This window comes from Vibrio sp. N418 (assembly GCF_000222565.1).
Classification (GTDB): domain Bacteria; phylum Pseudomonadota; class Gammaproteobacteria; order Enterobacterales; family Vibrionaceae; genus Vibrio; species Vibrio scophthalmi.
The window spans coordinates 1-115,343 of sequence record NZ_AFWD01000051.1 but is presented as its reverse complement, the minus strand read 5'-3'; the positions used below and the strand labels follow the sequence as shown (position 1 = coordinate 115,343).

Genomic DNA, 115,343 nt, shown 5'->3' with positions numbered 1-115,343 from the left:
TATTTATGATGAGAATACATGTAGTAAAACAGTCATTTAGTATTACGACAGCACTTTTATTGGCTTTGGGTACGGGCTTGTTCAGTTCTGCCATGGTAAATGCTAGCCCTGAGCGAGGATTGGAAATTGCACAAGAGCGTAAAGCGCGCGATGAAGGGTGGGGAGATTCATTGGCGACGATGAATATGGTGTTAAAAAATGCCCAAGGTGAAAGCAGTAGCCGTGCAATGAGGCTCAAAAACCTAGAAGTTGCAGATGATGGTGATAAAGGGCTGACCATATTTGATGAGCCTCGTGACGTCAAAGGAACGGCATTTCTTAACCACTCACACATCGTTGATGCGGATGATCAGTGGCTCTATCTGCCGGCGCTAAAGCGAGTAAAACGTATTTCTTCACGCAATAAATCTGGGCCATTTATGGGCAGTGAGTTTTCCTTTGAAGATCTGAGCTCATTTGAGTTGGAGAAATATCGCTTTAATTACCTTGGGGATGAGCAATTAGATGGTCAAGCCACCTACAAGCTAGAGCAGGTGCCGACCGATAAAAATTCGGGCTATACCAAGCAGATCTCTTGGATCGATACCGAGCATTATCGCCCGTTAAAAATTGAATTTTATGACCGTCGTGGCGCGTTACTTAAAACCCTGACGTTTTCTGAGTACACGCTTTATCTCAATAAGTACTGGCGTGCTCATCGCATGGCGATGCTCAATCATCAATCGGGTAAAAGCACTGAACTTATTACCAGCGATCTCGCATTCCAAACAGGTCTAACAGATAAAGACTTTCAAAAGAACATTTTAAAGCGGGTTAAGTAGGAGCGCCGATGAGAGCAAGTATGACGATTGTTGGCAAGGCGATGGCCAGCTTTATTATCACCGCTGCAATGATGTTACCTGCACATGCCGTTGAATTTTTAGGCCAGACTAATCTTGAACATCGTCAGTATTTTGATCAGGGGTTGCAGGGACAGAACAAGGGGCAGAGTTCTTTGGTGTTGCAGCCAGAATGGTATTGGGATCTTTCAGAGGGAGAAGCCAGCTTTACCTTTGTGCCATTTTATCGCTATGACGAAATGGATACACAGCGCACTCATGGCGATATCCGTGAGGCGCTTTATTTAACCTATTGGGATGACTATGAATTGCGCGTCGGTATCGGCAAAGTGTTCTGGGGAGTCACCGAGTCTGCTCATTTGGTGGATGTGATCAATCAAACCGATGCAATTGAATCGGTCGATGGCGAAGACAAACTTGGTCAGCCAATGCTGCATCTAAGTGTCATAAAAGAGTGGGGTACCGTGGACGCCTTACTATTGCCCTATTTCCGTGAGCGCACTTTTGCTGGAGAAGAGGGACGTTTAAGGCCGTTAATACCGGTGTCGGATGAGGCGATTTATCAGTCATCACAAGAGCAGAAGCATATCGATTATGCGCTACGCTACAGTACGATGGTCGGGGATTGGGATTTTGGCTTGAGCTATTTTCAAGGCACTAATCGAGATCCTTATTACCGCTTTGATGGCAACACCTTGAATCCTTATTATGCCCAGTCAAAGCAAGCGGGTTTAGATATTCAAGGGATTGTTGGCGATTGGCTATGGAAGTTGGAAAGTATTTATCGTGACAGTGACGATCATCACCTCGGTGTTGTCGGTGGTTTTGAATATACTTGGGTTGGGGTGTTTGATTCTATTTGGGACATTGGTTTGATCAGTGAATACCTTTACGACAGCCGTGGTGACAATGCGCAAATGATCGGTCAGAACGACGTGTTTGTTGGGACAAGATTTGCGTTCAATGATGCGGCTGGAACCGAAGTGTTGATTGGTACGACGCAAGATCTCGACCATAGTGACGTGTACAGCGCCAAGCTTGAGGCATCCAGTCGTATCAACAACGCGCTTAAATGGCGCATTGATGCGTGGTTGTTTGAAAATGAAACACCAAGTGACTTACTTTACTTTTCCCGGCAAGACGATTTTATTGAGCTGTCTTTAGAGTACTATTTCTAGTCTTTAGTCGCTTATTTCAGCGGAAACTAATTTAGCGCTAAAAAATAAACCAAGGGAGCGGATCTAGCTCCCTTTTTCATTACTTTGTATGAGCTTCATGGTTAATTCTATGTAGACTTAACAGCTTAAGTAATTAGATTTGGTAACAAAAGGCGCACTTATGAATTCATTCCAATGGGATATCTGCTATGAAACCGGCATTGATGAAGTGGATGAACAACATCAATTTTTGGTTGAAATCATTAATCGTTATGGCGAATTAGTGGCAGAAAATACCATTGCGATGCAAGACATTCGCTCCATCTTGTTTGAGTTATCTCGTTATGCTGAATTCCACTTTCGTGAAGAAGAAGCGCTGATGAGAAATCAGGGTATTTATTCGCAACATCTAGAAAAGCACATCAAAGTACACCGCGCTTTTATGACGGAAATTATCGGCATGCAAGCCTTTGTCAGTGAGCAGAACAAGCAAGCTGCGGTATTATTGCTCAATTTTTTAATCCATTGGTTGGCTTACCATATTTTGGGTATCGATAAAAATATGTCGCGTCAGTTAGAAAAAATTGATCGCGGTGTGCCAGCTCGCAAAGCATATGAAGAAGAAGAAAAATCTCGCGATAGCAGTACTGAACCATTGCTTGCCGCTTTGACTGGACTCTTTGATCAAGTTTCACAACGTAATAAAGCGCTATTAGAGCTTAATCAAAACCTCGAAGATATGGTTGAAGATCGCACTAAGCAGCTACGTAAAGCCAACAAACAGTTAGAAGAGTTATCACTGACGGACTCACTAACTCAATTACCCAATCGTCGCAGCGCGATGCGTAATCTCAAACAGTTATGGCAGATTTCTCAGCAAAAATCCGAACCGTTAGTGGCGATTATGATTGATGTTGATCACTTCAAAGAGGTCAACGATAGCGCAGGGCATGACGCTGGAGATCTAGTCTTACAAGAAATTGCCACGTTATTACAGCACCATTTTCGCAATGACGACATTGTTTGTCGTTTAGGTGGCGATGAGTTTTTTGTACTTTGTCCGAACACGGATCAGAGCGGTGGCTTGTATGTAGCGAACCAAGCACAGCAGTCTATTGCTGAACTGCAATTAGATTTAGGCAAAGCCTATTGGCGTGGCAGTGTTAGCGTTGGTGTTGCTGAACGAAACGAAGAGATGACAACTTTTCATGATTTGATCAAGCAAGCTGATAATGCCCTTTATGCGGCGAAGTCGGAGGGACGTAATCGAGTCTCAGCTTGGTTGAATGTTGAGTAACGGTGGTGAGATTGAGTTATAGCGTTTTTAACATCCACACATCACAACCGCCATGCTCAGTGCCTTGGATGGGTTGAGTTAAATGCTCAAAGCCCAGTTTCTCATATAAGGCAATGGCAGAATGCATCGAAGAGAGAGTATCTAGGTAACATTGTATAAAGCCTTGTTGCTTGGCGAATTCCAAACACTGCTCACTCAATTGTTTTCCTAGCCCTAGGCCTCGTCCTTGCGGCAATAAAAATAGTTTCTTCAGCTCGCAGATCTGATCTGAATCATTAAATGGCGCTAAGCCACAACCACCAACGACATGACCATTGACTGTGGCCACTAAATAAAAACTGCGCTTGTCTAGGGTGTAATGGCGGCTCATGGCCAATACTTCTGCATCCGCTGGCCCAAAGCCTTCACCAACCGCGCCAAATTCTGCGCCAACCTTTTTGATTATTTGGCATATCTCGTCATCTTGTTTGGCTGTGATCGGTGCAATGCTTACCGTCATAATGGCGTCCTTTATGGGGGAATTATTGCCATGATATGGGCATGAAATTCATCACATTCAATATTAAAGCCGAAAATTTACGCAAAGGCTGTGAGAATAGTGATTTGCGATTGGATTTAGACTTGGCATTCGTTACTATGTAGGGCTATTTAAAGACCCAAGATCCCTGTCGGGACGCTTATGGACACTACCGCTTATGTGGTTTGTTTCGAAGCTAGACTCGGACAAAGACATAGGTAGATGAGGAAACGATGCAACATCTAGAAGAGATCATTGCTAATGCGAGTGCCGCTATTGAAGCTGCGCAGTCGCTAGTCGCACTTGATGAAGTGCGTGTTCAGTATCTAGGCAAAAAGGGTGAGCTAACGACTCAGCTTCAAAGCCTAGGCAAACTGCCACCAGAAGAACGCCGTGAAGCTGGTCAAGAGATCAACAAAGCGAAAGGCGTAGTTCAACAAGCAATCTCAGCTCGTAAAGATGCACTACAACGTGCAGAGCTGGAAGCGAAGTTGGCTGAAGAAACGATCGACGTAACCCTACCAGGTCGTCGCATCGAGAACGGTGGCCTACACCCAGTAACTCGTACTGTTGAGCGTATCGAGCAATTCTTTGGCGAACTTGGTTTTACCACTGAATCTGGTCCAGAGATCGAAGATGCATTCCACAACTTCGATGCACTGAACATTGCAGCCGATCACCCGGCACGTACTGATCATGATACCTTCTTCTTTAACCCAGACTTGATGCTTCGTACTCATACTTCTGGCGTACAGATCCGTACCATGGAAAGTGGCAAACCACCATTCCGTTTCATCGCTCCAGGCCGTGTATATCGTAACGATTACGACCAAACGCACACGCCAATGTTCCACCAAGTGGAAGGTATGTTGGTTGATGAGAACGTGAACTTTGCCCAGCTGAAAGGCACGCTGCATGACTTCCTATGTAACTTCTTCGAAGAAGAAGTCGAAGTGCGTTTCCGTCCATCTTACTTCCCATTCACTGAGCCTTCAGCAGAAGTGGACGTGAAAGGTAAAAACGGTAAATGGCTAGAAGTGCTAGGCTGCGGTATGGTTCACCCGAACGTACTACGCAGCGTAGGCATCGATCCTGAAAAATACTCTGGTTTCGCATTCGGTATGGGCGTTGAGCGTCTAACTATGCTGCGTTACGGCGTAAACGATCTACGTTCGTTCTTCGAGAACGATCTTCGTTTCCTAAAACAGTTCAAGTAATCCAGAGGGTCCATCACTATGAAATTCAGCGAATCATGGCTTCGTGAGTGGGTAAACCCTGCGGTTACCACTGACGAACTAACACACCAAATTACAATGGCGGGCCTAGAGGTAGACGACGTACTACCAGTAGCAGGCACGTTTAACGGCGTTAAAGTCGGTCTTGTTGTTGAATGCGGTCAGCACCCAGATGCTGACAAACTGCGTGTAACGAAAGTTGACGTAGGCGCAGAAGAGCTTCTAGACATCGTTTGTGGCGCATCAAACTGTCGTCAAGGCATCAAAGTTGCAGTTGCAACAGTAGGTGCTGTTCTTCCTGGCGATTTTAAAATCAAAAAAGCCAAACTACGTGGTCAACCTTCACACGGCATGCTTTGTTCATTTACTGAACTGGGTATCGACGTGGAATCAGAAGGCATCATGGAGCTTGCAGAAGACGCAGTTATCGGTACTGATTTCCGTGAATTCTTGAGCCTAGATGACGTAACGGTAGACGTAGACCTAACGGCTAACCGCGCGGACTGTTTCAGCATCCGTGGTATGGCGCGTGAAGTTGGCGTTCTAAACCGTGCTGACGTAACGGAACCTTCTGTTGAAGCGGTTGCAGCATCTATTGAAGACACGGTTGCTATCGAAGTAAAAGCGCCAGCAGCGTGTCCACGTTACCTAGGTCGTATCGTTAAGAACGTAAACGTTCAAGCGGAAACACCACTTTGGATGCAAGAAAAACTGCGTCGTTGTGGTATTCGCTCAATCGATCCTGTTGTTGATATCACCAACTTTGTTTTGCTAGAGCAAGGCCAACCAATGCATGCATTCGATCTTGCTAAGATTGAAGGCGGTATCGTGGTTCGCATGGCAGAGCAAGGCGAAAAGCTGACTCTTCTAGATGGTAACGAAGCAGAGCTAAATGCAGATACTCTAGTGGTTGCAGACCAAAACAAAGCGCTAGCGATTGCTGGTATTTTTGGTGGTGAACAATCAGGCGTAACGTCAGAAACCAAAGACGTACTGCTTGAGTGTGCTTTCTTTGCCCCTGACCACATCCGTGGTCGTGCTCGTGCATACGGTCTACATACAGATTCTTCTATGCGTTTTGAACGTGGTGTGGATTACGCACTACAAGTAAACGCAATGGAGCGCGCAACTGCGCTGCTAGTTGAAATCTGTGGTGGTGAAGTAGCACCTGTGGTTGCAGTAGAGTCTGAAGCAGACCTGCCAAAAGCAAACCAAGTTGCACTACGCCGCACTAAACTAGACAACCTATTAGGTCACCACATTGCAGATGCAGATGTGGCTGAAATTCTAGAACGTCTAGGCATGGCTGTAGAAACGAATGCAGAAGGTTGGGTTGCTACAGCACCAACATGGCGTTTTGATATTGCTATCGAGCAAGATTTGATTGAAGAAGTTGGCCGTATCTACGGTTACGACAACATTCCTAACCAATCACCAGTTGCTGCGCTAAGCATGCATGATCACAAAGAAGCTGACCTACCGCTTAAGCGTGTTCGTAATCTTCTGGTTGACCGTGGTTACCACGAAGCGATCACTTACAGCTTTGTTGAACCTGAACAACAAAAATTGGTTGTACCAGGTGTTGAGCCACTAATCCTGCCATTCCCAATCTCTGCGGATATGTCAGCGATGCGTCTTGGCCTAATCCAAGGTCTACTAAACACTGTTGTCCACAACCAAAAACGTCAGCAACCACGTGTTCGTCTATTTGAATACGGTCTACGTTTTATCCCTTGTGAATCAGCGGAAAACGGCATGCGTCAAGAGCCAATGCTTGCGGGTGTTATCGCAGGTACTCGCGGTGAAGAGCACTGGAACGTAGAAACCAACACAGTTGATTTCTTCGATCTTAAAGGTGATCTAGAAGCGGTTCTTGAACTCACGGCGAACGACAAAGCATACGCATTTGCAGCGCTATCTGCAGAAGCAAAAGCGGCGAACCCAGCGCTTCACCCAGGTCAATCAGCAGCAATCGTTGTTGATGGCAAAGAAGTGGGTGTGATTGGTACTGTTCACCCAGAGCTTGAGCGTAAATTTGGTCTAAACGGCCGTACTATCGTATTCGAAATCGAATGGTCTGCGATCAACACCAAAGTGATCCCAGAAGCGGTAGCGCTTTCTAAGTTCCCATCAAACCGTCGTGATATCGCGGTGGTTGTTGACGAAACTGTAGCTTCTGGCGACATCGTTGCTGCGTGTCTAGAGCAAGGTGGTGAGTTCCTAAAAGACGCGAAACTGTTCGACGTTTACGTAGGTAAAGGTGTAGAAGAAGGCAAGAAGAGCCTAGCGATCGCCCTAACACTACAATCTGTTGAGCGTACGCTTGAAGATGCAGACATCGCTGGTGCGGTAGAAGCAATCGTAGCGCACGTATCAGACAAGTTTGGCGCATCACTACGTGACTAATCGTTAGTAGATACATTAAACATTCAAAACCCGCTAATTTAGCGGGTTTTTTTATGGCTAAATTTCTACATTTATTCGTATTTGGTTTGGAATAACAATCAAGGGGGCTGGGCAGTTTTTTGCTCGTTCGGGCAAGTTTTTACTAATTCTAGGCAACTTCTTGCTCAGAATGAAAGGTCGATTGATGTAACTAATTGATTTTAAATGATTAATGTTTTGGCACAGTTAGTGCTGTATTCGAAAGGAGAAAACGACCCCCAATAAAGGTAGGACGACAAAATGCCAAGCGCCATCGACATCCGATTTTACTTTCCCCGCAGCGAATCAATATGCTACCGAGAAATTCCTTGGCGCCACGTCAATGAAAATATTCTAGAACCAGATGGTTGGCTTAAACCCATTGAAGCATAAGCCTTAGCGTTTTTTGGGTTACTTGTACAGGTTGAAGCGTAGCTTCTTGCTTCATTTTGAACCTATAAGTAGCCGTATGGCCTTAATGAAAGCAGTTTGGTTTAACCTTATTTGCTTATGGCTTTGTCGTTATTGAATAGGGATTTTTCATGGCAACATTGGCGTTTACCATCAAACTGGATGGAATAGAAGACGATAGCTTGGTCGTTAGGAGCTTTGATGGTCAAGAGTCGTTATCTAACAGTCTGTATCATGGAGAGCCCTGTTACGGATTTCGTTATCAAGTAGAATTGGCAAGCCGACGTTCAGATCTGTTGCCAGAAGATATCGTTGATATGGCCGCTGAGCTAAAGATGTACCGTAACGGGCAATTGACTCAGCGTGTGCATGGGGTTGTTCGTCAGTTCTCTCAAGGCGATATCGGTCATCATCATACCTTTTACTCGCTAACGCTTGTTCCTGCCTTTGAGCGCTTATCGCTACGCCAAAATAGCCGTATATTCCAAAAACAGACGGTACCGGAAATTATCTCCGTTTTGCTGCAAGAAATGGGCATTCATGATTATAGCTTTGCGATCGCTCAAAACTATCAGCAACGAGAGTTCTGCGTTCAATACCGAGAAACCGATTTAGCCTTTGTGCAGCGATTAGCCGCAGAAGAAGGGCTGGTATACAGTTTTGAACACGCTCAAGGCGAGCACACAATCGTGTTTAGTGATAGCACTGATTTGCTACCATCACTTGACATGCCCATACCCTATAACGCCCTTTCTGGTGGTGCTGTTGATATACCCTATATCTCAGGGATACAAGCACGAACTCAATCACAAGTATCTTCCGTTGAGCTGAAAGATTACAGTTTTAAAAAGCCTGAATACGGTTTTAACCAAAATCAGCTCGGCAGTGATATCGAGTATCAGCAAGATGGCTATGAGCATTTTGACTATCCTGGTCGCTATAAGAACGATGACAGTGGTAAGGCATTCAGCCGAATTCGTTTGGAGTATTTGCGTCGTCAATCGCGCCTTGCATTTGGAAAGAGTAATCAACCGCTATTAAGAGCCGGTTGTCGCTTTACTTTACAAGAGCACTTAAACCCCGAGTTCAATCGCAATTGGTTGGTAGTCAATATCGTTCGGCAAGGAACGCAACCACAAGCGTTAGAAGAATCTGGCGGCGCAGGTGCAACCACCTACAACAATCGCTTTGATGTTATACCAGCGAATCAAACGTGGCGAGCGGAGCCGCAAGCCAGACCGCAAGTTGATGGCCCAATGATGGCGCTGGTGGTGGGGCCAGAAGGTGAAGAAATATTTTGTGATGAGCATGGACGCGTAAAGCTGCATTTTCCTTGGGATCGCTATTCATCAGGCAATGAACACAGCTCATGTTGGGTTCGCGTGTCGCAAGGTTGGGCGGGCAGCCAATATGGCATGATGGCCATTCCTCGTATTGGTCACGAAGTGATTGTTTCATTTTTAAATGGCGATCCTGACCAACCGATCGTAACGGGGCGTACCTACCATGTCACCAATACCACTCCTTACGTATTGCCAGAGCATAAAACCAAAACCATCTTGCGCAGTGAAACTCACCAAGGCGAAGGTTTCAATGAACTGAGTTTTGAAGACCAAGCTCAAGCGGAAAAAATCTACCTACACGCTCAGAAAGACTTTGAAGCTGATGTACTAAACGATCACACCACCCACATTAAGCACGATAAACACTTAACCGTAGATAATGATCGTTTCAGCAAAATTCTAAACAACCAGCACCTAACGGTGGTAGGTGAAAGCCGCAGCAAAGTATCCAAAGATCAAACAACCATTGTTGATGGCAGCATGCACCACAAAGTCGCCAATCTACACGCCCTAGAAGCAGGTAATGAAGTACACCTTAAAAGTGGGGCAAAAATCGTAGTCGAAGCGGGCGCAGAGATGACGCTTAAAGTTGGTGGCAGCTTTGTAAAAATCGATCCCGCTGGCGTACACATCGTTGGCGCAGCTATCAATCTCAATTCAGGTGGTAGTGCAGGCAGCGGCAGTGGATTCGGTGGGCAGCTAGCAGCGCTGCCGTTGGGTGTTGAGTCACCACTACCGCCAGTAAACTCTCTGCCTTTACAGATCTCGGCTGATAAGTTTATGAGTTTGTCGCTAGCCGATATACCGATTGCTAAGAGGTGTCTACGCCAAACGGATGGTTCTTGTCCTCGTGAGGATTGCCCTTGTGAATAGTTCACCAACTTTAGCCGCTAACTCAGATAATTGGATCATCGTCGATACCGTTCGTATTCCGGATGCAATGGACGTATTACGTGAGAAGGCTTCTATCAAGCGCTCTTTACGCTTGTTCGCTGGTTCGGATTTAGAACATCTTATTGAGCAAAGCCCTCTGATCATTAACCTCGGCCAAACGCCAGACATTAGGCAATATTTATCGCTACCTGGTTTTAGTTCCAGTTCAGTCGTGTTTGAGTTATCTCAAGAATGCGATGAAAAAAGATTACTAACGCATTGGCAAACGCTCCTGCTCGCGAATATTGATAACATCCCTTGTTTGTTACGCTTTTATACTCCAGCATTTTGGCAGCAAATCAAAAACGAGCTAAATTATGCTGATTTAAAGACATTGCTTGGCCTTTCTATCTCGGTAATTTGGATGAACGAGAACGGTCAATTAGAGCAGGTTACCCAACGAGAGAAGCAAGAGGCTTTGCCTAAAACGCCTTACATTCTGACGTCAGAAATTTTCAAATCATGGGTGTGAACATGAGTCAAAATACCTACACAATTTTACAGGATGAATGTCTAAGCCTTATTGCTCAGCGTTTTAGTGTTTCAGTACAAGATTTAATGAAACTGAATAGCACTCAAATAAAAGATCCCAATCTTATTTACGAAGGAAATACTTTAATTCTTCCGTTGCCATTACCTATTCAGGTCGATGGTTCACGTACGCCAACCCCCGTAATACCCGCCCCTGAGGAGAAAGCCTCTGATATTTGTAAAAACGACATGCCATTGGATGACATTCTTTATATTCCGGCACACCCGAAAACAGGTAAGAAGACTTGGTATGCAATTGATCAAAAAGTAAAAGACTTACTTCTTGAAGAAAAGAAAATTCTGGAAGAGAGTATTGTTGATGATGATATGGATGCCATCGTCAAAAACTTAAATAATTTAGGAATTTTGTCAAAATTTGAAGCAAAACAATATGAACACTTTATGGATGAAGAACAGGTAGAAAAATACCGTTCTCTTCTTTTTGCTCAATTCGCTATAAATACTCAAGCGTGTGTGGTTGATGGCAAAAATCCAAATGAGTTTTTGCTAAAAGTAGCAAAGATCCTCGATTATCAATTGGCAGAGCGATTCAATTGGCTATCGGATTGGCAATCGCACTCTTCAGTTAGTGGCTACCCTGCAATGAATCAAGAGCCAGACTTAGAATCTAGCCCCCAATTTATTAATAGAATCAATAATCAACTGCGCAGTCAGCTGTTAGTTTTAATGACTAAGCATATTAACGAACTAGAAAAAAAGGCTAAAAAGGCGGCGGGTAAAATAGACGCAGAAGATGGTACCAAGTTTGTTTTCATGGAAAAGTTAGATTATTTTTCCACAACTCAGCAAAAAGAAATAGCCGATGCAATTCAAGCTTTAAATAGCAAATCTCGGTCAGAACGACGCAGTGGAATAGATTTAGCCCTGAGTTCACATGCTGAATGTGTTGAATATTTGTCTGCATGGCCAGAAATGCTGGAGAAAGCATGGAAAGAAGGGCGTGAACTTAGTGAATTGGGCAGAGTTAGAAGAAACAATAAATATTATTATAGTGCCGAAAATATCCGAATTCTCAACGTCAATGGTTATGCAGTCAAAGAGCAGTGTTTAACGCCGAAGCAATTAATCGGTGACTCCGGTATCACGCTAGGGCCAGAAGCATTAGCCAAAAAACCTTGGCGCAGAAAAGAAAGCGGAGCAGCGAAACCGTTAGACATTAATGCCACAACGTTAATTGCAAATTTATATAAAGAGGTTGGAGGCCCAGAGTTTGACGGAAAAAACGATCAGAGAAGTATTGAAAGTTTGGTCAATAACACCGATCTAGATTGGGCGTATTACCCAACGCTTGCCTTAATTGCCGTGATTGATGCCACGATTAAAAAACATAAATCGGCATTAGCACAGGTCTTAAATACCGGAAGCACACCTCTGGATCAGCTGTTTGGTCAGTTATTGTGGATTAAAAAAGTCGCGCTTGCACGTATTGCACTTTTAAAATCGATCGCAGAGAAAAAAGCGGCAGCAGGTGCAAAAAGCATGCAATTCATCTTTGGTGAGGAGGCGCTATTTCCTAAAAAATTCACCTTGCTTTGGGATGAATCGGCGTATAAACCCAAAGAGATCAAAATTTCTGGTTTTAGTAATCAAGCGGGATACAACGATCTCCAAGTGGTGGAGTGTTGCTTACTCTCTGATGGTAAGGTGTTTTACGTACGTGGTCCACAGTGGTATATGCCGGGTGATGACCAACGTTTGATATGCCAATCAGCGGGACGAGTTCAAAATATCACCAGTAAAATAGCGGTGGTCGATAAAGCCTCTCAAGGCGCTGATCTTATTGAAGCCAATGATATACCAGCGGCGCTGAAAAAAATGGCAGACGTAAGCATCAAAATGGAGTTGGTTCCACTCAAAGCCGAAAAGCAATTTGATACTGCCTTCTGGCAAGACAGTTACCATTACCAAGACGGTATAGGCCCTAATGGAAAGGGCGGAATTTTTAATATCGATGCTGGTGCCCAACTACTCCGTTTTTCAAGTAAAGCCGAAGCCGAGTTGAATTCCCCCCTAAATTCATACTCTGATCTTATTTCTAAGCCGCGAAATATTGGTGGGTCTGGTGGCATATCAGCAACCTTTACTGCATTACAAGCACAGCTCAGCATGAGTTTTTGGTTACCTTTACAAGACGATAGCCCTAACGCAATTGCCCAAGTGAAGCCACATCAATTAGAGATTCTGTATCAAGACAAAGAAGATAAGGAGCATCCTTATCAAGCTGGTTACTTGTGTGCGAATATCATCGGTAATGTGTATGGTTTAGCGGCTGCATCATGCCAACTTAGCGCCAAAATTGCGATTGGACCAACCGATGTAGGTGAAGGCTTTGGCATCAAGGGCAGCACAGTAGGCTTATTTGATCCGAATGTGCGTGATGGCTATAACCTGGGTAACGCTAGCTTAAACGACGCAGAAAAAGCGAAAATTGCCGCCGAAGCCTCTGCTAGCGTGGATGTTTTTGCCGGCGTTGAAGCCGGAGGTAGTCTTACGGCTGCGGTATACTGGGCGCCACCAACGCCCCCCAGCAGTAAGAAAACAATTGAGCCAAATAACCCGGCACCGAAAGTAACTAACTTACAAAAGCTCGGTTCAGTCCAAGGTTCACTCGCCGCCGCTGCGGGGGTTGGCGCTCAAGCTGAATTTCGCTTAGCGATTCAAGGCGGTATTTTGTTGGTGATCGCAAAAGCTGGACTGGTGTTTGGCCCAGGCTGCCAAGGTAAAACTGAAATAGTGGTTGATACTGAACGTCTAGATGAGTTTTTAGATTGCTTACTCGGCGTGTTGAAAAAAAGCAATTTTCGCAGACTGTCTGTCTTTGGTGAGGCTGATGAAAATGGCGTAAACGATGATTTCGAACTGCTTAACGATATATTAACCATAGCAACGGGGCTTGGATTAAGTGCTTCCAAAGCTCTACTTATTCCGTTTAATGTTTGGCAAGACTATAAAAAAGAAGCCTTAAGTAAAGAATATGCTCCATTTTTGGCTCGTAATATCAACGAAGAAGACGATAAGCGTAAATCTGAGAAAGTTAGACAATGGGTAGTTAAACTGCCCCCAGAAACATTATCAAATTTGCTTACCGCGCTATCTCAGAAGCAATACAACACAAGGTTTGATGGTGAAGGAAGACCGATAAGAGCGGCAACTGATAATCAAAACCAAGCGGCGGCAATAGTGAAAATCATGCAGTGGTTGGCAACTGACGTAAGTGAAAGCGATGAAATCAATCAACGCCAATGGAAGGAAGCGTTAATTGCCATGGCCAATTTACCTAAATACAGTAAAGACTATTCCGCTGAGTGGGATGGGTATAAACAGCAATGGTTTAAGTTGGCAGCATTCATAAAAAACACAGAGAACAACAAGGTTATTATAGGTTTTACGCAATATTCAAAGCAGCTTTGTGCCAACATGGTGTTAACTAAACAAAAATCATATACTGCGACGGGAATTATTGGTGGCGTTGAGCGTTATGAATATGCTACGTATCCGACGAGATGCGTGCCTAATGCGTCGCTAGGTCAGGGAACTCTCGCTATCGTTAGTCGACAAACTGATTTGGCAACTAATCGTTGGCATTTAGAACAAACCAATGAAATTATTATAAATTGGAGTCTCGATGAAATTATATTTTAAGCTGTTAGTGAAATTACTCTCAAGTATCGTTCTCCTATTAAGTATTACAGCGTGCGGCCCAAACCCGCAAGATGATATTCCATTATTTAAAAGTTATATAGAAGAGAATATCAATAAAAAGTCATACGACCCATATATCTCCAGCTCAGTTAAGCCTGGTGACGCGATGTATGAGTATCTGACGAAGTTGCAACAAGGTGCAGGGGACGAGCGTCTACTTGAACCGCTAATCAAGACTGGTAACACTGATGCTATGGTGTGGATGGCTCGCACCAACTCAAATGATTTAGAAATGCGCGGTGAAGTCCTTGGACTTTTGGGGCGCGCAATGCAAGCGGGTGATCCGTTCGCTGCGTTAGCATTGTCATCAGGTGGAGAGGAATGCTGGGATTTTGGTAACAGATCGTTGAGTAGTCGAGCCACCAACTCTATAGGTATAAACGTAAATACAAAGATAGAAACATGTTCTAAAAAAAACTGGGCAATCGCAATGGAAGGTTTTAACGAGTTGGCACAAAAAGGCGATTTACGGTCACAGTACTTTTTATTGAGCATGGAAAGAATTCAACAACCCGATGACTCAGTTGAGGCTCACGAATATTATCTTAAAGAGGTTATTCGTTTTGCTGAAGGGTACTACTATCAACCGTTGATGGATTATATTAAAACGCTTGTTGTCAAGGAAAAGGATTGGCTAAATTACGTAACGATAGACAGAACATTACAACCAATGGTTTTAGATTTACTCACTATTGCGGCTAACCATAATTATACTCCAGCCATTAATATGCTTATTAATATGAAATACAAAACAATCATGCCAGACGATGATTTGTTCAAAAAAGGCATATTATTGGGGTCTCCAAGTACTATATATGCTCTGAGTTGGCTTGATTACAAAAAAAATACCCACTATCTCCGGAAGATGAGTATTACTTATCTCATATATATAAACATTTGACTGAAGATAGGGGTGTTTTTGATAATGTTGAACTGGACGAAGATGCAAAAATTAAAGTCGATATTAAAATTGAAAATACGATTAATGCTATGACACCAATGGTTTATATTGATAATTTCACACTGCGTACGAATTGGGTTGACTGATAGAAAACGGCGAAATAGAAATGAACGGAGTCAGGTCTTTCCTTTTGCTTTCTGGTTTAGAGGGTTAAGCTTCTTTGATGTATACGAAATTAGATGCCTGAACGAAACAATTTTTAAGGACAAATAATGCCAAAAGCAGCACGTATCGGCGATATCGCCTCAACACATGGATGTTTTCCACCTACACCGATTATCGCCGGTAGTGGCGATGTCTTTATTAACGGCATCCCTGCCGCGCGTCTGGGTGATGCCGCCGCTCCACATGGTTGTCCTTGCCCCAAGACACCGCATGGATTTCATGGCCGCGCCATTTCAGCGGGCTCCGGCAGTGTTTTCATCAATGGTTTACCCGCAGCTCGAGTTGGTGATGCGATTGGTTGCGGCGGTACGGTCGCGACAGGATCACCGGATGTGACAATAGGCTAAATGGTTAAACGTGGCGGACTTATCTTAGTAAGATGAATACCTGCCAGAGCAAATCGCTCGTAAGGATCTTTACGCTCCGATTGATACCACGATGCAGGCATTGCTTGGCTGAGGCCTAATTGCTTCAGTTGCTGCTTCTCTTGTTTGGTTATGACCGCATAATTAAGTAGGCAGGATAGAATACGTTTGGCAGATTGTGGTGTTAACTCACCATCGCGTTGGTAGCGTTTAAGCTCTCCTATGATGGTCTCAAGGGGGACTAAAGGCTCTAGTTCAGCGTGTTTTACGGTGAATACGTTATTTGAACGGCAGCAGCAATCTCTTGCTTGCTGCCAATCGGGTTTGCCAGTTTTAGTCACATAGCCACGGCTAAAACAAAAATAGCTCAGCAGGAAGCGCTCCACCATCGGCCAGCGCTCAAATTGGATTTCGAGCCATAGATGCTCAAATTCAATGTCTGTATCTTTCATAGGAGATATCATAACAGAGCGATTACGATTCCGTCATGGGTTCGATAGGGCATTTTTCGTGGTGTCGAATCGCTAATATCAACTGCACCAGCAGCAGCACTCCTGTTACCGCAAGGCCTACACCAATACCTGCCCAAATCCCGGTAAGCTGATAAGGCTTGAGCAACAACCATGCAGCCGGTAAGCCGAATAACCAATAACCGACCGCAGTAATAATCGTAGGCCCAAGTACGATTTTCATTCCTCGTAACAGGTTAATTGCGAGCAATTGCCACGCATCGACCATGAATGAAAGCGCGACAACCCATAGTACTGAAGACAGTAGGACAGTTAAAGGTTCATCCAGATTGAATAGATGGGCGATAAATTCAGGCCAAAGTAAGAAACCGCCACACAATACGATGCTGATCAGCGTGGTTAAAGCAAAGCTGCGTAAAGCGATGTGTTTGATGGCTGAGTAGTTTTGTGCGCCATATTGTTGACCCACTAGAATCGCGGCTGCTTGAGCAAAACCAAAGTTGATGTTCCAAGTAAAACTCAAACATTGCAGCAAGATTTGATGTAGCGCGAGGGCTGCAACCCCAATAGTACCCGCCATCAGCGTCCCGCCATAAATGAGGCCGTGTTCTAACAGGGCCGCTAACGCAATGGGTAAACCCATCGCTAGCATTGGCTTTAATAGCGATAGGGAGTATTCATTAAGATTCTGCCACGGTGCAAAGTGAGCAAACTCATCACGTTTAAATACCCAACTTGCATAACCAATCATTACGAGGCTTGCGCTTAATGCCGTGCCAGCCCCAAGTCCTGATAGGCCAAAATCGAAAGTGAAAGCCAGCACATAACTCAACGGTACATTGAGTAAGATCGTTAACGACGACATCACCATGATTGAGCGCACACTGCCAAACGCACTCGTTAAGCCTCGTAACACCAAAAGTAGAAGCGAAGGCAGCATTGCCCATTTCAGAGCGTTAACGTATTGCATCGCCGGCTCAATCACCGCCTCAGGCTGTTGGGCAAAACGCAGCAACTCGGGTGCCCAAGTAAAGCTGGTAACAAGAATGACAGACAGGATGACCGCCAGCAAAACCGCGCCTTTGAGTGCTAAACGGATTTGTTGATTACCAAATTCAGGGCGAGCAACTCGTTGGCCGTAAGCGATGGCAACTAAGTTGGCGACACACCCGACAGTACTACTGGCGATAATGAATACAAATGAGTAGATAGAGGCCCCAAGCCCACCAGCGGCGAGTGCAGAAATGCTCATGCGTGACATCATCCAGACGTCAGTTAAAACCAAAGCCATAGAGATGAGCTGAGAGATGATTAGAGGGAATGCTAAAGCGAGAATTTTTCTCATCGTGTGCTCGTAGAATAAACGACAGGGTCGTCTGTTAATATTGATTATGTGACATATTTAACGTTTTATCTGCTTGGTCTTCAAATGAGATTTATGCCACTCTCATATGATCTGAAGTTATGTAAGTTAAGTGATGAAGTCTTATCCAAATTTGCCTTATAGCCATAACAGTCTGAAAGTGTTTGAATCTGTCGCCAGACGGCTGAGTTTTACACAAGCAGCGCAAGAGTTACACGTCACCCAAAGTGCCGTTAGTCGTCAAATAAAACAGCTAGAATTGGAACTCAATACCGCCTTAATTCGCCGTAAACATAGGTCTATTGAGTTAACCGAGCAGGGGAGAGAACTGTTTGAAGTATTGAGATCGAACTACCAAGAACTGCAAAGTTTACTTGAACAGTGGCAAACCCCAGTAAAGAAGCGCTTGGTGATCAAAAGTGCACTTAGTTTTGCTACCCGGGTATTAATCCCTAAAGTGGTCGAACTTAATGAGCGCTATCCAGAGCATGAAATAGTGATCATTCCTGCAATCGAAGAAGACCCCGATCTACGGCATGAGCAATGCGATATTCTGATTCTCAATACGCGTCAGCCTGAATTGTACCGAGGGAAACCTAGGGTTACATTTTTACGCGAAGAATTTATGGCACCTGTATATGCTGCGGGTGCCGAAACGACGAGGTTGGAGCTACCAGACGTGCTTGGTATGCCGAGGTTGCATGCCACGGAAGATCATTATGACTGGCAGGTATGGCTATCGAGTATCGAACAACGTGTTGCAACACCTGTCAGAAATACGTCATTTTTAAGTTTAGATTTGGCATTAAGTGCTTGCCTAGCAGGACAAGGCGCGACAGTGACGGATCTGATGTTGGTTTTGCCAGAACTTAAGCGCGGTTTTTTACATACACCGATTGATAGTCCTATCCGTCCAAGTGCTTGGCAGTATTTTGTCTATTGCCCGCACAATTCCGAGTTGGCCAGTGATTTGTGTTTATGGCTCCAGTCGCTTAATACACAGCAAGAACACAACCTACGTGAGTTGGCGAAACAATATCGATGGAACATTGACTAATCACTCACTTGCAATGCCATTCCATTGGAACAAACTCGGTGTTTCGTTGATTGATGAATAAAACAACTGACTAAGCGACAGGCTTCGTGCTATTTGTGTTCACGTCTGGTTTGGATTTGTTGAGCTGCAAAGCAAATCGGGGACATCGGGTGAAAGGGCAATTCATGACACAAGTGATAAATGAACAGGATCGGCGCAAAACCATCGTCATTTATGGTGATGGTAATTACGCCTCGAGTGTATTCTCAAACAAACTGCAGACCTATTTCGATGATAATCAGCAACCATATCGAGTGATTTTCGCCTCTAAGCAAGCGGGCGAGCAACTTGATTTTTGTTTACAGCGTAATATCTCGCTGGTTTTCTTAGCGCCTGATGCTCACGATGTTTATCGTTCAATGCTCGATAGATTTTGTTTCGTTGCTGTGCCGGTAGCCAAAATATCGGCTCGTCACTATGGTTCAATGAACTATGAAATGGTGGCTGAGCAAGCGCTTGAATATTTGCGTTATACCACTATCTAATTAGGATTATATTGGTAGATATATCATTAAAGAGCGTCGTGATTTCTTTTTGATTTCTCATTATAAATAATGAGAAGCAATTTCTTTTTTGTAGACCTAAAGTTTAATTATCAGGTTGGGTGATTTTTTACAGTTACGATTAAAATTTATGTGCCTGGTGTCCATTTCTTTAACAAAAAGAATGAAATAGATAAATTATTAGCCACTATCCTGATATAGTTATATCAAAGCAGTTTCATTTGAGAAGCTGCTTGCGCTATAGAGAGAAAGTTGTCACAACGATAGGCCAATGATTGATGCTTGAGACTAGAAGATTAGTACTTCGCCAATGGGAAGATGAGGATTATCCACATTTTGCACGTCTGTGTGCTGACCCTGAGGTGATGGAATTTTTTCCGAAAACACTCAGCCAACAAGAGAGCGAGCAATTGGCAGAGGCGTTGCGCGCCAAGATCGACAAGAACGGCTGGGGTTTTTGGGCGGTAGAGCTAAAAACAACGGGGCAGTTTATCGGCTTTGTTGGTATTAACCTTCAAGAAGGTGACAGCGGTATTCCTAGAGCGCCACTATTAGAAATTGGCTGGCGGATCGCAAAGGCACATTGGCATAAAGGCTATGCTACAGAAGCCGCTGAGCAAGCATTGAGATACGCTTTTTGTGTTTTGGGTGTGGATGAGGTGTTTGCCTTTACTGCTAACCTCAATACCCCGTCGCAAATGGTGATGAAGCGTTTGGGAATGATCAATACGCGTTTGGATTTCAAGCATCCAAAGATAGAAGAAGGCCATCCGTTACAAATGCATTGTCTATATAGAATTGAACCTAAACAGTTAGGTACGATGCCGGTGAAATTCTAGGCGGGTCAGTCATTCAAAGCTATCTATTCAAATAACCTATCGCATATCACTTGTACTATTAATTCTTAATTATCTTAGCATCAACATCTAAGGTCTAAAGGTATCGCATGAACACTCGTTATAAGATGCACAATCAACAGGTCTATATTTGCGCAGATGAGTCTTTGGTTAATGAGCAGCAGGCGTATCTCGAAATACTGTACGATTTTAATGCAACACGTCCGCGCGAAACCCAGAGACGAGAAGAATTGCTACACAGCTTGTTTGGTCAGGTCGGTAAAGATTGCTACATTGAGCCACCGTTACGTGCTAACTGGGGTAAGCATACAAAGGTTGGCGATCGTTTTTATGCCAATTTTAACCTCACTCTTGTCGATGATACGACGATAACGATTGGTCATCATGTCATGATTGGCCCCAATGTTACGCTAACAACAGCGGGTCACCCGATTGATCCAGCAATACGTCAGCAAGTTGCTCAGTTTAATATTCCCATTACGGTCGGCGATAATGTTTGGATTGGAGCGAATGTCGTGGTGCTCCCAGGGGTGACAATTGGTGAGAACAGTGTCATCGGTGCGGGAAGTGTTGTCACGAAAGATGTTCCCGCCAATGTGGTTGCAGTTGGCAATCCTTGCCGCGTACTAAGGGAAATTAGTGAGCGAGATCGAGAGTTTTATTACAAGCAATTAAAATTTAGCGACTGTGATTTTGCAGTATAGTGGCCTCATTATCTATTTCTGAATATTTAAGAGCACAGCTTGAAGTTGTGCTCTTTTTGTTGTGATGCTCCGCGGCTAATGATCAAGCCAATTTGAACTGGTTGAGTTGATCTTGTAGCCCCTTAGCTTCGGTTTTATATCCAACGACGACCTCGTTAAGGGCATCCGCTTGATTACTGGTTTGATGGGCAATCTCATTGAGAATATCGACATCTTTATCGATTGCTTCACATGCTTTAGATTGTTCAATGGTTGAATGGGCAATGGTACTGATGTGATCATTGACTTGTTCTATACCGGATTCAAGCGTCGCAATACTCTCGGTCACGTTTTTAACTGATTCAAAAGTATCGTCACTCGCTTGTTTACTCTTGGTCATATTTTCTACCGAGAATCGGGTTTTATCGGTAATTTTTGCTAATAGTTTACTGATATTCTCTGTCGCTTCTTGGCTGCGCTGAGCCAAATCTCTGACCTCTGAAGAAACAACCGCAAACCCTCTGCCATGATCACCTGCACGCGCCGCTTCAATGGCTGCATTCAGTGCCAATAAGTTGGTCTGCTCTGATACGCCGCTAATTGTCGCAACGATCTGGCTAATGCTTTGCGTATCGACCTCAAGTTCGGTTAGGCACTGCTCAGTAGCGTTGATTTGATCCATCAAACTTTGCACAGAATTAAACGATAGACGACTTTGTTGCTGGCACAGTTGCACTTGTTTATTCATTGAGTTGGTGTCGTCCATCGCACGCTCTGCTGAGTGCGCAATCTCAACGCTTGATTGTGCCAATTGAGTCATTGCCGTCGCGATGTTGTCACACTTAGCAATGGTCGAACGGCTGCTGTTATCTAACTCTAGTGAAGATTGCACAATGCTGTCTAAACGAGAGGCATTGTTGTCATTGGTTTTAGTCACTTCAAAGAGCAACTGTTTTAAGTTAGCAATCAGTTTATTGATGCTAGAAGCGATGGATGAGATTTCATCTTTGCCAGTATGGTTGAGAGTATAAGTGAGGTCGTGATTCTCAGACATTAGATTGAGATGTGCTTTCATACTGCCTACGCGAGCACGAAGACCTTGAACCAAGGCGATGACTAAACTTGCGATGATAATACTGACCAATAGAGTCGCACCGATAAGCAGGTTACGATTAAAAATAGATTGGTTATAAACTACGGTGGCATATTGCACCATATCGGTTTGAATCGCGTTACGTAATTGGTTAATAAGGCCAATGCGTTTGGTCGCCATAGGGAACCATTCGGTTGCACTTGGGCCTTGAATCGCATCTAACGAATTGGCTTGAGCAAGAAATTGCTCTTGGATCTGCTCTACAGATTGCCATGCTTGTTGTTGCTCAAGCTGAGTGAGTTGAGTGAGATAGGCTTCAGGCATAATGATTTTCGCACTGCGCAGCGCATAATCGCTCGATTGAATATAGTCTTTTATGCTGGTGTAAGTGACAGCATTGGTGCCACCCTTAGCGTACACGCCATTGAGAGCACCTCGTGCTTGGCCTGCTCTTTCCTTAATAATGACCATGGAAATAAGCGATTTACCTAAAGCACTTAATTCGTGACTTTGCGTTTCACTGATTAACAAATCAATGTTGTCGATAATCAATTGGTTTAGATGAGAATAGAAGCCAAATGGGGCAATGTCTGGTGCTAAGTTATCGACACCTTGACGGACGGCTTCAATACGAGAGAGTTGCTCTTGTACATCCTTCTGTAAGGCTGAATTCAAATCAGAATGGAATAATGAGGCTTTGTTTTGTTGCAATTCGGCCATCGCGATATTGACTGCTTTTCGCTGAGCTTTTAGGTTCTCAACGATCTCTGGATTGCCGTTACTACCCAATACCCCTGCGGTTAGTCCTCGCTCAAGTGCGAGGTTATGGGCGAGATCGTCATACTTAACCACCAAATTGACCAATTGCTCATCTTTGAGTGCAGAGCTTGATTGTTTATTGAGTTCAAAAATATCTTGTGTGGCAAGTGCAATAGCAATCGTTAATGGAATTCCAGCGACCCAACTCACGATGACATAAAGCGGAAATTGACGTAAAAAAGCAAACATTGCGATGATCTCCCGAGCAAGTTTATGCGTTCTTTTTATTATTAGTTTAGTTGTATATAAACCCATCAAATGGATTAACTTGTTAATTAATCTCTTATTTGTGATAGCGAGCATGTGGCAGTTTGTTAACACTCAGTTTAGCGTTCTGATGAGTCGGTTTCGGTGATAGGCCTGACAAACCATACAAAATAATGGAATAGAAATGTTAGAAAATGTGTTGGATGAATATCAGTAAAACGATGAAAATTGTTTCTTAGTGAACACACTCGCTAGTGTATCGAACCATCGATATACGGTAATATGCTTAGAGTGAATATCACCCCCAGTGAAGATATCAACGACAGCTTCGATATCGGAAATACTCTTTGGTGGGACAGACTGGAAAGGATACTTGGTGCAATACGTAAAAATTAAAGATTCGATTGTTGAGCAAATTGAATCCGGTATGCTTTCAGCGCGACAAAAATTACCGTCAGAGCGTAAACTGGCTGAATCGTTTGACACCACGCGTGTTACGTTAAGAGAAGCGTTGTCACTGCTTGAAGCAGAAGGGCGGATTTATCGCGAAGATCGTCGAGGCTGGTTTATTTCACCAGCACCGCTACGTTATGATCCGCAGCAATTAGTGAGTTTTTCTATGATGGCTGCGGCACAAAATCGAACGCCGAGTAGTTTATTACTCAACGCCAAAGCAATGCTTGCCAATAAAGAGTCCTCACAACTATTGGGGCTTGCACCGTTTTCCGATGTGTTCTGTATTAATCGAGTACGTTGTTTGGAGTCGCGACCTGTCGCCTATATCACTCACTATGTGCGCCCAGAGCGATTTCCTACTCTACTTGATCACGATTTAAGTGATTCTTTAACGGAAGTCTATCGTCATCATTACGCAACCCAATATGAACAAATTCGCTATCGAGTATCCGTTAGTATTTTAAGCGGCGAAGTCGCACAAGCTCTTCGCGCGACGGTGGGTACACCAGCAATGAAAATTGAGCGCACCCATTTCGATAAGCAAGGCCAAACCATTGATTGTCAAACTGAATATTGGCGTCATGACGTGATTAATATTGAATCGCACTTACAATTTTAACGGTAAGCTTTTATAGAGGACCTGAGAGGCTACAATTCACATTGTTTGCAGCGTGTTTGACCGGTCAGTAAATACGAAAGCTTGTAACGATATCGGGCAAATAACCAATAGCCACCTCTAGCGATACTGCGCAAGATTGGCCATCGCAAGATACGCAGTATCGGTTTCTTACCTGCGAGCTCCCATAAGTAAATATTGGCGTCTACTCCGAGTCTAAGTTGACCGCTTTGGTCGATGACATGCAATACTCTTAAACATTCAGACTGTTCCACAGTAGGGTAGTGCGCCATCATTATCTCATTCTGTACACACGCAAAGGTGACATTGTCACCTTTGTGTGTTTTCAAACTCGACATCTCTTTCACACACAGTGGGCATGAAGCATCATAGAAAATGGCGACTGCAGAGACTAGTTGCTTCAGATTGTGCATGTTAGTCCTCTTCCTAGTATGACGGTGAGCAGATCATCCTATTAGGTCTTCAATCGTTATTTAGCGGCTCATATCTGTGCTTTACCCTATATCTATTATCGATGTTATACGGAGGAGTAATGGAGTAGATCAAAAGAGATGTGTTCATCACAAGCCGTCACTGAATTAATTCATCGTGCAAACACATAGGCATAAAAAAGCCACAAAATGAGTATTTGTGGCTTTTGGAATAGGCAATGTAGTGTTACTTGAGTGTGTTTACTCGTTCAATTTAATCCTAATTGGTTTAAATCGTGTCTACTGCTTTACGCATTTGTAAACCAAGGAATATGAAGCTCACGCCTTCAAAAATAAGCGAAATACCGACAAAAATACCCAGTAGGGAGAGCGAGAATGCAGGATCGCTGAGCATAGAGAAGAAGTAACCGCCGATCAATAGTGAGATAAGTCCGCTTAAAATAATCCAGCTACTACCAGGTAATGAACGGTTTCGAAAACCGAAGATCATTCGAGTTGCTCCATTGAACATCATCACTACGACCATCAACATGGTCATTGTTACTAGCCCTGCGAGGGGTTGGAATAGAATAAATAAACCACCGATAATGTACAAGAGTGCACTGAGAACATACCAAGTTTTGTCTTTCCATCCTTGAATGCTAAAGGTGTGGTATGCCTGTACTAAACCGCTGAATAGGAAGATACCACCGACAATAGTTGTGATGGTGATACCTGCGGCAACAGGTAGACTTATGGCAGCGATACCTGCCAGTGAGACTAGCACTCCGACAATCGCAAACCATTTCCAGCCTTTTGATAGTAATGTCTGAGCTGTCATTTGAGAGTTAGCTTGTTGTGTTTCGCTCATCGTGAATTCCTTTACGTTATTTAATTCATCTGATGAATCCAATTTACGCCTCTTTCATCGCTCTACAACTGATTAATACACAACTATAAATTCCATTTTTGTCGGTTGTAGTGCTTAAACTGAGGCGAAACGGGCCTTCCGCAGAGTAAACCTAAACCGAGGATTACGATTTAGGGGAGCAATAGCGCAACCTATTGATTGCACATGGCTCTTTATTTTGTTTTCAAGTTTAGTTGAGGTTTGTTTAGTGTGCTGGATATTCAAGTTGAAATCATCTCGAAGATTGAATTGATTATTACAAATAGGTAATAGTCATTTGTGATTTGCCCAGATTATCAAAAAATTATTAACCAATATAATGTGCGCCATCAGTTGATGTGTGAGCTTTGCGTGCTACATGTCACAACAGAATTTTCACGGTATCTAGGGTGAACCTAGTGCTGTAAGCACAATTGGAGAGCACGATGTCTAGAATCGTAGTTGTTGGCGGCGGTGCCGCAGGTCTTGAACTCGTCACTCGCTTAGGCCGTAGTTTTGCGCGACGTCATAAGCATGAAGTCATTTTGGTTGAACCAGCAAGTCACCACTATTGGAAACCTCGTCTACATGAAATCGCGGCAGGAACATTTGACGATGAACTCGATGCTGTCAGCTATTTACAGCATGCATACTGCAATCAGTACCAATACCTTCAGGCGTCAATGAGTGGTCTAAATCGTAACAAGAAGCAGCTTGAAATACGTAATGTAGACGGTGACATTTCAACGCTTGATTACGACTATCTTGTTATCGCCGTTGGTGCAGTAAGCAATGATTTTAAAACCGAAGGGGTGAGCGAACACTGCTTGTTTTTAGATTCAGCAGAGCAAGCTCAACAAGCATGGGAGCAAATTAACCCATTGCTTCGCGCACAAGGCGAGCAACATATTTCAATCGTTGGTGCCGGTGCGACAGGTGTTGAACTGGCTGCAGAGCTTGCAAAAGTGAGCGAAAAGCTAGGTCGCTATCGTCATGATGCCAAACTTCGAATCACTCTAATCGAAGCATCTCAACGTGTTCTGCCAGCAGGGCCTGAATGCATGTCTGAGAAAGTGCAGCAGGCGCTGCTCAAGCATGGTGTGGAAGTAAGAACCAACACCCGAGTGAAACGAGCTGAACAAGGTAAATTGATCACCGATAGCGGTGAAGTGATTTCGGCGGATTTGCAATTATGGGCTGCGGGTATTAAATGTGCTCCTTGGCTTGCAGAGCTTGATGGCTTGGAAGTTAACCGATTGAATCAGTTAAAGGTTTACTCCACGCTTCGTACTACCCGTGACAATGCGGTATTTGTTATCGGGGATAGCGCTGAATGCCCTCAGCCGGATGGCAGCTTTGTTCCTCCTCGCGCACAAGCGGCGAATCAAGCAGCAATGCACTTAGCACGCCAATTTAAGCGCTTGCTTAAAGGTAAATCCATTAAGCCATTTGTGTTCCATGATGGTGGCATGGTGATTGCGGTCGGGCATGACTATGCCGTAGGTAGCCTAATGAACAATAAATTGGTGCTACGTGGTCGTTTGGTGCGCAACCTATACGACACGATTTTCCGTCTACACCAACGGATTTTATTTGGTTGGGGACGAGTCACCGCGCTGGTGGTGCTCAAGCGTGTTAAAGGCTCATTGAACCCATTTTATAAAAACAACATTTCATAAATTGACTCGATTGATCTGAGAAGTACTGCGGTGCTTCTCAGCTTTTCTTACGCTATTTGGCACGGCTTTACATTCAGCATTGCCGAGCTTAAACCGCAAAGCTTTACCTATTCGGAATAACAATAATGTGGAATAAATTACGTGACTCACTGCCTTTGCAGTTGATGATTGCTGCCATCGCTGCATGGGCCGTTGCTAGCCTATTTTCATTCAACCATTTAGCGGGCGACGTAACGCAACAGGGTTGGTATCAAGTTATCTTACTGGGCAAAACAACCTACCTTGGTTTATTGAAGATGGTGGTAGGCATTGTGGTGATGTTGTCGTTATTGCAAGGTATCACTAGCATTGGTTCGATCATGCGCTTGAAGAAGATTGGTCGAACGACGTTACTGTTCTATAGCTTTACTACGTTTATCGCCATCAGTTTAGGCTTAGGCGTTTCGCTTATGTTACCTGCGTGGCAACCGCTGACGACTGCTGTACCCGTTGAGGAAGGCGTCAAATTGATCAGTGCCGAGGCGGCTAGTGGTGGTGCGATTGCCGCAAAACTGCTTAATATGGCATTAGTCAATCCCGTTGCGGCCTTGTCTCAAGGTAACTTATTAGCCATTGTATTATTCTCGTTTTTGTTAGGTATCGCCTTGCTGTCCGCGCTACCTGAGAAGCATCCTTTGTTTGAAGTTCTGGCTGGGCTGAACAAAGGGGTCAACACTTTAGTGTCAGCGATCGTGCGTTTAGCTCCACTTGCGGTTTTTTCAATTGTGTTTGAGTTTACGGTAACGGGCAGCAGTTCGCTGTTTAAACAGTTAGCACTATTTGCGCTATTGGTTTTTGCCTTAACGGTGGTACATGGTGCGATTGTGTTGCCAAGCATTGCCAAATTCGTCACTGGCATCAGCATTAGACGACTTTTTAAGGCCATTTCGGCACCAATGGCGATGGCATTTGCGACCTCGTCAAGCTCCGCTACGTTACCACTTTCTATGCAAGTTGCAGAGCAAGAGCTTAATGTATCGCAAAGTACCAGCAGTATGGTGTTGCCTCTAGGGGCGGTGATGAATATGGACGGCACCGCGCTGTTTGAAGGTGTGGCAGCCATTTTTCTTGCTCAGCTATTTGGTGTTGATCTGACGACCTCTGGCTTAGTGATGATTTTTATTATGGCGATGGTGTCATCAGTCGGTGCACCAGGTATGCCTTCAGGTTCTATGTCAGGCATGCAAATGGTGCTCCTTGCTGCGGGCATTCCGCTGGAAGCGATTGCGATATTACTGATCATTGAACGCCCATTAGATACGTTTAGAACGGCGGTTAATGTGGAGGGAGACTTGATCGCGTCATTAGTGATTGATAAGTGGCAGCAAGATGAAGTGGACACTGAGCAGCCTGTCACAACTCGCCGACTTAGCACTCATTGTTAACGTGCCAAGACAGAATCAATTTGGCTGTCAAAGCAAGAAATACAAAGGGCGGATTATCCGCCCTTTGTGCTAATTGCGAGTTGTTATAATGAAGGCTGTTTGTTTAATGCTCGCGATTACGTTCCACCACACTGATGGCGATCGCTAAAAAGAGAATGTCTTTGACCAAGAAAAAGTTGCTAACGAGGATGCCGTCAGACACTTTCCAAGTATTGGGCGTGGTGACCAAAAAGCTCAGCGTAGCAAGGAAAATGATCGATGCCGCGATACCTGAATAGAAGGCGATTTTGGGTTTAGACAAACCAATTAACAAGCCCGCCGCGACAATGATTTCGGTTGCACCGATAAGGTTAGAAACCATTTGTACTGATAAAATGGAGTACAGCCAGCCCATTAAAGGGTGGTTGTCCACTAACGGTTTAATCAGCGCCGCTTCTGTCGGTGTAAATTTATAAACGCCAATCCACACTAATACTAAAACAACACCAAGCACGCCGAGTGTATAACCGATATTTCCATTAATATTATTACGTTTAACTGCAATTGTTTGTTCTTGCATTACTTTACTCCAAATTCAATAGGCCAGAATATGACCCTTGAACTTGAAGATAAATTTCGACTTAATCGTGACTTTTTAACGGCTTTGCTGCATCTCCTCAAATCCACCAGCATTGTGCACTTGAGTAAAGCCTTGAGAGATCAAGTAGTCATAAGCTCGGCCTGAACGCGCACCGCTTCGACAATAGACCACGATGGCTTGCTGTTTATCGATGTTGGCAAAGTGTTGTGCGAGATCGGAAAGGGGGTAGTTGATCGCGTCGTCTAGGTGGCCAGCTTGAAATTCTTGCGGTGTTCGTACATCAACCACTAGCGCGCCTTTTTCAATCCATTGCCAGCCCTGTTCTGCGCGGGGAGACGCAAGGGCGCTGGCACTTGCTACATTCAGTATCGCAATCAGTACAATAAGGGCTTTGTTCATGGTTGATCCTTAATAATTTAGATAAGAATTTGGTGATGATAAGAGACGTCATATCACAAGGTTGATTTTAGAGGACCTCATCATAACGATGCTGTGATTGATGAAACGATACGTGAAAATATTCATGCTGATTTATTGTAAGCGTTAGGTCAGCGGCAGGTGATATTTTGCCTTTGGGTAAAAATACTATTAACACTTATTCCTATAAATCCATAGAATGCGCGCACTTTGTTCACTAACGTACAATTCATGAAAATTAAATCCATTCTAATTGGTTCGCTTATGGCAGCCTCGTTATTTACCACTCAAGCGCAAGCGGACGACAAGTTTACGCTAGGCCGTACCATTTTATTAGAGCATGGCAAAAGTGCAGCAAAAATCCCAATGGTGATTTGTCGTCGCACTAACGCAATCCAAATTAAGGCTGAGCGAGATCTTAAATTACGCAAAGCGGTGGTGAAATTTCAAAATGGTGAAAGCAAAACCATTAACTTCTACCGTGATTTTAAAGAAGACGAAAAAAGTGATTGGCGCTATTTCGGTTACCGTCGTTGCGTGAAAAGCATCGATGTGTACGGTAATTCAGAGCGCTCCACTGGTGGCGTGAGAGTTTACGGAAAAGAAAAAGATTAGATTTGAGATTAGCCACCAGAGAGGTGGCTTTTTTTTGTTCTTTTTTTGCCATCGAATTAGTGATTGCCGTAACGGAGTTTGATTGCGTTTATTCGAGGCTTATTAATGATGATTATTAAATCTGCAATTGTGGATAACAATTGTAATTAATCGAAACGATAAAAAGTCAAAAAAGAACAATATTAACCAGAGCGGTATGGTGATGGTGTATTTTGTATGAATCAGGAAAAATCGGTACAACCTCACGAATTTTAAAGGGTTTGTAAGTGTTGCTGTGGTTGGTTTGTTGAGAATTCGTGGTGGTGCATGGCGGTTATTGTTGTGGATTGCGCGTTTTTTATTCTTGATTGGTAATGTTAACTAGATAAGGACGCTAGGATTTTTCCTACAAAAGCCTTGTTGAGTGTCGATGTTGCTGCTTAAAAAAAATACAAAACGTTCGTTGCTAGGAGCAACGAGTGAGAACAATATTGTTCTATTTGCAGATGGAAGGATTGCCGTATTTGTATTGAGTATAACGATTAGGCTATATAAAAATGAACCTCAAACTCCTCTCTGTGTTAACTGTTTTAATCTCTATCATCACGCCATCAATGTATTCCATTGGTCTTGAATTTGACCGCCGAACCGCCAGCGTTCTTGTAGCAATACTGACCTCGATGACAGTGGTCACCTCCGTATTATTCATTCGCGCTCGACTAAAATTAACAGAAGTGAATTCGGATCTAGGGAATTTTCTCAACGAACTGCACTCCTCGTATCAATCTTCTTATCAGAGTTTGAATAACAACGTAAAAGAGACGGAAGAGTGTTTTCTCGATCTTGAACAGATCTCTGCATCGACCGTTGAACTCTCTTCAACATCGCAAAGTGTGAGTCAAGAAGCGTCAGTCGCGAATGATGCCACTGAGCAAGTGCTGAACGATCTACAAAATGGTCGTCGTTTAATGGAGTACGATGGTCAAATTGCTATGCAAGTCTTTAACTCGATTGAAGATTCTGCTCAGATATTTGCTAAATTGTTTGAGTGTTCAAGCAATATCAACTTGGTCGTCGACACGATTAACCAAGTCTCGAATCAAACATCATTGTTGGCACTCAATGCCTCGATCGAAGCAGCACGTGCCGGTGAGCATGGTAAAGGTTTCTCGGTGGTTGCTAGTGAAGTACGTAAACTATCGATGCAGACTCAGCAGAGTACCTTGGTGATCAAGGATGCCGTTGAAAAACTCAATGCCTACAGCACCAAAGCACAAGATCACATTAATAAAAACCAAACAATTATTAAGAAGTCATTTGCGTTGTCGAAGCATTTAAATGACGCCTTTGAAAGTATTAACTCCAGTACTCTGAAGCTTGCATCAATCAATGCCATAGTGCATGAAACGTCAAGCAACCAAACGGTAGTGACCAGCGATTTATCATCTCGTATTGAAGATGTTTATAGTAAGTTAGATAACAGCTTGGCAAATGCAAAATCGATTCAAGAGAAAAACGCTTATATTAGCGCCATTATTACCAATATGAAGCAATTCAGCCACGACGATCACTCTAATGTGCTTTAGCAAAAGAAAGGTGCTAGGCACCATTTTATTGTTAGGCACCATGCTATTGTTCGGCCTAACATCGTCTCCTTCGATGGCTGCGATTACCTGCCAAGAATTTACTGAGCAATTTAAGCGGCAAGATTTTACTAAAATTGAAAGTATGTTTGAACGAGCCGTTCAAGAGATGGGCTACCCACACTCTTCGGTGTACCTCAATCAGTTTTATGCCAAATCACCCTCTGAGCAGGTCAAAGAGATCAGGCGAGTTTATCGTGGGTGCTATTCGCTAAAGAAATCGAATGAGCACTTGGTGAATTTGATTCGCTAAACTTTAACGATGTTAGCCGATACGTAGAGAAGCAATACCGTAATGTGTTCTCGTATAGACATGCAAAGGAGCCAAACGAGCATGTTGAGTTCGCCGTAAAGGTGCTCGTTGCGCTACTTGTTACGTTGATCTGGTGAGAATTTGTTAATTATTGCGGCGTTTGTTTAAAATAAGTCCCCAACGTGCGGGTTCTGCTCTATAATCTGCGACCGTGTTTTTGGTTATGCTTATGTTTGGTATTAGCCGTTAGTTTTAGGAACAAGATATGTCATTTGCATCACAAAATTTTTCTCCAGAAATCGTAAAAGCGCTCACTGAATGTGGTTACGAGAAGTTAACTCCTGTTCAGCAGCAAGCGATTCCTATGGCTCGTCGTGGCCACGACATTCTTGCTAATGCTCAAACGGGTACCGGTAAAACGGCTGCGTTTGCGTTACCAATCATTCAAAACATTTTAGATAAACCAAAATCACGCAACCGCCACCAAGCGCGTGCTGTTATTTTGGCACCTACACGTGAATTGGTTGCTCAGATTGCCCAAAATGTTCGTGATTACACCAAATACACTGAGCTAAAAAGTGTCGCGATTTACGGTGGCGAAAAAATGGCCTCTCAACAAAAAGCACTTGAGCTGGGTGTGGATATTTTAGTTGCGACTCCTGGCCGTTTGATTGAGCACTTAGAGCTGAAAAACGTATCTCTAGTGAATTTAGAATTCCTCGTATTTGATGAAGCAGACCGTATGCTAGACATGGGATTCATCTCTGCGATTGAAAAAATCATGCAAGGTGTGAAGACTAAGCCACAAACCATGTTGTTCTCAGCGACGTTCTCAGCGCAAATGAACAAACTAGCGGGCGAGATCTTACGTGCACCTAAGCGTATTGCGGTTGCGCGTGAAAACACCACGGCAGAAACCATTGCTCACGTCGTATACCCAGTTGAGCAAGAGCGTAAGCGTGAACTGCTGTCTGAGCTAATTGGCCGCAAAAACTGGAAACAAGTATTGGTTTTTGTAAACTACAAAGAGACGGCGAACGAGCTAGTCAAAGAGCTAAAGTTAGACGGTATCAAAGCGGTTCTTTGCCACGGTGACAAAGCGCAAAGTGCACGTCGTCGCGCTCTGGACGAGTTCAAAGAAGGTAAAGCACGCGTGATGATCGCAACGGATGTTGCTGCTCGTGGTCTTGATATCCAAAACCTACCGCACGTAGTGAACTTTGATATGCCATTCCTAGCGGAAGACTATGTACACCGTATCGGTCGTACTGGCCGTGCTGGGCAAAAAGGTAACGCAATTTCATTCGTTAACCGTGAAGAAGAGCTAACTTTACAACAAGTAGAAACCTTGATCGGTCAACGTATCTACCGTAAAGAGTTGGAAGGTTACGAGCCGAAAAACCGCGATGCGCTGATTGAAAAAATGCACTCTAAACCAGCATTTAAAAACCGTAAAACGCGTACCAACAACCCAAGCGATTCAAACCAAGGTGATGCAGAGCGTCGTAGCCGTTTGATGCGTATGATCCGCAATAAGAACAAGTAATTCTATAGTTGCAGTTGTCTGCACAAGAATAAATGACGAAAGGCGATACCATGGGTGTCGCCTTTTTTGTATTCAAATTTAACGTCGATAGCAAAGGAAAGTGAGGAGCTCATGTCAGATCTCTATGCAAAGCACGCGGTAAAATATGACCAAGTGATTCAGGAAAATATCTACAACGCGATGTATGACTTCTACACCATGAAGAACTTGATTGGTGATGTAATAGGCTTAGATATTGTCGATGTTGGTTGCGGCTCGGGTGTTTATGCTCAGTATTTTCTGGAGCAGAAAGCAGGAGAGATCACCTGTATTGATTATTCTGCCGAGATGATCAAGTTAGTCGAAGAGAAGCTCGGCGAGCGGGTAAGCGCTTATGCATCTGATGTTTCTCAAGGTATCGCGATGGTAGAAACGAACAGCGCCGACTTGGTCGTCAGTGCATTGATGCTGCACTATATTGAGGATCTTAATCTGCTCTTTGCTGATATCAACCGTGTCCTTAAATCCGGTGGGCGCTTTGTCTTTTCCACCCATCACCCATTTCCAGATTTAGCATCGTCGCTCACCGGTAACTATTTCCAGCGTGAGAAAATTAAAGATACGTGGGATACGGTAGGAGAGCCGGTTGAGGTGCAGTTTTATCGCCGTTCGCTGACGGAGTTCACTCAAGCATTGCGTAACCATGGCTTTATGATCAGTGAAATAAGCGAAGGCGAAGTCGCGCCTCAAGCAAAAGAGCTGTGTGAGAAGACCTATCGCTATCTTACAACCCAGCCTAACTTCTTGTTTGTTAGTGCGGTAAAAGTGTAACGAGCGGTCGTGGGTCGTAGTTGCATTGCTGAATTGAATCGCTGAATCAGTGAGTAAATCAAGTGGCAACACCGCGTGTAAAAGATGCACCGCGGTGTTGCCATACAGCCGTAAGCTTAATGAACTTCAGCTAAGGCCTTTTGTAGATATAGACTGGTTGAACAAACATCGTTGTCATGGGAATGACTACGCTGCCCGCCATGTCGGTTGAGGATGTTGACCACTTCCATATTTTTACTGCTCATTGCTAGTCCTGAATTACTGTTATTCACAGGGGCTGGAACGCCTTTGTATACGGTTGCTTCAACATTGATCTGATTGATGGTTTCTGGTTTTACCTTATATGGGTTGCTATCAAGTACTGTAAAGTTCGCGATCTTCCCAATATCAATGGTACCAATTTCGTTTTCTAGTCTTGCGGTATATGCAGCATCAATCGTGATGGCTCGCATTGCTTCATCTACAGTAATGCGCTCTTCGGCACCCATCACCGTTTCACCGGATAAACCAATACGGTTTACGGCGGCCCACACCATTCCAAGGGGCTGTGCTGGCGCCATCGGTGAATCTGAATGCAAGGATAAAACGCCACCGGCATCAATAAATGAACGACCACGTGCCATTGTTTCAGCACGTTCTTTACCGACGCCTTCTTCTGCATACAATTCTGCAAGAATATGCGTGTAGTAAGGGTTTACACTAAAGTTGGCGCCGAGCTCGACTGCTTTAGCTATATCACCTTTGTCGGTAATCCCAAGATGGTGAAAGCCTGTGCGATGATCGGTTCTTGGTTTCTCTATATTAAGCTTCTCGACGATATTGACGGCCGTTTCGAAGCCTAAATCGCCATTGGCATGAACGATGATGGTATAGTCATCTTGCCAGTAAGGACGCATACTCGCTTCCAAATCTTTTGGTATTTGCATCCATTCGCCTTCGTGGCCGTCAATATAACCATCTTTCATTTGCATCAATTGGCTGTACATCGCACCGTCAGAAAATAACTTAACGTATTTTGGTAGCCATTTAATTTGCTCACCTTGGTAGGCTTCATGCTGCGTTTGTTGCTCTGCGATGGCTTTGCCTTTCACGGGATCATCACCCGCCATCATGTAGGTAAAGTTCCCCGCAGGAATGAGCCAATACTCTAGAGGAAAACCATCGGTCTCGAGTATCTCCACAACTTGTGAAAACATTTCCGGTGTCGCGATCACACCCGGATCCACAGCTGTTGTGACACCACCAGAGTGAATGTAATCTTTGGTGCGCTCCATGCCAGTGGCAAACATACCACTTTCAACCCAGAATTCGAGAACGTCATTAAGGATCAGCTTACCGCCGGCCTCAAAGGCGTGTCCACGCTCCCAGTCTAGCTGGGTATAAGCATGGCCTTCCCCCGACCAAGAAGCCTCATCCCAACCAAGCATTTCTATTGCGGCATCATTGAAAAACAGCTCGTGGAAGCTGCGGTGCCAAACAATAATCGGGCGCTCTTTTGAAATGCTATTGAGCACTTCTCTGCTGATTTCTTGTCCATGGAAATAGTTGTGATAACCCCAGGTAATTAGTGGCTCTCCTTTTGGTGTGCTAGCTTCAATTTCTCGTAAGCGTTCCAGATATTCTGCTTCACCGGTAATACCTTTGACGTTCCCCCATGGCAATTGCCAATCTGCTGGGGTGATAAATTCCGTACTCAGTAAGATCCCCATCAACCAAAGGTGAACATGAGGTTCAACAAATCCCGGTGCAATCACACTGTCTTGAAATGAAGAATCGATACTGAACCCTTTGTTGGATTGGTATTTTTTTGCCAAGACTGTTTTGTCACCAATATCCAATATCTTGCCATCTTGTACGGCAATTGCATTTGCTTCAGCGTAGTTTTGATCAGACAGCGTAATGATGTCGTTAGACACAAAGAGAGTAATTGGGGTAGAGGGTTGCTGAGCAAGCGTTGGCGTTGCGACTAACCCAGAAATGATGCTTGAAAGAATAATTTTTTTCATTGTGATTCCTATTTATCTCCCAAAAAATAACTCAAATAACAACTCAATATTTGACGATGAATGACAAACTCCGCTTGTCTCAGGTGTTTAATAAAGGAAAGAATATGTTTTATATTGAGTCCTCTTTCACATTTCACTTGTAAATTAGCAGGCTTTTTACGTTTCTAATAACGCATAATGATGGGGCTAATCCAACATGTTTGATCGGTAGCGCTAGGCATGGATAGAGAAATGAAAGGGGGAGATGATGTTTTCTTATGAGCATTTAAAATCGTTCTGTGCGACGTATGACGAGAATAGCTACAGTGGTGCAGCTCGCCTGTTAGGTAAAGATCGCACCACCATCAGAGAGCAGATAAAGGCGCTCGAAGATAGCTATCACGTGATGCTATTTTCGATAGAAGGAAAAAAAGCGGTACCGACCGAGTTCGCGCGCTCTATCTACAAGCAGGCCCAGTTGCTAGTGAGAAACAGTGAGCGGCTTGATGTTCGAATGCTACAAGCTTATCAACAGCCGCTAAGCTCAATTGATTTTTACCATGATACGCTGATGCCAAACGACTTAGTCATCGAGATTGAAGCGTTTGTCATTCAACATCACCCGCATGTGGTTTTAAATTGGTTGCATCGCAATAGAGATGAAATTTTGCAGGAAGTGGCCAATGGTCACAACCAGGTCGCCGTTATGCAACATCGCATGGAAAACCTCTCTGAATACCCTATAGCGGCAATCAAACTTGGTGATGGTGACTTTGCTGCGTATGCGCGAGTAGGGAGCCCATTGTTTGATTTGGATGTGGTGCAATTGGAGGATTTGCAGTTAGAAGCGCAATACATCAGTGAGAATCAAACTAAAACCATGCCTGAATGGTTGGGAATTTCACCTTACTATCGCACGGTCAGCAACAACGACATGCTACTCGACTTAGTTAAGCATCATGGTTGGGCGTTGTTACCCTGCAATCTCGCAGAGGAAGCGGTGGCATCCCAGCAGATTCGCCGTATTGAGTTAAAAGAGCTGACTCGTACCGCTAAGTTTGGCTTGTCGTTTTTTTACCCACTGAGTTTTGAGGCAACCGATGTCTATCAAGGCTTAGTCGAGGTGATAAAGCGGTACGCTAAAAAGCATCTATGACTTTGCGCCAAGAAGATCGGCATGAATCAAAAGAGTGGGGTTAAGCCGTGAGTCACTAGCCACTAATGAGCTCACCACCTAACCCCAAATTGTATCGACTGATCTATAGACAGCAAGGCAAGTCGAATGTGTTTGTGCGAAATCTAACGACCAGATTCAATGATCTGCTGGGTTACCTCGCCAATCAAGCCCGGCTGAACCAGTTTGAACTCGATTTGTTTACCCGACGCTTGAATCTCTTTCATATTGTATTGCAACTGGGTGTAGTCATTGCCCCACTGGTAGCGCATCAAGGTTTCACCTGACTGCAGATGGTAGTTGACGGCATATTCAGTTGCGTAGCCAGCCATTACGCCATCGATTGGCACGTTGGGCGCGTCGTGGGGAATTTTATAGGTGACCGAATCGAGCTTGAGCATGCCATTAATGATGCTACTTGGCTCGGTTAAGTGCCCCATATAGTAACTAGAGTGAATAAAGCGATCTTCTGGATTTGCGTTACCACCGGTGCCTAAGTTGGTTTGAGAATATTGGTTTTCCAGCTTGCCCCAGCCGCGTTTTGAGCGTTCAACATTAGCTAAGTGCTGATCATAGTCAGGTTGGTTCGTCATCACCGTGTATTGCTTACCGTGCCAAATGCGAGGGCCTTCTTCTCTAAACTCGACAATCGCAGAGTCGCCACTGGTGTCTTGCAGACTAATGTGCAGAGCAATACGAATTGGCACACCTTCGATAAACTCAGTTTTGGCAGGGTTCTCTTCGATAAAAGCGACCGCTTGCTCTACGGTTGCAAACTGAGCCAGTAAGTGGGTGAGGTAATTTAACGCGCCAAAGTCGCCATCTTGGTTACTCTCTTCAGTTGCCATGCCACGGTCATACAACATGTTGCCACTTAAGCCTGCGCTATTGATCCCATCAGTAATCACGCCGTAAGTGGTGAGGCCAGTAACATCGAATTGGGTTTTTAACTGATTGTTGTGATCAAAATGGGTTACATATGAACTGCTTTTTGGCAGATTGACCAAGTGAGGGTCGGTTTGCTCAGACCAATCGAGGGTGCGTGAAACAAAGGTGCCGTTGGTATCGGTATCCCACAATAATCGAGTGCAAGCTTCCGCTGCTGTCACCATACCGATAGAAAAGGTCGCTATAATCGCGCTAGAAAGTACTTTTTTGTTCATAGATGTGGCCTCGTTTATTGGGGAACAAGGCCATCATAGTGGGAATTAAATTAACGATATACTGCATTGTGATGGGTTAAATCCATCATTTAAGCGGTGGATATCAATTTATGTTTGATAGCTAACAACGCAAATATTCAATACACAGCTCGTGAAACGCATGCGCTTGGGGGGAAATGGTGCGATCCATTAAACGAAAAATACCGATCTGGCGCTCCAAAGGAGGATCGATGAGTGGGATCCACACTAAGCGTGTTTCGTTGGTGGGAAAGGCCATTTTCGGTAGAGTAGTAACGCCAATCCCCAACTCAAGTACTGAAAATAGCGAAGTAATGTTTTCGACCGAATAGAGTGCCTGCTCGCTTAGAACCCGCGCCGGTGTGGGATCGAGTAGCGTACAAGTACCATTACGAATAAAGGGCTGTTTAAGTAGGGTTTGCCACTCGATGCCTTCAGGATTCGCTGCAATCGGGTTATCGCGCAAGCAAACCACACCAATCGGATCAGAAACCAACGGCGTAAAATCAATCGCGCGATCATCCATATAGGTGAAATTACCCACCGCGAGATCCACTTCGCCGGATAACAAACGGCTGGCGACCCCTGCGGCATTATCATCTATTAGGCTTACTTCCACCTCAGGGTATTGCTGACAAAACGTGGCGAGAACGCTCGGGATTAACTTCGCCGCCACCGATGGGACACTCGCAATACGAACTTTACCTTGTTGACCGGCAGCAGCAGCGCGTAAATCGTTATCGAGTGCACTATACACATTCAGAAACTGCACGATTTTCGGTACGCAGATCTCCCCAAAGGGGGTTAACTTAGCTTTATTTCCCGCCTCGAACAGTGGCTGACCGAGCAATTTTTCTAGCTCTTTTATCGAAGTCGAGAGCGCCGCTTGTGAACGATTCGCACGATTTGAGGCCGCGCGAAATCCTCCTTCTTCTACCACCATCACAAAATGCTTTAATTGTTGCAGCTTAATGCTCATCAGTACGACTCCTGCCAGCCCTTTATTCACCACACTTTGTTTAAGGTGATAAATAAAACTAATCAAATGAAAAAAATTTACCGTTAGATTTATCGAATGTCAAAGTGCAATATTTAACTAATGAGAAACATATTGATTACATCTTTTATTGCAAGGGTGAAGGTTGATGAATAAACACAATAAAAAGACGCCAGTTAAAACAGCACTATTTGCTTCGAAAGCCCCGTTAGAGTGGGCGATTGTTAACAATGGCACCCTCTATACTGCGCAGATCCCCATCGATGACACTGGTGTTGTCGTCGCTGGCGGTATTGAAGCACAAACGCGTCAAACCTTTAACAACCTTGTTCACACTTTGGAATGTGCAGGGGAGTCGTTAGATTCTGTACTGCAAGTGCTGATTTATGTCACTGACCGTGAGTACCTAAAAACGGTCAATGAAGTTTATGCCGAGTATTTTTCAGCGCCATACCCAAATCGCGCAGCGATGGTGGTGGCAGGGCTCGCTCGTGAGGAAATGCTGGTGGAATTTGTTGTCTATGCCAGTGCCACTACCGCGACGATTGACTCAGCGGCGCAATAGCGGCATGAGCACATCAAGCAGGTAATCACACCTCTATACTCAAACGAGTTAACTTAGATTATTAGATTGATATTAAACGCTGGCTGGGAAGATTAAGTCGCCGCCAAAGTGAACAAGGAAAGCATCATGACTCAACATCAATACGCACAAAAAACCTTTACTCAAATCACCAATGTGGCGGCAGAAAAGGCGCTTTACATCGGTGGTGAATGGCAATCAGGCGTGAGTAGCGTCAGCAATATCAATCCATCAGACATTGCTGAAAATTTAGGCGAGTTTGCTCAAGCAAGTGAAGCACAAGTTCAGCAAGCCATTGCTGCGGCAAAACAAGCACAACCCGAGTGGGAACACACGCCAATTGAGCGCAAGCAAGCAGTACTACAAGCGATTGGCGATGAGCTGATTGGACGCTGTGATGAGCTTGGTGCACTGCTGGCTCGTGAAGAGGGCAAGCCTTTTGCCGAAGGTCGTGGAGAAATTTACCGTGCCGGTCAGTTCTTCCAATACTTTGCTGCAGAAGTTCTACGCCAGATTGGAGATAACGCGGCGTCAGTTCGTCCGGGTGTATCGGTGGAGGTTACTCGTGAAGCGGTGGGGGTGATTGGCATTATTTCTCCATGGAATTTCCCAACCGCGACGGCGGCTTGGAAAATTGCACCAGCGCTGGCTTTTGGTAACAGTGTGATTTGGAAGCCTGCTAATTTAACGCCAGCGAGTGCGGTTGCGTTGACTGAAATTATTCATCGCCAAGGTTTACCAGCAGGCACATTTAACTTGGTATTGGGCGGCGGTTCAACCGTAGGCAATGCGCTGATTCATTCAAAACAGATCAACGGCGTCAGCTTTACTGGTTCGGTCGATACGGGCCGTAAAGTGGCCGCCGCAACGGCGCCAAATTTCATTCGTTGCCAGCTAGAGATGGGCAGTAAAAACGCCTTGGTGATTGCTGATGATGCTGACATTCAAATTGCGGTTGAAGCAACGATTGCGGGTTCATTCTCTGGTGCTGGGCAAAAGTGTACCGCCTCATCGCGCTTGGTGGTGATGGACAGTATTCACGATGCGTACGTCGAAGCGTTGATTAAACGTATGAGTGAGCTGAAAGTTGGCCATTCGCTTGACGAAGGGATCTTTATGGGGCCGGTCGTAGATGGTAAGCAACTGGATGCCAACTTAACGTGGATTGAAAAAGCCAAAGACTGTGGTGCAGAGTTGGCGTTTGGCGGTGAGCGTTTAACCATGCCACACGAAGGCTTTTATATGTCACCAACGCTGTTTGTGAATACGAAAAATAGCTGGGAAGTGAACCAAGAAGAAGTGTTTGCACCGATGGCAAGCGTGATTCGCGTAGCGGATCTGGATGAAGCTATCACGACCGTTAACGACACCCGCTTTGGCCTGACTGGCGGCATCATTACGCAAAGTTTGCGCAGCAGCGCCATCTTCAAACAACAAGCTCAAACGGGCTGTGTGATGGTTAACCTGCCGACAGCAGGAACCGATTATCACGTGCCATTTGGTGGCCGTAAAGAGTCAAGCTTTGGCCCGCGTGAGCAAGGCCAATATGCCAAAGAGTTCTACACCGTGGTGAAAACCGCTTATCAACGTCCTTATTAATTGGTCAAAACTTGGGCTAAGGGAATAGCCGCAAGCAATGGCGTAGAGATTGGGTGTGAGAAATGGACGCGTTAGGAATGGATGCTTTAGAAATGAAGGCATCAGAAATGGATAGAGGAGTGGCTATGTACCAGCAACGGATCGTGATAGATGGATTGCAATACTGCAATTGGGATCGAGAGTATTTCCAAACGCTGAAAGCAAGTGGCATTACCGCCGTGCATGCCACGATTGTCTATCATGAAAATGCTCGTGAAACCTTAACGCGTTTTGCGGAATGGAATCTGCGTTTTGAGCAAAATGCGGATCTGATCATGCCAATCCATTCCATGGCAGATGTGGAAAGGGCCAAGCAACTAGGCAAAGTGGGTGTGCTATTTGGTGCGCAAAACTGCTCACCGATTGATGATGAGATTGGCTTGATTGAAGTGATGCGTCGCCAAGGTTTGCTGATCATGCAATTAACCTATAACAACCAAAGCTTATTGGCGACGGGGTGTTATGAGCAGCACGACACGGGTATAACGCGCTTTGGTAAGCAAGCCATTGCTGAGATGAACCGTGTTGGCATGATCATCGATATGTCACACAGCGCAGAGCGCTCAACGCTTGAAGCGATCGACCTTTCGTCTCGTCCAATCTGTATCAGCCATGCAAATCCTACCTTTGCCCATGAAGCGTTACGCAATAAATCCAATACGGTGATCAAAGCGCTGACGGAACGTGGCGGCTTGATTGGTTTTAGTTTGTACCCATTCCATTTGCCAAATGGTAGCCAATGTAGCTTAGACGACTTCTGCCAAATGGTGGCGAAAACGGCCGACATGGTTGGGGTTGAGCATCTAGGTATTGGTAGTGATTTATGCCTCAACCAACCCCAGCAAGTGCTGGAGTGGATGCGCAATGGTCGCTGGTCAAAAGCAATGGATTACGGTGAAGGTTCTGCGAGTAATTCGGGTTGGCCTGATGCCTTGCCATGGTTTAGTGGCAGTCAGGGGATGGAGAATATTTACCACGGCTTAATGCAACAGGGATTCAGTGAATCCGAAGCAGGCCAAGTGATAGGAGATAACTGGTTCCGCTTTTTACAACAAGGGCTAGAACCGAGCTAACAGCCATTAATGCACGCTGCCACAATCATAATTATAGAGCAGGTGTGAAATACACTTTTTGTTGCCCGCCAATGCTTCTTCACTGCCTTGGCGCGACATAAAACCTCTGGAGTCAGAGTATGTCTGATTTATCTGATAGCATGAAAACCGCTTCCGCGAAGTCATCTTCAAAGAAGCAAGCAACACTACCGCATAGCAATGAAAGCTCGGTAGAAAAATTGGGTTTAGATAACCCTGCCTTTTGGTACAGCGGTGGCTTTATCGCTTTGTTTGTTGGCCTCGCTTTATATGATGGAGAGTTACTTTCATCACTGGTTAATTCCGGGTTTGGCTGGGCAGTAAAAGTTTTCGGCCCTTACTGGCAATTACTACTTCTTCTCACTTTTCTTATTGGTCTTGGATTAGCGGCAGGGCGAACAGGCAAAGTGATCTTAGGTGGTATTGCCAAACCTGAAATGGATGGTTTTCGTTGGATGGCGATCATCTTCTGTACGCTGCTTGCTGGTGGCGGCGTGTTTTGGGCGGCCGCTGAGCCCATTGCGCACTACGTAAGCCCGCCACCGCTATATGGCGTGCAAGACAACCCACAACAAGCCGCAGTCAATGCACTCTCACAATCCTTTATGCACTGGGGTTTCTTAGCGTGGTCAATCGTTGGTAGCTTAACCTCGATTGTGGTGATGCACCTTCATTACGAGAAAGGGCTACCGCTTAAACCGCGTACGTTACTTTATCCATTGTTGGGTGAGCGCGCACTAAAAGGTCATACAGGAGCATTGATTGATGCGTGTTGTATTGTCGCGGTGGCGGCAGGCACGATTGGGCCAATTGGCTTTCTAGGTTTGCAGGTTAGCTACGCGTTAAATGCTCTATTTGATGTTCCTGATGGCTTTACCACCCAGCTAATCATCATTCTTTTTGCTATCGCTCTTTATACTCTATCGGCCCTGAGCGGCTTGAATCGCGGCATGCAAATGCTTAGCCGCTACAATGTGATTCTCGCGGTCGCTTTAATGGCTTATATCCTTATTTTTGGTCCAACCAGCTTTATTTTTAATGGTTACATTCAAGGTGTGGGCAGCATGTTAGATAACTTCATCCCAATGGCCACCTATCGTGGTGATGAAGGGTGGCTAAGCTGGTGGACGGTCTTTTTCTGGGGCTGGTTTTTGGGATATGGCCCGATGATGGCGATTTTCATTGCGCGTATTTCTCGTGGCCGCACCATTCGCCAACTTATAGTGACCATCAGCATCATCGCGCCATTGGCGACCTGTTTTTGGTTCACCATTGTCGGCGGTTCAGGCCTTGCGTTTGAAATTGCCAATCCGGGCAGTGTCAGCGCCGCTTTTGAAGGCTTTAATTTGCCGGGTGCACTATTGGCTGTGACGCAACAACTGCCAATGCCAATGGTGATTTCGATTCTATTTTTGATTCTCACCACCATCTTCATCGTCACCACAGGGGACTCAATGACGTACACCATTAGCGTGGTGATCAGTGGTGAAACCGAACCCAATGCCATTATTCGCACCTTTTGGGGCGTCATGATGGGGGTAACGGCGTTGATTTTGATTTCGCTCGGATCCGGGGGGATCTCTGCCTTGCAATCATTCATCGTCATTACGGCTGTACCGGTATCGCTTATCTTGCTTCCTTCGCTGTGGAATGCGCCAAAAATCGCAGTCAAGATGGCAAAAGAACAAGGGTTATAACGAACAGAGTCAGCCAACAAGCAACAGCAATAACGTGAAACGCGGGAGCATTGACTCCCGCATAAAACCTAATACCGACTTGAGGAGTCAATATGCCTTTAGTCGGTACCACAATACTTATAATGAATTAGGTGGTGAGCAAAATGGATGCACATCGTTCAACAGATTCTAAGGCAGTTCTGCGTAAAGCAGAGATTGTTATGGCCCCTGAAAGGCTAGGAGCTATGCATCAAAGTCGAATCAGTTTTGTACGCAGTTTGATTCGAAAAATGGCGCAGCAACAATGGCGAGTGACCAAGCATGAATGGCAATTATGCCCACAAGGTTTCGGCCATGTGATTTATAAGTTGGTCACGCCCGAGCACGTCTACCATTTGGTGGTGTTTTGTGACCAAATTGCTGACAGTGAACGTAACGATCGCGTGATTGCCGAAAAGTGGGATGTGACGTTTGCGCTGGTCTATGGTGATGTTGATATTCCTTTGCTAGAACAACTACGAGCGAACGTGCCGCTACAAGAAGCAGGACGTAACCCCAATAAGGTACTCGTACTCGCGCGAGCCAACAAAAGTGTGCGAGTGTTTGAGCATATCGTTTCTCGCTTGGCGCAAGGCATCCAGCCAGATCCGCAAGAGTTAGCGGAAGTAGGTTACATACTGCGCACCACAGCAGTATATGGCAACGGCAAGTTCGGCATCGCCGATTTCAAATTGCTTGAGAACAACGCCGATTTCAGCCAATCCTTTAGCGCGCAAATGTGCGCCGTCTACTTGATTCGAGAATTCAGTTTGGACTGGGTTCATTATTTGGCAGAGCAACAAGGTGGCGCTCAAGCAGTAACTCTGCATCGCGGGCTACAACGTTATTTAGGCGTGGGTAACGCGACAGGTCTTGGTATGGCGCCGTATTTAATCAATCATCCTTGTGTGGTCGATCAATGGATGACCACCCGTGAACGCGCAATCTCTCAAGTGTTATCGATGCCTTGTGAGATGGGGTATTACGCGCCGTTATATGATTTATTAGCCAAAGCACAATCTCATCTGCAACAAGTGATCACCATTAACCCTGCGCAAAATCAGCTTAACCTGCGAGCGATTGATGAACTTGCTCAGTTAAACCGACAGCTCGACGACTATCTTCAACATTGCCCTACGTGGCGTGAGCTAGTGGAACAAACCGCAACATTGAGTTTAGAGACTCAGGAGATGCTGCTGTCTAGCTTGATAGAGCTTTACCCTGAACTGGTCGATGATTTCGCTGAGCAAATGAATTGCGATGAAACACTATCATTAGCTAACGGCAAAAAGGCGGCGGACTTATTAGCGTTACTTGAAGAGAAATATCGCTGGGCGATAGACGCTGACTTTACTCAGGCTGAGAATAACTATTGGTTCTGGTATCGTTCGCAAGATAAAGAAGAGCCACGCATGGGTGTACGAGGTGAGGAAGCGGGAGAAGAGCGCGAGTTACCCCTTGATATCGGTCGCCAAGTGAATCGTTTATACCACGCACTAAGTACGCATTCAGCCGAGACGACATTGGCTGAGTTTCTGCTGCGCGAGCCAAAATACCGTGCCATTGCACGTCGTGTCTGGACGCTTGGCAATAAAGAGATGGGTGATATTCAGATGAACGTGTTACGCGAAGATGCGTTGCCGATGCATTTATTGCGTTGCAAATTGGCCATTTTTGGCGCTACCAAGTTTGATCCGCGTTCAGACAGATGGGTACGAGTGACCTTTTTCCAAGGCTCACCGTTGCTCGACGAAATTCAAGACCCGAGTTACCAAGACAACTGGATATTCCCGTTGTTACCCAATGATGTCTATTTCAACGAAGCCTATTTTGATGACCAGAATGCGGCTAACTGTGATGTTACACAAGGTGAGGGGGGATCAGCACTATGATCGTTTCGCATAATGAATTGGTGGCGGCAGTCAACAAAGCGTTTATGGGTATGCGCCGTAGTTGTGGTGAAGGTGACGTGATCGCCAGCATGGTTGCAGACCTACAAATGGTTGGCCTGAATGGTGTCTATCATTTTAATAACGCCAGTAGCTATCTTGGCCTTGAAGATGATAGTCCGGTCGATATTGAGAGTCTCGCCGATGGCCAAATGAGTATTGATTTGCATGGCGGCAGCGTTGCCTGTCACTTACCCGTGGTGATTGACTATGTGTTGGAACAAATGGTCGGCGCTAAATCAGTTAATGTCACCTTAAGCCGTTGTCATAATCGTTGGTTAGCCTACAGTGAATTAGTCAAGTTGGCGGCTAAAGGGATTGCTTGCCGCGCAAGTTGGGACAATGGTTCATCGCCAAAACGTACCTTGTATATACTGAATCGCGGTTGTATCGCACCAGAGCTTTATTTCTCAGACAATGTGGCTGAGTCTGAAGCAGACTTACATTCATTGGCGCTTGAATTGTCGATTGAGGATTTTGCTTTACCTGTTAACAGTCATGAGTACACGACTCATATTGAAGCGCAAGAACTGCAACAATCACTGCAAAGTGCGTGGCAAGATGGCATCTTTGTTGATGACGGGGAATGGGCGACTTTGAAGCAGAATGCGACGGTGTTTTTAGTCGAAAATAGCCAGCGTTCAATGCAAGGTGCAGGGGAGTTGGTTTAACTCATCTTGATTAAACTAAGCGACTATTTATTCGATTAAGGCCGGAAATAAGACTTAACGGCACGCTAAGCAGTGCCGTTTTCGTTTCTACTGTTTAGCGAATTACCGTGAGATCTTGGCCTTTAAACTTGGCGACACTAAAATCAGTGTCGCTGCTGTAGACCTGACAGTTAAGCTTTTCTGAGCCTTTCTTTGAGCCGTAAGCCAACTCATAGCAGAACACGTTGCCGTATTGGCTTAAATCAAGTGCTTTACCCTGTTCATCTTGCGCTTTAACGCCTTTTTTTACGCTTGCCCAAAACGGCGCGTAGTCAATCGCTTGCTGTGCAGGACACAGCCAAATATTGACGGGAATGAAATTTTCAATCTCGATGCTGGCCGTTTTCACAATGCCGAATGAGTCGACCATCTCAAGGTCGAGAATGCCATAAAAGCGATCAAATGCGCCGCGCGAAAGGGATTGCCACTTCACATCCACTTCAGTACCTATGTTTAGGAATTTGTCTTTATGTCCCCAATAACCGTTTGGCAACTCTTCAGATTCAGGAACAATCTGTATATTTGCGCTTGGGTTAGCTTCGTAGTGCGTGGGGCGAAATTTAGGATCAACCGAAAGATAACCGATTGAGCCCATATAGACCGGGTCAGAGCCAAAGGTCGAAATGGTGAGTTCACAAGGGTCGACTTGGGCTGATGCAGCAAAGGAAGCGGTGGCAGTCGGTATTAACGCGAGTAAAAAAAGTAGTGGTTTCATCGGCTTATCCTCAACAAATGAGGCGTTTTTATAGCAGATTGATCACCATTTCACTAGTTGAATAAAAAGCAGATGCCAAATTTTTGATCACACGACGGGGTAAAATTACGCGTATTGGTGGCATGTTATGCTCTGGCCGTATAAGATGGCATCTTATAAAATAAAGCTAGATAAACAATGAGTTATGATGATGTTTCATTCTTAATAGCTTAGCGGTTTTATCAATATGGATAATGAGTTCTTGTGGTTAATAAACTGAAAAGTGCCGGAATCACCATCATCGGTACTATTGTCGTGGCATTTGTCTTTTCGTTGTTCAAATTCGACGGTATCCAGCTCTCGGGCATTGAACGATATGCCGAAAAAGTCTCGGTAGAAGAAGCTCGTCAGATCGGCTTTACCTTAATGGGCGATAAGCAATATGCCCAAGCGCGTGCTTTTTTTGAGCCAGCCGCCATGCAAGGTGATGTGCCCAGCCAAATTACCTTAGCGACGCTCTATTATTACGACACCACGGTGAACGATCACTTTAAGCTTTCTTATCAGTGGTTCAGTAAGAACTCTGATCACCCACTGGCGCAGTACTACCTCAGCCTTATGTATCATCTGGGTGATTACGTCACAAAAAATGCTCAGCTTGCCCAGTACTGGCAACAAAAAGCAGCGCATCAATCTTTGCCTGTCGCCCAACATAATCAAGCAGTGATGTATCTCAATAATGGTCAATATGCGCAAGCTTATGTTTGGGCGAGCTACGCACGTAAAAACGGTTTCTCACGTGCATCTGCGGTGGTTAAACAAGCGGCTGAGAACATGACTCCACAGGAAAAAGCGCGGGCGCAGGTGCAATATGATGGCAATAAAGCCAAGCACATCTGGCAAGGTGAAAGCGACAATTCGTTCAGTGCATTATTAGAAGGGGCATTTTAGCCATGTATATTCAGTCGCTAACTTTGCATCTAGATGATGAGCAAACTCGCCATTCACCTGTGATCACGAGCCGACGAGCCTTGTTACCTGCACTTAACGACCTCTTACAGGGCGTAGAGGTGGATTTATCGGCAGCGGATGAACAGGGTGTGGTGTTACCGCTACTCGTCGCAGAGGCGAAAGTCAGCAACAGCCGCATTTATCTGAGTTATCACCTGGTTGATCAAGAGAGTGGGTTACTGACCTTAAGTTATGAGAACGCGAGCGGTAAACTGCGTGATAAAGAACTCGGGCAAGTTGCGCGTTGTGAGCTTGAACATTATCTCGAACAGATACTGACTTTGGGTAAAAATGCGTTTATCGAGCAATACTTTCCACCTGCCGTATTATTGGAAAAAGCGGCCAATATCATGGCTCTCAGTGTGGTGATCTTTGCGGTATTGGGGCTTTTATCGCTGTTCTTTTTCTCCGACCTAGTTTGGCAAGATGAAGTGTTCGATCAAATATGGCCAGTCGCTACGGTGGTCTATCTAGTCAGTGGCGCCATGCTGTTACCCAAAATGCTGTCAAAACAAACCCGTGAACGTGCACAAATGATGGGGCAAAGTCTACCAAGACAAATGTTTGGCTTAGTCGTAGGGAACCTGATGCTGACGTGTGGTTTGATGCTCGGTGGTGCGAGTATTTGGCACTATTTAGACGCCAAACCCGCCCAAGTGGATATTGTCTTTGCCGACAAGGCGCGCGATTACTACAGTAAAAATTGCAAAGGTTCGGTGCGCTTAGAGCAATTTTCAGGATCGATCTGTTTAGAAAATAAAGCCTATTGGCAAGTCATTGAAGCAGGCACTCAAGCGAAAGCAACCGGGCAGTTATCCCCGATCGGCTTTGCTATTGAAGCCATTGAGTTGAAATAAGTAACGTTGCATATAAACGGTGATGTCGATCACTTGTTAATTTAATAATCTCTGGCATAGTGCCCGCTTATTTTCTCTAAGAGATTGCTTTTACATAAATTTCAAGGGCATCGGATGCATCAAAATAGGTTAGTCACCGAAAATATAGCGAAACTTCGTCAAGATGTTAAAGCTGCAACGACTCAAGACCATCTCTTGGCTGTTATTAAAGATGTCGAGCAGCATGTTGGGCCTCTCGATTATAAAGACCCTATTATGCACGGGTTGAAGTGGTTTTTAATCGCTGCCAATGTATTAGGTTTTCTTTTCATTTTCCTCCGACTTGGCTACGAATGGGCAGATTTCGTTGCCATTTATCTTATTGATTGGTCTAGCGTGTGGCTTCCTATTGTTAGCTTGGCCTTGCTCTTCAACTATGGTTATGAAAAAGGCTGGTATCCCATTGCCTTAAAATTCAATTTACCATTATTGGCCGGTGTAATGGCGTCAGTTGTGTTCTTTTTTCCAGTGTGGAACGAAGGCTATTGGGCGTTTATGTATGGCTTTGGCTATGTGCTTTCAATGGGCGATATTGATGAGCGTCAGTTTAGTTTTATGCTTTGGCTGACCATCACTTCTTGTGCGGTGTGGTTTTGGTTAGATAGCCGTGCCAACTGGCGTAAACACCTTTCAGAGCGTATTTTCTACCTTGATGCGTTGTTTGATAATCAATTGAAAGAAATCGATGAAGATCCCGCGGTTTCGTTGGCTTATCTACAAGATCAGTTTAAAGAATTTCACCTTGGTAATGGCGCGCGCGATCTCCTCAGTTTTTGTGAAGGTGAGCATCAATGGCAAGATCAAGGGAAAGAGCAAAACTTACACTACTATCTGTTTAACTTCGAGTTTACTGAAAAAAAGACCAAGATGGTCTCAGATGGCAAGGGCGGCTATAAATCTAAAAATGAAGACGTAATACACAATCGTTACGGTATTATCTTAGATTTCCCATATCAGTCTGAGTTAAGCATTGATGGCTACAAAAAAGGCAAATACGAAGGCGAGGAATATGAGACAGAATCGAACGCTTTCAATAAGCTATTTGACACCAAATCAATCGATCCGATTAGCGCAGCTTTGTTTCTAAAACCAGCGGTGATCGCGAGTATCATGCAGTTTGAGAAAAAATGTATTAGCCCGACGATTGAGGTGAATCGTCATGGTCGCATCTGCATCTCATCATCAAGTAAATTGATTGTCGAAAAACCAAAGCAGAGTTTATTAAACCCGGCGACGTTTTATAAAGAAATTGCTAAGAATACCGAACTTGTGCGGGTGAAACGTATATTAGGTTTCGCTACCGATCTTGTTCGTTATAACGATAATAATTTTAAGTCGGACAGTTAATTCGACGTAATTGAAAGGGAAAGAATCATGGATATAAGTGTGTTATTGGTCTTGATTGTGGTTTTAGTCGCAGGCTTTATTGCGATGCAATATAACGCCATTATTGCCAAGTTTAACGCAGTAGAGCGTGCGTGGGCATCAGTTCTGACCCAAGAGCGCCAAAAAAACAAAATTATCCCTCAAGTAGAAGCGTTGGTAGAACAGTACCGCCTACACGAATCAGATGTACTGAGCAAGGTGACTGAGTTGCGTTCGGCTTTGTCAGCGATGGATGCGAGTGCCGGTATTGATACCGCGCAACTGGCGGCAGCAGAGCAACAAATGCAGTCGCTAATGCAGGGTTTAAAGGTTGCCGTAGAGGCTTACCCAGAGCTCAAAGCATCGGATGTATATCTAAAGCTCATGGCTGAAGTCAGCGAGCAGCAAGAGCATATTGGTGCCGCGTTACGTATTTTTAACGCCAATGTGGAAGACTTTAATAATGTGATTGAAATGTTCCCGAGTTCAATCGTTAATAATATGCTGCTACGTAAAGAAAAAATACAAACGTTCACGGATAGCGAAGCGCAAGCAGGGTTTGAATATAAACCCAACTTTTAGTCTTTCATGTTGAGATATGTTTAAGGCGTCATTGGTTCAGTTATATAGGCTTTAGTCATGCACAGTAACCGTATTGTTACCCGCAATATCGATAAAATTCGCGATGATGTGGAATCGGCAACCACTCAAGACGATTTGCTTACACTGATTAAGCATGTTGAAACCCATTCTGGGCCGTTGAATTATCGCGATCCTACTTTGCAGGCACTTAAGTGGTTGTTAACTGCGTTTTGTGCGCTGTTACTGTTCTTGATCTTTATTCATAATGACTTTGAGTGGGTAAGCTACATAACCCACTACCTGATTGATGATGCTGGCTTTTGGATGCCTGTGATATGGGCGGTGATAGCCATGAACTTCCTCTATGATAGAGGCATCTATCCGATCTCGGCAGGCTTAAACTTACTGCTGCTCAGTGCGTTGATGGCGGTGGTGGTGATGTATGTGCCTCGTTGGCCTAAAACATTTTGGAATGCAGTTGAAGAGTTAATTGCCCTTATCAGCTTTGGCTTTTCAGACTATCGGTTTGATAAAGAGCTGACGTTCGTGGTACTGGTGTTTCTGCTGACCATTGGCTTATGGGGATGGCTCTATTTTCGAGCCAACTGGCGTAAGCCAATGTCAGATAGAATATTCTTGCGAGATGCACTGATAAACAATGAGTTAACTGAAATTAAAGGCCAAGATGCTGATAACGTTAAATCGCTGGCCAAGCAGTTTAATGAGTTTCGCTTAGGCGGGAACAGCGGAAAAATAGTCTTGCTATGCCAAGGTCGCTACCAAAAACCGGGCAGTAAATTCGCATTTCGTCTGTTTCATTTTCAATATACAGTGACTAAAAATAAGACAAAGTCGACCAGTGGCGGTGGTTATCAAAGTACAACAACCGAAGAAGTGCACAATCGATACGGTATCTTACTCGATTTTCCGTATGCGAGTAGTTTGACGATTAACGGTTATAAGAAGGCAAGCTATAAGGGCGTTGACTACCATAGTGAATCAACAGCATTCAATCGTTTCTACACCGTGCGGTCAAAAGAGGCATTAACGGCGGCGCGAGTTCTGAAACCAGCCGTGATTGACCGATTAATCGAACTTAGGCAGCAATTTGATTATCCAACACTTGATATCAATGACCAAGGGCGCATGTGCATCTCAACATCCACGCCATTGATTAGCGAAAAACGTCAACATAGCCTGTCTAATCCAACGGAGTTTTATCAAGAGATTGCAGGCCATACTGAGCTGGTTGGTGTAAACAAAATGCTCGACTATGCTCACGATTTACTGCGACTCAGTGATAATAATTTTCAGCAAGATAGCTAAAATGTGAATCAACAAAAAACGGGCATCATGCCCGTTTTTTATTGGTTAGCCGTTTAATGATCTCTTTACTGCTCTGCGCGATAGACAAATAGTGCCATGTTAGTCACCGTCTCATCGATAGGTGTTTGGTTAAACTCGCCGGTTTTCTCATCGGTAATCGAGTATTTCATCTCACCCGCTTTCGCTAATCTTGTCGTTTTGCGGCAAGTTTGCATGTTTTTCACGTTGCAGTTTTCTAACCAAGCTTCGGTTGGAAAGTAGGTTGCATATAAGGCGATTTCGTTAGTCGTTGCGTCTTTGGTATGCAGCACTTTAACTTGAACAATGCCGTCAATCATCCCTTCTGAGAGCACGCTATTGATGACTTTTTGGTATTGCTCTTTATAAGTATCTGCGTTATTGCTGACAAACAAGTACGATTCAAGGCCAAATTCCTCCAGCTTTGAGCCAAGCTTGGTTGCAAAGGTTTTGCTTACCTCATGAAAGAAGGCATTGGCATTAGGATTATCGTAGCTTGAGTTAAGGCCATCCCCAGCCACAACCAATACCCGTTTATTTTGTGCATTGTCTACTTGGGGATTGCTACAACCTGCGAGTAGGGCAAATAGTGTAACTACAACCATGTTACGCAGTAGGGATATTTTATTCATCTTCTAAAATCTCACAGTGAGGGAAGGCATCACGGAATGCTTGCGGAGCGCGAATTGGCTCATAGCCATGTCGTTGACTATAACCATCATGATATATCGGCGCGCTAGCACGACGAAGATCCAACTGTTTCAGCTTTTTCAGTTTGAAGAGCACTGCCGGAAATTCTTCAAAGTGGTTGTATGACAGATCAAGCACTTCAAGCTTATTTAATTTACTCAATTTGGCAGGCAGCTTAGAGATATGGTTAAAGTGTAGATTGAGTGTTGTGACATCTACATATTGCTCAATATTGGCGGGTAGATCGGCCAAGAAGCAATTATGCATGTCCAATTCAGTGATTTTTTGTCTCGTAGGCAACTGAGTAGGTAAACGCGTTTTGACACTATCAAGATCGTGGCTGTTTTGCATGTAAATATCTGGATAACGGTGGCAGTCGGTCAAGCGTTCTTCATCGGCCCCTTGTAGTACACGCGCAAAGCCACAACCCTTATGCCAGTTTAAGCGCTCACCTTCAATCAGCTCATCAATAATGGCCTGATGCTGGGCACATTCTTCTTTCTGGCTCAATACCCAGAGTAAACCTTCATCAAATCGCTCGAAATAGGCTTTGGCAAAGGTGATGATCAACTCGCGACCCCAACGCTTTGGTAACCCTTTGAGTTTTTGGTACATTGGCCCTTCACCAGTCGGTATCTTTTCCCAGTTTAAACCACGCAAATTGTCTTCAAAGAAAATTCTGTCTTGTACCGCTACTTGGAAATGTTCATCGCCGTAGCCTGCTAACAGCTTTTTAATCTCTTTACGCAGGTTTTTGTCGCTGGTGGTTTTGAGAATAAGGAATAGCGGAATGAACAGATCTTCGGTGACACCACCTTGCTGTAACATCTGAACTGCGACTTGATGGCTGGCAACATCGGGTGACTTCAACATGGCAAGAACACCGTCTATCATGGCTTCACTGCCTTTGGTTTGCAAAAATTGCGGCGCAGCTTGTTCGAACCACTGTTTGAGTGCCGTGTCATCAATGAACAGATAGTTAGCCATTAATGCAGCAGTATTTTTAGGATTGGCTCCTAAAACGACATGAGTGACGCTGTCGGTTAATTTTTTGCTAATGGTGAAACCAAGCTCGTCGGCTTTGGCTTTGAGTTCTGTCGCGGTGAATGGAATTTTCCCGTTCACAAACAACACACTGTCAGCGCTCAGTGGACGTTGTTCTACTGTTGAAATCGCTTTTTGACGTAACCAGTTAATGGCATAGGCTTTAAATGGGGTGTATTTGGCTTCCATGAACGCCAGATAGAATTTGTCCCCTAACACAGACGTGTCGGTAGGAAGATCTTTCGGTTTTGGCGCTCCTAACAATACCTGCCAGCAGTGGCGCTTTTCATCATCAGTTAATGGTGATAGCTGTAATATGCTCAACTGCTTGGTTAATTGTGACGCACGAGTATCTCTGTATTGAATATTGATCGCGCAGTCAACTTGCTCTGATAGTGTCACTAAATTAACCGCATTTTCCCAGTCATCATGTTTTTCGGTGACTCCCAGTGTGAATGAGGAAAGCGTTGAAGCGGTGTGAAGATCATTCAAGTTAGGTAATAGCATGACAGGGTGACGGTAATCAGCTAAGTCAATCGTTAAGGCCTTGAGTTGACTCATTTCGGCAAGATTACCGATCTCGTTTAAAGTCGGCTGTAGTAGCTTTAGCGTCGTCAGGTTTTTATGTTGACGGACTGACAACGGAAGTGTTTGCGCGTCAAAGCGGCCAAGTTTCAATGTCAATAACTGAGGGAGTTGAGCCAAAATTTCGGCATCACCTAGCTCGCCGCATGCGGAGATCTCCAATGATGTTAGATCTTTTGATTGAGCTAACCAATCCAGTTTACTCGTAGATAAGCCACTAATAGAAGCATTAGTGAGGGCGGGTAATGTAATCGAATCTTGAATGCTAAAGCAGTCGCAGTGGATTCTTAAACTCTGTATAGAAGATTGGCCATCCAGCAGGGTGTCTAAACGAGCAGGTGTGTCAAACAGCAATAGCCAGAGTGATTGGATATCTTTCAGATTAGCCAATAAACCATCAGGGAGCGATGGAGCTTGGCGAGTTTGAATATACAACCAATCAATTTTGTCAGCAGAGCCAAGTGCTTCGGGGGCGAAGTGAATGTTGTCGCACTCAATATGTACTTTCTTCGCTTGTGTTCCAGCGCACAACACCGGACCGTGAAGGTGGGTTTCATGACGGAATGAGAGTTCTGCGTCCTGTATAGAGCTTGGAAGCATCAGAGGAGATAGTGTGAGTGGTGCACTTGGCTCATCGTCATCATAACCTGGCATACCACTGCTGATATCAACGGTTGTAAGTGATATCGCACGAGTTAGGTCGATGCCGACCTGATGCGTATCTTCGAGCCTGATTCTACATTTCTCTAATTGAGTGCTTTCGACGCTTAAAAACCCCGGCGCATGCCCCTCATAGGTGAGATTTAGTTGGCGAAGAGCAGGTAGTATGCCGATGGCTGTCAGCGTTTCTGGGCTGTGAGTTCTTGCATGCTTAATGGTATGTAATTGCTGCATGGAAGCAATAGCAGCGCTGGTAAACTGTAAGGGGTATTTGTCGCCTTCAATGCTTTCCAGTTTGTTGAAATGAGTAAACAGCTCATCGTCCAGTATTAATGGCTCAAGCTCATCATCGTCATGATGATCTTTATAGCCGAATTCTATGCGCGTAAGATTGGGCAATGAATACGCAAGTTGCGCCCAGGTTGGGTGCTTGTGAGTGCAACTGTATTCAATAGACGTAATCTCGGGATATTGGTTTTCTAATTCATCGAGTACGTCATCGGTTAATTCAGCATGGCTCATTGGTGGGTTCCTTTTTAGCGCCTTATATCCTATGAGATAAGGCGCTGGTTTTATTCTGAGTTATCGTCGTTTTGCGCTTATTCGTTTTTGAGATTACGTGAGGGCGTCTTCTAAAATCTCACAATCAGGGAAGGCATCACGGAATGCCTGCGGGGCACGAATCGGTCGATAAGGGCCTTCACAGCTGGTTCCGCCTTGATAGGTGTAGGTTGAGATGTAGTCATCAGAGGCGACTGGCTTACGGGCACAGCGTAGATCCAATCGTTTAAGATTCTTCAATGTCAGTAGCACCTCAGGGAAGGCGGTGAAGTGGTTATGGCTTAGCGATAACTCTTCGAGTTCACTGAACAGGGCAAAATCACTCGGTAGCTTGGTTAGCGCATTGGCCGATAGGTCTAAGCGACGAACATGGCGATAGTGTTCAATACCTTTAGGCAGCGTATCAAGTAAGCAATGACCCAAATCTAACGAGGCAATAGTGTGATTTTGCGTGAGTTCGCTTGGCAGGTAGGTCTTTGCTGTGCCTAGTAATCTATCGTGATTTACTGTTGTGCTGCAATTAATATGGCGGTAATAGTGCACCATATTATGTTCATCAAACTGCGCAAGTGCTTGTTCAAAAGCCGCACCACGTCGCCAATTCAAACAATCGCCGTCAATCAACGTCGCGAGGGCGTCAAGTTGCTCGGCAGAGGTATCTTTTTGCATCATTAGGAACATTAAGCCTTCGCCAAAACGCTCAAAATAGAGTTTGGCAAACTGGTTACACAGCAAATCACCCCATTTCTTTTTCTGCTTTTTAAGCTTGTCGACCATCACGCCTTGACCCATAGGACGGCCGTACTTGTCTAGCCCTTGGCAAGTGTTGAATAGAATACGGTCATTGACGGCAAGCTGGAACAATTCGTCGCCCATACCCGCTAGAAGCTCTTTGATTTGCTTACGCAGCTTATTGTCAGAGGTGGTTTTTAGAATAAAGAACAGCGGTAGGCGCATTGCTTCGGTGACACCGCCTTGCTCTAACATTTGTACCGCGACCTGATGAGAGGCCTCATCTGGTGATGCAAGCATCGCCAACACGGTATCACCCATAGCTGCACTGTTTTCTTGCTGCAAAAATTTTGGCGCTTGGTGGGTGAAATAATGTTGTAGACTCGTTTCATCGATCAGTCGATGACGTTCTAAATCGAGTAACTCGATGGACTTCGGCGCGCTACCAAGCAGCACGTGCGTTACCTTATTGTCTAACTTTTTACTGATAGTAAAGCCAAGCTCTGCCGATTTTTGGTTAAGCTCTGCGGCTTTAAATGCACAGCGGCCACTGATGAAAATAATACTGTCTTGCGCCAGCGGCTTTTGCTGTTCGCTTTGCGCTGCAACTTCCCTTAACCACGTTTTATGTTGCGCTTTAAATCGATTGTATTTGGCTGCCATAAGCGCCAAGTGAAACTCAGCAGGCATTGCAGGAAGCTCGGCTGGTTTCTTAATCGCGACGAGAATATTGGCGCACTCTAAGCACTGATCAAATGTGAGCGTCGTACCTCGTAAGATCGAAAGCTCCTTGACCAGATGATCATTCCATAAATTGAGTTCGACTTGTGGCGCCAGTTGTAGCCAAACTGGATTGATCTTGGTTGGATGAATATCTAAGTAAATACTTTCTAATGCGGGTAAATCCGTAATCGAATCCACGTTGGGCAATTGGTTTTCACAACGGTCTTTAGGTTGTATCCTAAATTCTTTTAAGCTGGTCATCGCATTCAGATCACCGAGCGTTGAGAAGGCACAATGGTACAAGCTAAGTCTTTCAAGGTTGCTATTATGACGGATAAACGCGGGTAGTTGTTCACCAACAGGCGCATGTAGGCTGCAATTAGTCAGAGCGGGTAGTTCTGGTAGTGCTGATAGATCGCCAGCAAAGAGTAAATTGAGACTGGTCAGTTCAGGGCTATTGGCTAGCCATATTGGTGGTTGTTCATGGTGCCAATGGAGATTCGCCGTTTTCAGCTTCGGTAAGCAAGTGTTGAATAATGGCGTCATGTCAACATTGTCACTGCGTAGCTCGAGCTCTTCTATTGAGCCATTGGTAGAGATAAAATCTTGCTCGAACTGGGCGTTTTTCACTTCTAAGTAGAGTCGTTCTATTTCAGTTAAATTGCTCAATAAGCCCTTTGGAATAGGGGCGTTAAGATCAATCAACTTTAAACGGCAGTATGTCACGTGGGACAGATTACCGAATAAAGATTCATTTAAGAAACCACTGTTTTGCTCCAGCCAGAAGTGTTCTAGCCTTGAGACATTATCGAGCATTGTTGACGGTAAAGCAGAGGCGGTTTTAATCCCAAGATACAGTTTTGATAAGCTGGAAGGCACGTGGAGTGCTTTGATCGTTATCGCCTCGACATCATCACGTCGATATTCGTCATAGTGGTCTATTTTTAGCTCTGTAACTGGCGCTGCACTCAAATCAATATCGAATTCATGGCAGTATCTAAATAGCGTTAGTTTGACTTTTTCAAGCCCAGAATTTGCTTGGGTATAAAAACGCAGTGCTTTGTTTTTTATCGTGATTGTTAGCGTTTTTAAGTTAGGTAATTCGCCTAAAACCGACAAGTCAGAACTGCTTGAACGGCCTATGTTGAGTTCTGATAGGTGGCTGAGGGTATTTGGATTTACATTGGTGAAATCGGTGTCGACGACCTTGTCGGTTATCAAGCTCTCTAGCGCAGGGAATAAGCTAAAGAAATCACTATCGATGGTTCGCTGCTCAGCGATTTTAGCGACCTCACGGATTTTAATCGCTTTCACATTTGGAAAGGCTTTAGCCACTTCTGGCCAACTGACTATCTCGTCCTCAGTATCAATGGTGAGTTTTTCAACGTCAGGATAAATATGCTGGAGTTTTTCTGCGATACCAAAAGAGAGTAGAACTTTGCTCATGAATGATTCCTTACTACGACATGAACGAGGATAATCGTGAATGGGCGCACGAAATTTGCGTGACTAAAATCGACACTACAACCAAGAGATAACGATTGGTTAAACAAAAATTAGCGCGATGTTAACGTAATATTTTTGTTATATGCCATTGTTTGACTAGCCTCGAGATTATAGGGATAATTGCTGAAAAATGAAACAGTTATAAGAATTGCTTTGAATGCCTCTCTGACAAAAGCGAGCGTTTCTTTAATGCTCAGCGAACCATTTTATGGCCATTATCTTGCTAGCTTACAAAAGCAAGTTATGACGACTGGTGATACAAACTCCCCGAATTTGGCTCCAGTATTGGAGATCAAATTGCATGGCAGTTGTGATGTGGAACTCGTGTGCGATTTAGCTCATTGGCAAACACTGAATCCGCAGCAGCAAGTGGGGGCATTAAAGCATGAAGCGCTTCATCTCGTCTTAGGACACGTTTTTCAAAGAGGGGATTATGCGGATAAAGCACGTTTTGATCTCGCGGCGGATCTTGTCGTGAATCAATACCTACTCGCCGAGCAAATTCTTCCTCATGCGATGACTCTTGAGTGCGTTAATCAGTATCTTGTAACTCAAGGGCAACCACCATTGGCTCCTTTGCGTGAAGTTCGCTATTACTATTTGGCGCTGATGTCATTACCGTTACAAAATGGTTTTACACAACAGCAACTTAGCCAAAGTCAGCACAACTCATGGGGTGAGGTTTACGAGCAAGCTCACGCTCAGCAGGGGTTGTTGGAGCAGCAGTTGAACGGTAAGTTAGAAAACGCTGCTCAACGCACCGAACTTTGCCATGCCATCGGCAGTTTACCGTCTGCGATTGTCGCAATCTTAGAGCAGGTTCGTTTGGCTCGTAATCCGGTTTTAAACTGGCGTCGTGCTTTAAGACTGTTTGCTAATTCTAGTCGTCGCACTTCGGTCAAAAATACGCTTCGCCGACCTTCAAAACGCTACGGCACGACACCGGGCATCAAAATACAGCCTCATCAGCGTTTGCTGGTGGCGTTAGATACCTCGGCGAGTGTCGATGATGAGCAACTTAAGCTGTTTTTTGATGAAGTTCACCATATTTGGCGAGCAGGGGCTGAAATCACGATTGTCGAATGTGACACCGAGATCAAACGTCAATATCAGTACCAAGGAGATATGCCATCAGAGATTAGTGGTCGTGGCGGTACGTGCTTTGACGAGCCGATTCAATTAGCCAATCAGCAACGATTTGATGGCACCATTTATTTTACCGATGGCGAAGCATTGGCCCTGACCGTTCAACCGCGCAAACCACTGTTATGGCTGCTTCACAGTACAAGAGGCACTCAAACTTTCGACCATCTTCAACTTTCAGGCCGTGTTATTCCGATGCACATGGCAACCAAGCGTTAGGTATATTATGAATAAAGCTCAATATCAGTATTATGGCCTGAGTTGTCAGGCTCAAGAAGTTCGCTCGTTTGTCGAACACCTCTTGTCTAATGATACTCAACATATCACGCCTGTGTGTATTTGGGGTCGGCATGGTATTGGTAAAACCCAGCTCGTTGAGCAAATTGCAAAACAAAGAGGCATGCAGTGGCGAGCCATTGCTCCAGCGCAGTTTGAAGAGATGGGCGATCTACTTGGTATGCCAAAAGTTGAAAAAGGCGAAGATGGCCAAGATGTGACACGTTTTGCCCCTCCTCATTGGGTGCCAACCGAAGCTGGCCCCGGCATTTTATTGATTGATGACGTGAACCGTGCCGATGAGCGCATTTTGCGTGGCATCATGCAGCTGCTACAAAACAACGAATTGGTAAGTTGGACGTTGCCACCAGATTGGCACATCGTCTTAACGGCGAACCCCGATGGCGGTGATTATTCTGTAACACCAATGGATGATGCCATGCTGACGCGTATGATGCACATCACGATGCAATTTGATGCCAAAGCATGGGCATTGTGGGCGGAAGGTGCTGGGGTAGACCCACGTGGAATCGATTTTATTCTGACTTACCCTGAACTGGTTGATGGGGAACGCACCACGCCACGTTCATTAGTGCAGTTTTTTACCAGCATTGCCAATATCAGTGATCTAAAAGCGGAACTGCCTTTAGTGAATATTCTGGCGCGATCATGCCTTGATGACGTGACGTGTAATGCTTTTATCGCTTTTGTTGAACAAAACTTAAGTAAGTTAGTCTCGCCAGAGGCCATTGTGAATGCGAAGGATTTTGCGAAAACAATCGCGCCTAAAATAGAAAAAGTCGCAGGTGGCGCCGTTCCTCGCGTTGATATTCTGGCGACCTTATGTACACGTTTATACCACTATCTAAAGGTGAATAACGTCAAACCTAATAAGGTTCAGCTAGGCAATATTCAGGCATTTTTGAAAATGCAGCTACTGCCAAACGATCTGCGTTTAGCAATGATGCAAGATTTGATGAAAGGGGATAATCCTGCCTTAAAAGCGGTATTAGCCGACGCTGAGTTGGCGCAGCTATTCTTAACTAATAGCTAATTAGTCATCGCTTATTAACGTGCAGAGTCGTGATTTACTCAGCGACGGGTTGAGTAAATCACGCTTGCGTTATACATGGCTCACTGGGCAAGATGATTACGAACTGGCCAGTAGTGGTTACTGAGAAACAAGCGCTTGTGCTTCTTTAAGGGTTAACGCTTTATAGCCTTGCTGTTTTAAGCGCTCAGCGATTGTTTGCTGCAACAATGAACTTGTCAGCTTCTTATAGCCTTGATAGCTAAAACCGATTGCCGACTTAGACCCCTTCAGCACCAATACATCATCAGGCTTCACTTCATACCAGTCTTCTTCCGTTAGGCCGCAGATAAAATTGTTGTACCAGAAACGATAGCCGTTAATGTAAACACAACCGTCAGGGCCTTTGTTTTTATAGCCGTGACGAGTCTCTTTGACGCTGTTCAAGATAATCGCTTCGTCAGAGATGAGATGGTGGATTACTACCGGCAATCCTTTTGCCAGCGATATTTGCAGAAAAAGAGGGATAACAATGACGATGCAGAGAATAGCCTTCCAGCGTTTATGGCGCATCTCTTTGATATGCAAGCTCAGTTCTGACTGTTCATCTCTCATCAACCACAACATGAGTATGACGATAACGGCTGAAATTAGGCCAGCCCCGATGGACAATATCGCATAGAGTTGGTCATTGATCAGCGTGGAAGTCAACACACCCAACAGAGATAACGCCAACAGTGCCATACCAATATAACCTATCACTTTTTTGTAGGTGGGCGTGCCGGGGGCGTAGATGCTCATTGATTCTCTCGTGGTGTGATGTGCGATTAAAGGCTCTAAGTTTTTCGCGGTGATTATAATCATTCCTGATGATAGCGGGCTATTTTCCTATCAAAATACGCCCCATGTTGACCATCAACATAGAATCTTGCGAGCTATCCCTCTATAGCAATGCGTTACATTAGGTATTGGCGGTTGAAGAGTCGTCAAGGCAGGAGGTAAGTATAGGAAATCTTGGTTGGCAAAAGGCAAGACCTGATCCTAGCGGCTCTTCAAAATCGACTCTGAATCTTCGGCGTTAACGTTACAACCTCGTCCCAACATTGCGCGCGATCATCAGCACTTCATCAGCGGAATAGAGGTTTGAGATCGTCGCTTCGATTTCAGCGCCTAACGCATTTTTGTACAGCTCTTGAGCATAGTTATCAGCACGAGTAGTCACCAATACATGTTTTAATACCGCGTCTTTGTTCGCTAATAGTGTTTTGACTAACGGTAAGGAGTCCACAATCAGTTTTTTGCCGACGCCTTTACCCTGACAACTTGGTTTCACGGCCAGTAATTCGAGCTCGAGTACCACTTCGCGTCGAAAACCGCTTTTTTGTGCCCAGGTAATAAAGCCGAGGATTTCATTGTCGCTCTGTGCGACAAACATCATGTAGCGAGGGAATGCGTTTAAATTGCATTGTAGCCATTCAAGGGAATGACTCTGTCTGACGAAGGTGGCCTGATAAATTTCAGCCGCCGCAGTTAAATCGCTTTGTTCCATTAAACGGATGTTCAAACTGGTATACCAATCCTATTTCTGAGTGTTGCGTATTGTATGTGTGAAATCGCGTCATAACCTTGCGAGGCATCACTCTATTGATATCGGATAACTGACATTAGGCATAAGTGGTTGAAATACAGTCAGAATAGGGCGGTTTGGTCTACGTTGTTTTTGGACAAAAGTAAACTAGACTAAATGGTCTAATTTACTTTATTAAAAATACTGATAAAATTGGATAACCTACTTTTAGTATTGAAAGTAAAAACTTGTCCGTATAAAGCAGATTAAATTACAGTCTGCAATTTAAATAACAAGATCCACAGGCGGAACTAATACAAATTAAATTAGTTAATATTTTTTGACAATGGTATAAATTTCTCGTTATTTGCATTTTCAAGAGTTAGATGTGGACTCGCGTCTGTAATATGAAAGCGCTCTAGGTGGTTTTCAATAAACTTCTGTCCTTGATTAGTAAGTCTATCAATACTTTGGTTGAGGCTAACAATGTCTCGATTAAGTTCTTCTAAGAATCGAGTTGATGTATCAATGATGTTGCCCATTTTAGTATCAACAGCCCTGATTAAAATGTCTTTGGCTCTTTCATTATCACCAAACTTTTCTTCGATTCTGAGGAAGTCATTCATTGCTTCTTCAATAGCGGTATCTTGAAGCTCTTTATACTGAATAGTTTTTTCGTATACGAGTTGTTGAGCGCGTTCTTTAAGTTCAAGCTGCATATGACCAATTGCATTAATCGTTTCAACGTTTAACTTGGTCAATTGTTCAAGGTAACGAGCAATTGCTGCAGTAGTTCGCTCCATACGTTCGAACTCTTTTTCTTTTTTCCATTCTTGAATTTCAGCTACAGCCATTTCGATTTCACGAACTCTACGAACTTCTAGATCTACATCAAGTTCTTTTTCCTTAGCCCTAAGTTCGTGATCTAGTTCCATCTCTCTAGTTCTAATTTCGTGTTCAGACCTTGTTTGAGCGGTTAAGGTTTCCATATTTCGTTGATGGGCGGAATCCCTTGCAGATTCACTTCTATCGTGAGACCTACCCTTTAACGGTTCAGAAGCCCAATCACATAAAACTTCCACTGGTTTACTGATGCAACTAAGAAGCGCACCCCCAATCTTACTAAGAAATCCCATTTTGCTCTCCTAATAATCGATTAAATTCTCTTTCAAAAAGAACTTGATCCTTTCTTATTATGTAATTAATTTCTTCGATCCTATCTTTATCTTTGTCAAAAATTGAAAAGATTTTTTCAATCTGTTTGACTTTATCATCAAGAAAGAACGCGTCTATGCAAGAACTGCTTTTGGATTGTTTAAAACCCACAAATTCTTCGATAATATGTTTTAACTTCGTCTGTGTTTCGACATCTTCAATATCAGTGATATTTTTTGAAAATTTTTCAAGATTGCTATTGATGAAAATCGAATACTCTCTTTCAAAGGACAGTGATAAAAGATTTTCGTTGTTCTCATATTGAAAGAAAGCTGAAAAAAGTTGAGGATCTTCACTAACACTACGCGAAACAAGGTCCACCCTTGCATCTCGTAAAGCCGTCAATAGCTCTTGAATTGCTTTAGGATCTATCTTTGTCTCTACTATTTTTCTTTTTATTATCAAATATAATATCCTCAATAAAATTTCTATAGTCTTTATAAATAACTATTTTCTAAACTTCATTTAATCTTGTTAAATTAACAGCACATGCCGAAATTCATGTTTTAGCATTACCACCTGTTAATTAACTGACACTCTCATAAATATTTGGTTTATTTAACTTAGCTTCTGAGCGTATTTTACCGATAGTATCAAGCGTATGCTCTTCAATAAGGCTACTGCTTAGATCTAAGCTTTTAGTATAACTATCAACAAGTTCTTTTAACCACTTCGAAGCAACATCTTCGTGAACTTGAGAGTCACTAAGTGTATGAGAAACTTCTTTTATTGTTTCAGAGAAGAACTTTGCACGTTCTTTACGTAAATCTTCTTGTAGTGTACTGGCGAACTTGATCTCGTCTTTGTAATCTTTAACTAATTCTAGATAGTTTTTCTCAAAGTTATATAACACTTCTAACTTTGTCTTAAGCAGTTCTAGGTTTACATAGCCGTTAAGCTCTTTTTTTAAAGCTTCTGTCAATTGAGCGTGAATTGTATCGTCTACACCTGATGCTTTAACGGCCGAAGAAATTAGTTGATTTAGGTCTGTCATTACGTGCTTTCCATTGATTGTAATATTTAGGTAATTCAACTTATACTCAGGCTTATGCGTATTAAAATCAAAGAATATAAATAGCTATCTTGATCTTGCTCATACACTGTAGAGTCATTAGCTTAAATTACAACCAATGCTGTATTGTCAGTAATTCAAACTCAAGCATCAAAGTAGATTGATAGTGTTAGAAAAATCATGCTGAGTTACCGTTTAGAACAATGAGGTATTTTGCAATTGTAGCGCGTTTTGGGGCATTTTCTTCTTAGCAAACTTAATCAAGCCTAAATCGAAGAGACCGATAATCGGCTGTCGATGCGCAAGCGAGCTGCCGAAATATGGACGTTTTAGCGGCACCCATTAGGACTGTGCTTGCCGACTTGCTGAAGTATTTGCGCATAAGGCCGTTCCTAGGCATCCTGCCTTCACGACATTTGTGCGTCCATGCACGGAACCTGTGGTGGAGAATTGATAAAAAGGCAGGCACTATTTCAATTGGATCTGCCAACACCAATTCAGCCTTTGAAGTGAGGCCTATTTTTAAACGCGTTATAGCGAGCGATAGACGATCTGCTCAAAGCCTTGCGAAATAATCTCATCCCCTTGAATCACAATGCCAAAGCCATGCTCTTCATCCCAAGCGCATTCAAAAACCATCCCTACAGCATTTTTTTCTGGGTGGTGTAAAACAAACGCAGAGAGTTGCATTAACTTAAATATATCCCCAGCCTGCATATCCGCTTCGCTGACCTCACCAACATTTGTCGGGTAAGTTTCTGAATCTTCGTCAAATACATCGAGAAACTCTGACTCTTCAAGTAGCTCCTGATAGTTTTGCTTAATGTAATCGCAGACAAGCGCATAAATACGCTTTTCATTAGCAAAGAACCATTGCTGCATGCTGTCCGCAATAGACAGGTCTTCTTTAGTGCGAAAACTAACATTGCCGTAAGCCTTAAAATCATGCCAAGCACGCAGCTCAGTCGTACCTTCGTGAAGCTCTTCACCTGCTTGCCACGTGATTTTTGTTGTTTGCATAATAAACTCGTAAAGTGATGATTATATTAAAAATATTTTGTCACAAATGTACAGTTTAAAGCAAAGAATAATATTCTAGGCTAAATAGATCGAATGAGAGAGCGAACTGGTGAGGGTTTTCTTTCCAAACCACTATTGACCTGTCTACAACATCACACTTTATAGTGGCTATATTGATTGAGAGGGCGCTTTTTCTGCACTCTCCAAAGTAAGCAGAGAGACATTATGAAACGTTTAATTTTACGCATCACACTCTTGGTATTCATGGCGCTTGGTAGCGTAAATGCCACCGCTGATGATTCGTTGGTGAAGTACGGTATTGCGCTATCTCATGATGGTGAGCAAATTGCGTATGGCAAAAGCGGCAGTGGCAACACGGCGCTGATCTTCATTCATGGTTGGAGCTTAGACAGCAGGCTATGGCAAAACCAAGTGAGTGAGTTTTCCAAGCACTATCAAGTGATCACCATGGATTTAGCTGGCCACGGTAACTCGTCGTTCAACCGTGAAGAGTACACGATGGTTGCCTTCGCCCAAGACATTAAAGCGATCATCGATAAAGAACAACTTGATTCCGTCATCTTAGTCGGCCATTCGATGGCGGGTGGCGTGATAGCCGAAGCAGCGAAACTGATGCCGAAAAGAGTGAAGGGCATTATTGGAGTCGATACATCGCAAAACGTGGCGCTACCAGTTTCACAAAGCGACTTAGATGCAATGACCAAACCGTTTGAAGACGATTTCCAAGCGGGTATGACGCTATTCGTGCAAGGCTCGCTACCTAAAGAGGTAGACTCAGATCTTCTTTATTGGGTAACGCAAGACATGGCCTCAGCACCGCCAGTTGCTGCGATAAACCAGTTCCGCCATTATCTCGGCCAATATGTGACAGGCGAAGCACACCGCGTGTATGAAAGCGTGAACGTGCCGGTCATATTAGTCAATGCGCGCTTATGGCCAACGGACTCAGAAGCGAATAAGAGACACATTAAGGACTACAGCATCTACTACATTGAAGACTCAGGCCACTTCCCTATGCTAGAGCAACCAGAACAGTTCAACAAAACACTGATGAAAGCGATCAAGTCAGTCAAGTAGGGCGGTGTATTGGTGAAAGGGTAGCTGTATTCGTTCTATCGCTAAAATGAAGGCCTCGCGTTTGCGAGGCTTTTTTTGTGTTGTACAGAGAGTAAATCACTTGGGCAGATATTCGTCTGGTTTAACTGACAATCCTTTTTTAACCTTCTCCTAGTTTACATTTACCCTCCCTGACATCGACCATCCCTTGGCTTGTTATTCCTGAAAGAGATCATTTTGATTGACCAATCACCGAGTCAGTAGAAATGCTCTTTATATTGGCTTGGTTAGAAATCGAATAGCATGTCGGAAAAGAGTTGTCTTGATTCTGAACTATTGTCACGATGTGTCACGTATTCGACATGGACGTCCGTATTCGCTGATGGTGACAGCTTGATGCTCCAAAGCGCGTTGAATTGATTTGGGACCATTGAATATCGTACATCGATGATATGTAGCTCGTCGTCGGGGGATCGCGCTAGAAAGCCGTTTGAAAACTGCCTGAAACGTTCAATGTCTTTGGCTTGTTGCGAATTAGGGTCTAGCCACGGAAAATCCCGGCTTAGATCGAGCTTTACGATGGACTCGCCGGGATATTTTTTTATTGAACGACTAACTCGAATGGCGTCAACATGGTAGTTCTCCTCCGTTTCATAAATGACCTTCCAAACCAAAATATTTGCAAAAGTCGGCTTGGCTTCTAATTGAATCGGTACGTGTTGCCGTTCTTTCGCAAGTTGCCAACCTACCGCCTCAGCCCTGTCTCTTTGAATCATGCCGAGCGTGGGATAAGTTAAAGCCCAAATTACTGCGATACGTGCAAGCCACGCATTTCGTTTTAGTAGGGTAAATACGACTAAGATCAATAGGGGAAGGGTGAACGCTGGATCAATCACGGACACAAGATTCCAAGCGTAACGTTCTTTGGTTAGAGGCCAAAACAGCTGAGTACCATAAGAGGTACAAGCATCCAACAACGCGTGAGTGCTATAACCTAGTGCGCAGTAAAGCCAGCTTTGCTGAAATGATAGTTGGTGCTTTTTGCCTAATAGTCGGTGTAAAACCAGAGCACATAGGAAACTGCCAAGAGGAATAAAAAAGAGTGAATGAGTAAACTGACGATGGAACTCTAAAAAGAGTAAAGGATCGCTTTCAGACCGGATCAAGACATCCAGATCCGGTGCCATTCCAGCGACTAGCCCGAAGAACCCAGCGATGAGTATGTGTTGTTTTTTGCTCGCCGATAGAGAGAGGGACGCGCCCAGTACACCTTGCGTTAGTGGATCCATCATTAACTCATTGATTACGTATTAATTAATAGTAGGTCATTGGCTGAGCTTCACCACTAAAATGCCAGTAATACGAGTGAATGCCCGCACATTGCCATCGACTCAGAAGCAAATGAGAAACCTATTAAGACTTCACTTGCACGAGGCTTTATTGTGTTCTGAATAATACTCAATATTAACTGTACCCGTGTTTCAAGCTGGCGCAGGATTTCTGAAAATGGCTTTGAATTACCGTCCTTAGACGCTCAATTTCTACCACGTTTTTCCTCTGATAGTGATAGAATCTCTGCATCAGAATTATCGGGAATCTCTATGTTTATTCATCATGTTAACGACATCGACTGGCTGGTGATTACAGCATTTGAAGAACTGAAATCGATGTTTATCGAAGATGCCGGTCCAATCCCGTCTTACTTCTCTACCAGCAGTGAATTGAGCCTGATTGATCAAGCCAAACGCAGCTATGGATTTTTGCCTACACTCCGCGGTGTGATCACCGATACCGGCACGTATCAAAGTCAAGAGCTCGAAGAAGATTTGATCCCACAGCTTGCATGCTTAGTTGAAGGGCGTGGTCGAGTGTTCATATATCACGGCAGCTACGTCGCTTTTGTCGATGATGAGCAAACCTTTATCACCCGTATGGACTGAAACTTACCCAAAAAACTCATGACTTAAAGGATTCATACGATGGCAAAAACGATCTCTCTTGTACTTGGCAGTGGTGGAGCAAGAGGCTTAGTTCACGTTGGAATCATCCGCTGGTTAATTGATCATGGCTATCAGATACAATCTATCTCTGGCTGTTCAATTGGTGCACTTATCGGTGGTGTTTACGCTGCGGGTAAGTTGGATCAATTTGAAGAATGGGTCACCAGTATCGACCAAAAGGATATGGCGATGATGCTGGACTTTTCATGGCAGTCGAGTGGTATGTTTAAAGGGGACAAGATCATCGACACACTGCGTGAACTGATCGGCGAGATTTCTATTGAAGAGTTGCCTATCCCTTATACCGCAGTAGCCGCCAACGTCGCCGAAGAAAAAGAGGTTTGGCTGCAATCCGGCTCTCTGTTTGATGCCATTCGCGCCTCGATATCTTTGCCATTGTTCTTCACGCCTCATGTCATCGGTGGTGAAGAGCTCATTGATGGCGGAGTGCTCAATCCTGTACCGATTGCGCCTACCTTCGGAGACAAGACAGACTGTACATTGGCTGTAAATTTAGGTGGTGAACCTGAAACGGTTAAACCGGAAGCGACACCTGTTTCCCGACCAATAAAAGAGAGTAATCTGCATGAGAAGGTTGTTCATTTTATCGATAATTTAGGTAGTAGTGTAAAAAGTAAAATGACCCTTAATTTTGCTGCCTACGACATTGCCAACCAAGCATTTGATGCGATGCAATCGACCATTGCTCGCCAAAAATTGGCCGCTTACCCCGCGGATATTACGCTGGAGATCCCACGTAATGCCTGTGGCACCTTAGAGTTTGATCGCTCAAAAGAGATGATAGACAGAGGCTACCATTTGGCGCAGGCTAAACTGGGCACCCGGCTTTAATGGTTAGCTCGTTGACGTGACGGAGAGAGTATTTATGCCAACTGAACTCAAACAACTTGAACTCCACGAGCTTGTGGCAACAAGAGATGTCATCGTACTGACCAGCTTAGAAATGCCTGCGGTATCTTGGCTGATTGATTGCTATCAAGAGAGTGCGGATATCCAGATTATCGAGAATGCACATCAATTAGATACTGAAGCGGTTTTAGCGCAATGTCGAAGCAGCCTTAGTGACAGCAAAAAGGTCATACTTATCGCGCAGTTTCGGAGCCAACTGCCTATCATCAAGATCGCTTCACTGTGCAATGAGAAGCGTAAATCATTGATCAATATTGAGCTATCAGGCTGGGATGAAGAAAAAATCCGTCCCCACTCTTACAGCAGTTTCTAGATAACGCTGTGAAAGCGATTAAGTCCGTCAAGTAGGGCGGTGTATTGGTGAAAGGATAGCTGTAATCCTTCTATAGCTAAAACGAAGGCCTCGCGTTTGCGAGGCCTTTTTGTGTTGCGAGCAAAGCTTAATCTTAAAAAGGATCAAACATTCAATCACTCTTATTCAAAGGTTAGCGAAAACTGGGCATGATTGCTGGAAGCCCAGGTAGCAGGCCAACCAATGCCATCACGCCACTTAGCACAATAAACATAATGCCAGGCAACACCCAACGGCTCATTTTACTCAGTTCACTGCTACGTTCTTTACAACCGACTAAGCCTAAGTTGTCCAACAGCATGGTAAGAGCCCAGCCAAATGCAGGGTTAACGAGTGCTGAAGAAAAGACAACAATCGCTGCCGATTGGGTGGTTTTCCCTTCACGCGTCATTTCCATTCCCGCTTCTAGCAATGGCACAAACACCCCAACAATAAGCGCAACACACAGTACAGGTTGCCATATCGCCAAATCCATTGGGTAGCCCCAAACCGCAGCGATGATGCAGAACAGAGCCGTCAGCAAAGCGCCGGCAGGAATAGGGCGTTTGGCAATCGCCGCCGGTATGATGTAAGTGCCCCATGAAGAGGTGAAATTCGTGCCACCAAGCAGAGAGCCGAACATTTGACGAATAGAAGCCGTGGTCATGGTATCGTCAATGTTCATATGGACTTTTTCGGTACGTTTTGGATAGCTGATTTTTTGAAATACTTGATGGCCTAGAAAATCGGGTGACCACATCGCGACTGCTAAAATCGCAAACGGCAATACCACCATGAAATGCTCAATAGTTGGTAAGCCTAGCATCCAGCCGGTATCTTCTCCCCACCAATACATTGGGTTCATATTGGGCAAACCCGGTTCGGTTTGAAAAGAAAACGGTGCACCCATGGCAAAAGCTAACGTACCACCGAGCAAACAACTAAGAGGGACTGCTAGCCAACGTTTGCGAAAATGTTCCAATAAAGCATAGAGAATAATGGTGCAAAAGATCACGACAAAAGCAATATGGCTCATGTTGATTCCTTCAGCCCAAGCGAACAGCTTTTTCACTTGAGAAACGGTTCCCACAAAGCCAAGGTAGAGTAACAAGCCACCACACACGCCTTTACTGGTGAGGTTTGCCAACATGCTGCCGCCTTTACTGATGGCTAAGAGTAAGCCAAATGTGCCAATCAACACACCAAATGCCATAGGGTGCCCGCCTGCGGCAACCACAATTGGAATTAAAGGGATGAGCGGGCCGTGTGTTCCTGCTAGGTTCGCGGTCGGCAATAAAAAACCGGAGAAAAGAATGATGAAAATAGAGGCGATGAGTAACTCATAACGAACATTTTCTAAAATAAAGTCTTCGTTTAGGCCTAGCGCCCCGGCAAAAGTTGCAGCAATGGCACCCACCATAACCACTTTACCAATGGTTCCCGCCATTGCAGGAATCGTATCTTCTATCTCAAATCGATAATCTTTAAACGGCAGATTGGGACGCCAACGTTTAGGCGCCATGATTTGTAATTCATGCTCTAAATATTGTTCTCGGGAAGCAAATTCTGAGCTTGGTTTATGTTGCTGTTCATAAGTGAGTTCATCCTCATTGACTTGAGGCTGATCAGGTCGTATATGTTGGGATTCTAAAGTGCTGCTCATGTTGATTCCTTTCGTTCACACTCTAAGGTGTGTTATTTCAACAAACGTTATTGAATCACGGCGCGAAGATTTAGCGGAGTCGCTATATATTTTCTGCCACAAAGAACTCGGCGGTTCTATTTTATTTATAAGTAAATGTATTAATTAATAAGTTAACTCACTATTAAATAGGAATATTAAATTAACTTTTTACTAAAGCTCATCATTGAAATTAAGTTGTTGTTACTTTATACCAAACCTAAAAAAACAAACAGTCTCAGTCAGTTAGACATTAGTCGTAGAGCGCGCTGGAGAGTATGAGAAGCTTTGGCGAGTAAGAGGGATTGAATTTATAGGCTACTCATTTTATTAGTAATTAAGCAAGACGATAAACTGGAGGATGGTCTTATCTTTTGTCGTTATTATTTTTGTAATAATGATACTAGATGCTTATTTGAATTAAGACTTTGGGGGCGTAAGACAATTGTTGTGTTAACGAGTTAGCCGATAAATGACTGAGAATTGCGGTGTTAAATCGTGGTTGGAAACCATTCTGTATGGGATGGTTTGGCGAATATCGATTAACGAATTTCTCAACCGGCGAAAAGCCGTTTCATTCAGCGGCTACCAAAGCCTGTTAGCCGCTTTCATAGCGCGTTCATAGCGCTGAAACTGCACGTGAAGTACGCCGCATTTTGTGTGCAAATAACATGTCATTTATTCTGCTATCACATCCTCAGGATTACATTGAGTCAACCTGTTCTAATAATAAAATAAAGGTGTACCCAATGGTTCATTTGGAACTCAATGGAACGTGGCGTTTGACGTCGCCACAGCGTCCAGATATCGATATCGCAATGACGTTACCGGGCGATAACGTAACGGCATTACTGCAAGCAGATCTCATTCCTAATCCTTACCTTGCCGACAACGAAGCCAAAGTTCGTTGGATTGAAGAGTGTGAATGGCACCTCTCTCGTCAGTTTGAGGTAGATTCAGCCATATACTCAGCAAAGCACGTTTGGTTGACGCTAACCCGCGTTGATACCTTGGCGACCTTCTACATCAATGGTGAACAATCATTCCAGTGCAGTAATATGTTTGCGCAGCAACGTGTTGATATAAAGCCCTTTTTAAAACAAGGCAGCAATACGATTCGAGTGGAGTTTGCTCGCGTGGATTTGGAAGGATTAGAGCGCGCAAAAACATTGCCGTTTCCGATCCCTTCCGCCATGGGGAATAACCAAATACCACACATGAATTTGATCCGTAAAACGCAATGTCATTCTGGTTGGGATTGGGGGATCTGCTTGATGGTCTCTGGCATTTATGACCCGATCCAAATTGATGTGATCAGCGATTTGTGGTTAAAAGGTTTTTCGACCGAACAGCAATGGCAAGCGGATGGCAGTGTGATTGTAACGGCGTTGGTCGAAATAGAAAGTGACCATCATCTGCACGAAGTGAGCGTGGATTTGAATGGGGAGCGCCAAACCATTCAAACCCAAGGCAGTGGTCACTATCCATGTCAGTTCCATATTCGTCAGCCTCAGCGCTGGTGGCCTGCGGGCTATGGTGAATCTTACCTTTACTTGATTAGCGTTTGCTGCGCCGAGCAGACGTTGTCACGCAAGATCGGTTTACGTCAGCTCCATTTAAATAATCAAACCGATCAACATGGCTCTGCGATGGAATTTGTCGTTAATGGTATTCCGATTAATGCCAAAGGTGCTAACTGGATCCCGGTGGATGCCATGCCCGGGAGAGAGAGTGAAAAGCGCTATCGTGATCTGTTACAAAGTGCTGTCGATGCCAATATGAACATGATTCGCGTTTGGGGTGGCGGCCAGTATGAAAGTGATACCTTCTACAACCTGTGTGACGAGCTAGGCTTGTTAGTTTGGCAAGATATGATGTTCGCGTGCTCATTGTATCCCTCTGATGATGGCTTCTTGAAAGAAGTGGAGCAAGAACTTCGCTTCCAAATTCCGCGCTTAAAAGAGCACCCATCGATTGCGTTGTGGTGCGGCGATAACGAAGTGATTGGTGCGATTGGTTGGTATGACGAATCCAAGCACAACAAAGTGAAATACACCGTTAATTACGATCGCCTTAATCGAATGATAGAGCAGGTTATCGGTCAGCAAGATGATTCACGCCGCTTCTGGCCTAGCTCTCCATGTAATGGCGAGTTGGATTTTGGCGATGCGTGGCATGACGACAGCAAAGGCGATATGCACTTTTGGGATGTTTGGCACTCAGGTAAATCATTTGCGGCTTATCTTGACGTTAACCCACGTTTTTGCTCGGAATTTGGTTTTCAATCATGGCCGTCTTTTGCTGAAGTGAAGCAGTTTGTGCCCGAGCAAGATTGGAACGTGACATCGGCGACTTTTGAGCAACATCAAAAGAATCCGCGCGGTAACAGCATCATCACCGAGATGTTCACGCGTTACTACCGTTTCCCGACGGGCTTTGAACAAATGCTGTATCTAAGCCAAGTGCAGCAGGCTATGGCCATCAAAACCGCTTGCGATCATTGGCGCGCCATCTCGCCAGTGTGTCGCGGTATGCTTTACTGGCAATTGAATGACAACTGGCCGGTAAGCTCTTGGTCTAGCTTGGAGTACAGTGGTCGCTGGAAGCAATTGCATTATCACACTAAGCGTTTTTTTGCCCCGCAGTATTTGGTGTTCTCAGAACATACCGGCAAATTAAGCCTGCATTTGTTGAATGATGGCAAGCAATCCGTCACCGTTAACGCGCAGCTTCAATGGGTGGATTGGCAAGGTAACGTAAAACAGCAGTGGCCGATAGAACACACCGCATCGCCAGACAGCAACGCAGTGGTTTGGCAGCTAGATGACGAGTTTAAGACGCTAGACCTAAAATCTGGTTTCTTCTATGTCGAATCACGCGGTGCACAAACCCGTATCAGCAATACATGGTTTAGCACTCATGAGCTAAAAACATTACCAATGGAGAAGGCAAACATTGAAGTGAGCATTGTAGACCGCCAAATTACGTTATTGGCCGACAAACCCGCCTTCTTTGTGCACTTAGAGTGTGATACCGCTGGCCGCTTCGACGATTCCAGTTTCACGTTACTGGCTAATCAACCGCTGACTATCACTTTCTTAGGCGAGGATCTCGCGGCAATGGCCGATTCATTACGCGTCTACCATTTGATGCATTAAGTTTGGGTCATGAAGCGCGTGAGATTATTAATACTAGAGGGCTTATAAAGACAAAAGGGAGCTTTGGCTCCCTTTGTGGTTTTTGGCATAGCGCGACGGTTTTTTTGCGGGATGGGGCTTTGCATTCGTTGCGAGGTCCCCGCAGATTTATTCTTCGCTGATTAGCTTATCGCCGATGAGAACCTCGTTAACTTGAACAACGGTGACGTGTTCCGCCACAACCGCCAGTATCTCTGCTTTGACGCGTTCAAAAAGTGCTGGGTCGCGATAGTAGAAAGTCAGCGTCGGTTTATCGATTTGGCTGTTGCCCATCTCATCCGTGTAATGAATGGCCGCAAACACCATCGCTATCTTGTTTTTATTCGTAGTGCTTTTATTTGTAGTGATTTTATCTATCGCGACTATGCCTTTTTCAGGACACGAATGCTGACGACACGACATCGCGATCACCACTTCTCCATTATCTTGATAAGCCTGAGGAGGGCCACTCATTAGCGCCGCGAAAGCTTCTGAGGTTAACAATGGTGTTTTGCTGAGAAGGTAGCTGGAATGATCGCCAAAGAAATCAGCTCGCAATAACCTAAATTCTCTATTCCAAATAAGCTGATTACTATCTGAAATATGTGGCAATTCAGCGATTAGGCCTTGTTGAACAGTCTTTTTTTGTAGTGTAGCGATGCGCTTCGCGTAAAGAACCGCACATTCAAACGGTGTTATACATTGCTGATTACGCGCCTTGAGCCAAGCGCGTTGTTCGCGTTTTATTTGTTGTACAACATCGATGCTATCTTTGTTTAGCGTCAGATAAGCGTAATACTGGTGATGCAATTGCTGATCTAGATTTGACAGTTCATCATTGCTGCAAATCATCTTTTCAACTGGCGCACGCGCTTGGGTGCAATCAAAGCTAGCCGCATAGCTGAGGTTGGCAAAAAGACACAGACTACTAACGATCGATAGAAGGGCGAGCTTCATCATTGTCATTCTCTTTATTATCACAGCTTAATTCCTAGCTCTTTATCAAAAAGCTTAAAAGTGGTACCGCATCTCTTTGGCGACAGGGTATTGCGTGCCATCAAAGCGCAGCGTCGTCGTTTCTTTCTTGATATCAATAGTGCTGTCGACGCACTCAAAGGAATCTTCCTCTCGGGTACTGCGGAAATGCTTAACTTGCGTTTTAACCGTTAATGGCGACAGGTTAGGCGCTTGCTGATTAGGGTTATTGATGATCACAATACGTTTGGTGCGCCAAAACTCACCAGCACAGGTGGTATCACTCTCACCGCCAAATTGATTAACAATCAAACTGTCGACCAGTAATGAAATTTGCTTGCCTTGGGGTTGAGTTGCGTCAAATTGAAACAGGCTCAACGACTGACTGTTGTATGGGTAACCACCAGAGCCAGAACTGCGACCGACCTTTACGCCAAAGGCCGTTATTTGATCATTTAAATGATATCTTGCGGTATCTAGTGCGATTGAACCCACTGAGATTGCGTCGGAGAAAAGTGCATCGACGAAGAGTTTTCGCGCCAAAATCTGTTTGGATTTGGTATCGACTACCAAGATTTCAAGATCAGCCGTTGAAGCGGCCCATCCCCGTTGCTCTTCTTCATAATAATCAAGCTTCACCGCCAGTAGGGTCAACTCCGGCTTGGCTGGCCATACTTTGCACACGGCATGTGAGCTAAAACCTAGGTCGATAGAGCGCTGGTATTCATCATGTAGCTGCAATTGATAAGGCTCACCATCATTATTGGTAAGCGCTGTGGCCGTTGGGTAAGCCTGTTTTAGAATCGGCAGTAAATTCTGCTGACAAAAGTCATTTGCGCTAGCAGAAAAAGAGATCAGCGACAGCAGAGCTGTCGCGATAGTTAGCTTTACAGCATTAAGTGATAATTGCATTGTTCTTATTTACTTTTACTGGGTTACTTTTAGTGAGCTGCTTTAGTTGGATTACTTTTGCTTGCACTGCTTTTGGTATTCGCTACTTGAGCAAACAGCTACCGACTTGGCTAACATCCAGATTGCTGTCGTGTTCTATATAGTTTTTCGCCATACACGCAGTATAAGAGCTAAAGAAAGCTTTTAATTGTGCTTGAGTGGTTTGACGAAGATGAGGCTCCATCGCCTTTAGTGCCTCTTGCTGGCATTGTTCTTTATAAGGTTTTAATGCCGACACACAGCTTTTTGGATTATCGAATGCTAGGCATGAGCGGTATTTGTCTTGCGCACACAACACCCCTTCACCTTCTTTGATCAGTGTCGCCATGGTAAAACGAGGATCGTTGGTTTGATTTTCAGCGCTGTTGTCATCGGCATTTAGTAGCATAAATGAGCGTTTGGCGATCACCGAATCGCGATAGAGGATTTCCAGCGTCCAACGACCTTCGACTAACTCGTATTTTTCGCCAAAGTACCACAGAGCCAAGTTGTTATCATGGGCGAGCATGGTGTCGTTCCAGCTTGATGTGGTGAAGCCTTTACCACTTTTCGGATCGGTAATGGTTGGGTGAGTCATGCGCACGGTGATCGGGAACTGTTTTTGATTTGCCAGTGCAGGGCTGACTTCACCTTGAGCATTTTTAGGTAAGGTGACGGCATAGCGAAAACCAATATACTGGCCAATGGTTGGCATCACAATTTGGCTAGCAACAATGTTATATTGGCTGCCGTTTTGGCTGATGGTGCCACCTTCAATCACGCTCACTCGTGGTGAGAGCAAATTGGCGATGCCTTGTTGATCGAGCGGTTTGTTTGCCAATGCCACCGGTGTGCCTTCAATCGACAGCATTTCAGGGTAGTAGTCGACGTTAAAGATTAAAGTGCGTAGAGGATTATTAAACGCGACCAGTTTTTCTATTTGGGTAAACGGTGCGATATCCAACTCTGCAATGCGGTTATTGTTTAATTCAAGCTCGCTCAGCGGCGCTTGTGAATTAAATTCAATATGATCAATTTGGTTATAATCGGCTTTGATTTTCTCGAGTTTGGCATTTTGACCTAGCATCAGTTCTGGCAGCTGATTATTACGCACCGACAGGACTTTTAGATCTGGATTTTGACTCACATCAAGCTGCGACAATTGGTTACTTGGCAGGTAAAGAAATGCCAGTTTTGGATTGTGCGATAAGTCGATGTTTTCGAGTGTCCCGACCGATAAGTTCAACATTCTAAGTTGCGGGTTATTCGATAGGTCGATCGTCGACAACTGATGGCGGCTGACCCCAAGATCTCGTAGTTTGCTTTGCTGGCTCACATTAAGGCTAGTGAGTGGTGTTTTATACACATACAGGCTAATCAGTTCCGGATTGTCGCTCACGTCAATCTCGGTGAGTTTATTGCCCGAAATGTTCAAACTATGCAACTTTAGGTTACTAGAGACATCGATAGCAGTGAGTTGGTTTCCGCCAAGAACTAGACGTTCTAACTGCTTCAGATGGCTGACATCAATTTCGTTAATCTGATTATCCAGCAGCACGATATCGGTTAGTGCGGGCATATAGCGGATTTCGCTTACATCACGGATTTGTTGGCCGTTACAATTTAGTTCAGTCACTTGTGCAAGTTCAGTCGCGCCAGTTTCTTCAACGCATTGGGCGAAATTGGGGTCGACAAAGTTAACCTCGCTGATCAACTGCGGCGTCGGGGACAGAGTACAACCATTTAGAGCGAGAAGAGCCGAGGTAATAATAGCGATGGAAAACTTCGGTGATGTCATTTAATGCGCGTCCTTGGGGTGTTTATTGACTGAATCTTAGCTTACAACGTGTACCAATCAACATAAGTCTTTGAATATGGTTACTACTGATTAAATCATGCGAACCATTGTGCCAATTTGAAGCACTTGCTTAACCTGATTGATTTTACGCTGAGTCTAACCAATAAGAGGTATAGCTGTTTAAGCGGAAGAAATTAACACAAAGTGCGAATAGTGGCATATAACTATTTGAATAGACTGATATCAAACTATGCGTGATGTGATGTACCAACCAAAGCGGTTAATTTTTCATCGCGGATAAACGATGTTGGCTATAAAGATTGATTGGCTTTTAACGAATAGCGACAACCGAAAATAACGATAGATGCCCCAAGTGCTTGAATGAGGGTGATGGTTTCTCCTAACGTGAAATAGGCGACCACTGCCGTTGCAATTGGAACCAAAAGTTGCAGCATATTGAAGGTAATAACGCCACTTTTTTTGATGATGTGAAATGCCATCAGCATGCCCGTTACCATGCCATACATGCCAGCTAAGAGAAGAAATACAATCAAAGAGGTCGAGGTGTCCGCAAGTTGATGAATTTTGCCACTATATATCGCAAGAGCTAAGTTAATTAAGCCAGCAATCGTGGCTGTTGATGCACAGATAACCATGGTGTGGATTCGATGAGAGATGCTTTTAACCAGTAAATTTTGTATGGCGGCAATGGTGATAGCGATGGTCCAGAAGAAAGAACCCAGTACAAAGTTTTCACTCGCCGCGGTTTGAGCGGCACTAAATATAAAGATTAGCGACCCTGCTATTGCAAGAGTGGAACCGGATATAAAGCGAATGTCTTTGGCCTTCCTCCGCTCATCTGAATAAAAAAAAGCAGCCATAATTGTTGCTATAGGGAGAGCAAGAATGCAGAAAACGCTGCCCGTTAGAGCCGTTGTTAATTGCATTCCATTCATAAAAAAGTACATGTTAGCGGTCATGAGTACACCGACTAAAAGCAATTTCACGGCAAGAATGGGGTCATGTAGTATTTTTCTTATGTCGCTTCGATGCTTGAGGGCGATAAGGAATAGAAAAAGAGCACCACCAGAAAGAAAACGGATAGCATTGTTGTTCAAAGTGTCAAAATTTAAGCTGGCATAACGCAAAATAGGGAAACCCAAACCAATAAGAACAACATAAGCACTAAATAGAAAGTGATCGTTGTTAGCTCGATTTGAGATTGATATAAGGCCTTGAATCATGCATTTCTCCGCACTAGCGATCCTAAGTTAGATGGATTTTACGGAGAATATTTTCATGTTCAATTTTAATATGAAAATATTTTTCATTCTGTGTGCGAAGCCTCATTTGATAAATGGGTAATATGAGGATTTAGAAGCGGTGACTGTTTACTCTAAAGAAAAGCTTTAGTTCATGATGATTTGCAATTCTCTTCGTGACCTGTATTGTCCAACGAGAATGTTTCATTTAGTGATAACGCATAAGAGATTAAGACATTGGCTACAAAATATTACGTTGTCTGGAAAGGGCGTGAAACTGGCATTTTTACTACGTGGGCACAATGCCAAGCGCAGGTTGATAAGTTCGCTGGTGCAAGATTTAAATCGTTTCCTACGTTAGCGGAGGCGGAAGCAGCGTTTGGTGGCAAAGCGAGCGCGCGTACCAGTCGTTCTACCGGCAAAGGGTTTAAATCTACGGCTTCTAAAGTGGCGAAAAAGCCTAAAGCAGCACCGCTTAGCCAGCAACAAATCACAGAGATGCTGTTCGATATCAAAATCTTTACCGATGGCGCGTGTGAGCCGAATCCGGGCGAGGCGGGTACGGGTTTAGCAATTTACCAAGATAACCAACTGTCTGAGTTGTGGTATGGCCTTTATCAAGGAATGGGCACCAACAATACGGCTGAATTGAATGGTTTATACCAAGCCTTTTTGATCGCTCAGCAGAAAAGTGAGCAAGGGCTGAGCGTCGCGATTTACTGCGATTCAATGTATTCGATTCAGTGTATTACGCAATGGGCGGCCGGTTGGGAGAAAAAAGGCTGGGTGAAGCAGGGAGGAGAAATCAAAAACCTTGAATTGATCCAGAAAATGTACGCGTTGTATAAGCAGATCAAGTCTAAGATGACGATTTATCATGTTAATGGCCACGTGGGCATTGAAGGCAATGAATTGGCGGACCGCATGTCGATTATTGCGATTGAATCGCAAGAAGCGGCACTGAGTCTGTACCGCGAATCATCGAACATTGAAGAGATTTTGGCCTCACGCCGTGGCTAGTCACTAGGTAAAATCAATAAATGGGCAAGTCACATCATGGCTTGCCCTTTTTTTGACGCAAGTGGGCGATCTTGGCAGTTTTCTAGCGCCATAAATCCTTATTTGGATCGTTAGCCTCTATCCAATCGGCATCTTCTCGCGCGTTCAAATAGAGCTGTAACCCGTTATAAGAAGCAAACGCCGCCGCGCCGCCTAGGTGTTCAAATTCGTCAAAATATTCATCTTCTAACGTGCACAAGTCAGCAAGTGTGTCAGCACCTTTTTCCATCGCCCACTGAATCGCGAAGATAGGTGCAAGAGTGCCGGCAACCTCAACTGCTTCGATCGCATCATTGATGGTGCTTTGAGTTAATCGCTCAAATTCCGCCTCGCGCTTTTCTGCTTCTTGTAGGCCTATTTCTTCGATGATCTGGTGACGACGAGCTGGTGAAATACGCTTATTCAATTTGGCGATTTTTAGCGCATAAGCAAATTGTTTCGTCATTACGATATCCACCAGTTCAGTCAGTAGATCTTTATCGATGCCAGTTGCATCGACAAAAAAATCGATACAGGCATTGAGCGATGAATAACGTGTACCATTGAATTCAAAACCACTGGTGTCATCGAGCGTATAGAAAGGTAGGTCGTCAATACTGAGCGGCCAGCCTTCAAATGCTATACGCTGTTTGGCAATCTCATACATCTGCCATGCACTTTGGCCAAACCCACCCAAAATAGCTCCGGAAAAATTACTCTCAAGCAGCTCTTGTTCTGTCCAGTTTTCACCAATGGCGAGGTGCTTGGTGTATTTGGTGATCAAGGCTTGTTTTAGATAAGCACGCAGCACCCAAATGGAATCGACCTTGCTGGGATATTTGATTGAATCACATTCGCTACAGGCTGGTACACTGAGCGCGGTGTGTTGAGATTTTTTGCTCGCATGACGCGGAAAGAGCAGGCTTCGAGATGAAGGCTCACCACAAAACCAACAAATATGGCGACAATTAAACGGGATATCGATAGAGGTATGAGCGTGATTTGACATAGCAATTTAAAACGAGTTCTGATGGCAGCAGTGTACTTGCTAAATGGCGCTATGTATCTAGTGATGTGACGGTTACTCAATGGTTGTTGAATGCTTGAGTTTACAGTTAAAGGGAGGCAACTTTAAAACTACCACTTATGTAACTGACTGAAAGGTGTATAATTATCGCCTTATTAAAGGCTGTCGGTAGGATTTTAGACAGGCCATGCACAACGGATTACTCATGCAATTACAGACTATCGATAAGCAACTATACCGTTCACGTTTAAATATCGTCATCGTTGCTTGCATTGCCAGTTTGACGATATCGAGCCTTGCCATATCCCAGAGTTTAATCTACCTGTTTCCCTCTCCAGAAGGGTCGCACTTTCATTGGAATCTACTCGGTGTCGTACTGAGCGCAATAGGGCTGGTGGTGGTTTTACTCAAACTTAAAACACAGCCAAAAATGCGCGAAGTGGCTTATGTGTGGGACCTTAAGCAGGCGTTAAATCTTATTTATCGCAAGAATAGAAAGCTGCTCGCGGCGGCAAAAGCGGGCAATCAAGATGCGATGCTCGCACTGCAGTTTAGTTATGCAGGCTCTCGCCAATTATGGCAACTCGATGACAATACCATCACCATGGGCAGCCTTAATGAAGCGCAATCTCAGCTTGATCAATGGCTTGAGCAGTACAATGTTGAGCTGGATATCAGCCGATACAATTCAGATTTACTTAAAGCATTTTAATTTAAAGGTACGAAACAGAAATGAAGCGGTTTACGTTAGGTTTAGTCGTAGTTTCTACGCTTTTTTCCAGCTACTCGTGGTCAAACGATGAAGAGAATAACATCCCACTGGATGAGCAACAGCAGATTGACCAGATGGTTAGAGAAAGATCCTTTCCAAAATTTAAAGGTGAATCGACTGAAACGAGAATGACCAAAAATCCGATGGATTGGGAACTCTATGTTGATATGTCGGGTGAGCATCCACTGGAAAAGTGGGACGCTCAACATGAGCAGCCACAATTGATGTTTTACTACCAGCCTTTGTCGGCATTCTACATTATGAACTTGAATGGTAGTGATGTTCGCAAATTGCCAATTAACGAAGAAATCCCGCGCTTTTACAATTCTGATGGTGTGCTTCGATCCCCAACAGGACAGTACTTTTCCCAGAATCGCTCCTTGTATGATTTAAAGACAGGAGACAAGCTTGCCATTGAGGAGTTAAGTGGTGTTTATAGCTTCTCAGTGGATGGGATTAGTGCTTATGTTGCAATCAATAATTTGCCTTATAAGTTAAATTTACAAAGCTTAGAAAAAACGCCAATGCTACCCGAGAGAGTGGAAATTAAAGGCATCACGAGTTCGCCAAAAAAACGTAATAGAGGCGTGATTGTTGATGAGACGAATGACCGTTTCTATTGGATTGCTGAGCAAGGAAATTATTACTATTACACGACATATCGACTTTCAGATGCCAGTATAGATGAGCGTCGTATTGAGGGTGACTGCAAGTATGACGATGGTGACGAGGTAAAAAATGAAGTTAATAAATTTGTTTTATGTGGTTTGGGAAAACGAGCAGGCAACCATATAAGTACGGATCCATTAAGCTATGACTATAATGACTTTCAATGGATCACTAAAAACAAAGTGTGGGAGAGTGGTAAACCATCTCGTCCGTTGAAAGTTGTCCGTAATAAACAACCTGAAGAGAGTGGTTGGTTTGACAAGGTTGTCTACCATTACAGTTTTTACAATACAGAGAGAGAAGATGTGATTGTGCCAAATGACCTCTCTGCTTCAATATTTATTTCTCAATCTTCATTAGAAAAAATAAACAGTACGAATTTAGCGTCATTCTTCCCAGCAATTCCAACGCGGGCGGATTATGAAGAATCTTATCAGCGTCAGTTTAAGGATTATCTTGCGTCGTTGAAGCAGGCCGGTCTGTCTCTTGCTGAAGAATAAGCATAGTCGAGCACAGTCGTTGATATTGAGAAAATAAAAATGAAAAAAATTATAGTAGTTATATTGGTCGCGCTTATCTCGGTGGGTGGCTTGGCGTATTTGCTAGCAAACTACGGTAAGGAAACGCCTACGACGCGAGAGCAGCAAGTTGATGATATTGTGAAATATCAGGAATTTACCGATCGTGCTGGCCAGGTTATTTGGGATATCAATATGACAATTCCAGAAAACCCTAGCTTAGAGGCTTGGAATGCGAACCATACAGAGCCACAACAAATGTTTGGTTTTAATAAAAATTATTACATTGCAAATATGGATGGTAGTGACGTTCGTATTTTAGTCTATGGCTTGGAAATTCCTAAGAATACCTACCGTTTAGAAGATGCGAGTATAGTTCGTTCCTATGATGGTCGTTATGTGAAATTAAGACGTAATAATAGTGACTGTTTTATTTTTGACCTAAAAACGCGTGAGAAAATAAAGACGAAATACTGTGGTCACTTTATGCCAAGTCGCAATGAAACCTATATGGAGCTATCAGACCCTCATAGAATGATCGCTAAATATGACCTTGCGACGGGTGAAAAAATTGAATTGGCAAATACATCCACTCTAGAAGGCGTTCCCGTTGCGAAAGGTAAATTTTTTCGCTCAACGGGCAGCATGTTAGTTGATGTAAACAATGATCGACTTTTTTGGCGAGTCTATATATTAAACAATGATGAGAGAGATGCGCCGCTATGGGGCGATGAAGAAAAAGTAACGCTGGAATTCCAATTATCCGATATGACGTATATTGGACGAAATACACGATTGCCTATCAACTGTTTTGAACGAGCGCAAGATGAAGATTATCTTGTTTGCGAGGGTCGTTCTCAAAACAATGGGCACGAAAAGAATGATACGGCTTATTCTTGGCTAGACCCTGAAAAGTCACTTGATGTCTTTCCGCAGGATCACATAAAAGCGTTACAGTTTGGCAAGTGGTATTTCAGTGAACGTGACGGCGTCACTCGTTTGCGTCAACCGTATGAACATAGCCAATTTGATCGCATGGAATATCGATATTATGTGATTACTGAGGGCCAAAAACGCAATACATTGGCTTACGAAGACGTCGCAGTGAATTACTACATTGCGCCGGCTTTGCGAGAAGGATTTGACAGCGTTGATTTGCGTCAATTCATGCCAGATATGATCACTCGTCAAGAATATGAACAGTCGGTTCCGAGAGTGAAAGAGAAGCTGCGCATAAGCTGTACACGTAGCGATGATAAATTTGACAGGTGCAGAAGATTCTACGAGCTAAATCGTGTGTTTGATGATGTAAACCAAGTTCGAGAGTATATGAATAAGTAAGTTTATCAATGACATAGTGATATTTGAGCATCAACATGCGCAATCACAATTTTAGATTGCGCAATCACCCTACCTTTAGGATAAAAGCATGAGCGAAGAATACAATAGCGAAGTCTCAACTCACTACGCCGCTTATCGTCCGCCGATACATCGTCAGATCCTAGCGAAAGTATTACCATCAGATATTGTATTTCCAACCGGGCTCGACATTGGTTGTGGGACAGGGGTGTCGACACAAGCGCTGAGTGATTATTGTCAGCAGGTTGTTGGTATTGATCCTAGTGAAGCGATGCTCGCTCAGGCGACGTCTTGCGCTTCACTAAGCTATAAACTAGGTGACGGAGAGTCGATTCCCCAACACAACGATTCAATTGATATCGTGACGTTTGCTGGCTCTCTATACTACGCAAAATCTGACTTGTTGGTGCAGGAGCTATTACGAGTTTGTCGCCAGAATGCGCTTGTCGTTGCTTATGATTTTGAAGTACAGCTATCGGGTTTTATGCAACAGATAGGTGTCAATACGAGTGTGGATTTTTCTCAATATAACCACGCTGAAAATTTTACTGGTTTTAGTGAATTGCACGAAGTCAAAGTGCATCAAGGTCAGTTATGTTTATCAGTCAGTTCCGAGCAGTTAGCTCATGTCTTGTTCTCATCTCTACGTCGATACAAGGCCCTGACGGAAATGTTTGGAGTAAAAAACACATTTACTGTGGTTGTGAATTTACTCAATCAAATCAGTGCTGAGCACAAAATCATGGTTGATATTTATTATTCAACATACCAAATTAGTCGGGTTTAAATCGTTTACATTGCAGCACTGTTGAGACGAAACTGGGCAGTGCTTTATTGCTAATTGATAGAGAGTGGGGATAATGCTCGCCATCTCCTGTTAACCAATTAAACTTCTTATGCGCCTTGATAAATTCATTTGTAAAAGCACTCAACTGACCAAACTTCAAGCCCATCAAGCTATTCACCAAGGGGAAGTATGCGTTAACGGTGAAACCTCATTTAATGAAGCGATGCAGGTACATGAGAATAATATCGTTACGCTTAATGGTCTGCGTTTGCTTCCTCGTTCTTTTCGCTACATTTTGATGCATAAACCGGCCTGCACGATCTGTTCAAATATTGATGAGCTTTACCCGTCGTTATTTAATTATGTTGAGGTAGAGAATGTTTCTGAACTGCATATTGTCGGGCGTTTAGATGCCGATACAACCGGCTTGGTACTGATCACTGATGATGGTCGTTGGTCGTACAATATTACGGTTCCAACCAAAGAGTGCGAAAAAGTTTATCGTGTGGGTTTATCCCGCCCAATAGCGGAAGATGTTGAAGATCGCTTTAAACAAGGGATACACCTGCAAGGTGAAACGGAACTGACGCGACCAGCCAAATTAGAAGTTGTTGAGCCAAAAGAGGTGTTGCTAACCATTACCGAAGGTAAGTTTCATCAAGTGAAACGGATGTTTTCAGCGGTGGGCAATCGCGTCGTCTCTTTGCATCGGGAGAAAATCGGTAGGATTCAGTTGGATGTTGCCGAAGGGCAATGGCGTTACCTAACCGACGATGAAGTCGCGTCGTTTGGTGGTAAATAAAGGGCTTTTTAGTGTGTAATTTAACCCCTGCCCAAACCATTGTGGAGTGAGCAGGGTAAAAATTTAGTCTTCGTTTGGATCTACCATAAACGATTCTTCAATTCTTTTTAGCTCTTCTTGCTCTTTGAGTTTGAGTTCTTCTTGTAGAGCAGCTTTACGTTCATTCAGTGCTTTCTTTTCTGACTTAGTCAAAAACTTCACCGCTTTTTTATTCGTAAGCGCATACGCAACGATATCTTCACCTTTTTCGCGACGTTCACTCACTCGTTGTGAAAAACGTTCGTTATCACGCGCTTTGCGTTCAGCTGAACTTAATTTGCTCATGTTTTTATAACCTCATTAGATAATCAGGGCAGGACAAATTCACTGCCGTCAGGTAAACAAATGAGATGTCATTTATATAGCTGATGGGGCTATTTTAGCATAACCATTACCTGCAACGCCCGTGGTATGTGAGTTGATAGACCTAAGTGATGATATTAATCATGAACAGAAGTAAATAATTAAAAGGTATCAGAGTATTATACGTTTAGGCTAGGTAGCACATTAAGGTACTGCCATGAGTTGTTTACTCGTTTAGCAACGCACACAGACCTTGCTCGCCAAGGAACTCTACCTCTGAGGGCTGCGCGTAGATGCGGTTCAGCCCACATTTCACTTGTACCGCTTCTTTGGCATCAACCACTGCATCGGTGTAGTACTCGTGATCCAAGATAAAAGCCACAGAGCCAAAATTAAGGGCAACCGATGCCATGGCGCAGGTAATCACGCTGCTTTTTTTGTGGAAATAACTTGGCCAAGAGCGCCACATTATTTCACTGCACCGCACTTTACGATAATAATCTAAACTCGCCAGCATCGAGCAAAGAGCCCCTGGTCCAATCCAGTAAGTCGAATCGGGAATTTGAATTCCGACAAAGAAATCAATCAAGCCTAAAGCCATCGCCCACAACATTGTGAAGGTCAGGATCATCGCGCCTTTGTAATGCATTCCCTTGATGAAGTAATAGATAAATCCACCAAAGAATGCCCAAAGGTTGCTGGTTATGCTGTATTTCTCGCGCCACGTAAATTGTTTAAACGTGTCGGTTTTAACATAGGTGTCGCGGCCTTGGGTATCAGCATTGAGCTTTTCATACAGCTTAAAGCGGCGTTTCCATTTGTCACTGATATTAAGATCGTCGATGTTTTGCGGTTGTTCCGTCATTTCCTTCATTTCCGTCATAGTCGTTATCTAGCTTTTGTTGGGTGGAACCATTGGGTTGTGTGAGCACCTTTGTGCAGCAATGGTCATAATGCCATAAAATTTGATGGAAGGTTGAACAACTGACAACAATCTAATTGATTGATAATAAGATATTTTATCTTATAAATAGGATAATAAAAAAGCTTGCCCGTTTATAGGGAAAGCTTTTATTAAGAATGACGCTTTATGCAAGAAGCTCGGTCGATTATGACTTCTTCATCAATTTCGCGAGATCAGCAAATGGGTTATGCGTTGCGCCAACATGGTCATCAAGACGTGCAGTTGCTTCGACGCCGTAACGGTCATGATCAAGGTATTTCGAATGCTCATGGTCATGGCAATATAGGCACAAGAGTTCCCAGTTACTGCCATCTTCAGGGTTATTGGTATGGTCATGATCCACATGGTGAACGGTTAGTTCACGTAAGTTTGAGTAGACAAATTCACGAGCACATTTACCACAAACCCAAGGGTAAAGTTTTAACGCTTTTTCACGGTAACCTTGTTCTTGGCGAGCATACGCAGCGCTCGAACCATTGTAATCAGACGACATTTTTACAACCTAACGAGTTAATTTGACTTAGTCTGCCACAACAGAGTTCTAAAATGAAGAAGTGTTAATCTAGGTTCGAGACTCTCCAAGGTAGGCATTTTGTTTTAGTGCCTTAGTTGAGATTTAGACCCTTTGATATTCTCCTTAACATTTCGATATTATGCCGGATACAGTGCTTTTCCATAAAACTATCGCCAAGGACAAAGCCTTGAGTATATATCCAATTTATTGCTAGAACCTGACGAACACAACTCAATGAATCTTGCGGTGGAGCGATAGCGAACTATTGAGATTTCGCTTACTGACTAATTACAAAAGTAGGCTGGCATCTCATTTATGAGAGTTCCTATACATAGGAAATTTGAATTGTGATGACCGTTGTTTTTTTATACTCATAAAGTAGTAGATTTGCGATAAATCATTACATTTTATGTGGGTATATTGAAATTTATGTCATTAAAAAAGCGCTATGTTGCACTGCTTGTTGCTGCGGGGTGTGCTGTCGGATGGCTAACCTTAGGTGGCACTGCGGCTGTGATGCATTACACCTCTAGTACAGAGTTTTGTCTATCTTGTCACTCAATGCAGTTGCCTTATGAGGAGTATCAGGGTTCTGTTCACTTTTCTAACTCACGAGGCATTCGCGCTGAATGTGCCGACTGCCATATTCCTTCTGATCCTATCGATTACCTAATAACAAAAGTTCGCGCGACGAAAGATATTTACCATGAATTCGTAACCGGGAAAATCGATGATGAAGATAAATATGAACAGCATCGTTTAGCGATGGCAGAAACAGTTTGGGCTCAAATGAGAGAAAACGATTCTGCTACTTGTCGTTCATGCCACTCTTATGAAGCGATGGATACCTACGCTCAAAATGAAGAGTCGGTGAAAATGCACCAATACGGAATCGAAAACAACCAAACCTGTATCGACTGTCACAAAGGGATGGCGCACTTCGCTCCAGAGCCAGAAATGGATAGTGAAGCGTTTGATAATTTGATGGCGCAAACGGCCGCAACGGATGCTGCGGCGAAAGTTATCTACCCAATTCAAAATATCGAAATGGGTGATCTAGGTACGATCAATCCTACCGTTGCCCTTGAAGTGCTTTCTGCTGAAGGTACCAAGCGCCAAGTGAAATTAGCAGGCTACCAGATGAAAGGTGCCGAGCAAGTGATGTACATGGGGGAGGGGCAACGGGCCATTATTGCTAGCTTAACAGATCAAGGCCAAGCCGCCGTAGAGCACGGTGAATATCAAGCAGATGAATATGGTAATGAGTGGCGCAGTGCGTCATTAGTCGCCGAAATTGATGCGCCAGTTTTAGCTTCACAAAACCCTATTTGGGACTATGCCGAAGAACTAGATAATGTTTACTGCGCGACTTGTCACGCCAAGATACCTGCGAATCACTTCACTGTGAACGCTTGGGGACCAGTGGCGAAAGGCATGGGCGATCGAACGGACATCTCTTCGAGTGATTTAGAAATACTGACTAAATTCTTCCAGAACCACGCAAAAGATGTGGCTGGTCACTAATAACAAGGACAATCCTATGACTGAAATTACACGTCGCAGTTTTTTAAAAGGAACAGGTGCTACCGCAGGTGCGATGGCCATAACCTCTGTAACACCAATGTCTGCGATCGCTTCTGATAAGCGTGGTTCTGGTGTGCTAACTGCGGGCCGCATGGGCCCAATGTTATGTGAAGTAAAAGATGGCAAATTAGTGGAAACTAAAAATGCCTTAGCGCAAACCGTACACAACAGTCTACAAACAACGGGTCCTGACCAAGTTTATACTAAGGCCCGTGTTAAATACCCTATGGTGCGTAAAGGTTACTTAGCTAACCCTGCTCAGCCGCAAGGGGAGCGTGGCAGTGATGAGTTTGTACGTGTTTCTTGGGATGAAGCGTACAAGCTGATTGATGCACAACATAAACGTATTCGTCAAACCTACGGCGCAGAATCGATTTTTGCTGGTTCATATGGTTGGCGTTCAAGTGGTGTGTTACACAAAGCGCAAACTTTACTTCAACGTTACATGAGTATGGCTGGTGGTTATTCAGGGCATTTAGGTGATTACTCAACCGGTGCTGCGCAAGTTATCATGCCGCACGTAATGGGCTCAATCGAAGTGTACGAACAGCAAACTACCTATCCTGTTGTACTAGAAAGTAGTGATGTAGTGGTACTTTGGGGCCTAAACCCAATGAATACCTTGAAAATCGCATGGAGTTCTTCAGACTGTGCGGGCCTTGAATTCTTCCATCAATTGAAAAAATCAGGCAAGACAGTTATCGCTATCGACCCAATGCGTTCAGAAACCATTGAGTTCTTTGGTGATAATGCACAGTGGATTGCTCCGCACCCAATGACTGATGTTGCTTTGATGCTAGGTATTGCGCATACATTGGTTAAACAAGGTAAACACGATAAAGAATTCTTGGCTAAATACACAACCGGTTACGATGTGTTTGAAGCTTATCTAATGGGTAAAGAAGATGGTGTAGAGAAATCGGCAGAGTGGGCGGCGCCAATCACTGGCGTACCTGCGAAACAGATTGAACTATTGGCTGATATCTTTAGCAAAAATCGCACTATGCTCATGGCAGGCTGGGGTATTCAGCGTCAGCAATATGGTGAACAACGTCATTGGATGTTAGTAACGCTTGCATCGATGTTAGGTCAAATCGGTTTGCCTGGTGGTGGCTTTGGTTTGTCTTACCATTATTCAAATGGTGGTAACCCATCTCGTGATGCTGCGATTCTTCCTGCAATATCTGCGTCTATCGGTGGTGGTTCTTCTGCAGGTAACGACTGGGCAGTGTCAGGCTCGGTGAATGCTTTCCCGGTTGCACGTATCGTGGAAGCGCTTGAGAATCCAGGCAAGCAATTCCATCACAACGGGCATACATTGACCTTCCCAGATATTAAGATGATTTGGTGGGCGGGCGGTGCAAACTTTACGCATCACCAAGATACCAACCGTTTGATCAAAGCATGGCAAAAACCAGAATTGATTGTTATCTCAGAGCCATACTGGACTGCCGCAGCGAAGCATGCTGACATAGTATTGCCGATAACTACCTCTTTTGAACGCAATGACTTAACCATGACTGGTGACTACAGTAACCAGCACTTAGTTCCGATGAAGAAAGTGGTCGAGCCACAAGGTGAAGCACGTAGTGACTTTGATGTGTTTGCTGATATGTCAGAATTATTGAATCCGGGTGGTAAAGCGGTATTTACTGAAGATAAAGACGAAATGGCTTGGCTAAAAGGCTTTTACGATTCAGCACAAAAAGCGGGCCGTTCTGCGCGTATTCGCATGCCTAACTTCGGTAAGTTCTGGGATGATAACCAGTTAATTGAAATGAAGTTCAATAAAAAAGCGGCTGAGTTTGTACGTCACGCAGAGTTCCGAAAAGATCCAGTGATGAACCCGCTAGGCACGCCAAGTGGTAAGATCGAAATCTTCTCTAAAACTATTGAAGGATATAAGTTAGAAGATTGTCCTCCACACCCAACTTGGATGGAGCCAGTTGAGTACAATGGGAATGCGAAAGAGGGCGAGCTTCAGCTTATGACTGCCCACTCAGCAGACCGTCTGCATAGCCAATTTAACTACGCTAAACTGCGTGAAAACTACGCTATCGCAAACCGTGAGCCAATTTCGATTAATACAGAAGATGCAAAAGCGCGTGGTATTCAAACGGGTGACTTAGTCCGTGCGTTTAACGACCGTGGCCAAGTATTGGTGGGAGCATTAGTGACGGACGGTATTAAACAAGGTTCGGTATGTATCCACGAAGGTGGTTGGCCAGACTTAGATAAGAAAACGGGGATCTGTAAGAACGGTGGTTGTAACGTTCTAACATTGGATATTCCAACGTCACGTCTTGCTAATGGTTGTGCGGCTAACTCTTCGTTAGTTCGTATTGAGAAATATACGGGTGTTGCTCCAGAACTTACGGCGTTTATGCCACCACAAAGCGCATAAATTGTCTCTAAAAGACTAATGGTTAACATTAGATTTAAAAGGCCTAGCTCTATAAGCTAGGCCTTTGTTTTAGTCCGATACAATGAATTGTTTGCGCGAAAATACCTATTCGTCGTCAAATAGCTCCATTGCGGTTTGCGATAGCACAAAATAGTTGGCGCCTGATTTCGCATCAACAAAATCTAATAAGCGGTCGTAGTCACCGTTCTCATCGGCGTACATCATTTGACGCAGAGAGGTTTCAATTACATTGGAGTCAGCAGCAAAGCCGATAAACATGGTGCCATGTTCGAGGGCATTACCAAAAGGTCGATTCTGACGCAGCATTTTGATCTCTTGGTCATCAATCACCACTTTGCTTTTGTTGTTGTGAGCCCATGCAGGTTTCTCATCGTCATCGAGCTCAATATTATCGAACTTAGTACGACCAATGACTTGCTCTTGGTAGTGTTGCGGCTGCTCATGCCAAGACATTTCTCTGTCTACGTAGCGCTGTACGGTGAGGTAGCTACCGCCAAGGTGGATTTCAGCTTCATCTTGTACTAAAACAGCATTCACACGCGCTTGGTGTTTTGGATTCTCTGTTCCATCAACAAAATCAATCAAGTCACGGTTGTCTAAATATTTGAAGCCTTGTATATCTTCAACCAGCTCTGCGGAATCTTTAAAGGCCGCTAAAAGATATTTAGCGGCTTGGTAGTTCAAATCAATACGCTCTGATTTGATCATTAGAAAGATGTCGCCGGCGGTACTAGGAAAATGGCGCTCGCCATCTTTCATTTCGGTAAATGTAGTGAGGTGTTTAGGCATGACAACATCAGGCAGCGCAGTAGCCCATGCATTTTTAGCAATACCGACGGTAATACTCAAATTTGCACTGGGATCTTTTTGAGAAATGGATTTTTCAATACCAGAGATTTGTGAAAGGGCATCTTGAATCGATTCGGTGTCAGCGGTACTTTTGAGGACAAAAGTAAGGTACTCAGCAAATGTAGAAGGATCCGATAGCACACCCATTTGTGCCCGTTCTGCAATGTTATTTGTCATATAAGAAGCCTTTATAATCATCCGTTCCTAAACATCATTTCATTTCTTTCAAGTTCTTTAAAAGAATGAATCTCTTAAAGAACTATATACCAAACTTCTTCATTGGGTATTACTGCATGCTTAAATTGCAGTGATCAATGGTTACTTGAATCTCACGGGCGATAAAGATACAGACTGGTTTACGGTTGCTGTTGCTTGTTCGGGATAGTCATTTGTTCATAGCAGTAAATGGTTAACCAGACTCCATAGTAGATAGCCGTTCAAAGTCAGGACCAATAAGACGATAATCCCGCCGATAAGTGATATCACAGCATGGTTGCGAAAGCGCCCCATAATATGATGATTACTGGTAAATATAAGCAAAGGAACAATCGCCAAAGCGACGCCAAAACTCAGCACAACTTGGCTGGCAACGAGAATATCTGTCGTGCTGATACCTAAAGCGATAAAACCAAAGGCCGGTAACATTGTAATGACGCGTCTGACCCACATTGGGATACTAAAATGAACAAACCCTTGCATGACCACTTGTCCAGCGAGTGTTCCGACAACCGTTGAAGAGAGCCCAGACGCAATGAGGGATAAACCAAACAGCAATGCAGCGCCCTTGCCAAGTAGCGGGGTAAGGGTTTGGTAGGCCGTTTCAATACTGGCGATGTCGCTGCGCCCTGTGTGATGGAACACCGCAGCAGCCATTGCGATGATGGCTATATTGACAAATCCGGCAATCGTCATGGCAATGAGCACATCAACTCGTGTCATTTTAAGCCTCTGTAATATGGAATGGCTGGTAGAGGCACTAAATAGCGCTGAGTGTAGATAAACAACATGTGGCATCACGGTCGCACCAAGTATGGCTGCCGCAAGGTAAACTTGTTTAGGGTCGTTAAGGGTTGGAAAAATTAAACCTGTCGCTAGTGGTGTCACTTCTGGCTTTGCCATCATCAGTTCCACGACGTAAATGACAGCAACAAAGATCAGTAAAATACCTATAAAAATCTCTAGTGGTTTTTGGCTTTTACGACCCAGAGTCAGGATTGCCAGACTCAAGAGAGCGGTAATGGCAGCGCCTTCAAATAAGCTTACTCCTAACAACAATTGAAAACCTACCGCAGCACCAATGAACTCGGCTAAATCAGTCGCCATTGCGATGACCTCCGCTTGAATCCAATAAGGCACTACCGCCCAACGTGGTAAATTATCGCGCAGATGTTCAGCCAGATTTTTTCCCGTTACGATGCCAAGTTTGGCGGACAAGTACTGAATCAGCATCGCCATTAAGTTGGCCCATAATACAACCCAAAGCAGTTGATACCCAAAGGAAGAACCAGCTTCAATGTTGGTCGCGAAGTTTCCAGGGTCGATATAGCCGATGGCAGCTATAAAAGCAGGGCCAATTAGACGTCGGCTGTTACCTTTTAACCGCATCTGCTTGGTTGATGTGGCAAGCGAGGAAGCAATAACAGTGGCATTAGCAGAAGGTGATGTAAGCGCGCTCATAGCGGGTGTCCAGATATTGAGATAAGACGAATCTACGCCTGACAATTTGAAGAAGCTAATTCGTAATAACTATTAGTCTGATAGTGAGCAGCGATGATGAATTGAACGGTATGCGTTTTGATTTGAACGAGAGGTTGGACTTTAAATAAATGAGCGAGCTTTTAGGCTCGCTCATTGGATATTGCTTTCAGGAAGTGGGGGAGGTTTCCTAACGTCTAGTTGTACTTAATATTCACCATTGCCATCACCGCCAGATCATCAATATCTTTATCAGCCCAGCTCATCTGCACGGTAAAATCCGTGAATTTGCTCCATTGATATTGTGTGCTGAGATCTAAGAAGGTGGCTTCTAAATCGGTATCACTACCGAGGTTGTGGTCAATATTCATTTGGCCGCCAGCAAATTTAATGTTCCACAGATCAGAGGCTTGCCAATCGATGCGTGCCGCATAGAGTTGACCATCGTTATTCTCATGACCTAAACCACCAAAGAACTGACGTGAAATAGGATTAGGATCGTTACGGTCATTGTTGTTAATCAGGCCAGAATAGGTATCAAAACCTCGTCCGACTAAACCACCATCTACAAAACCAATGGCTTGTGCTTGCAGCTTTACGGTAGGCGTTAACTGATAGCTTGTTTCAACAAAACCAGCAAAGCCATCGGCCCCCCATGTTGTGTGATAGCCATTTTTATCGGTAGAGTCTGATAAAATAACGTTTGCGGCGGCTTTTACTGAAAAGTCATTCATTACTACGTTGACGAAAGGCGAGATGTTATGGAAGTAATCGATACCATAACCTGCTTGTGGAATACCGGTAGACGAATCACCAATATTACCTTCACCACCGTCAAAGTAGGCCCAAAGCATGCCCCAGTCGACGATGCCGTGGCTACCCACAGCGGCGAGTGCGTACATATGCACATCATCATAAACATCTAGGTCCGTTGCGTATTCACTTTCCGCAAAACGTAAATCATAGATGCCGAGTAAGCTAATTTGATCATCGTTGCCATATTGGTAGGACTTCATTGCCAATAAACGATCACGGCGGTCGTTTTCAATATTAAAACCGTAGGCCCAATCGGCACGTTGGCGACCCGCGCGAAGCACTAAACCTTGGTCTGCATATTGTACAAAGCCGAGATCGATTGATAGGCCGTCTGAGTTGCTACCATCGGTATAGTTAGTGCCAGCGCCACCGCTGTGTCGACGGTCTCCTGACCAATCATAATAACCTTGCCAGCGTGTGTTGATCGACCAACCGTCAGAGAGAATGAGATTGGTTTTTACGCGAAATCGACTGGTATAACCGTTGCTGCTTTCCTCACCTGAGGCATCGATAGCGTGGCCACGTACATAGGCGTCCATTCCCCAGTCTAATTTGATGTCATCATTGAGCTCAACAACAGCGGCGTGGGTAGCAAAAGACGAACAAAGCCCCGCCACCGTTAAAAATAACGTCTGCGCTTTCATATTCATTTCCGTGTAAATAGGGTGCTTACTTCAGGGAGTTACCCATTAGAGGGTCAGAAGTAAGCACCAAGTTATAAGAGGGTACTTATTTAGGTGTGTGCTTAATTTAGGAATGCACTGATTTTTTGGTAAACGGTATCGCACTCTTCTTTGACCAGATCTTCCATATTTAGGAAGGTATGGATCATGTCATTGAAGTGGTAGTGCTCAACATGTGCACCTGCACTTTGTGCCATCTCAGCGTAAGCAATGCCCTCGTCACGCAGTGGGCAGAATTCTGCAGTCATCATCAATGTCGCTGGTAATTGTGCCGACATTGGTTGATACAGTGGTGATGCTTCGCGGCGATCTTCGTTGTTATGGAAGTAATTGTCGAAGTACCAAGCAATCTTACCTTTTTGCAGTAGGTAGCCCGTCGCGTTTTCTTCCATTGACGCACTGTCCATCGTGTAATCGAGGCTAGGGTAAAGCATGACTTGCTTGGCAATGTTCACCTTGTCGTCGAATTGCGCTTTAGCACTCACCGTCGCCACTAAAGCGCCACCACCCGAATCACCAGCAATCGATAGCGTTGGCAAGTAGTTCAACTCTCGGCCATCTAGCGTTGCCCATAGGTTGCTAACCACTGTGTATGCGTCAATGACGCCAGCAGGGTAAGGGCACTCAGGTGCAAGGCGGTAATCTACAGCAACAACAATGTGTTTAGTCGCGAGCGCTAGCTTACGACAGATAGGGTCGTAAACCGTTACGCTACCCGCCATATGACCGCCGCCATGGTAGTAGACTAATACTGGGAGCGCAGTTTCTGGTTCTGGGTGATAGATACGCACTGGAACGTTGTAAGCTTCACCGATGACCAAGTCATCTTGTACCCATGCGACGGCAGGGGTATCGGTCACTAAACCTTTAGTTAAATTCGCTAAACCTTCACGAGCATTGGTCGCCGTTGGTTTAAATCCATTTTCAATTAATTGGCCCACAGCAATGTTAAAGTTCTCTAACCATGCTTGTAATTTTGGACTTACTTGGCGCATAACGTCTCCTTAAGCAGTTTTGGTTGTTGTATTTGTAGTTGTATCTAGCTCAGGTTTCTTACCCGTTTCAGGCAAGAAGAAGCTCGCAAGGAAGAATGTTGAAGAACAGATAACAGCGAACGTTGCGGCGTAAGCAATATTACCCGTTGTATCAGCGAGTACGCCTGCAAAGTACATTAGAACTGTCTCAATCATGTATGAGATAGACCAAAACATACCAAAGATTACCGTAATGCGAGCAGGGGTCATGTTTGGCAACTCTTGTGGTAGGGTTACCAGTGCTGTCATCGGCATGAACATGAAGAAGCCAGCCATAAACGCAGCAGCGTAAGCGATAGCGGCGTTGCTGGTGGTGATCATCACAGCAGCGAATAGCGTCATTGCCAAACCACAGCCACGGATAACAGGTACACGTAGTGGGTAGCGTTTAACAATCATGATACCGGCAATCGTGCCCACCATACCTGCGCCAATCATGATTGAAGAAAGGTATTTAGCTTCGGCTGCAAATGTTGGGACTAATGGGAAAAGCGCAAAAACAGAGATGTAGCAGAACAGAAGACCAGAATAAGCAATCGGTAGCCACCAGTTTACTGACTCTTTTACGCCATCTTTTAGCGTGTAAGTCACTTGTGGTTTGTCACCTGTCGAGCTTGTAGATAGTGAGAAGTCGTCACTAACGAACCACCACACCACAAGAACTGCGAGGCTGACAGCAGAGATAGCTAAGATAACATTCTGCCAATTGCCTAAAGTAGAAAGTAGTGAACCGGTGAATAGTAAGGCAAGCAGGTTACCTGTGTTGAATGCTGCCGCGTTGATGCCGTTGATCATTGGGCGCTCTTCAGCATTAAAGTAGTTAATCACGATTGGGTTGAAGTAAACAATGGCGAATGCACCACCAAAACCCATCACCAAGCGAGAAACCACATACAGAGAGTAATTTCCGGCAAATACGCCAGCTGCACCTGCAGCGATTAATAGTGAAGCAATCGCAAAGGCTTTCTTTGGCCCCATCTTAACCAGTAGCCAAGCTGCTGCGAGGTTACCAATAATTTTGGCGATAGTAATGGCATTGTTCATCCATGTGGCGGCGGCCATGCCTTCAATATCGTAGAAGGCCATGATGTTTGGCGTCATCATAGAACCAGCAACCCAAGACATAGCAAAGAGGGCGTAGGTGAGAAATATCGTTATTTCAATAAGATGCTTCTTGTTCATATTATGTACCTTGTAGGGTGATACTTGAATTATTTTTCATCCTTATAATACCCTATAAAAAGTGCGGTATTATCCTGAATTTGCAAGAATGAATTGTGTGAAGTCAGTCGGGTGATTTTTGTTAAGTTCTTATAAATCAATTGAATACAAAAGAAGCCCTGCCAAAAAGGTAGAGCTTCAATCAATGGCTATGACGCATTTATGGTGTTAATAATGCCAATTCTTGCATATTGACCGGTGCGGAATAATCCACCTCTGAAAAGCCAAATCCATTCAGTTGCATAAAGTCGAGCTTATAGCCTTGATAATCCCCAATTTGTTGGAAGTTATCATTATCCATTGTCGCCATCATTGCTTTGACTTCAGATTGTGTTTGCTCTTCTAATTCCCAGTCGTCGATACGAATGAGTCGTGCGTCATCAACAGGTACTGCAGTAAAACTACTGTAAAGACGTTGAGCGAATAGACGTTGCATTTGCTCAATACAACCCTCGTGCGTGCCTTTTTCTTTCATCACTTTAAACAGTGAAAGAATGTAAGGTGAAAATGCAGGGATGAAGACGCTGGCTTTGGTGACAAGCGCTTTACAGACAGAGACATAAGCCTCGCCACCAATGGCGCCGAGTTGCTCATTGAGTGTGTCTGCAGTGTTATGCAGGTGTGCTTTCGCACGGCCAAGCGTGCCTTGATGATAAATCGGGTAGGTAACCTCTGGACCAACATAAGAGTAAGCAACGGTTTTGCACCCTTGAGCTAATACGCCCGCATCAGACAGCATGTTGATCCAACTTTGCCAATCTTCACCGCCCATCACTTTGATGGTGGCATCCAGTTCTGCCTCTGAGGCGGTCTCGACTTGCATGGTTTCAAGCGCATCCATCTCAATGTTGATGGTTGGCCCTGAAACAGGCTCACCGACGGTTTTGATGGATGAGCGCCATAGCTCGCCCGTTTCTGGATTGGGACGAACACCAGTTGCTAGGCTATAAACCACCAAGTCGACTGAGCCACCAAATTCATTTTGAATGTAGTCCAAAACATCCTGGCGAGTGTGTGCAGAGAAAGCGTCACCAACAAAGTTTTTAGCAATCAAGCCTTGTTTTTCAGCTTCTTGACGGAAGTAAATGTTGTTATACCAACCCGCGGTACCCACGCCTTTATCACTTGGGCCACGTTCAAACGATACCCCAATAGTGTCGGCATTTGAGCCGCCAAAAGCGAGGCTAATACGTGAAGCCAAACCAAAACCAGAAGATGCCCCAAGAATCAGTACTTTTTTTGGACCACCTTGGATAGCGGGTGCATTTTTTACGTAGTCGATTTGGTTTAATACCGCTTGACGGCAACCGATAGGGTGGGCTGAACGCGCAACCACACCTTGAACAATAGGTTCAATAATCATAACAATACCTTATTTATAGAATTAGTGTTTTGGGGGCATAACGGTGGCGACGCCTTGAATCACGATTTTGTCGTGTTGATTCACGCTACGGGTCGCCAGCTTTGCAATGTTTTTTTCTGCGTTGATTTCGATCACTTCCACTTCTGCGCGGATGGTATCGCCAATAAAGACCGGAGCAGTAAATTTGAGCTCTTGGCCAAGATAAATCGTTCCTGGCCCCGGTAGCTGCATGCCGAGTACTGCCGATGTCAGGCCTGACACCATGATGCCGTGGGCAACGCGATTACCAAAAATGCTATTTTGACCAGCGATTTGGCTAACATGCACTGGATTGATGTCGCCACTAATGCCGCAAAAGAGCTGAATGTCAGATTCACTGATGGTTTTTTCAAAATGTGCTCGTTGACCAACAACGAGCTGTTCTATGGAGTAACTCATGGTTTCTATCTCTAAAATAACTTTGCGATACAGCCAATGTCGAAAGCACGAGTGCTGCTGTATGGCAAAGCAATTTCCCTCTCACACCATTTGCGAGGCGTGAGAGGGCATAGGATTACGCTGCGACGGTTTGTTTTGTTGTCACTTCAGTCGGCATTTGTGATGGTGATGACAGAGTGAGCCCCATCGGTTCATCACGGAAAATGCGTGCATCCATGGTTTTTAAATCACGGCTTATGATCGGGTTAAAGTCCATTCTCGCGAGTATGTCGCGGTCTAAATCGACGCCCGGTGCGATTTCAATCAACTCTAATGTGGTTGCACCCAAACGGAATACCGCGCGCTCAGTGATATAAAGCACGGGTTTGTGGTTACGTCTTGCAATGTCTGCTGAGAAGGTAATTTGCTGCACTTCTTTGATTAGCTTTTTGATGTGACCATCATTGATAATCGTCAGCTCACCATTGCCGGTTTCAATTTCAAGTTTACCGGCTGTAAATGTGCCGCAGAAAAACACTTGCTTAGCATTTTGGGTAATGTTGATGAAGCCGCCACAACCCGCAATTTTGCTACCAAACTTAGATACATTCAGGTTGCCGTGCTGGTCACATTCCGCTAATCCAAGAAAGGCTTGGTCAATACCGCCGCCATCATAAAAATCGAACATTTGGTCTTGAGTGATCACCGCTTCAGGAAAAGCCGATGCGCCAAAGCTTAAACCGCCTGCTGGTGTACCGCCGATTGCGCCTGGTTCAACTGTTGCAATCATTTGATCGGTAATGCCTTCTTCATCTGTGACCTCTGCGATCACTTCCGGCACGCCAATGCCATAATTAAGAATGGCGCCATGTTGCAGTTCCATCGCTGCGCGACGAGCGATGATTTTTTTCGCATCGAGTGGACGAGCGCTTACCGTTTTTTGATCGGATTCTCCACATCCTTTGTCTCCTCGGCCGCAGTAAGCCGGGTTCATTGGTTCCGCGAAGGTTTGCATGTGCAATGACTCTTCAGCAATCACAATCGCGTTGACGAAAATGCCTGGGATGCGCACTTGCTGAGGATCCAACTCGCCGTTTTTCACCACGCGTTTTACTTGCACAATTACCTTGCCACCCATGTTGGTGACCAATTGCGCCGCCGCGAGGTTTTCCAAAAACAGACATTCATCTTCCATGGTGACGTTGCCGTTTTCGTCTGCAGTCGTGCCGCGTAAAAGGGCAACCGTTGGGTTAAGACGTTTGTAAAATAGGAACTCTTCGCCTTCAATTTCCATCACTGAAACACGGTCTTCAGATGTAGAGGTATTGATTTTTCCGCCACTTAAACGAGGATCAACAAAAGTGCCTAAACCAACGTGAGATAGCGTGCCAGGTTTACCAGCCGCTGAATCACGAAGTAGCTGAGCAATCACACCTTGTGGGAAGTTATAACCTTGAATTTGGTTGTCGTTGGCCAATTTTTGTAGGCGAGGAATTAATCCCCAGTGACCGCCACATGCCATGCTCACCATGCCCGGGTGCGCTAAGTGGTTTGTCGCTTTATCAACACCATCACCTTGGCCTGCGGTAAAATAGAGTTCGAGATCATTCGGTTGACCGCTCGCAAGGAAGCGTTCGCCAATGGCACGTTCAATGGCTTCTGGCACGACTGCGCCGATGAAACCGCCTAAGATCACCTTGTCACCATTTTCTATCAAAGCTGCTGCTTGTAGGGCAGTTAACACTTTTGTTTTCATTCTGCTTTCCTTCTGGAAATTTATTGTGGCCTGGGCATCGCTATCCAGAGCTAATGAAAAAAGTGTATTCATTTCTGATTAATGAAAAAATAGACAATAAAAGGAAAGATAATTGCGAATTCGGGATAATAAAAAGAGCAGCTTTAGGCTGCTCTCAATTATATGTGGCTGGGAAAAGGTGGAGGCTATTCTTGGCCTGAGATCTCTCGCACACGGCGAATAAGGTAATCTTTAAAATTAACGCAACGCATGGGCATTTGTCGGCGAGGGCGATAGTAAAGGCTAAATTCAAATTCACTGTTGGTGTATTGCTGTAACACTTGTACTAGTTGCCCATCATCAAGCTCGTCTTGGATTAGACGCACAGGTAGGTAGCTAATGCCACCGCCATTTAATGCGACGGTTTTAATAAATTGGCTATCTTCTACCTCAACGGTTTGAGAAATATTGACCGTTGTCATTTCACCATCACGTTCAAATACCCATTTGTTTCCACCCACCAAGGTTGAGGCGTATAAGCAGTTGTGACGACGCAGATCCTCGGGGTATTCGGGTTGGCCGTATTTGTTGATGTATTCAGGGGAGCAACATGCCATCAGCGGATATTTCAATAATGAACGTTTCACTAATAAGCTGTCTTTCTCTTGAAAACCCTGATAAACCGCACTGGCGCGGATAGCAAAGTCGATTTCATCAAGGTGATCCATATCGAAAGCCGTTTCGAGAATGCGGAAGGTGACATGAGGGTATTGCTGTAAATATTCCCCAACAATTTGTCCAAGGAAATCGCGTGCAAACAGGGGCGTAGAGGCGATGCGAATAATACCTCGGTCATCATTTCCTAAGTTTTGTATCTCAGTGAAAATGTCATCAATTTCGCTGTTTACTTGATTGAAGCGTTCAAATAGTCGTAAACCCGCTTGAGTAGGAACCACTTTGCGTGTCGAACGTTTTAACAGGCTGATGCCCATACTTTCTTCAAGTTCAATGATCCAGCGACTGCCTGCAGAGGCGGAAATACCGTATTGTTTTGCTGCGAGACTAAATGATCCAGTGCGTACAACATGCAGAAAATAAACAATTTTATCTAACATGATGCATCCTTAATTATTGCAAAATTCGTGTAATCACAGTTATAGCGGAACTGAAATAGAGATTAAACCGAATTTGCTCTGTTTGTTAATACAGGTCAAAAACTCTCCGTAACATATGAGAAATAGACACTTTTAGTGGTTGATATACAAATTACACCCTCGATAGCAACCTAATATTATCCCGAATTTGCAATAGTGTTTTGTTGTTAAATCAATCTACAACTTGCAAATTAGTCCATAGAATCATTTCACCTACTGCGAAAATTTAAACTATGCCAAGACATAGTTTCGCATCCCTCCTGATTAAGGTGAAAACTATGCTTACTGACAAAATCTGTATCGTTACTGGTGGCGCTCAAGGAATTGGCCGCTGCATCGTAGAAACATTCGCTAAGCAAAATGCGGCGATGGTGTACGCTTGCGACATGAATGCTCAAGCGGCGGAAGATCTGCAAAGCCAATATGACAATGTGCGCGTGAAACAACTAAACGTCTGTGAACGTGCAGGCATTCACGCTCTTGTTGAAGAGATCATTCAAGAACATGGCAAAGTTGACGTGTTGGTTAATAACGCTGGTATTACCCGAGATAATCTACTTGATCGTATGAGCGAAGACGATTGGGACATGGTGATTAACGTCAATCTTAAAGGTGTGTTCAATATGACTCAGGCGGTTGCGCCGAGCATGATAGAAAATGGTGTCGGCTCAATCATCACGATGTCTTCGGTAGTCGGTACTGATGGCAACGTAGGCCAAAGTAACTATGGCGCAACCAAAGGTGGCGTGATTGCTATGACCAAAGGTTGGGCGAAAGAGTTTTCGCGTAAAGGTGCACAAGTGCGTGCTAACTGTGTCGCTCCGGGCTTTATCGAAACCCCAATGACGGTCGATTTGCCAGAAAAAGTGCTGGATTACATGAAAACTAAAACGCCACTTGGTCGCATGGGCAAGCCAGAAGATATTGCCAACGGCGTGTTGTTTCTTGCCAGTGATAATGCCTGCTTCATTACTGGGCAAACACTAAAAATCGACGGCGGCTTGGTGATTTAAGGAGTAACTGATGAGCAAAGTTTATATTGTAGGTGCAAAACGCACCGCTTTAGGCGCATTTGGCGGCTCTCTATCATTAGTGCCTGCGTTTGAATTAGGCGGCCATGCCATCAAGGCGGCTTTAGAACAAGCGAGCGTCTCTCCTGATTTACTGGATGAAGTGATTGTCGGTAATGTGCTAACCGCAGGCCAAGGTATGGGGCCGGGGCGTCAGGCTGCAAAATTCGCTGATGTGCCAGATTCGGTTCCTGCTTATACGCTCAATATGATTTGCGGTAGTGGCATGAAAACCGTGATGGAAGCGGCGACGAAGATCAAAGCAGGCGATGCAGACCTTGTTGTGGCGGCTGGCATGGAAAACATGTCAAGTACGCCATATTTGGTTAGTGCGCAGAACCGATTCGGCAGCAAAATGGGCAATCAACAGTTGGTTGATACCATGATCCATGATGGTTTAACGGATGCGTTCAATAGTTATCACATGGGGATGACTGCGGAAAATGTCGCTGAAAAATACCAAATTAATCGTGACAGCCAAGATGCTTTTGCTTTGCGTAGCCAGCAACGCGCCGTTGCCGCGATTGAACAAGGGCGTTTTGTCGATGAAATCGTGCCAGTGGAAGTGCATCAGCGCCGCACCACCTCACTGTTTACGCAAGATGAATACCCACGTGCAGACGCATCACTTGAGAGCCTTGGCAAGCTCAGACCTGCCTTTAAGAAAGAGGGTTCTGTCACGGCGGGTAATGCTTCGGGGATCAATGATGGTGGGGTTGCGTTTGTCGTCGCCTCTGAAAAAGCGGTCAAAGAACATGGCTTAAAACCACTGGCTGAAATTGTCAGTTACGGACAGGGCGGTTTAGATCCTGCTTTTATGGGGTTAGGGCCTGTACCGGCAATTGAACAAGCATTGACAAGAGCGAACATGACGCTAGCTGATGTGCAGTTGCTTGAGCTCAATGAAGCGTTTGCCGCGCAAGCTTTGGGCGTAATGCATGGCTTGAGTGAAAAATACGAATTACCGATGAGTTGGTTCGATGATAAGACCAATGTTAACGGCGGTGCGATTGCATTAGGTCATCCACTTGGCGCGTCTGGTGGCCGTATATTGACGACACTGATTTATGAAATGGAGAAGAGAGAAGTTCAATTTGGCCTGGCTTCACTCTGTATTGGCGGTGGGATGGGAACCGCTGTCCTTATCAAAAAGATCTGATTTAAACGTTAGAGAAAGCTCCCCCCAACAGAAACAAAACTGAAATGAGCTGTTAGAGAAAAACAAAGCCACCGTATTGGTGGCTTTGTCATATCAGAACGGTGAATAGCAAGATTAAAGCGTTGCTTGGAACTGCGTTAGAATTGCTTTTTGTTCATCGGTAAGGTTGGTTGGGGTATCAACTTGGATGACCACCAATAAATCACCTGTTACGCCTTTACGGTTGGTCACGCCTTTACCAGTGATTTTAAACTTACGGCCACTTTGTGTGCCCGCTGGGATTTTAAGTTTAAAACGGCTATCCAACACATTCACTTCAGTCTCACCACCCAATGCTGCGGTGATCATATCGACATGGTTGGTGCAGATAAGGTTATCTTCATCGCGCTTTAGAAACGCGTGTGAACGGGTGGCAATTACAAGCAGTAAATCACCGGCTGGACCGCCGTTGATACCTGGGCCACCTTTACCGCCGAAGCGAATCTTTTCACCGTCTTTGATGCCCGCAGGGATCTTAACGTTGATTTTCTTCTGTTCGCCATTAATTGGCAGTTCGACAACCTTTTCGGCGCCTTGTACCGCATCGACAAAATCAACGGTAAAGGTAAATTCACGATCTTGGCCTTTTTGTGGGCGCGCTTGTCGGCCACGACCTTGATTGAAGATGTCTTCAAAGCCGCCAAAGCCGCCACCAAAGCCACCTTGTTGTCTAAAGCCACCGCCAAACATATCTTCAAAACCGCCGTGACCATGTTGAGATTGACCACCAAAACCACCATGGCTACCATCAAAAGCGGCATGACCAAATTGATCGTATTGGCGACGTTTATCAGTGTCGGTAAGAATTTCGTAGGCTTCTTTAATTTCTTTGAATTTGTCTTCAGCCGTTGCATCCCCAGGGTTTTTGTCTGGGTGATATTTCATTGCGAGCTTTTTGTACGCTTTCTTAATATCTTTAACGTCGTCTCCTTTAGAGACGCCTAGCACGCTGTAATAATCTCGTTTGGACATGTCAGCCTCTTGCTTTATTCCTGACTAAAACTGGAAAAGGGCGTACGAGAAATCTCTTACGCCCTTAATGCCATTGCTAATATGATATCGCTCAACCACCTAAGATGGTATAGATAGTTGAGCTAAAGCGTTATTTCACTTCTTCAAATTCAGCATCAACCACATCATCATCTTTTGATTGTGAGTCATTGCCTTGAGCTTGTTGCGCTTGAGCTTGCTGTTGAGCAATCTCCATCAGTTTTTGCGCCGCTGCTGCGAGAGCTTGAACCTTGGTGTCAATCGCTTCTTTGTCATCGCCCTTACGAGCAACTTCAACCTCATTGATTGCCACTTCAATTTTTGCTTTCTCTTCAGCTGGCAGAGCTTCACCCACTTCTTCGATTTGTTTACGAGTACCGTGAATCATCTGATCCGCTTGGTTACGTGCGGTAGCTAACTCTTCGAACTTTTTGTCTGCGTCTTTGTTTGCTTCCGCTTCTTGTACCATTTTCTCAATCTCAGCATCGCTCAAGCCGCCTGACGCTTGGATAGTGATTTTCTGTTCTTTGCCGGTGGTTTTATCCTTAGCAGAGACATTCAAGATACCATCAGCATCTAGGTCGAAAGTCACTTCAATTTGCGCCATACCACGTGGTGCAGGCTGAATACCTTCAAGGTTGAACTGACCAAGAGACTTGTTGAAAGTCGCTTGTTTACGCTCACCTTGCAGAACATGAATCGTTACTGCACTTTGGTTATCTTCTGCGGTTGAGAACGTTTGGTTCGCCTTGGTTGGAATAGTGGTGTTTTTCTCAACCAATTTGGTCATTACGCCGCCCATCGTCTCGATACCGAGAGAGAGTGGGGTAACATCCAATAGCAACACATCTTTTACTTCACCCGCTAGCACACCACCTTGAACGGCTGCGCCCATCGCAACTGCTTCATCAGGGTTAACATCACGGCGTGCTTCTTTACCAAAGAACTCCGCCACTTTCGCTTGTACCATTGGCATACGTGTTTGACCACCGACCAAAATTACATCGGTAATGTCGCTTACTGATAGTTTCGCATCTGCCAGAGCCACTTTAAGTGGTTCAATAGAACGCTGGACAAGATCTTCCACTAACGATTCCAATTTCGCACGAGTCACTTTGACGTTCATGTGCTTAGGACCGGTTGCGTCAGCCGTTACGTATGGCAAGTTGACATCCGTTTGTGTAGTAGAAGAAAGCTCGATTTTTGCTTTTTCTGCTGCTTCTTTCACACGTTGCATCGCCAATGGGTCAACTTTTAGGTCGATACCTTGTTCTTTTTTGAACTCATCTACTAAGTAGTTGATTAAGCGGTTATCAAAGTCTTCACCACCAAGGTGTGTATCACCGTTAGTTGCAAGAACTTCAAAGGTTTGCTCGCCTTCAACTTGGTCGATTTCGATGATCGAGATATCAAAAGTACCACCACCTAAGTCGTAAACCGCGATAGTGCGATCGCCGCCTTTTTTATCTAGGCCGTATGCCAACGCTGCTGCTGTTGGTTCGTTGATGATACGTTTTACTTCCAGACCCGCGATACGACCAGCGTCTTTGGTTGCTTGACGTTGAGCGTCGTTAAAGTAAGCCGGAACGGTAATAACAGCGCCAGTGACTTCTTCACCAAGGAAATCTTCTGCCGTTTTCTTCATTTTTTTCAGAATTTCAGCGGAAACTTGAGGCGCTGCCATTTTTTGGCCTTTCGCTTCTACCCAAGCATCACCATTGTCAGCCTTAACGATTTTGTAAGGCATGATTTCGATGTCACGCTGAACTTCTTTGTCTTCAAAACGACGACCAATCAAACGCTTAATTGCAAATAGCGTGTTGGTTGGGTTGGTTACCGCTTGGCGTTTTGCCGGTTGGCCGACCAATGTTTCCCCATCTGTGTAGGCCACAACGGAAGCTGTGGTGCGTTCACCTTCCGCGTTTTCAATTACGCGTGGTTTGTCGCCATCTAAAACAGAAACACAAGAGTTAGTTGTACCTAAGTCGATACCAATGATTTTACCCATAATAATTACCTCTGTAATTTGCATTAGTTATATTAATGCAAATTAGCTAAATTCGAATGTTGATTTTATAAGAACATAGAATGCATTTTTGCTATCACTATGCTCATTCTCAATGGAATATACTGTTATCAATAGTGCCGATAAACGGGTGGTATGCGTCATCGTATGCGACCAATTTGACTAGGGTATGAGCCCATATCAGCCAGGGTTAAAGCGATATCTTTTACGCTTTGTCTCATGGTGTTTAACGGCAATACTGATTTATGTTCTACAAGTGTTCACTTATAAAGAACTACTTGTTGATTGCGATCTTACGTGGTTGCATTGCTTCTGGTACTTCACGTACTAGATCAATATGAAGCAAACCATTTTCCATACTTGCTGCCGATACAGTAACGTAATCAGCCAGTTGGAATTTGCGCTCAAAGTTGCGTTCAGCAATTCCTTGATACACGTAAGTTGGCTTTGTTTCGGACGCTTGAATTTCGCCAGAAACGATCAGCATGTTTTCGTTTTGAGTCAGTGTTAACGTATCTTCAGAGAAACCAGCAACGGCCATAGTTATACGGTAGTTGTGCTCATCTTTCTGTTCGATGTTATATGGTGGGTAACCATTCTGAGAAGATTTTTTCGCGTTGTTCTCTACAAGATTGAAGAGGCGATCAAAACCAATGGCATGGCGGTATAGGGGAGAAATATCTACATTACGCATAATACTATCCTTCAATAATAAGCAATAGTTCTCACCGCATTTTGCGATGAGATTGAAGCCATATTCCTAAGCCTCATTTGGCTTAATAGACATACGGTTCAACAGTGAATAATCAGAAGCTAAAGCACAAACACATCAATGATGGGTAAAGCATCACTTCCAAACTGACAACTTGTTATTCCCTCTATAAGGCGAATCAAGCTGTCTACAAACTCCATCTGGCAGTTCGTGTAATCAATATATGCTTCCGGAAATTTACTGTCAATACTTTCATTAGAAAAATTGACGATTTTTTCTTTTTTCTATTAAGGGATGCAGAGCTAACGATTATCTCGCTTTAGATGAGCTGCTGGTTTGATGACATCAGGGGGACCTGTAGTGATTAAGCCGCTTATCGCGAAGATAGCCAAGTGTTGCTTTCAAGCGGTGTCTCAACTTGCCAATGATTAACTCTTTTTATTCAGTGGGTTACCTAGAGAACCAATTTATTCTTCAATTAGTTTTTTATTTTCCTATAAAGAGAGGCGATAACAACGTAGGATCGGCCACAATTATCGATAAAGACGCAGGTCGCACAACCGTGCGCGAACATAGAGAATTATGCAGCTAACCGCCAAACCATTACAGAATAACGCCTTACTTATTTCCATCTGCACGCCGCAATTTAAAGGGGCAGAGGCGAAAGAATCTCTCGCTGAATTAGCCCGCCTTGTGACGACATTAGGCTTTAACGTAGTGGGTACTCAGTCACAAAATCTTGCCTCTACTCAAAAACAAAATGTGTTGGGTGTAGGCAAAATGGCGGAGATCGCTCGCTTGACGGGGAACCGAGGCGAGATGGAAGAAGATCTCGACACCGAAGATCTGTTCGATGATGAGTCGTTTGGTGATATGGCGTTTGATGCGCCAATTTATGATGAAATGCGCTTTGACGATTTGCCATCAGAAAATTTGCCATTGTATTGTGCGGATGTGGTGGTGTTTGATTGTGATTTGAGTCCATCTCAATTGCGTAACGTTGAGAACCAGTTGGGTGTTGAAGTGTTTGACCGCACTGGCATCATCATTGAGATCTTTAGCCGCCATGCTCGTACGCGTACTGCACGTCTACAGGTTGAAATTGCCCGCCTGAACTATTTAGCACCGCGCCTACGTGAATCGACCAGTGGTAACAAAGAGCGTCAAATGGGTAAGGGTGCGGGTGAAACCACGCTGGAACTCGATCGCCGTAAAGTCCGTGATCAAATCGCAGAACTTAGACGCGAGTTGGTCAGTGTGCAACATGAGTTGAAAAACCGTCGCTCTCAACGCTCAGAGCTATTCAGTGTTGCTCTGGTTGGTTATACCAACGCGGGTAAATCTTCGATGATGCGCGCATTGACGGGCAGTGAAGTGCTGGTGGAAAACAAACTGTTTGCCACGCTCGATACCACGGTACGCGCGCTGTACCCAACAACTCAACCACGTATTCTGGTTTCAGATACGGTTGGCTTTATTAAAAAGCTACCCCATGACTTAGTGGCTTCATTCCACTCAACCTTGGCAGAAGCGCATGACGCATCATTACTGCTTTATGTGGTTGATGCCTCGGATGCCACCTTCCGCACACAGCTTGATGTGGTGCATGAAGTTCTTGGCGAAGTGGGTGTTGATGATATTAAAAAGCTGTTGGTTCTGAATAAATCTGACCAACTGAGTCTTGAACAGCAGCAAGCGCTGATGGAAGAATTCCCAGATGCGATGATGACCTCTACTCGCAACCCGCTTGATGTGGCGAAGCTGCACCAATATATTGTGGATTCTTCTCAGCAAGATATGATCGAAGAAGAGTTCATTATTCAGTATGACGCTCAAGGGATTATTGGTGAAATCCGCACCAGTATGAGTGTGATAAAAGAAGAATATGAATACGACCACATCAAACTCACGGTTCGCTCAAACGCAATTGAACTGGCGAGATTGAAAAAGCGCATGAAATAAGTAATAGGGGGCTCAATCGGATCGTTGGTTTGATTGAGCTTCTAGCCCCCGCCCAATTCCGTCGTCGATATCGCGCCTTTTGATGAAAGGCTGCGCCACCGCATCTAGTTAAAACTGCATTTATAGATTGAGTTTTCAGTAAGGCACAAAGCTTTTTGATAGGCGTACTATGCTTAGAGAGCATTTAATCGTCCTAGTAAGGAGTCACTTATGCAAAGTGATGGCGGTAATATTCTTTTCCATATTGTTTTTGTGTTTAGCAATATGGTATGGCAAATCTTTTGGCCGCTGGCATTTGGCCTAATGCTATCTTCATTTATTCGTCACCTTTTGCCCGTTGAAACGGTGGCGAAGCATCTTGGTAAAACGAATCTAAAAAGCCTTTCGTATTCGACAGTACTTGGTATGGTCTCCTCATCCTGCTCCTATGCTGCAGCTTCTCTATCACATACCTTATTGAGTAAGAGATCGACTTTAGCCAATGCAACGGCATTTTTGGTCGCGAGCACTAATTTGATTGTTGAAATGTTTATCGTGCTGGTGGCTTTATTAGGCTGGACATTCCTATGGGGCGAAGTGCTGGGTGGACTTATTTTGATCGTGACTGTCGCGGTTCTTTTTCAGCGCTTTTATCCGAAAGAGGTTGAGGCCGAGTTACGCCAACATATCGCAGCGGAGCAACCGAAAAAATCCGCCATGGCAGACTGCGGGATGGACATGTCTTCGATGAAGCATGAAGAAAGCGACTGCGGCATGGACATGTCATCAATGAAGCATGATGAAAGTGACTGCGGCATGGATATGTCATCGATGAAGCATGAAGAAAGCGACTGCGGCATGGATATGCATTCGATGCCGAAGAAAGAGATGCACATGGAACCACAAGCTGCGCTGTCTCCCGTGATGGAAAAAATCACCAAATCAGCAGGCTTTTTCCAAATGGATTTGTCGATGATTGGCAAAGAGATCCTGATTGGTGTTGTGGTGTCATCCCTGTTAATTGCGATAGTGCCGATAGAAGGTTGGCGCATGCTATTTATTAGTAATGACGTTAATTTGCCTGTGTGGTTACATTCCTTCCTTGATGTGATTATCGGTATTTTTGTCGCGGTGATTGCCTATGTTTGTTCGGTCGGTAACCTGCTGCTCGCGGCAGCACTCTGGCATGGCGGTATCTCATTTGGGGGCGTAATTGGGTTTATTCTCGCTGATGTTTTAACCATTCCAATGATGCGAGTTTACCAAAAATACTATGGTCAACGACCAGCAAGATGGATGGTAGGCTTACTGTTTGTTGCGATTCTATTTACCGGTTTGTGTGTCGATCTCATTTTTAATGGGCTTAATATTGATGCAACGGCGCAAGGCTTACGCACCATCAATCAAGACGGATTTGGTTGGAACTTTACCACCATCATGAATTTGATTTTTATCCCGCTTTCTATTTGGTATTACCGTTTGGGTAAAACCGCCAATGCAGGCATGGGAATGAATATGTAGCCTCGTTGCTAGCACATAATCGACCAAGTATGGCTCAACGACATTGAGTGAGGAATTTGTATGTCATCAGTGACCAATAATAATCAAAACCACAATGAATTCGACAATAAAATTGCTTTGGTATTGGCAGGAGCACAAGGCATAGGCCGTGCTTGCAGTCTGCTTCTGGCCGCGAAAGGTGCCAAGGTTTATGTTGCAGACTGGGATTTAGATTTAGCCAGTGCAACAGCGCGTGAAATCAATACGCGCAGTCGTAATCATGGTGAGAGTGGTTCTGCGGTTGGAGTATTTTTTAATGCTTTTGAGAATGATACTTACGCGAGCTTAATTGATTCTATTCTCGAACAAGAGGGGAGAATTGATGTATTGATCAATAACTTTGGTGGTGTTGATTTGCGCCAAGATAGGGATTTAGCGCATACCGAAGTGACCAGCTGGGAGAAGAATATTCTCGCCAATATCAACAGCGTGTTTATTCCTTCAAAAGCAGTGATCCCAACCATGGTGAAGCAAGGGGGCGGTGCGATTGTTAATATCTCTTCGCTCTCTTCATTAAGCGCTGAAATGTCGAGTATTGCTTACGGTACTTCGAAAAACGCGATTAATCACATGACGCGCCAAATCGCGATTCAATATGCGAGTTTTGGTATTCGTTGCAATGCGGTATTGCCTGGCATGATTGCGACCGATGCGGTAAAGAAAAATCTCACGACAGAGTACATTGATCACTTCCTCGCCACACAACCGATTAAACGCATGGGTGAGCCAGATGATATCGCTAATGCCGTGAGCTTTTTAGCCAGTGATAACGCGAGCTTTATTACTGGGGTCTGCTTGCCAGTAACCGGGGGAATGGATATCGCAACGTCACGCTATTATTTTGATGCCGATAAGGTTCAGTTCTAGCAATTACGTTTGACGAGAGGAAGCAAAAAGAGCTCGATGAGA

General features: G+C 44.4%; 96 protein-coding genes and 1 pseudogene. 54 read left to right on the top strand and 43 right to left on the bottom strand.

Going from position 1 to position 115,343, the window contains the following annotated elements; genetic code table 11:
• Positions 1 to 5 precede the first annotated feature (5 nt).
• The 3 genes and pseudogenes from RH86_RS10540 (at position 6) to RH86_RS10530 (ending at position 3,370) form a co-directional block, all read left to right on the top strand.
• Positions 6 to 821: an outer membrane lipoprotein-sorting protein gene (locus RH86_RS10540; RefSeq protein WP_411572005.1), complete on the top strand. Its 816-nt coding sequence runs from the start codon at positions 6 to 8 to the stop codon at positions 819 to 821.
• A gap of 41 nt (positions 822 to 862) precedes the next feature.
• Entirely contained in the window at positions 863 to 2,017 is a 1,155-nt protein-coding gene (locus tag RH86_RS10535) for a hypothetical protein (RefSeq protein WP_411572007.1), read from the top strand.
• A gap of 160 nt (positions 2,018 to 2,177) precedes the next feature.
• Positions 2,178 to 3,370: pseudogene (locus RH86_RS10530) on the top strand (GGDEF domain-containing protein).
• On the opposite strand, the gene RH86_RS10525 reads toward RH86_RS10530, so the two are convergent.
• The gene (locus tag RH86_RS10525; protein WP_009386167.1) at positions 3,310 to 3,792 is read right to left on the bottom strand and encodes a GNAT family N-acetyltransferase; all 483 of its coding nucleotides are present in this window, start codon (positions 3,790 to 3,792) and stop codon (positions 3,310 to 3,312) included. The pseudogene RH86_RS10530 and the gene RH86_RS10525 sit on opposite strands and share 61 nt — an antisense overlap.
• Before the next feature lie 251 nt (positions 3,793 to 4,043).
• Between RH86_RS10525 and pheS the strand changes: the two genes are divergently transcribed.
• The 7 genes from pheS to RH86_RS10490 all read left to right on the top strand — a co-directional run bounded on the left by pheS (position 4,044) and on the right by RH86_RS10490 (position 15,883).
• Positions 4,044 to 5,027: a phenylalanine--tRNA ligase subunit alpha gene (gene pheS / locus RH86_RS10520; protein ID WP_005594293.1), complete on the top strand. Its 984-nt coding sequence runs from the start codon at positions 4,044 to 4,046 to the stop codon at positions 5,025 to 5,027.
• 18 nt (positions 5,028 to 5,045) lie between these two features.
• Positions 5,046 to 7,451, top strand: coding sequence for a phenylalanine--tRNA ligase subunit beta (gene pheT / locus RH86_RS10515; RefSeq protein ID WP_005594292.1), 2,406 nt, complete (start codon positions 5,046 to 5,048; stop codon positions 7,449 to 7,451).
• 560 nt (positions 7,452 to 8,011) lie between these two features.
• The gene (locus tag RH86_RS10510) at positions 8,012 to 10,096 is read left to right on the top strand and encodes a type VI secretion system tip protein VgrG (protein ID WP_009386166.1); all 2,085 of its coding nucleotides are present in this window, start codon (positions 8,012 to 8,014) and stop codon (positions 10,094 to 10,096) included.
• Positions 10,089 to 10,628 carry a DUF4123 domain-containing protein gene (locus RH86_RS10505; RefSeq protein WP_009386165.1) on the top strand — a complete coding sequence of 180 codons (540 nt, stop codon included), beginning with the start codon at positions 10,089 to 10,091 and terminating at the stop codon, positions 10,626 to 10,628. Before RH86_RS10510 ends, RH86_RS10505 begins: the two co-directional genes overlap by 8 nt.
• Before the next feature lie 2 nt (positions 10,629 to 10,630).
• Complete coding sequence (locus RH86_RS10500; protein ID WP_038219563.1) at positions 10,631 to 14,350, top strand: LysM peptidoglycan-binding domain-containing protein; 3,720 nt, start codon at positions 10,631 to 10,633, stop codon at positions 14,348 to 14,350.
• Positions 14,334 to 15,311 (top strand): hypothetical protein, encoded by a 978-nt coding sequence (locus RH86_RS10495; protein WP_009386163.1) that lies wholly within the window; start codon positions 14,334 to 14,336, stop codon positions 15,309 to 15,311. Before RH86_RS10500 ends, RH86_RS10495 begins: the two co-directional genes overlap by 17 nt.
• A 272-nt stretch (positions 15,312 to 15,583) precedes the next feature.
• Positions 15,584 to 15,883, top strand: a complete 300-nt coding sequence (locus RH86_RS10490; RefSeq protein ID WP_009386161.1) for a type VI secretion system PAAR protein — start codon at positions 15,584 to 15,586, stop codon at positions 15,881 to 15,883.
• Here the strand turns inward: RH86_RS10490 and RH86_RS10485 are convergent.
• On the bottom strand, positions 15,880 to 16,353 hold the full coding sequence (locus RH86_RS10485) for a hypothetical protein (protein WP_009386160.1): 474 nt from the start codon (positions 16,351 to 16,353) through the stop codon (positions 15,880 to 15,882). The two genes, RH86_RS10490 and RH86_RS10485, sit on opposite strands and share 4 nt — an antisense overlap.
• 22 nt (positions 16,354 to 16,375) lie before the next feature.
• Complete coding sequence (locus tag RH86_RS10480; protein ID WP_009386159.1) at positions 16,376 to 17,716, bottom strand: MATE family efflux transporter; 1,341 nt, start codon at positions 17,714 to 17,716, stop codon at positions 16,376 to 16,378.
• Positions 17,717 to 17,849: 133 nt separating this feature from the next.
• Between RH86_RS10480 and RH86_RS10475 the strand changes: the two genes are divergently transcribed.
• The 4 genes from RH86_RS10475 (at position 17,850) to RH86_RS10460 (ending at position 20,894) form a co-directional block, all read left to right on the top strand.
• Complete coding sequence (locus RH86_RS10475) at positions 17,850 to 18,791, top strand: LysR family transcriptional regulator (protein ID WP_005595815.1); 942 nt, start codon at positions 17,850 to 17,852, stop codon at positions 18,789 to 18,791.
• A gap of 164 nt (positions 18,792 to 18,955) precedes the next feature.
• A complete protein-coding gene (locus RH86_RS10470) occupies positions 18,956 to 19,315 on the top strand; it encodes a hypothetical protein (RefSeq protein WP_009386158.1) in 360 nt (119 codons plus the stop codon).
• A 296-nt stretch (positions 19,316 to 19,611) separates the two neighbouring features.
• A complete protein-coding gene (locus RH86_RS10465; RefSeq protein WP_009386157.1) occupies positions 19,612 to 20,172 on the top strand; it encodes a GNAT family N-acetyltransferase in 561 nt (186 codons plus the stop codon).
• 107 nt (positions 20,173 to 20,279) lie between these two features.
• On the top strand, positions 20,280 to 20,894 hold the full coding sequence (locus tag RH86_RS10460) for a sugar O-acetyltransferase (protein WP_009386156.1): 615 nt from the start codon (positions 20,280 to 20,282) through the stop codon (positions 20,892 to 20,894).
• Between the two features lie 82 nt (positions 20,895 to 20,976).
• Here the strand turns inward: RH86_RS10460 and RH86_RS10455 are convergent, their stop codons facing one another.
• Positions 20,977 to 22,974 (bottom strand): methyl-accepting chemotaxis protein, encoded by a 1,998-nt coding sequence (locus tag RH86_RS10455; RefSeq protein ID WP_009386155.1) that lies wholly within the window; start codon positions 22,972 to 22,974, stop codon positions 20,977 to 20,979.
• A gap of 394 nt (positions 22,975 to 23,368) precedes the next feature.
• Between RH86_RS10455 and phnR the strand changes: the two genes are divergently transcribed.
• Positions 23,369 to 24,067 carry a phosphonate utilization transcriptional regulator PhnR gene (gene phnR, locus RH86_RS10450; protein ID WP_009386154.1) on the top strand — a complete coding sequence of 233 codons (699 nt, stop codon included), beginning with the start codon at positions 23,369 to 23,371 and terminating at the stop codon, positions 24,065 to 24,067.
• Positions 24,068 to 24,096: 29 nt separating this feature from the next.
• On the opposite strand, the gene RH86_RS10445 is transcribed toward phnR, so the two are convergent.
• Both RH86_RS10445 and RH86_RS10440 read right to left on the bottom strand, forming a co-directional pair.
• Positions 24,097 to 24,498, bottom strand: a complete 402-nt coding sequence (locus RH86_RS10445) for a thiol-disulfide oxidoreductase DCC family protein (protein ID WP_009386153.1) — start codon at positions 24,496 to 24,498, stop codon at positions 24,097 to 24,099.
• Between the two features lie 286 nt (positions 24,499 to 24,784).
• Positions 24,785 to 25,366, bottom strand: coding sequence for an HdeD family acid-resistance protein (locus RH86_RS10440; protein WP_005595804.1), 582 nt, complete (start codon positions 25,364 to 25,366; stop codon positions 24,785 to 24,787).
• A gap of 464 nt (positions 25,367 to 25,830) precedes the next feature.
• Here RH86_RS10440 and RH86_RS10435 point away from each other — a divergent pair, with 464 nt between their 5' ends.
• Together RH86_RS10435 and RH86_RS10430 are read left to right on the top strand one after the other, a co-directional pair.
• Positions 25,831 to 27,063: an NAD(P)/FAD-dependent oxidoreductase gene (locus tag RH86_RS10435; protein WP_009386152.1), complete on the top strand. Its 1,233-nt coding sequence runs from the start codon at positions 25,831 to 25,833 to the stop codon at positions 27,061 to 27,063.
• A 125-nt stretch (positions 27,064 to 27,188) separates the two neighbouring features.
• Entirely contained in the window at positions 27,189 to 28,487 is a 1,299-nt protein-coding gene (locus tag RH86_RS10430; RefSeq protein WP_009386151.1) for a dicarboxylate/amino acid:cation symporter, read from the top strand.
• 103 nt (positions 28,488 to 28,590) lie between these two features.
• Here the strand turns inward: RH86_RS10430 and RH86_RS10425 are convergent, their stop codons facing one another.
• Both RH86_RS10425 and RH86_RS10420 read right to left on the bottom strand, forming a co-directional pair.
• The gene (locus tag RH86_RS10425) at positions 28,591 to 29,046 is read right to left on the bottom strand and encodes a DUF417 family protein (RefSeq protein WP_009386150.1); all 456 of its coding nucleotides are present in this window, start codon (positions 29,044 to 29,046) and stop codon (positions 28,591 to 28,593) included.
• 75 nt (positions 29,047 to 29,121) lie between these two features.
• Positions 29,122 to 29,466, bottom strand: a complete 345-nt coding sequence (locus RH86_RS10420; RefSeq protein WP_009386149.1) for a rhodanese-like domain-containing protein — start codon at positions 29,464 to 29,466, stop codon at positions 29,122 to 29,124.
• A 249-nt stretch (positions 29,467 to 29,715) separates the two neighbouring features.
• Between RH86_RS10420 and RH86_RS10415 the strand changes: the two genes are divergently transcribed.
• From RH86_RS10415 to RH86_RS10395, 5 genes are all read left to right on the top strand, one after another.
• On the top strand, positions 29,716 to 30,099 hold the full coding sequence (locus RH86_RS10415; protein WP_009386148.1) for a DUF2541 family protein: 384 nt from the start codon (positions 29,716 to 29,718) through the stop codon (positions 30,097 to 30,099).
• Between the two features lie 536 nt (positions 30,100 to 30,635).
• The gene (locus RH86_RS10410; RefSeq protein WP_009386147.1) at positions 30,636 to 31,664 is read left to right on the top strand and encodes a methyl-accepting chemotaxis protein; all 1,029 of its coding nucleotides are present in this window, start codon (positions 30,636 to 30,638) and stop codon (positions 31,662 to 31,664) included.
• Positions 31,665 to 31,674: 10 nt separating this feature from the next.
• Positions 31,675 to 31,974, top strand: coding sequence for a hypothetical protein (locus RH86_RS10405; RefSeq protein WP_139047644.1), 300 nt, complete (start codon positions 31,675 to 31,677; stop codon positions 31,972 to 31,974).
• A 265-nt stretch (positions 31,975 to 32,239) separates the two neighbouring features.
• Positions 32,240 to 33,520, top strand: a complete 1,281-nt coding sequence (locus tag RH86_RS10400) for a DEAD/DEAH box helicase (RefSeq protein ID WP_009386145.1) — start codon at positions 32,240 to 32,242, stop codon at positions 33,518 to 33,520.
• A 111-nt stretch (positions 33,521 to 33,631) separates the two neighbouring features.
• Entirely contained in the window at positions 33,632 to 34,330 is a 699-nt protein-coding gene (locus tag RH86_RS10395) for a class I SAM-dependent methyltransferase (RefSeq protein ID WP_009386144.1), read from the top strand.
• Positions 34,331 to 34,446: 116 nt separating this feature from the next.
• On the opposite strand, the gene RH86_RS10390 is transcribed toward RH86_RS10395, so the two are convergent.
• Entirely contained in the window at positions 34,447 to 36,336 is a 1,890-nt protein-coding gene (locus tag RH86_RS10390) for an amidohydrolase (RefSeq protein ID WP_009386143.1), read from the bottom strand.
• A 244-nt stretch (positions 36,337 to 36,580) separates the two neighbouring features.
• On the opposite strand from RH86_RS10390, the gene RH86_RS10385 reads away from it, so the two are divergent.
• Complete coding sequence (locus tag RH86_RS10385) at positions 36,581 to 37,471, top strand: LysR family transcriptional regulator (protein ID WP_223296341.1); 891 nt, start codon at positions 36,581 to 36,583, stop codon at positions 37,469 to 37,471.
• A gap of 143 nt (positions 37,472 to 37,614) precedes the next feature.
• On the opposite strand, the gene RH86_RS10380 is transcribed toward RH86_RS10385, so the two are convergent.
• Together RH86_RS10380 and RH86_RS10375 are read right to left on the bottom strand one after the other, a co-directional pair.
• Complete coding sequence (locus RH86_RS10380) at positions 37,615 to 38,652, bottom strand: linear amide C-N hydrolase (protein ID WP_009386141.1); 1,038 nt, start codon at positions 38,650 to 38,652, stop codon at positions 37,615 to 37,617.
• Between the two features lie 121 nt (positions 38,653 to 38,773).
• Positions 38,774 to 39,649, bottom strand: coding sequence for a LysR family transcriptional regulator (locus tag RH86_RS10375; protein WP_009386140.1), 876 nt, complete (start codon positions 39,647 to 39,649; stop codon positions 38,774 to 38,776).
• Positions 39,650 to 39,815: 166 nt separating this feature from the next.
• Between RH86_RS10375 and RH86_RS10370 the strand changes: the two genes are divergently transcribed.
• The 6 genes from RH86_RS10370 (at position 39,816) to RH86_RS10345 (ending at position 47,314) form a co-directional block, all read left to right on the top strand.
• Positions 39,816 to 40,232: a RidA family protein gene (locus RH86_RS10370; RefSeq protein WP_009386139.1), complete on the top strand. Its 417-nt coding sequence runs from the start codon at positions 39,816 to 39,818 to the stop codon at positions 40,230 to 40,232.
• 126 nt (positions 40,233 to 40,358) lie between these two features.
• A complete protein-coding gene (locus tag RH86_RS10365) occupies positions 40,359 to 41,849 on the top strand; it encodes an aldehyde dehydrogenase family protein (RefSeq protein WP_009386138.1) in 1,491 nt (496 codons plus the stop codon).
• 125 nt (positions 41,850 to 41,974) lie between these two features.
• The gene (locus RH86_RS10360; RefSeq protein ID WP_009386137.1) at positions 41,975 to 42,961 is read left to right on the top strand and encodes a membrane dipeptidase; all 987 of its coding nucleotides are present in this window, start codon (positions 41,975 to 41,977) and stop codon (positions 42,959 to 42,961) included.
• Positions 42,962 to 43,101: 140 nt separating this feature from the next.
• Positions 43,102 to 44,676 carry a BCCT family transporter gene (locus RH86_RS10355; RefSeq protein ID WP_411572006.1) on the top strand — a complete coding sequence of 525 codons (1,575 nt, stop codon included), beginning with the start codon at positions 43,102 to 43,104 and terminating at the stop codon, positions 44,674 to 44,676.
• Between the two features lie 143 nt (positions 44,677 to 44,819).
• Positions 44,820 to 46,586: a hypothetical protein gene (locus RH86_RS10350; protein ID WP_009386135.1), complete on the top strand. Its 1,767-nt coding sequence runs from the start codon at positions 44,820 to 44,822 to the stop codon at positions 46,584 to 46,586.
• Positions 46,583 to 47,314: a DUF3726 domain-containing protein gene (locus RH86_RS10345; protein ID WP_009386134.1), complete on the top strand. Its 732-nt coding sequence runs from the start codon at positions 46,583 to 46,585 to the stop codon at positions 47,312 to 47,314. Before RH86_RS10350 ends, RH86_RS10345 begins: the two co-directional genes overlap by 4 nt.
• Before the next feature lie 94 nt (positions 47,315 to 47,408).
• Here the strand turns inward: RH86_RS10345 and RH86_RS10340 are convergent, their stop codons facing one another.
• Entirely contained in the window at positions 47,409 to 48,068 is a 660-nt protein-coding gene (locus tag RH86_RS10340) for a hypothetical protein (protein WP_009386133.1), read from the bottom strand.
• 243 nt (positions 48,069 to 48,311) lie between these two features.
• On the opposite strand from RH86_RS10340, the gene RH86_RS10335 reads away from it, so the two are divergent.
• From RH86_RS10335 to RH86_RS10315, 5 genes are all read left to right on the top strand, one after another.
• Positions 48,312 to 48,998 carry a tetratricopeptide repeat protein gene (locus RH86_RS10335; RefSeq protein ID WP_009386132.1) on the top strand — a complete coding sequence of 229 codons (687 nt, stop codon included), beginning with the start codon at positions 48,312 to 48,314 and terminating at the stop codon, positions 48,996 to 48,998.
• Positions 48,999 to 49,000: 2 nt separating this feature from the next.
• Positions 49,001 to 49,915 (top strand): hypothetical protein, encoded by a 915-nt coding sequence (locus RH86_RS10330; RefSeq protein ID WP_009386131.1) that lies wholly within the window; start codon positions 49,001 to 49,003, stop codon positions 49,913 to 49,915.
• A gap of 114 nt (positions 49,916 to 50,029) precedes the next feature.
• The gene (locus tag RH86_RS10325) at positions 50,030 to 51,301 is read left to right on the top strand and encodes a DUF3137 domain-containing protein (protein ID WP_009386130.1); all 1,272 of its coding nucleotides are present in this window, start codon (positions 50,030 to 50,032) and stop codon (positions 51,299 to 51,301) included.
• 27 nt (positions 51,302 to 51,328) lie between these two features.
• Complete coding sequence (locus RH86_RS10320; RefSeq protein ID WP_009386129.1) at positions 51,329 to 51,901, top strand: LemA family protein; 573 nt, start codon at positions 51,329 to 51,331, stop codon at positions 51,899 to 51,901.
• A gap of 57 nt (positions 51,902 to 51,958) precedes the next feature.
• On the top strand, positions 51,959 to 53,227 hold the full coding sequence (locus RH86_RS10315) for a DUF3137 domain-containing protein (protein ID WP_009386128.1): 1,269 nt from the start codon (positions 51,959 to 51,961) through the stop codon (positions 53,225 to 53,227).
• A 65-nt stretch (positions 53,228 to 53,292) separates the two neighbouring features.
• On the opposite strand, the gene RH86_RS10310 is transcribed toward RH86_RS10315, so the two are convergent.
• The 3 genes from RH86_RS10310 to RH86_RS10300 form a co-directional block, all read right to left on the bottom strand.
• Entirely contained in the window at positions 53,293 to 53,877 is a 585-nt protein-coding gene (locus RH86_RS10310) for a hypothetical protein (protein ID WP_009386127.1), read from the bottom strand.
• Positions 53,870 to 56,746 carry a BRCT domain-containing protein gene (locus tag RH86_RS10305; protein ID WP_009386126.1) on the bottom strand — a complete coding sequence of 959 codons (2,877 nt, stop codon included), beginning with the start codon at positions 56,744 to 56,746 and terminating at the stop codon, positions 53,870 to 53,872. Before RH86_RS10305 ends, RH86_RS10310 begins: the two co-directional genes overlap by 8 nt.
• Before the next feature lie 93 nt (positions 56,747 to 56,839).
• Entirely contained in the window at positions 56,840 to 59,686 is a 2,847-nt protein-coding gene (locus RH86_RS10300) for a leucine-rich repeat domain-containing protein (RefSeq protein WP_009386125.1), read from the bottom strand.
• 249 nt (positions 59,687 to 59,935) lie between these two features.
• On the opposite strand from RH86_RS10300, the gene RH86_RS10295 reads away from it, so the two are divergent.
• Together RH86_RS10295 and RH86_RS10290 are read left to right on the top strand one after the other, a co-directional pair.
• The gene (locus RH86_RS10295) at positions 59,936 to 61,108 is read left to right on the top strand and encodes a VWA-like domain-containing protein (RefSeq protein WP_009386124.1); all 1,173 of its coding nucleotides are present in this window, start codon (positions 59,936 to 59,938) and stop codon (positions 61,106 to 61,108) included.
• Between the two features lie 7 nt (positions 61,109 to 61,115).
• The gene (locus RH86_RS10290; RefSeq protein ID WP_009386123.1) at positions 61,116 to 62,219 is read left to right on the top strand and encodes an AAA family ATPase; all 1,104 of its coding nucleotides are present in this window, start codon (positions 61,116 to 61,118) and stop codon (positions 62,217 to 62,219) included.
• Positions 62,220 to 62,336: 117 nt separating this feature from the next.
• Here RH86_RS10290 and RH86_RS10285 read toward each other — a convergent pair whose 3' ends face one another.
• The 6 genes from RH86_RS10285 to RH86_RS10260 all read right to left on the bottom strand — a co-directional run bounded on the left by RH86_RS10285 (position 62,337) and on the right by RH86_RS10260 (position 67,009).
• Positions 62,337 to 62,996, bottom strand: coding sequence for a hypothetical protein (locus tag RH86_RS10285; protein ID WP_223296340.1), 660 nt, complete (start codon positions 62,994 to 62,996; stop codon positions 62,337 to 62,339).
• A gap of 283 nt (positions 62,997 to 63,279) precedes the next feature.
• A complete protein-coding gene (locus tag RH86_RS10280) occupies positions 63,280 to 63,744 on the bottom strand; it encodes a GNAT family N-acetyltransferase (RefSeq protein WP_009386121.1) in 465 nt (154 codons plus the stop codon).
• Between the two features lie 344 nt (positions 63,745 to 64,088).
• Positions 64,089 to 64,898, bottom strand: coding sequence for a hypothetical protein (locus tag RH86_RS10275; RefSeq protein ID WP_009386120.1), 810 nt, complete (start codon positions 64,896 to 64,898; stop codon positions 64,089 to 64,091).
• The gene (locus RH86_RS10270) at positions 64,885 to 65,382 is read right to left on the bottom strand and encodes a hypothetical protein (RefSeq protein ID WP_009386119.1); all 498 of its coding nucleotides are present in this window, start codon (positions 65,380 to 65,382) and stop codon (positions 64,885 to 64,887) included. The genes RH86_RS10275 and RH86_RS10270 overlap by 14 nt, the downstream gene beginning before the upstream one ends.
• Positions 65,383 to 65,503: 121 nt before the next feature.
• Positions 65,504 to 65,971 (bottom strand): hypothetical protein, encoded by a 468-nt coding sequence (locus RH86_RS10265; protein ID WP_009386118.1) that lies wholly within the window; start codon positions 65,969 to 65,971, stop codon positions 65,504 to 65,506.
• 549 nt (positions 65,972 to 66,520) lie between these two features.
• Positions 66,521 to 67,009 (bottom strand): DUF6985 domain-containing protein, encoded by a 489-nt coding sequence (locus tag RH86_RS10260; protein ID WP_009386117.1) that lies wholly within the window; start codon positions 67,007 to 67,009, stop codon positions 66,521 to 66,523.
• Positions 67,010 to 67,234: 225 nt separating this feature from the next.
• Between RH86_RS10260 and RH86_RS10255 the strand changes: the two genes are divergently transcribed.
• Positions 67,235 to 68,107, top strand: a complete 873-nt coding sequence (locus RH86_RS10255; RefSeq protein ID WP_009386116.1) for an alpha/beta fold hydrolase — start codon at positions 67,235 to 67,237, stop codon at positions 68,105 to 68,107.
• A gap of 266 nt (positions 68,108 to 68,373) precedes the next feature.
• On the opposite strand, the gene RH86_RS10250 is transcribed toward RH86_RS10255, so the two are convergent.
• Positions 68,374 to 69,375 (bottom strand): metal-dependent hydrolase, encoded by a 1,002-nt coding sequence (locus tag RH86_RS10250; RefSeq protein WP_009386115.1) that lies wholly within the window; start codon positions 69,373 to 69,375, stop codon positions 68,374 to 68,376.
• 312 nt (positions 69,376 to 69,687) lie between these two features.
• Between RH86_RS10250 and RH86_RS10245 the strand changes: the two genes are divergently transcribed.
• Genes RH86_RS10245 through RH86_RS10235 form a run of 3 tightly spaced genes read left to right on the top strand, consistent with a single transcriptional unit; the run spans position 69,688 to position 71,329 of the window.
• Positions 69,688 to 70,026 carry a hypothetical protein gene (locus tag RH86_RS10245; protein WP_005595754.1) on the top strand — a complete coding sequence of 113 codons (339 nt, stop codon included), beginning with the start codon at positions 69,688 to 69,690 and terminating at the stop codon, positions 70,024 to 70,026.
• 39 nt (positions 70,027 to 70,065) lie between these two features.
• Positions 70,066 to 70,938, top strand: a complete 873-nt coding sequence (locus RH86_RS10240; protein WP_009386114.1) for a patatin-like phospholipase family protein — start codon at positions 70,066 to 70,068, stop codon at positions 70,936 to 70,938.
• Positions 70,939 to 70,972: 34 nt separating this feature from the next.
• On the top strand, positions 70,973 to 71,329 hold the full coding sequence (locus tag RH86_RS10235) for a hypothetical protein (RefSeq protein WP_009386113.1): 357 nt from the start codon (positions 70,973 to 70,975) through the stop codon (positions 71,327 to 71,329).
• Positions 71,330 to 71,501: 172 nt separating this feature from the next.
• Here the strand turns inward: RH86_RS10235 and RH86_RS10230 are convergent, their stop codons facing one another.
• Positions 71,502 to 73,010, bottom strand: a complete 1,509-nt coding sequence (locus RH86_RS10230) for a DUF3360 domain-containing protein (protein WP_009386112.1) — start codon at positions 73,008 to 73,010, stop codon at positions 71,502 to 71,504.
• Between the two features lie 767 nt (positions 73,011 to 73,777).
• On the opposite strand from RH86_RS10230, the gene RH86_RS10225 reads away from it, so the two are divergent.
• The gene (locus tag RH86_RS10225) at positions 73,778 to 76,186 is read left to right on the top strand and encodes a beta-mannosidase (protein ID WP_009386111.1); all 2,409 of its coding nucleotides are present in this window, start codon (positions 73,778 to 73,780) and stop codon (positions 76,184 to 76,186) included.
• A 147-nt stretch (positions 76,187 to 76,333) separates the two neighbouring features.
• On the opposite strand, the gene RH86_RS10220 is transcribed toward RH86_RS10225, so the two are convergent.
• From RH86_RS10220 to RH86_RS10205, 4 genes are all read right to left on the bottom strand, one after another.
• Positions 76,334 to 77,164, bottom strand: a complete 831-nt coding sequence (locus RH86_RS10220; protein ID WP_009386110.1) for a lysozyme inhibitor LprI family protein — start codon at positions 77,162 to 77,164, stop codon at positions 76,334 to 76,336.
• A gap of 51 nt (positions 77,165 to 77,215) precedes the next feature.
• Positions 77,216 to 78,091 carry a hypothetical protein gene (locus RH86_RS10215; RefSeq protein WP_009386109.1) on the bottom strand — a complete coding sequence of 292 codons (876 nt, stop codon included), beginning with the start codon at positions 78,089 to 78,091 and terminating at the stop codon, positions 77,216 to 77,218.
• Between the two features lie 82 nt (positions 78,092 to 78,173).
• Positions 78,174 to 79,907: a DUF3859 domain-containing protein gene (locus RH86_RS10210; RefSeq protein WP_009386108.1), complete on the bottom strand. Its 1,734-nt coding sequence runs from the start codon at positions 79,905 to 79,907 to the stop codon at positions 78,174 to 78,176.
• 311 nt (positions 79,908 to 80,218) lie between these two features.
• Positions 80,219 to 81,151, bottom strand: a complete 933-nt coding sequence (locus RH86_RS10205) for a DMT family transporter (RefSeq protein WP_009386107.1) — start codon at positions 81,149 to 81,151, stop codon at positions 80,219 to 80,221.
• A gap of 255 nt (positions 81,152 to 81,406) precedes the next feature.
• Here RH86_RS10205 and RH86_RS10200 point away from each other — a divergent pair, with 255 nt between their 5' ends.
• Positions 81,407 to 82,189 (top strand): ribonuclease H family protein, encoded by a 783-nt coding sequence (locus RH86_RS10200; RefSeq protein WP_009386106.1) that lies wholly within the window; start codon positions 81,407 to 81,409, stop codon positions 82,187 to 82,189.
• A gap of 82 nt (positions 82,190 to 82,271) precedes the next feature.
• On the opposite strand, the gene RH86_RS10195 is transcribed toward RH86_RS10200, so the two are convergent.
• The gene (locus tag RH86_RS10195) at positions 82,272 to 83,216 is read right to left on the bottom strand and encodes a hypothetical protein (protein WP_009386105.1); all 945 of its coding nucleotides are present in this window, start codon (positions 83,214 to 83,216) and stop codon (positions 82,272 to 82,274) included.
• A 223-nt stretch (positions 83,217 to 83,439) separates the two neighbouring features.
• Between RH86_RS10195 and RH86_RS10190 the strand changes: the two genes are divergently transcribed.
• From RH86_RS10190 to RH86_RS10170, 5 genes are all read left to right on the top strand, one after another.
• The gene (locus RH86_RS10190) at positions 83,440 to 83,946 is read left to right on the top strand and encodes a DUF3087 domain-containing protein (RefSeq protein WP_038219557.1); all 507 of its coding nucleotides are present in this window, start codon (positions 83,440 to 83,442) and stop codon (positions 83,944 to 83,946) included.
• Between the two features lie 20 nt (positions 83,947 to 83,966).
• Positions 83,967 to 85,175: a hypothetical protein gene (locus RH86_RS10185; RefSeq protein WP_009386103.1), complete on the top strand. Its 1,209-nt coding sequence runs from the start codon at positions 83,967 to 83,969 to the stop codon at positions 85,173 to 85,175.
• Between the two features lie 39 nt (positions 85,176 to 85,214).
• Positions 85,215 to 86,534 carry a hypothetical protein gene (locus RH86_RS10180; RefSeq protein ID WP_009386102.1) on the top strand — a complete coding sequence of 440 codons (1,320 nt, stop codon included), beginning with the start codon at positions 85,215 to 85,217 and terminating at the stop codon, positions 86,532 to 86,534.
• 88 nt (positions 86,535 to 86,622) lie between these two features.
• Positions 86,623 to 87,339, top strand: coding sequence for a class I SAM-dependent methyltransferase (locus RH86_RS10175; RefSeq protein ID WP_009386101.1), 717 nt, complete (start codon positions 86,623 to 86,625; stop codon positions 87,337 to 87,339).
• Positions 87,340 to 87,448: 109 nt separating this feature from the next.
• On the top strand, positions 87,449 to 88,141 hold the full coding sequence (locus tag RH86_RS10170) for a pseudouridine synthase (protein WP_009386100.1): 693 nt from the start codon (positions 87,449 to 87,451) through the stop codon (positions 88,139 to 88,141).
• A gap of 63 nt (positions 88,142 to 88,204) precedes the next feature.
• Here RH86_RS10170 and RH86_RS10165 read toward each other — a convergent pair whose 3' ends face one another.
• The 3 genes from RH86_RS10165 to RH86_RS10155 form a co-directional block, all read right to left on the bottom strand.
• Entirely contained in the window at positions 88,205 to 88,465 is a 261-nt protein-coding gene (locus tag RH86_RS10165; protein WP_005594887.1) for a hypothetical protein, read from the bottom strand.
• Between the two features lie 244 nt (positions 88,466 to 88,709).
• A complete protein-coding gene (locus tag RH86_RS10160) occupies positions 88,710 to 89,366 on the bottom strand; it encodes a DUF2628 domain-containing protein (RefSeq protein WP_223296339.1) in 657 nt (218 codons plus the stop codon).
• Positions 89,367 to 89,592: 226 nt separating this feature from the next.
• Positions 89,593 to 89,940, bottom strand: coding sequence for a YajD family HNH nuclease (locus RH86_RS10155; RefSeq protein ID WP_009386098.1), 348 nt, complete (start codon positions 89,938 to 89,940; stop codon positions 89,593 to 89,595).
• 450 nt (positions 89,941 to 90,390) lie between these two features.
• Here RH86_RS10155 and RH86_RS10150 point away from each other — a divergent pair, with 450 nt between their 5' ends.
• Entirely contained in the window at positions 90,391 to 91,485 is a 1,095-nt protein-coding gene (locus RH86_RS10150) for a NapC/NirT family cytochrome c (RefSeq protein WP_009386097.1), read from the top strand.
• Positions 91,486 to 91,501: 16 nt separating this feature from the next.
• Complete coding sequence (locus RH86_RS10145) at positions 91,502 to 93,949, top strand: molybdopterin guanine dinucleotide-containing S/N-oxide reductase (RefSeq protein ID WP_009386096.1); 2,448 nt, start codon at positions 91,502 to 91,504, stop codon at positions 93,947 to 93,949.
• Positions 93,950 to 94,054: 105 nt separating this feature from the next.
• Here RH86_RS10145 and RH86_RS10140 read toward each other — a convergent pair whose 3' ends face one another.
• The 9 genes from RH86_RS10140 to RH86_RS10100 form a co-directional block, all read right to left on the bottom strand.
• A complete protein-coding gene (locus RH86_RS10140) occupies positions 94,055 to 94,996 on the bottom strand; it encodes a Dyp-type peroxidase (RefSeq protein WP_009386095.1) in 942 nt (313 codons plus the stop codon).
• A 216-nt stretch (positions 94,997 to 95,212) separates the two neighbouring features.
• Positions 95,213 to 96,496, bottom strand: a complete 1,284-nt coding sequence (locus RH86_RS10135) for an Nramp family divalent metal transporter (protein ID WP_009386094.1) — start codon at positions 96,494 to 96,496, stop codon at positions 95,213 to 95,215.
• A 215-nt stretch (positions 96,497 to 96,711) separates the two neighbouring features.
• Complete coding sequence (locus tag RH86_RS10130) at positions 96,712 to 97,974, bottom strand: hypothetical protein (RefSeq protein WP_009386093.1); 1,263 nt, start codon at positions 97,972 to 97,974, stop codon at positions 96,712 to 96,714.
• Between the two features lie 101 nt (positions 97,975 to 98,075).
• Positions 98,076 to 99,008, bottom strand: coding sequence for an alpha/beta hydrolase (locus tag RH86_RS10125; protein WP_009386092.1), 933 nt, complete (start codon positions 99,006 to 99,008; stop codon positions 98,076 to 98,078).
• A gap of 9 nt (positions 99,009 to 99,017) precedes the next feature.
• Positions 99,018 to 100,229, bottom strand: coding sequence for an MFS transporter (locus RH86_RS10120; RefSeq protein ID WP_009386091.1), 1,212 nt, complete (start codon positions 100,227 to 100,229; stop codon positions 99,018 to 99,020).
• A gap of 199 nt (positions 100,230 to 100,428) precedes the next feature.
• Positions 100,429 to 101,631: an enoyl-ACP reductase FabV gene (gene fabV / locus RH86_RS10115; protein ID WP_009386090.1), complete on the bottom strand. Its 1,203-nt coding sequence runs from the start codon at positions 101,629 to 101,631 to the stop codon at positions 100,429 to 100,431.
• 21 nt (positions 101,632 to 101,652) lie between these two features.
• Complete coding sequence (locus RH86_RS10110; RefSeq protein ID WP_005594905.1) at positions 101,653 to 102,069, bottom strand: MaoC family dehydratase; 417 nt, start codon at positions 102,067 to 102,069, stop codon at positions 101,653 to 101,655.
• Positions 102,070 to 102,184: 115 nt separating this feature from the next.
• Positions 102,185 to 103,804, bottom strand: a complete 1,620-nt coding sequence (locus tag RH86_RS10105) for an acyl CoA:acetate/3-ketoacid CoA transferase (protein ID WP_009386089.1) — start codon at positions 103,802 to 103,804, stop codon at positions 102,185 to 102,187.
• Between the two features lie 185 nt (positions 103,805 to 103,989).
• Positions 103,990 to 104,898, bottom strand: a complete 909-nt coding sequence (locus tag RH86_RS10100) for a LysR family transcriptional regulator (RefSeq protein WP_005594907.1) — start codon at positions 104,896 to 104,898, stop codon at positions 103,990 to 103,992.
• 317 nt (positions 104,899 to 105,215) lie between these two features.
• Here RH86_RS10100 and RH86_RS10095 point away from each other — a divergent pair, with 317 nt between their 5' ends.
• Complete coding sequence (locus tag RH86_RS10095) at positions 105,216 to 105,950, top strand: beta-ketoacyl-ACP reductase (protein ID WP_005594908.1); 735 nt, start codon at positions 105,216 to 105,218, stop codon at positions 105,948 to 105,950.
• A 10-nt stretch (positions 105,951 to 105,960) separates the two neighbouring features.
• Complete coding sequence (locus tag RH86_RS10090; RefSeq protein ID WP_009386088.1) at positions 105,961 to 107,166, top strand: acetyl-CoA C-acetyltransferase; 1,206 nt, start codon at positions 105,961 to 105,963, stop codon at positions 107,164 to 107,166.
• 114 nt (positions 107,167 to 107,280) lie between these two features.
• On the opposite strand, the gene RH86_RS10085 is transcribed toward RH86_RS10090, so the two are convergent.
• The 3 genes from RH86_RS10085 to RH86_RS10075 all read right to left on the bottom strand — a co-directional run bounded on the left by RH86_RS10085 (position 107,281) and on the right by RH86_RS10075 (position 110,915).
• The gene (locus RH86_RS10085) at positions 107,281 to 108,177 is read right to left on the bottom strand and encodes a DnaJ C-terminal domain-containing protein (protein WP_009386087.1); all 897 of its coding nucleotides are present in this window, start codon (positions 108,175 to 108,177) and stop codon (positions 107,281 to 107,283) included.
• A gap of 130 nt (positions 108,178 to 108,307) precedes the next feature.
• Positions 108,308 to 110,203, bottom strand: coding sequence for a molecular chaperone DnaK (dnaK, locus tag RH86_RS10080; protein WP_005594912.1), 1,896 nt, complete (start codon positions 110,201 to 110,203; stop codon positions 108,308 to 108,310).
• Positions 110,204 to 110,495: 292 nt separating this feature from the next.
• On the bottom strand, positions 110,496 to 110,915 hold the full coding sequence (locus tag RH86_RS10075; RefSeq protein WP_009386086.1) for an Hsp20 family protein: 420 nt from the start codon (positions 110,913 to 110,915) through the stop codon (positions 110,496 to 110,498).
• A 600-nt stretch (positions 110,916 to 111,515) separates the two neighbouring features.
• On the opposite strand from RH86_RS10075, the gene hflX reads away from it, so the two are divergent.
• From hflX to RH86_RS10060, 3 genes are all read left to right on the top strand, one after another.
• Positions 111,516 to 112,895, top strand: coding sequence for a GTPase HflX (hflX, locus tag RH86_RS10070; RefSeq protein ID WP_009386085.1), 1,380 nt, complete (start codon positions 111,516 to 111,518; stop codon positions 112,893 to 112,895).
• A 210-nt stretch (positions 112,896 to 113,105) separates the two neighbouring features.
• Positions 113,106 to 114,395, top strand: a complete 1,290-nt coding sequence (locus RH86_RS10065) for a permease (protein WP_009386084.1) — start codon at positions 113,106 to 113,108, stop codon at positions 114,393 to 114,395.
• Positions 114,396 to 114,455: 60 nt separating this feature from the next.
• On the top strand, positions 114,456 to 115,301 hold the full coding sequence (locus tag RH86_RS10060) for an SDR family NAD(P)-dependent oxidoreductase (RefSeq protein WP_009386083.1): 846 nt from the start codon (positions 114,456 to 114,458) through the stop codon (positions 115,299 to 115,301).
• The last annotated feature ends 42 nt before the right edge of the window (positions 115,302 to 115,343 follow it).

Excerpts from the sequence above, each read along its gene's own strand:
- RH86_RS10540 (WP_411572005.1), top strand. The coding sequence starts at position 6 with ATGATGAGAATACATGTAGTAAAACAGTCATTTAGTATTACGACAGCA.
- RH86_RS10535 (WP_411572007.1), top strand. The coding sequence starts at position 863 with ATGGCCAGCTTTATTATCACCGCTGCAATGATGTTACCTGCACATGCC.
- RH86_RS10525 (WP_009386167.1), bottom strand. The coding sequence starts at position 3,792 with ATGACGGTAAGCATTGCACCGATCACAGCCAAACAAGATGACGAGATA.
- pheS (WP_005594293.1), top strand. The coding sequence starts at position 4,044 with ATGCAACATCTAGAAGAGATCATTGCTAATGCGAGTGCCGCTATTGAA.
- pheT (WP_005594292.1), top strand. The coding sequence starts at position 5,046 with ATGAAATTCAGCGAATCATGGCTTCGTGAGTGGGTAAACCCTGCGGTT.
- RH86_RS10510 (WP_009386166.1), top strand. The coding sequence starts at position 8,012 with ATGGCAACATTGGCGTTTACCATCAAACTGGATGGAATAGAAGACGAT.
- RH86_RS10500 (WP_038219563.1), top strand. The coding sequence starts at position 10,631 with ATGAGTCAAAATACCTACACAATTTTACAGGATGAATGTCTAAGCCTT.
- RH86_RS10495 (WP_009386163.1), top strand. The coding sequence starts at position 14,334 with ATGAAATTATATTTTAAGCTGTTAGTGAAATTACTCTCAAGTATCGTT.
- RH86_RS10490 (WP_009386161.1), top strand. The coding sequence starts at position 15,584 with ATGCCAAAAGCAGCACGTATCGGCGATATCGCCTCAACACATGGATGT.
- RH86_RS10485 (WP_009386160.1), bottom strand. The coding sequence starts at position 16,353 with ATGAAAGATACAGACATTGAATTTGAGCATCTATGGCTCGAAATCCAA.
- RH86_RS10480 (WP_009386159.1), bottom strand. The coding sequence starts at position 17,716 with ATGAGAAAAATTCTCGCTTTAGCATTCCCTCTAATCATCTCTCAGCTC.
- RH86_RS10475 (WP_005595815.1), top strand. The coding sequence starts at position 17,850 with ATGAAGTCTTATCCAAATTTGCCTTATAGCCATAACAGTCTGAAAGTG.
- RH86_RS10470 (WP_009386158.1), top strand. The coding sequence starts at position 18,956 with ATGACACAAGTGATAAATGAACAGGATCGGCGCAAAACCATCGTCATT.
- RH86_RS10465 (WP_009386157.1), top strand. The coding sequence starts at position 19,612 with ATGCTTGAGACTAGAAGATTAGTACTTCGCCAATGGGAAGATGAGGAT.
- RH86_RS10460 (WP_009386156.1), top strand. The coding sequence starts at position 20,280 with ATGAACACTCGTTATAAGATGCACAATCAACAGGTCTATATTTGCGCA.
- RH86_RS10455 (WP_009386155.1), bottom strand. The coding sequence starts at position 22,974 with ATGTTTGCTTTTTTACGTCAATTTCCGCTTTATGTCATCGTGAGTTGG.
- RH86_RS10445 (WP_009386153.1), bottom strand. The coding sequence starts at position 24,498 with ATGCACAATCTGAAGCAACTAGTCTCTGCAGTCGCCATTTTCTATGAT.
- RH86_RS10440 (WP_005595804.1), bottom strand. The coding sequence starts at position 25,366 with ATGAGCGAAACACAACAAGCTAACTCTCAAATGACAGCTCAGACATTA.
- RH86_RS10435 (WP_009386152.1), top strand. The coding sequence starts at position 25,831 with ATGTCTAGAATCGTAGTTGTTGGCGGCGGTGCCGCAGGTCTTGAACTC.
- RH86_RS10430 (WP_009386151.1), top strand. The coding sequence starts at position 27,189 with ATGTGGAATAAATTACGTGACTCACTGCCTTTGCAGTTGATGATTGCT.
- RH86_RS10425 (WP_009386150.1), bottom strand. The coding sequence starts at position 29,046 with ATGCAAGAACAAACAATTGCAGTTAAACGTAATAATATTAATGGAAAT.
- RH86_RS10420 (WP_009386149.1), bottom strand. The coding sequence starts at position 29,466 with ATGAACAAAGCCCTTATTGTACTGATTGCGATACTGAATGTAGCAAGT.
- RH86_RS10415 (WP_009386148.1), top strand. The coding sequence starts at position 29,716 with ATGAAAATTAAATCCATTCTAATTGGTTCGCTTATGGCAGCCTCGTTA.
- RH86_RS10410 (WP_009386147.1), top strand. The coding sequence starts at position 30,636 with ATGAACCTCAAACTCCTCTCTGTGTTAACTGTTTTAATCTCTATCATC.
- RH86_RS10400 (WP_009386145.1), top strand. The coding sequence starts at position 32,240 with ATGTCATTTGCATCACAAAATTTTTCTCCAGAAATCGTAAAAGCGCTC.
- RH86_RS10395 (WP_009386144.1), top strand. The coding sequence starts at position 33,632 with ATGTCAGATCTCTATGCAAAGCACGCGGTAAAATATGACCAAGTGATT.
- RH86_RS10390 (WP_009386143.1), bottom strand. The coding sequence starts at position 36,336 with ATGAAAAAAATTATTCTTTCAAGCATCATTTCTGGGTTAGTCGCAACG.
- RH86_RS10385 (WP_223296341.1), top strand. The coding sequence starts at position 36,581 with ATGATGTTTTCTTATGAGCATTTAAAATCGTTCTGTGCGACGTATGAC.
- RH86_RS10380 (WP_009386141.1), bottom strand. The coding sequence starts at position 38,652 with ATGAACAAAAAAGTACTTTCTAGCGCGATTATAGCGACCTTTTCTATC.
- RH86_RS10375 (WP_009386140.1), bottom strand. The coding sequence starts at position 39,649 with ATGAGCATTAAGCTGCAACAATTAAAGCATTTTGTGATGGTGGTAGAA.
- RH86_RS10370 (WP_009386139.1), top strand. The coding sequence starts at position 39,816 with ATGAATAAACACAATAAAAAGACGCCAGTTAAAACAGCACTATTTGCT.
- RH86_RS10365 (WP_009386138.1), top strand. The coding sequence starts at position 40,359 with ATGACTCAACATCAATACGCACAAAAAACCTTTACTCAAATCACCAAT.
- RH86_RS10360 (WP_009386137.1), top strand. The coding sequence starts at position 41,975 with ATGTACCAGCAACGGATCGTGATAGATGGATTGCAATACTGCAATTGG.
- RH86_RS10355 (WP_411572006.1), top strand. The coding sequence starts at position 43,102 with ATGAAAACCGCTTCCGCGAAGTCATCTTCAAAGAAGCAAGCAACACTA.
- RH86_RS10350 (WP_009386135.1), top strand. The coding sequence starts at position 44,820 with ATGGATGCACATCGTTCAACAGATTCTAAGGCAGTTCTGCGTAAAGCA.
- RH86_RS10345 (WP_009386134.1), top strand. The coding sequence starts at position 46,583 with ATGATCGTTTCGCATAATGAATTGGTGGCGGCAGTCAACAAAGCGTTT.
- RH86_RS10340 (WP_009386133.1), bottom strand. The coding sequence starts at position 48,068 with ATGAAACCACTACTTTTTTTACTCGCGTTAATACCGACTGCCACCGCT.
- RH86_RS10330 (WP_009386131.1), top strand. The coding sequence starts at position 49,001 with ATGTATATTCAGTCGCTAACTTTGCATCTAGATGATGAGCAAACTCGC.
- RH86_RS10325 (WP_009386130.1), top strand. The coding sequence starts at position 50,030 with ATGCATCAAAATAGGTTAGTCACCGAAAATATAGCGAAACTTCGTCAA.
- RH86_RS10320 (WP_009386129.1), top strand. The coding sequence starts at position 51,329 with ATGGATATAAGTGTGTTATTGGTCTTGATTGTGGTTTTAGTCGCAGGC.
- RH86_RS10315 (WP_009386128.1), top strand. The coding sequence starts at position 51,959 with ATGCACAGTAACCGTATTGTTACCCGCAATATCGATAAAATTCGCGAT.
- RH86_RS10310 (WP_009386127.1), bottom strand. The coding sequence starts at position 53,877 with ATGAATAAAATATCCCTACTGCGTAACATGGTTGTAGTTACACTATTT.
- RH86_RS10305 (WP_009386126.1), bottom strand. The coding sequence starts at position 56,746 with ATGAGCCATGCTGAATTAACCGATGACGTACTCGATGAATTAGAAAAC.
- RH86_RS10300 (WP_009386125.1), bottom strand. The coding sequence starts at position 59,686 with ATGAGCAAAGTTCTACTCTCTTTTGGTATCGCAGAAAAACTCCAGCAT.
- RH86_RS10295 (WP_009386124.1), top strand. The coding sequence starts at position 59,936 with ATGCTCAGCGAACCATTTTATGGCCATTATCTTGCTAGCTTACAAAAG.
- RH86_RS10290 (WP_009386123.1), top strand. The coding sequence starts at position 61,116 with ATGAATAAAGCTCAATATCAGTATTATGGCCTGAGTTGTCAGGCTCAA.
- RH86_RS10285 (WP_223296340.1), bottom strand. The coding sequence starts at position 62,996 with ATGAGCATCTACGCCCCCGGCACGCCCACCTACAAAAAAGTGATAGGT.
- RH86_RS10280 (WP_009386121.1), bottom strand. The coding sequence starts at position 63,744 with ATGGAACAAAGCGATTTAACTGCGGCGGCTGAAATTTATCAGGCCACC.
- RH86_RS10275 (WP_009386120.1), bottom strand. The coding sequence starts at position 64,898 with ATGGGATTTCTTAGTAAGATTGGGGGTGCGCTTCTTAGTTGCATCAGT.
- RH86_RS10265 (WP_009386118.1), bottom strand. The coding sequence starts at position 65,971 with ATGACAGACCTAAATCAACTAATTTCTTCGGCCGTTAAAGCATCAGGT.
- RH86_RS10260 (WP_009386117.1), bottom strand. The coding sequence starts at position 67,009 with ATGCAAACAACAAAAATCACGTGGCAAGCAGGTGAAGAGCTTCACGAA.
- RH86_RS10255 (WP_009386116.1), top strand. The coding sequence starts at position 67,235 with ATGAAACGTTTAATTTTACGCATCACACTCTTGGTATTCATGGCGCTT.
- RH86_RS10250 (WP_009386115.1), bottom strand. The coding sequence starts at position 69,375 with ATGGATCCACTAACGCAAGGTGTACTGGGCGCGTCCCTCTCTCTATCG.
- RH86_RS10245 (WP_005595754.1), top strand. The coding sequence starts at position 69,688 with ATGTTTATTCATCATGTTAACGACATCGACTGGCTGGTGATTACAGCA.
- RH86_RS10240 (WP_009386114.1), top strand. The coding sequence starts at position 70,066 with ATGGCAAAAACGATCTCTCTTGTACTTGGCAGTGGTGGAGCAAGAGGC.
- RH86_RS10235 (WP_009386113.1), top strand. The coding sequence starts at position 70,973 with ATGCCAACTGAACTCAAACAACTTGAACTCCACGAGCTTGTGGCAACA.
- RH86_RS10230 (WP_009386112.1), bottom strand. The coding sequence starts at position 73,010 with ATGAGCAGCACTTTAGAATCCCAACATATACGACCTGATCAGCCTCAA.
- RH86_RS10225 (WP_009386111.1), top strand. The coding sequence starts at position 73,778 with ATGGTTCATTTGGAACTCAATGGAACGTGGCGTTTGACGTCGCCACAG.
- RH86_RS10220 (WP_009386110.1), bottom strand. The coding sequence starts at position 77,164 with ATGATGAAGCTCGCCCTTCTATCGATCGTTAGTAGTCTGTGTCTTTTT.
- RH86_RS10215 (WP_009386109.1), bottom strand. The coding sequence starts at position 78,091 with ATGCAATTATCACTTAATGCTGTAAAGCTAACTATCGCGACAGCTCTG.
- RH86_RS10210 (WP_009386108.1), bottom strand. The coding sequence starts at position 79,907 with ATGACATCACCGAAGTTTTCCATCGCTATTATTACCTCGGCTCTTCTC.
- RH86_RS10205 (WP_009386107.1), bottom strand. The coding sequence starts at position 81,151 with ATGATTCAAGGCCTTATATCAATCTCAAATCGAGCTAACAACGATCAC.
- RH86_RS10195 (WP_009386105.1), bottom strand. The coding sequence starts at position 83,216 with ATGTCAAATCACGCTCATACCTCTATCGATATCCCGTTTAATTGTCGC.
- RH86_RS10190 (WP_038219557.1), top strand. The coding sequence starts at position 83,440 with ATGCAATTACAGACTATCGATAAGCAACTATACCGTTCACGTTTAAAT.
- RH86_RS10185 (WP_009386103.1), top strand. The coding sequence starts at position 83,967 with ATGAAGCGGTTTACGTTAGGTTTAGTCGTAGTTTCTACGCTTTTTTCC.
- RH86_RS10180 (WP_009386102.1), top strand. The coding sequence starts at position 85,215 with ATGAAAAAAATTATAGTAGTTATATTGGTCGCGCTTATCTCGGTGGGT.
- RH86_RS10175 (WP_009386101.1), top strand. The coding sequence starts at position 86,623 with ATGAGCGAAGAATACAATAGCGAAGTCTCAACTCACTACGCCGCTTAT.
- RH86_RS10170 (WP_009386100.1), top strand. The coding sequence starts at position 87,449 with ATGCGCCTTGATAAATTCATTTGTAAAAGCACTCAACTGACCAAACTT.
- RH86_RS10165 (WP_005594887.1), bottom strand. The coding sequence starts at position 88,465 with ATGAGCAAATTAAGTTCAGCTGAACGCAAAGCGCGTGATAACGAACGT.
- RH86_RS10160 (WP_223296339.1), bottom strand. The coding sequence starts at position 89,366 with ATGACGGAAATGAAGGAAATGACGGAACAACCGCAAAACATCGACGAT.
- RH86_RS10155 (WP_009386098.1), bottom strand. The coding sequence starts at position 89,940 with ATGTCGTCTGATTACAATGGTTCGAGCGCTGCGTATGCTCGCCAAGAA.
- RH86_RS10150 (WP_009386097.1), top strand. The coding sequence starts at position 90,391 with ATGTCATTAAAAAAGCGCTATGTTGCACTGCTTGTTGCTGCGGGGTGT.
- RH86_RS10145 (WP_009386096.1), top strand. The coding sequence starts at position 91,502 with ATGACTGAAATTACACGTCGCAGTTTTTTAAAAGGAACAGGTGCTACC.
- RH86_RS10140 (WP_009386095.1), bottom strand. The coding sequence starts at position 94,996 with ATGACAAATAACATTGCAGAACGGGCACAAATGGGTGTGCTATCGGAT.
- RH86_RS10135 (WP_009386094.1), bottom strand. The coding sequence starts at position 96,496 with ATGAGCGCGCTTACATCACCTTCTGCTAATGCCACTGTTATTGCTTCC.
- RH86_RS10130 (WP_009386093.1), bottom strand. The coding sequence starts at position 97,974 with ATGAAAGCGCAGACGTTATTTTTAACGGTGGCGGGGCTTTGTTCGTCT.
- RH86_RS10125 (WP_009386092.1), bottom strand. The coding sequence starts at position 99,008 with ATGCGCCAAGTAAGTCCAAAATTACAAGCATGGTTAGAGAACTTTAAC.
- RH86_RS10120 (WP_009386091.1), bottom strand. The coding sequence starts at position 100,229 with ATGAACAAGAAGCATCTTATTGAAATAACGATATTTCTCACCTACGCC.
- fabV (WP_009386090.1), bottom strand. The coding sequence starts at position 101,631 with ATGATTATTGAACCTATTGTTCAAGGTGTGGTTGCGCGTTCAGCCCAC.
- RH86_RS10110 (WP_005594905.1), bottom strand. The coding sequence starts at position 102,069 with ATGAGTTACTCCATAGAACAGCTCGTTGTTGGTCAACGAGCACATTTT.
- RH86_RS10105 (WP_009386089.1), bottom strand. The coding sequence starts at position 103,804 with ATGAAAACAAAAGTGTTAACTGCCCTACAAGCAGCAGCTTTGATAGAA.
- RH86_RS10100 (WP_005594907.1), bottom strand. The coding sequence starts at position 104,898 with ATGTTAGATAAAATTGTTTATTTTCTGCATGTTGTACGCACTGGATCA.
- RH86_RS10095 (WP_005594908.1), top strand. The coding sequence starts at position 105,216 with ATGCTTACTGACAAAATCTGTATCGTTACTGGTGGCGCTCAAGGAATT.
- RH86_RS10090 (WP_009386088.1), top strand. The coding sequence starts at position 105,961 with ATGAGCAAAGTTTATATTGTAGGTGCAAAACGCACCGCTTTAGGCGCA.
- RH86_RS10085 (WP_009386087.1), bottom strand. The coding sequence starts at position 108,177 with ATGTCCAAACGAGATTATTACAGCGTGCTAGGCGTCTCTAAAGGAGAC.
- dnaK (WP_005594912.1), bottom strand. The coding sequence starts at position 110,203 with ATGGGTAAAATCATTGGTATCGACTTAGGTACAACTAACTCTTGTGTT.
- RH86_RS10075 (WP_009386086.1), bottom strand. The coding sequence starts at position 110,915 with ATGCGTAATGTAGATATTTCTCCCCTATACCGCCATGCCATTGGTTTT.
- hflX (WP_009386085.1), top strand. The coding sequence starts at position 111,516 with ATGCAGCTAACCGCCAAACCATTACAGAATAACGCCTTACTTATTTCC.
- RH86_RS10065 (WP_009386084.1), top strand. The coding sequence starts at position 113,106 with ATGCAAAGTGATGGCGGTAATATTCTTTTCCATATTGTTTTTGTGTTT.
- RH86_RS10060 (WP_009386083.1), top strand. The coding sequence starts at position 114,456 with ATGTCATCAGTGACCAATAATAATCAAAACCACAATGAATTCGACAAT.